85 protein-coding genes, 1 tRNA gene and 1 other RNA gene are annotated in these 87,925 nt (G+C 63.4%); 55 read left to right on the top strand and 32 right to left on the bottom strand.

Annotated elements, in window-relative coordinates; translation table 11 throughout:
* Positions 1-334: 334 nt before the first annotated feature.
* Positions 335-877, bottom strand: coding sequence for a DUF7344 domain-containing protein (locus tag OB916_RS11165; RefSeq protein WP_315909375.1), 543 nt, complete (start codon positions 875-877; stop codon positions 335-337).
* 464 nt (positions 878-1,341) lie between these two features.
* Here OB916_RS11165 and OB916_RS11160 point away from each other — a divergent pair, with 464 nt between their 5' ends.
* The 12 genes from OB916_RS11160 to OB916_RS11105 all read left to right on the top strand — a co-directional run bounded on the left by OB916_RS11160 (position 1,342) and on the right by OB916_RS11105 (position 12,540).
* Complete coding sequence (locus OB916_RS11160; RefSeq protein ID WP_315909374.1) at positions 1,342-1,926, top strand: acyltransferase; 585 nt, start codon at positions 1,342-1,344, stop codon at positions 1,924-1,926.
* Entirely contained in the window at positions 1,923-3,020 is a 1,098-nt protein-coding gene (locus OB916_RS11155) for a DegT/DnrJ/EryC1/StrS family aminotransferase (RefSeq protein ID WP_315909373.1), read from the top strand. The genes OB916_RS11160 and OB916_RS11155 overlap by 4 nt, the downstream gene beginning before the upstream one ends.
* Entirely contained in the window at positions 3,017-3,997 is a 981-nt protein-coding gene (locus OB916_RS11150; RefSeq protein WP_315909372.1) for a Gfo/Idh/MocA family oxidoreductase, read from the top strand. The genes OB916_RS11155 and OB916_RS11150 overlap by 4 nt, the downstream gene beginning before the upstream one ends.
* Entirely contained in the window at positions 3,984-5,354 is a 1,371-nt protein-coding gene (locus OB916_RS11145) for a nucleotide sugar dehydrogenase (protein ID WP_315909371.1), read from the top strand. Before OB916_RS11150 ends, OB916_RS11145 begins: the two co-directional genes overlap by 14 nt.
* Entirely contained in the window at positions 5,354-6,343 is a 990-nt protein-coding gene (locus OB916_RS11140; protein ID WP_315909370.1) for a glycosyltransferase family 2 protein, read from the top strand. Before OB916_RS11145 ends, OB916_RS11140 begins: the two co-directional genes overlap by 1 nt.
* Positions 6,340-7,425 carry a non-hydrolyzing UDP-N-acetylglucosamine 2-epimerase gene (wecB, locus tag OB916_RS11135; protein ID WP_315909369.1) on the top strand — a complete coding sequence of 362 codons (1,086 nt, stop codon included), beginning with the start codon at positions 6,340-6,342 and terminating at the stop codon, positions 7,423-7,425. Before OB916_RS11140 ends, wecB begins: the two co-directional genes overlap by 4 nt.
* The gene (locus OB916_RS11130) at positions 7,418-8,332 is read left to right on the top strand and encodes a polysaccharide deacetylase family protein (RefSeq protein ID WP_315909368.1); all 915 of its coding nucleotides are present in this window, start codon (positions 7,418-7,420) and stop codon (positions 8,330-8,332) included. Before wecB ends, OB916_RS11130 begins: the two co-directional genes overlap by 8 nt.
* 131 nt (positions 8,333-8,463) lie before the next feature.
* On the top strand, positions 8,464-8,838 hold the full coding sequence (locus OB916_RS11125; RefSeq protein WP_315909367.1) for a DUF7344 domain-containing protein: 375 nt from the start codon (positions 8,464-8,466) through the stop codon (positions 8,836-8,838).
* 2 nt (positions 8,839-8,840) lie between these two features.
* Positions 8,841-9,554, top strand: a complete 714-nt coding sequence (locus OB916_RS11120; protein WP_315909366.1) for a DICT sensory domain-containing protein — start codon at positions 8,841-8,843, stop codon at positions 9,552-9,554.
* Between the two features lie 120 nt (positions 9,555-9,674).
* Entirely contained in the window at positions 9,675-10,973 is a 1,299-nt protein-coding gene (locus OB916_RS11115; protein ID WP_315909365.1) for a carboxylate--amine ligase, read from the top strand.
* Between the two features lie 12 nt (positions 10,974-10,985).
* Positions 10,986-12,200 (top strand): antibiotic ABC transporter permease, encoded by a 1,215-nt coding sequence (locus OB916_RS11110; protein ID WP_315909364.1) that lies wholly within the window; start codon positions 10,986-10,988, stop codon positions 12,198-12,200.
* Positions 12,201-12,273: 73 nt separating this feature from the next.
* The gene (locus tag OB916_RS11105) at positions 12,274-12,540 is read left to right on the top strand and encodes a HalOD1 output domain-containing protein (protein ID WP_315909363.1); all 267 of its coding nucleotides are present in this window, start codon (positions 12,274-12,276) and stop codon (positions 12,538-12,540) included.
* A 44-nt stretch (positions 12,541-12,584) separates the two neighbouring features.
* Here OB916_RS11105 and OB916_RS11100 read toward each other — a convergent pair whose 3' ends face one another.
* From OB916_RS11100 to OB916_RS11090, 3 genes are all read right to left on the bottom strand, one after another.
* A complete protein-coding gene (locus OB916_RS11100) occupies positions 12,585-13,790 on the bottom strand; it encodes a carboxylate--amine ligase (RefSeq protein WP_315909362.1) in 1,206 nt (401 codons plus the stop codon).
* A gap of 163 nt (positions 13,791-13,953) precedes the next feature.
* Positions 13,954-14,964 (bottom strand): lipid II:glycine glycyltransferase FemX, encoded by a 1,011-nt coding sequence (locus OB916_RS11095; RefSeq protein WP_315909361.1) that lies wholly within the window; start codon positions 14,962-14,964, stop codon positions 13,954-13,956.
* Positions 14,961-16,607 (bottom strand): alkaline phosphatase family protein, encoded by a 1,647-nt coding sequence (locus OB916_RS11090; RefSeq protein WP_315909360.1) that lies wholly within the window; start codon positions 16,605-16,607, stop codon positions 14,961-14,963. The genes OB916_RS11095 and OB916_RS11090 overlap by 4 nt, the downstream gene beginning before the upstream one ends.
* A gap of 124 nt (positions 16,608-16,731) precedes the next feature.
* Between OB916_RS11090 and OB916_RS11085 the strand changes: the two genes are divergently transcribed.
* Together OB916_RS11085 and OB916_RS11080 are read left to right on the top strand one after the other, a co-directional pair.
* Entirely contained in the window at positions 16,732-17,949 is a 1,218-nt protein-coding gene (locus tag OB916_RS11085; protein WP_315909359.1) for a hypothetical protein, read from the top strand.
* A 237-nt stretch (positions 17,950-18,186) separates the two neighbouring features.
* Complete coding sequence (locus OB916_RS11080) at positions 18,187-19,221, top strand: GNAT family N-acetyltransferase (protein WP_315909358.1); 1,035 nt, start codon at positions 18,187-18,189, stop codon at positions 19,219-19,221.
* Positions 19,222-19,297: 76 nt separating this feature from the next.
* Here OB916_RS11080 and OB916_RS11075 read toward each other — a convergent pair whose 3' ends face one another.
* The gene (locus OB916_RS11075) at positions 19,298-20,431 is read right to left on the bottom strand and encodes an antibiotic ABC transporter permease (protein ID WP_315909357.1); all 1,134 of its coding nucleotides are present in this window, start codon (positions 20,429-20,431) and stop codon (positions 19,298-19,300) included.
* 553 nt (positions 20,432-20,984) lie between these two features.
* On the opposite strand from OB916_RS11075, the gene OB916_RS11070 reads away from it, so the two are divergent.
* Positions 20,985-21,620, top strand: a complete 636-nt coding sequence (locus tag OB916_RS11070; RefSeq protein WP_315909356.1) for a DUF7344 domain-containing protein — start codon at positions 20,985-20,987, stop codon at positions 21,618-21,620.
* 112 nt (positions 21,621-21,732) lie between these two features.
* On the opposite strand, the gene OB916_RS11065 is transcribed toward OB916_RS11070, so the two are convergent.
* Positions 21,733-23,520: an asparagine synthase-related protein gene (locus OB916_RS11065; protein ID WP_315909355.1), complete on the bottom strand. Its 1,788-nt coding sequence runs from the start codon at positions 23,518-23,520 to the stop codon at positions 21,733-21,735.
* 120 nt (positions 23,521-23,640) lie between these two features.
* Between OB916_RS11065 and OB916_RS11060 the strand changes: the two genes are divergently transcribed.
* Positions 23,641-24,858, top strand: a complete 1,218-nt coding sequence (locus tag OB916_RS11060) for a prenyltransferase/squalene oxidase repeat-containing protein (protein ID WP_315909354.1) — start codon at positions 23,641-23,643, stop codon at positions 24,856-24,858.
* Between the two features lie 263 nt (positions 24,859-25,121).
* Here OB916_RS11060 and OB916_RS11055 read toward each other — a convergent pair whose 3' ends face one another.
* From OB916_RS11055 to OB916_RS11045, 3 genes are all read right to left on the bottom strand, one after another.
* Positions 25,122-25,991 (bottom strand): GAF domain-containing protein, encoded by an 870-nt coding sequence (locus OB916_RS11055; RefSeq protein ID WP_315909353.1) that lies wholly within the window; start codon positions 25,989-25,991, stop codon positions 25,122-25,124.
* 130 nt (positions 25,992-26,121) lie between these two features.
* Positions 26,122-27,351 (bottom strand): carboxylate--amine ligase, encoded by a 1,230-nt coding sequence (locus OB916_RS11050; RefSeq protein WP_315909352.1) that lies wholly within the window; start codon positions 27,349-27,351, stop codon positions 26,122-26,124.
* Positions 27,348-28,433, bottom strand: coding sequence for a sugar-transfer associated ATP-grasp domain-containing protein (locus tag OB916_RS11045; protein ID WP_315909351.1), 1,086 nt, complete (start codon positions 28,431-28,433; stop codon positions 27,348-27,350). Before OB916_RS11045 ends, OB916_RS11050 begins: the two co-directional genes overlap by 4 nt.
* 156 nt (positions 28,434-28,589) lie before the next feature.
* Here OB916_RS11045 and OB916_RS11040 point away from each other — a divergent pair, with 156 nt between their 5' ends.
* From OB916_RS11040 to OB916_RS11030, 3 genes are all read left to right on the top strand, one after another.
* Positions 28,590-29,531, top strand: a complete 942-nt coding sequence (locus tag OB916_RS11040; protein ID WP_315909350.1) for a hypothetical protein — start codon at positions 28,590-28,592, stop codon at positions 29,529-29,531.
* A 420-nt stretch (positions 29,532-29,951) separates the two neighbouring features.
* Positions 29,952-31,763, top strand: coding sequence for a glutamine--fructose-6-phosphate transaminase (isomerizing) (gene glmS / locus OB916_RS11035; RefSeq protein ID WP_315909349.1), 1,812 nt, complete (start codon positions 29,952-29,954; stop codon positions 31,761-31,763).
* 33 nt (positions 31,764-31,796) lie between these two features.
* On the top strand, positions 31,797-32,396 hold the full coding sequence (locus OB916_RS11030) for a DUF5789 family protein (RefSeq protein WP_315909348.1): 600 nt from the start codon (positions 31,797-31,799) through the stop codon (positions 32,394-32,396).
* A gap of 27 nt (positions 32,397-32,423) precedes the next feature.
* Here the strand turns inward: OB916_RS11030 and OB916_RS11025 are convergent, their stop codons facing one another.
* A complete protein-coding gene (locus OB916_RS11025; RefSeq protein ID WP_315909347.1) occupies positions 32,424-34,781 on the bottom strand; it encodes a PKD domain-containing protein in 2,358 nt (785 codons plus the stop codon).
* 400 nt (positions 34,782-35,181) lie between these two features.
* On the opposite strand from OB916_RS11025, the gene OB916_RS11020 reads away from it, so the two are divergent.
* Positions 35,182-35,394 carry a hypothetical protein gene (locus OB916_RS11020; protein WP_315909346.1) on the top strand — a complete coding sequence of 71 codons (213 nt, stop codon included), beginning with the start codon at positions 35,182-35,184 and terminating at the stop codon, positions 35,392-35,394.
* A gap of 186 nt (positions 35,395-35,580) precedes the next feature.
* On the opposite strand, the gene OB916_RS11015 is transcribed toward OB916_RS11020, so the two are convergent.
* Positions 35,581-36,543 carry a transcription initiation factor IIB gene (locus OB916_RS11015; protein ID WP_229115271.1) on the bottom strand — a complete coding sequence of 321 codons (963 nt, stop codon included), beginning with the start codon at positions 36,541-36,543 and terminating at the stop codon, positions 35,581-35,583.
* A 134-nt stretch (positions 36,544-36,677) separates the two neighbouring features.
* On the opposite strand from OB916_RS11015, the gene rnhA reads away from it, so the two are divergent.
* The gene (gene rnhA / locus OB916_RS11010; protein WP_315909345.1) at positions 36,678-37,271 is read left to right on the top strand and encodes a ribonuclease HI; all 594 of its coding nucleotides are present in this window, start codon (positions 36,678-36,680) and stop codon (positions 37,269-37,271) included.
* The gene (locus OB916_RS11005; RefSeq protein WP_315909377.1) at positions 37,264-37,824 is read left to right on the top strand and encodes a DUF7108 domain-containing protein; all 561 of its coding nucleotides are present in this window, start codon (positions 37,264-37,266) and stop codon (positions 37,822-37,824) included. Before rnhA ends, OB916_RS11005 begins: the two co-directional genes overlap by 8 nt.
* Here the strand turns inward: OB916_RS11005 and OB916_RS11000 are convergent.
* Entirely contained in the window at positions 37,821-38,180 is a 360-nt protein-coding gene (locus OB916_RS11000; protein WP_315909344.1) for a PadR family transcriptional regulator, read from the bottom strand. The genes OB916_RS11005 and OB916_RS11000 overlap by 4 nt on opposite strands.
* Positions 38,181-38,401: 221 nt before the next feature.
* Here OB916_RS11000 and OB916_RS10995 point away from each other — a divergent pair, with 221 nt between their 5' ends.
* The 4 genes from OB916_RS10995 to OB916_RS10980 all read left to right on the top strand — a co-directional run bounded on the left by OB916_RS10995 (position 38,402) and on the right by OB916_RS10980 (position 41,189).
* Positions 38,402-38,935, top strand: coding sequence for an inorganic diphosphatase (locus OB916_RS10995; RefSeq protein WP_315909343.1), 534 nt, complete (start codon positions 38,402-38,404; stop codon positions 38,933-38,935).
* 109 nt (positions 38,936-39,044) lie between these two features.
* A complete protein-coding gene (locus OB916_RS10990; protein ID WP_315909342.1) occupies positions 39,045-39,179 on the top strand; it encodes a hypothetical protein in 135 nt (44 codons plus the stop codon).
* A gap of 65 nt (positions 39,180-39,244) precedes the next feature.
* A complete protein-coding gene (locus OB916_RS10985) occupies positions 39,245-40,588 on the top strand; it encodes an alkaline phosphatase family protein (protein WP_315909341.1) in 1,344 nt (447 codons plus the stop codon).
* A 199-nt stretch (positions 40,589-40,787) separates the two neighbouring features.
* A complete protein-coding gene (locus OB916_RS10980; RefSeq protein WP_315909340.1) occupies positions 40,788-41,189 on the top strand; it encodes a hypothetical protein in 402 nt (133 codons plus the stop codon).
* A gap of 83 nt (positions 41,190-41,272) precedes the next feature.
* On the opposite strand, the gene OB916_RS10975 is transcribed toward OB916_RS10980, so the two are convergent.
* On the bottom strand, positions 41,273-42,352 hold the full coding sequence (locus OB916_RS10975) for a tubulin/FtsZ family protein (RefSeq protein WP_315909339.1): 1,080 nt from the start codon (positions 42,350-42,352) through the stop codon (positions 41,273-41,275).
* Between the two features lie 59 nt (positions 42,353-42,411).
* Positions 42,412-43,701 (bottom strand): histidine--tRNA ligase, encoded by a 1,290-nt coding sequence (gene hisS / locus OB916_RS10970; RefSeq protein ID WP_315909338.1) that lies wholly within the window; start codon positions 43,699-43,701, stop codon positions 42,412-42,414.
* Between the two features lie 98 nt (positions 43,702-43,799).
* On the opposite strand from hisS, the gene OB916_RS17030 reads away from it, so the two are divergent.
* The 6 genes from OB916_RS17030 (at position 43,800) to nadC (ending at position 49,703) form a co-directional block, all read left to right on the top strand.
* Entirely contained in the window at positions 43,800-44,135 is a 336-nt protein-coding gene (locus tag OB916_RS17030) for an antitoxin VapB family protein (RefSeq protein WP_315910561.1), read from the top strand.
* On the top strand, positions 44,132-45,646 hold the full coding sequence (locus OB916_RS10965) for an amidohydrolase (protein WP_315909337.1): 1,515 nt from the start codon (positions 44,132-44,134) through the stop codon (positions 45,644-45,646). Before OB916_RS17030 ends, OB916_RS10965 begins: the two co-directional genes overlap by 4 nt.
* 56 nt (positions 45,647-45,702) lie before the next feature.
* Entirely contained in the window at positions 45,703-45,852 is a 150-nt protein-coding gene (locus tag OB916_RS10960) for a hypothetical protein (protein ID WP_315909336.1), read from the top strand.
* Between the two features lie 318 nt (positions 45,853-46,170).
* Positions 46,171-47,292, top strand: coding sequence for a quinolinate synthase NadA (nadA, locus tag OB916_RS10955; protein WP_315909335.1), 1,122 nt, complete (start codon positions 46,171-46,173; stop codon positions 47,290-47,292).
* Positions 47,293-47,296: 4 nt separating this feature from the next.
* A complete protein-coding gene (locus OB916_RS10950; protein ID WP_315909376.1) occupies positions 47,297-48,883 on the top strand; it encodes an L-aspartate oxidase in 1,587 nt (528 codons plus the stop codon).
* Between the two features lie 4 nt (positions 48,884-48,887).
* Positions 48,888-49,703: a carboxylating nicotinate-nucleotide diphosphorylase gene (gene nadC / locus OB916_RS10945; protein WP_315909334.1), complete on the top strand. Its 816-nt coding sequence runs from the start codon at positions 48,888-48,890 to the stop codon at positions 49,701-49,703.
* 1 nt (position 49,704) lies between these two features.
* Here the strand turns inward: nadC and OB916_RS10940 are convergent, their stop codons facing one another.
* The gene (locus OB916_RS10940) at positions 49,705-49,914 is read right to left on the bottom strand and encodes a hypothetical protein (RefSeq protein WP_229125104.1); all 210 of its coding nucleotides are present in this window, start codon (positions 49,912-49,914) and stop codon (positions 49,705-49,707) included.
* 75 nt (positions 49,915-49,989) lie between these two features.
* A complete protein-coding gene (locus OB916_RS10935) occupies positions 49,990-51,579 on the bottom strand; it encodes an Hsp70 family protein (RefSeq protein ID WP_315909333.1) in 1,590 nt (529 codons plus the stop codon).
* Positions 51,580-51,685: 106 nt separating this feature from the next.
* On the opposite strand from OB916_RS10935, the gene OB916_RS10930 reads away from it, so the two are divergent.
* Positions 51,686-53,263: a J domain-containing protein gene (locus OB916_RS10930; protein WP_315909332.1), complete on the top strand. Its 1,578-nt coding sequence runs from the start codon at positions 51,686-51,688 to the stop codon at positions 53,261-53,263.
* Between the two features lie 755 nt (positions 53,264-54,018).
* Here the strand turns inward: OB916_RS10930 and OB916_RS10925 are convergent.
* Positions 54,019-55,041, bottom strand: a complete 1,023-nt coding sequence (locus tag OB916_RS10925) for an NAD-dependent epimerase/dehydratase family protein (protein ID WP_315909331.1) — start codon at positions 55,039-55,041, stop codon at positions 54,019-54,021.
* A gap of 428 nt (positions 55,042-55,469) precedes the next feature.
* Between OB916_RS10925 and OB916_RS10920 the strand changes: the two genes are divergently transcribed.
* Together OB916_RS10920 and OB916_RS10915 are read left to right on the top strand one after the other, a co-directional pair.
* Complete coding sequence (locus OB916_RS10920; RefSeq protein WP_315909330.1) at positions 55,470-56,690, top strand: hydrogenase small subunit; 1,221 nt, start codon at positions 55,470-55,472, stop codon at positions 56,688-56,690.
* Positions 56,690-58,216: a nickel-dependent hydrogenase large subunit gene (locus OB916_RS10915; protein ID WP_315909329.1), complete on the top strand. Its 1,527-nt coding sequence runs from the start codon at positions 56,690-56,692 to the stop codon at positions 58,214-58,216. Before OB916_RS10920 ends, OB916_RS10915 begins: the two co-directional genes overlap by 1 nt.
* Before the next feature lie 137 nt (positions 58,217-58,353).
* Here OB916_RS10915 and rnpB read toward each other — a convergent pair.
* Positions 58,354-58,842: RNase P RNA component (gene rnpB, locus OB916_RS10910), an RNA gene on the bottom strand.
* A 112-nt stretch (positions 58,843-58,954) separates the two neighbouring features.
* Between rnpB and OB916_RS10905 the strand changes: the two genes are divergently transcribed.
* Both OB916_RS10905 and OB916_RS10900 read left to right on the top strand, forming a co-directional pair.
* Positions 58,955-59,353 (top strand): prefoldin subunit beta, encoded by a 399-nt coding sequence (locus tag OB916_RS10905; RefSeq protein ID WP_315909328.1) that lies wholly within the window; start codon positions 58,955-58,957, stop codon positions 59,351-59,353.
* A 5-nt stretch (positions 59,354-59,358) separates the two neighbouring features.
* Positions 59,359-59,592 carry a DUF3194 domain-containing protein gene (locus OB916_RS10900; RefSeq protein ID WP_315909327.1) on the top strand — a complete coding sequence of 78 codons (234 nt, stop codon included), beginning with the start codon at positions 59,359-59,361 and terminating at the stop codon, positions 59,590-59,592.
* Here OB916_RS10900 and OB916_RS10895 read toward each other — a convergent pair.
* Positions 59,589-59,807 carry a hypothetical protein gene (locus tag OB916_RS10895; protein WP_315909326.1) on the bottom strand — a complete coding sequence of 73 codons (219 nt, stop codon included), beginning with the start codon at positions 59,805-59,807 and terminating at the stop codon, positions 59,589-59,591. The two genes, OB916_RS10900 and OB916_RS10895, sit on opposite strands and share 4 nt — an antisense overlap.
* 107 nt (positions 59,808-59,914) lie before the next feature.
* Positions 59,915-60,412, bottom strand: a complete 498-nt coding sequence (locus OB916_RS10890) for a hypothetical protein (RefSeq protein WP_315909325.1) — start codon at positions 60,410-60,412, stop codon at positions 59,915-59,917.
* A 231-nt stretch (positions 60,413-60,643) separates the two neighbouring features.
* Between OB916_RS10890 and OB916_RS10885 the strand changes: the two genes are divergently transcribed.
* From OB916_RS10885 to OB916_RS10860, 6 genes are all read left to right on the top strand, one after another.
* Positions 60,644-61,180, top strand: a complete 537-nt coding sequence (locus OB916_RS10885) for a bifunctional nuclease family protein (protein WP_315909324.1) — start codon at positions 60,644-60,646, stop codon at positions 61,178-61,180.
* A 20-nt stretch (positions 61,181-61,200) separates the two neighbouring features.
* Positions 61,201-61,572: a universal stress protein gene (locus tag OB916_RS10880; RefSeq protein WP_315909323.1), complete on the top strand. Its 372-nt coding sequence runs from the start codon at positions 61,201-61,203 to the stop codon at positions 61,570-61,572.
* 44 nt (positions 61,573-61,616) lie between these two features.
* Positions 61,617-63,131 carry a hypothetical protein gene (locus tag OB916_RS10875; protein ID WP_315909322.1) on the top strand — a complete coding sequence of 505 codons (1,515 nt, stop codon included), beginning with the start codon at positions 61,617-61,619 and terminating at the stop codon, positions 63,129-63,131.
* Positions 63,131-63,898 carry a phosphorylase family protein gene (locus OB916_RS10870; RefSeq protein ID WP_315909321.1) on the top strand — a complete coding sequence of 256 codons (768 nt, stop codon included), beginning with the start codon at positions 63,131-63,133 and terminating at the stop codon, positions 63,896-63,898. The genes OB916_RS10875 and OB916_RS10870 overlap by 1 nt, the downstream gene beginning before the upstream one ends.
* Before the next feature lie 223 nt (positions 63,899-64,121).
* The gene (locus OB916_RS10865) at positions 64,122-64,598 is read left to right on the top strand and encodes an FKBP-type peptidyl-prolyl cis-trans isomerase (RefSeq protein WP_315909320.1); all 477 of its coding nucleotides are present in this window, start codon (positions 64,122-64,124) and stop codon (positions 64,596-64,598) included.
* A 160-nt stretch (positions 64,599-64,758) separates the two neighbouring features.
* Positions 64,759-65,952, top strand: a complete 1,194-nt coding sequence (locus OB916_RS10860) for a GAF domain-containing sensor histidine kinase (RefSeq protein ID WP_315909319.1) — start codon at positions 64,759-64,761, stop codon at positions 65,950-65,952.
* A 63-nt stretch (positions 65,953-66,015) separates the two neighbouring features.
* Here the strand turns inward: OB916_RS10860 and OB916_RS10855 are convergent, their stop codons facing one another.
* The gene (locus OB916_RS10855; RefSeq protein WP_315909318.1) at positions 66,016-67,074 is read right to left on the bottom strand and encodes an NAD(P)-dependent glycerol-1-phosphate dehydrogenase; all 1,059 of its coding nucleotides are present in this window, start codon (positions 67,072-67,074) and stop codon (positions 66,016-66,018) included.
* Between the two features lie 21 nt (positions 67,075-67,095).
* On the opposite strand from OB916_RS10855, the gene OB916_RS10850 reads away from it, so the two are divergent.
* Positions 67,096-67,380, top strand: coding sequence for a TrmB family transcriptional regulator sugar-binding domain-containing protein (locus OB916_RS10850; protein WP_315909317.1), 285 nt, complete (start codon positions 67,096-67,098; stop codon positions 67,378-67,380).
* 24 nt (positions 67,381-67,404) lie between these two features.
* On the opposite strand, the gene OB916_RS10845 is transcribed toward OB916_RS10850, so the two are convergent.
* From OB916_RS10845 to OB916_RS10835, 3 genes are read right to left on the bottom strand one after another with little or no spacing between them, the layout of a single operon-like run.
* Positions 67,405-68,382 carry an NAD-dependent epimerase/dehydratase family protein gene (locus OB916_RS10845; RefSeq protein WP_315909316.1) on the bottom strand — a complete coding sequence of 326 codons (978 nt, stop codon included), beginning with the start codon at positions 68,380-68,382 and terminating at the stop codon, positions 67,405-67,407.
* A gap of 54 nt (positions 68,383-68,436) precedes the next feature.
* Complete coding sequence (locus OB916_RS10840; RefSeq protein ID WP_315909315.1) at positions 68,437-69,321, bottom strand: SDR family oxidoreductase; 885 nt, start codon at positions 69,319-69,321, stop codon at positions 68,437-68,439.
* Entirely contained in the window at positions 69,318-69,776 is a 459-nt protein-coding gene (locus tag OB916_RS10835; protein WP_315909314.1) for a DUF5791 family protein, read from the bottom strand. Before OB916_RS10835 ends, OB916_RS10840 begins: the two co-directional genes overlap by 4 nt.
* Before the next feature lie 141 nt (positions 69,777-69,917).
* Between OB916_RS10835 and OB916_RS10830 the strand changes: the two genes are divergently transcribed.
* From OB916_RS10830 to OB916_RS10820, 3 genes are read left to right on the top strand one after another with little or no spacing between them, the layout of a single operon-like run.
* On the top strand, positions 69,918-70,166 hold the full coding sequence (locus OB916_RS10830) for a DUF7120 family protein (protein WP_315909313.1): 249 nt from the start codon (positions 69,918-69,920) through the stop codon (positions 70,164-70,166).
* Between the two features lie 5 nt (positions 70,167-70,171).
* On the top strand, positions 70,172-70,447 hold the full coding sequence (locus OB916_RS10825; protein WP_315909312.1) for a hypothetical protein: 276 nt from the start codon (positions 70,172-70,174) through the stop codon (positions 70,445-70,447).
* A gap of 58 nt (positions 70,448-70,505) precedes the next feature.
* A complete protein-coding gene (locus OB916_RS10820) occupies positions 70,506-70,730 on the top strand; it encodes a hypothetical protein (protein ID WP_315909311.1) in 225 nt (74 codons plus the stop codon).
* Positions 70,731-70,748: 18 nt separating this feature from the next.
* Here the strand turns inward: OB916_RS10820 and OB916_RS10815 are convergent, their stop codons facing one another.
* On the bottom strand, positions 70,749-71,822 hold the full coding sequence (locus OB916_RS10815) for a hypothetical protein (protein WP_315909310.1): 1,074 nt from the start codon (positions 71,820-71,822) through the stop codon (positions 70,749-70,751).
* A gap of 75 nt (positions 71,823-71,897) precedes the next feature.
* On the bottom strand, positions 71,898-72,860 hold the full coding sequence (locus OB916_RS10810) for a carbohydrate kinase family protein (RefSeq protein ID WP_315909309.1): 963 nt from the start codon (positions 72,858-72,860) through the stop codon (positions 71,898-71,900).
* 295 nt (positions 72,861-73,155) lie between these two features.
* On the opposite strand from OB916_RS10810, the gene OB916_RS10805 reads away from it, so the two are divergent.
* Positions 73,156-73,752, top strand: a complete 597-nt coding sequence (locus OB916_RS10805) for a class I SAM-dependent methyltransferase (RefSeq protein ID WP_315909308.1) — start codon at positions 73,156-73,158, stop codon at positions 73,750-73,752.
* A gap of 207 nt (positions 73,753-73,959) precedes the next feature.
* Here the strand turns inward: OB916_RS10805 and OB916_RS10800 are convergent, their stop codons facing one another.
* Complete coding sequence (locus OB916_RS10800) at positions 73,960-74,931, bottom strand: DUF2800 domain-containing protein (RefSeq protein ID WP_315909307.1); 972 nt, start codon at positions 74,929-74,931, stop codon at positions 73,960-73,962.
* A gap of 80 nt (positions 74,932-75,011) precedes the next feature.
* On the opposite strand from OB916_RS10800, the gene OB916_RS10795 reads away from it, so the two are divergent.
* From OB916_RS10795 to OB916_RS10775, 5 genes are read left to right on the top strand one after another with little or no spacing between them, the layout of a single operon-like run.
* Entirely contained in the window at positions 75,012-76,604 is a 1,593-nt protein-coding gene (locus OB916_RS10795; protein ID WP_315909306.1) for a hypothetical protein, read from the top strand.
* 49 nt (positions 76,605-76,653) lie between these two features.
* Entirely contained in the window at positions 76,654-79,005 is a 2,352-nt protein-coding gene (locus OB916_RS10790; protein WP_315909305.1) for a DEAD/DEAH box helicase, read from the top strand.
* Positions 79,006-79,037: 32 nt separating this feature from the next.
* The gene (locus OB916_RS10785; protein WP_315909304.1) at positions 79,038-79,835 is read left to right on the top strand and encodes an SWIM zinc finger family protein; all 798 of its coding nucleotides are present in this window, start codon (positions 79,038-79,040) and stop codon (positions 79,833-79,835) included.
* Positions 79,832-80,608 (top strand): hypothetical protein, encoded by a 777-nt coding sequence (locus OB916_RS10780; protein WP_315909303.1) that lies wholly within the window; start codon positions 79,832-79,834, stop codon positions 80,606-80,608. Before OB916_RS10785 ends, OB916_RS10780 begins: the two co-directional genes overlap by 4 nt.
* Positions 80,605-80,973, top strand: coding sequence for a calcium-binding protein (locus tag OB916_RS10775; RefSeq protein WP_315909302.1), 369 nt, complete (start codon positions 80,605-80,607; stop codon positions 80,971-80,973). The genes OB916_RS10780 and OB916_RS10775 overlap by 4 nt, the downstream gene beginning before the upstream one ends.
* An 8-nt stretch (positions 80,974-80,981) precedes the next feature.
* Here OB916_RS10775 and OB916_RS10770 read toward each other — a convergent pair whose 3' ends face one another.
* Positions 80,982-82,334 (bottom strand): DUF790 family protein, encoded by a 1,353-nt coding sequence (locus OB916_RS10770; RefSeq protein ID WP_315909301.1) that lies wholly within the window; start codon positions 82,332-82,334, stop codon positions 80,982-80,984.
* Positions 82,321-83,733, bottom strand: a complete 1,413-nt coding sequence (locus OB916_RS10765; RefSeq protein WP_315909300.1) for a DEAD/DEAH box helicase — start codon at positions 83,731-83,733, stop codon at positions 82,321-82,323. The genes OB916_RS10770 and OB916_RS10765 overlap by 14 nt, the downstream gene beginning before the upstream one ends.
* A gap of 214 nt (positions 83,734-83,947) precedes the next feature.
* On the opposite strand from OB916_RS10765, the gene OB916_RS10760 reads away from it, so the two are divergent.
* Positions 83,948-85,930, top strand: coding sequence for an SWIM zinc finger family protein (locus OB916_RS10760; protein ID WP_315909299.1), 1,983 nt, complete (start codon positions 83,948-83,950; stop codon positions 85,928-85,930).
* A 67-nt stretch (positions 85,931-85,997) separates the two neighbouring features.
* Entirely contained in the window at positions 85,998-86,507 is a 510-nt protein-coding gene (locus OB916_RS10755; protein WP_315909298.1) for an ERCC4 domain-containing protein, read from the top strand.
* Between the two features lie 7 nt (positions 86,508-86,514).
* On the opposite strand, the gene OB916_RS10750 is transcribed toward OB916_RS10755, so the two are convergent.
* The 3 genes from OB916_RS10750 to OB916_RS10740 all read right to left on the bottom strand — a co-directional run bounded on the left by OB916_RS10750 (position 86,515) and on the right by OB916_RS10740 (position 87,771).
* Positions 86,515-86,946 carry a hypothetical protein gene (locus OB916_RS10750; protein WP_315909297.1) on the bottom strand — a complete coding sequence of 144 codons (432 nt, stop codon included), beginning with the start codon at positions 86,944-86,946 and terminating at the stop codon, positions 86,515-86,517.
* On the bottom strand, positions 86,943-87,518 hold the full coding sequence (locus tag OB916_RS10745) for a DUF7342 family protein (protein WP_315909296.1): 576 nt from the start codon (positions 87,516-87,518) through the stop codon (positions 86,943-86,945). The genes OB916_RS10750 and OB916_RS10745 overlap by 4 nt, the downstream gene beginning before the upstream one ends.
* A gap of 177 nt (positions 87,519-87,695) precedes the next feature.
* Positions 87,696-87,771 (bottom strand) — tRNA-Cys (locus OB916_RS10740).
* Between the last annotated feature and the right edge of the window lie 154 nt (positions 87,772-87,925).

The raw sequence follows: 87,925 nt of genomic DNA, 5'->3' as shown, positions 1-87,925 counted from the left end.
GTTCGGGACAATAATGATCGTGGCGTCGATGACCTGATGGAAGAAATCGATCACCTGTTCGTTCATTCAACAGCTGACGCTAACGTGCAAAGCTGAGTTAAAGGGTTGCTATTATCGCATAATCAGTCATAGGTAAACGAATCTATGTGCGAGTATGCTGCTCCTAGTTGTCGATAGGTGAAGGAAGTCGGAACGTACTTATACGTCTTCCAGTCCAAGCGGGGGTGATGACGGAACATCTCTCGAAAGAAGACAAGGAACTGATTCGGAAGTTCGCAAACAGACCGCGGTACAAGCGGAGCCCGGAGGAACTGATCCCCGTCGAGGACGAGGACTAGTGTTCACTACTTCTAGACACCCCCTGTGACTCACGGCGACGCACAAGGAAGTACTGGACGGTAAGGGCACCGAACGCGAAGAGAATCGCGAGACCGACGATCGTCGGTGTGAGTGCAGCGAAGACGGGAAGCTCGAGGGCCGTCGCGGTGAAGACAGCGGTACCGGCCACGACTAGGGCAAGATAATAGCGGTGCCACTGGTCGGACCGGTCTTCGTCGTCCTGTAGATAGGTCGTGACGTCGTCCGCATGGCTAGTCAGCGTGATCAGCCCGCTCTCGCTATCGTAGTCGACGACCCCCTCGGCTTCGAGTTTGGGGATGTGTGTCTGATACAGAGAGACGTACACCCGCTTTTGCTGTTTCTTCGAGACCTTCTCGACGGAGATCTCGTTCTCCCAGGCGGCGAGCCGGCGTGCGAGTTCCTGAAGCTTCTCACCCTCGGGATGTTCCGAGAGGTAATGCAGGGCATACCGACGACGCTGGTTACTCAGAATATCGAACGCCTGGTCGGGCGAGAGTATGTCTGTGTCTTCTGACATTATATCGGTGCTGTCTTGACCGCGTATACTCATCCGAGCGATCAGACTTGCCGAAGAAGAGACGACGTGTCTACTTTGTTACGACGTGACTATGATCACCAGAGGAGCGTAGTATTCACCTACTGTGGGGAGATGCAGCCGCGTACCGAAACGCGGAGACCGTCGCTCAGGGAACCAGTTTATCGTGGTTGGTATACGTCTTTTTCGGGTTTGACCGCACGACTGCGAAGCTGTGAGACGTGAGGGCGAGCGGAGTGAGCGCTCGCAAGTCTTCCGACGTGCAGTCGGCACAGCAGGCAGGTATCGCAACCACAACCATTCGTCACACGAGAGAATATTGGATCGGCATCCTGCGATAGCACGAACCTGTGGTCCCTGCAAAGCACTCAATAACAAAGCGGCAATCGACCCGAGTCATGGCGTAAGCGCTGGCCACCCGCGAGACCGGTCAGCGAGGACCCGCAATGGAATACGTCACACTCGGTATCGACTGTACAGTAGACGAGAACGCGACGCTCGGTCGCTCCAACGGCAGCGACACGGAACAGACGAAGATCGGTAACGACGCGACGATCCGATCGGGAACGGTGATCTACGACGACGTCGAGATCGGTGACTCCTTCTCGACCGGTCACAACGTGCTGGTCCGGGAAGACACGACGATCGGCGACGACGTCCTGCTCGGGACGAATACCGTCGTCGACGGGGCCTGCACGATCGGCTCGTCGGTGAGTTGCCAGACGAACGTCTACGTCCCCCAGCAGACGACGATCGGCGATTCTGTTTTTCTCGGCCCGAGCGCAGTCCTGACCAACGACGAGTACCCGGTCCGCGTCGAGCAGGATCTGGTGGGCCCGACGCTGGAAGACGACGTCTCCGTCGGCGCAAACGCGACGATCCTCCCCGGCGTGACCGTCGGCCGCGGATCGTTCGTCGCCGCCGGGAGCATCGTCACCGAGGACGTCCCGCCGGAGACGCTGGCCGTGGGCACGCCCGCGCGACACGAACCGCTACCGGACCCGCTCCAGGGGGGGAACACGATCGCATGATCTCGCTTGCAGCCCCGGACATCGGCGAGCCGGAGTTCGAGAGCGTCGAAGACGTGATCAAAGAGGGGCGACTCGTCGCCGGAGAAGAGGTCGAACAGTTCGAGGCGGCGTTCGCGGAGTACGTCGGTGCCGAACACGGCGTCGCGACCGTCAACGGGACCGCAGCGCTGCACACCGCCCTGGAAGCGCTCGATATCGGCGAGGGCGACACCGTCGTCACGACGCCGTTTTCGTTCATCGCGACCGCGAACGCGATCCGGTTTGCCAACGCCGAGCCGGTGTTCGCCGATATCGATCCCAAGACTCTCAATCTCGATCCAGACAGCGCCGAGGCGGCCGTCCGCGAGCACGACGCCGACGCAATACTCGTCGTCCACCTCTACGGCCAGCCCGCGCGGATGGAGCGGTTCCGCGAGATCGCCGACGCCCACGACCTGGCGCTGATCGAGGACGCCGCCCAGGCCCACGGCGCGACCATCGATGGCGAACACGTCGGCACAATCGGGGACGCCGGCTGTTTCTCGTTTTACCCGACGAAGAACATGACAACCGGCGAGGGCGGGATCGTCGTCACCGACGACGAGGCTGTCGCTCGTCGAGCCGATCAATTCATCAATCACGGCCGCACGGGCTCGTACACGCACGCGACGCTGGGGCACAACTACCGGATGACTAACATCGCCGGCGCGATCGGCCTCACCCAGCTGCAGAAACTCCCGTACTACGTCGATCAGCGCCGTCGCAACGCCCAGCGCCTGCTCGAGGAACTGGACGACGACAGGCTCGAGTTGCCCGAACCGCGCCCCGGAACCGAGCACGCCTACCACCAGTTCACCGTCCAGTATCCCCAGCGCAACGCGCTGAAACTCGACCTCGAAGAGCGCGACATCGGAACCGGCGTCTACTACCCGACGACGATCCACAGACAGGGGGCTTACGCCGGCGAGGAGGCCGCTACTCCGGTCGCCGAGCGAGCCACGGATCAAGTGCTCTCGCTGCCGGTCCATCCGGGACTCACGGACGAGGACATCACCACCATCGTCGAGGCGGTCGAGAGACACCTCACTCGCGCCTGGGAGGCGATCGGCGAATGACCGACGAAACCCTCGCCGCCGGCGTCTACGGCGTCGGACAGATGGGAAGCCATCACGCCCGCGTCTACGAGGAACTCCCGAACGTCGATCTGGTGGGCGTCTACGACAACGACCCGGAACAGGCGTCGTCGGTCGCCGCCGACCACGGGACGAGTCCCCGCGACCCCGAGGACCTCTTCGAGAGGGTCGACGTCCTCTCGATCGCGGTCCCGACGGCGTATCACTACGATATCGCCAGCCGGGCGATCGACAGCGGCGTCCACGTGCTCGTCGAGAAACCGTTCGTCGAGACCGACGGACAGGCCGAGACGTTGATCGAGCAGGCCGAAGACAACGGCGTGGTGCTGCAGGTCGGTCACATCGAGCGGTTCAACCCCGCCGTCAGGACCCTTCAGGACGTCGTGCCCGACCTGGACGTGATCGCCGTCGACGCCCGCCGGCTCGGACCGCCACTGGATCGGGACATGGGCACCGGCGTGGCGCTCGACCTCATGCTGCACGACCTGGACGTGGTCCTGGACGTGCTGGACGTTCCGGTCCGAAGCGTGACGGCCGACGGGACCGAGGACGGCCAGTACGTCACCGCCTTGGTGACCTTCGAGGACGGTGTCATCGGGACGTTCACAGCCAGTCGACTCACCCAGCAGAAGATCCGAAAACTCTCGATCACCGCCCGCAGTTGCAAGGTCGACGTCGACTACATCGATCGCTCGGTCCACATCTACCGCAAGTCCTACCCCGAGTTCGTCGAAGAGAAGGGATCGGTCCGGTATCGATACGAGAACCTGATCGAGCAGCCGATGGTCGAGAACGGTGAACCGCTAAAAAACCAGCTCGAATCGTTCACGGCCGCCGTCCGGTCCGGCGAGGAACCGATCGTGACGGGCGAAGACGGACGGCGGGCACTGGCGCTGGCCAACCGTATCGAGGCGCTGGCCGCGGGCGAATCGGAGGTGGCACCAAATGTCACGATCTGAACAGTCGCTGGAGCGGTTGTACGGGTCGGGAGCGACGCCGGACGAACAGCGGCGTGCGTTTACCGGCGGACAGGTACCGGTCGCCGTGTACGGACTCGGAAAGATGGGACTGCCGCTCGCGGCCGTCTACGCTTCCGTCACCGGAAACGTCACCGGCGTCGACATCAGCGAGTCGGTCGTCGAGACGATCAACGACGGTCGCTCGCCCGTCGAGAACGAACCGGGACTGGAGGCGGAGATCGATCGGAACGTCTCCAGGGGAGCACTGTCGGCCACCACCGACGTCGAGGAAGCCGCCGCCGGTGCGAGCATCCACGTGTTGATCGTCCCCACCCTGCTCGACGATCAGGACGTGCCGGATCTATCGACGCTGACGACACTCACCCGAGACATCGGCACGCAGCTCGATCCCGGCGACGTCGTCATCGTCGAGTCGACGGTACCGCCCGGGACCTGTGCGGACACGCTATGGCCGATCCTCCGCCGGACCGTCCCCGATCCCGAGAGCGTCGGGCTGGCGTTCTGTCCAGAGCGGACGATGAGCGGGCGCGCATTGCAGGACATCCGCGGGGCCTACCCGAAGATCGTTGGCGGGATCGACGACGAGAGCACGCGCGTCGCGAAACTCGTCTACGAGGAGATCACGACGAACGACGTCCACGCCGCCCCGGACGCCCGGACTGCCGAGTGTGTGAAGGTGTTCGAGGGGATCTACCGCGACGTCAACATCGCCCTGGCGAACGAACTCGCCACGGTCGCCCCCGAACTCGGCGTGGACGTCCCCGAGGCGATCGAACTCGCCAACACCCAGCCGTTCTGTGACATCCACAGACCGGGTATCGGCGTCGGCGGTCACTGCATTCCGGTGTACCCCTACTTCCTGCTGGACAGCATCGAGACCTCGGCCCCGATCGTGCGCATGGCCCGCCAGATCAACGACAGCATGCCGCTGTACGCGATCGAGCAACTCCGGGAGGCCATGGACGGATCGGATCACCCGCTGTTCGGCGCGAACGTGGCCGTCCTCGGGGTGACCTACCGACCGGACGTCGACGAGGTCCGGTACTCGCCGGCGTTCTCCGTCGTCCGGGATCTGAACCAGCTGGGCGCGAACGTCTACCTCGTCGATCCCGTCTGTTCGGACCTCTCTCCGTTCGAGGGGACGCCGACGAGCGTCGAGAGACTGCACAGACTGGATCTCGACGCTACCGTCCTCGTCACCGATCACAGCGCGTTCGACCGCATCCGGTGGGACCGAATGGACCCCATGGTCGTCGTCGACGGTCGGCAGGCGCTGACCCTCTCGGGTACGGGCCACACCGTCCGAACGATCGGTGACGGCCGCGGGGTGGAGTGATGTACAAGGGCCAGACCGTCGGTGTCGTCATTCCCGCCTACAACGAGGCGGGATTCGTCGGAGAGGTCATCGAGACGGTCCCGGCCTTTGTCGACCGAATCTACGCCGTTGACGACGCCTCGACTGACGATACCTGGGCGGAGATCACCGAACAGGCACAGCGGATGAACGACCGACAGCGGGAACAGTTACTCGTCACGGCCGACGGCGGCGTCAGCTACCGGCAACGCGTCGTGACGGCCAGACACGAACAGAACCGAGGTGTCGGGGCCGCGATCAAGACGGGATATCGCCTGGCCGTCGAGGACAGCATCGACGTCGTGGCTGTGATGAACGCCGACGGACAGATGGACCCCGACATCCTCGATCGGATCGTCGACCCGGTCGCGGAGGGGCGGGCCGACTACGCCAAGGGCAACCGACTCGAACGACCGGAGTACCGGGCGGCGATGTCCCGCTGGCGGCTGTTCGGCAATGCGATCCTGACTCTCCTCACCAAGATCGCCAGCGGCTACTGGGGGATGATGGATCCACAGAACGGGTACACCGCAGTCTCCCGGGAGGCACTGGAGACGATCGACCTCGACGCGGTGTACGACCGGTTCGGGTTCTGCAACGACATGCTCGTCCACATGAACGTCCATCGGTTCCGGATCGTCGACATCGACATGCCGGCGGTTTACGGCGAGGAGACCAGCCACATCGAGTACTCCTCGTTCGTGCCACAGCTCTCGCTGTTGCTGGCACGACAGTTCCTGTGGCGACTCCGGGTTCGCCACCTCGACGACGGTGTCCATCCCCTGGCCGCCTTCTACGGGTTCGGCGTGACCGGGTTGCTGGCCGGGTTCGGCCACGGCGTCCGGTCGCTGTGGAGCGCCGGAGAGAGCGGGCGCACAACCACGTACGGGCTGCTGTTCGGCGCCGTCATGTTGGTCGTCGCGGTCCTGTTCGACCGGCGGGACAACGAGGAGCTGGAGGTCGAGGAATGAAAGTCCTCACTGTCGTCGGTGCCCGGCCGCAGTTCGTCAAGGCCTTTCCGGTCTCCGAACAGCTCAGCCGCCACGAGGAGGTGCTCGTCCACACGGGCCAGCACTACGACGAGATGCTGTCGTCGGTGTTCTTCGAGGAACTCCCGATCCCGGACCCGGCGTACAACCTCGGCGTCGGCTCGGGCAGTCACGCCGTCCAGACCGCTCAGGTCATGGAGCGATTCGACGACGTCGTCGACGAGGAAGCCCCCGACGTCGTGCTCGTCTACGGCGACACGAACTCCACGCTCGGGGCCGGTCTGGTCGCCGCAAAGCGACCGGTTCGGCTCGTCCACGTCGAGGCCGGCGTCCGCAGTGGCGACTGGTCGATGCCCGAGGAGGTCAACCGCGTGCTGGTCGACCAGTGTGCGGATCTGCTGTGTGCCCCCACCGATCGAGCCGCCGAAACGTTGCGAGCCGGCGACGTCCGGGGCGATGTCGTCGTGACCGGCGACGTGATGTACGACGCGCTGCTGGCGGTCCGGGAGCACGCACTGGAGCACTCCGCGATCGTCGATAGCTTGGGACTGACCGGGGAGTCGTACGTCCTCGCGACGGTCCACCGCGAGCGAAACACCGACTCCGAGGATCGCCTGCGGTCGATCGTCGAGGGACTCGCGAGCGTGTCGGCCACGGTGGTCCTGCCCGCCCACCCCCGTACGGTCGCAGCACTCGAGGAGTACGGTCTCTACGAGGAGGCGGCCTCGGCACTGGAACTCGTCGATCCAGTGGGCTACCTGGACTTCGTGGCCTTGCTTTCGGGCGCAGAGCGGGTCGCCACCGATTCGGGCGGCGTCCAGAAGGAGGCGTTCTATCTCGACCGTCCCTGTGTGACGCTCCGGGAGACGACCGAGTGGACCGAGACGGTCGAGACCAGCTGGAACGTCCTCGTCGGTGCCGACCCGGCGGCGATCAGGACAGCACTCACACGCCCGCTTCCGAACCCCGCAGCGAAGCCGACGCTGTACGGTGGCGGGAAAGCGGCGGAGCGCGTCGTCCGGGCGCTGAGCCATCCATCCGCTGCCACCGCAGACGATGATTGACGATCACCCCTTTGCGCTGTGTCTCACGCACGACGTCGATCGGCCGTACAAGCGGTTCCACCAGGCGCTGTATTACACACTCGCGGAGCGGTCGATGGATCACCTGCGGTCGTTTTTCGCCCGGGAGAACCCCTACTGGCAGTTCGAGGAGATCATGGCGCTCGAAGACGACCTGGGCGTTCGGTCGGCGTTTTACTTCCTCAGCGAGCCGGGCCCCTTCGCCAGCGGCGACCCCCTTGACTGGGTCCGACCCGACACCTGGATCCAGCAGCTCGGTCGGTACGATCCGACCGACGACGACATCGCAGCAGTGATCCGGGAGCTCGACGACGGCGGGTGGGAGGTCGGTCTCCACGGCTCGTATCACTCCGGAGACGACATCGAGCGTCTGCGTCAGGAGAAAGAGCAACTGGAGGACGTGCTCGGCCACTCGGTCCGCGGCGGTCGCCAGCACTACCTCCGGATGAACACGCCCGAGACCTGGCAGATCCAGGCCGAACTGAGACTGGAGTACGACTCGACGCTCGGATCCAGCACCGACTACGGCTTCGTGTACGACTACGGGCTCGTGAAACCGCTCTCGGAGTCGTTCACCGTGTTCCCGCTGACGCTGATGGAACAGACGCTCCCCGATCCCGCGTCACGACCCCAGGCGGCCTGGCAGGTGTGTGCGGATCTCGTCGCCGAGGCGCGCGAGAACGATGCCGTGATGACGGTGCTGTGGCACCCGCGATATTTCAACGAACGGGAGTTCCCGGGTTATCGACGGCTGTACCGTCGATTGATCGAACACGCTCAGGACGTCGGCGCGTGGATCGGGCCGCCGGCGGCACTGCTCGATCACCTTGACGAGTCCACTCCGGGGACGACACGCTCGTCGCTGGCGGCGGGCACGGAAACCCGGTAGTCCGCAACCGGAGAGACGGACCACCCGAGCGAGACGCACTCGTCTGGACAGGATCGTCACCGGGCGCAGACGTATCGGATAGTAGCACCTATAGGGAAATAATTATATTGATCTATAATAAATAATATCGTATGGCCAATCCCGAAAAGACCGATCGAAGAGCCGCCAGTAGCGACAGCTCACGATTGTCCGAGGATCGGTTCTACGACGCGCTCTCGTCGGTCCAGCGACGCCGGGTGCTGTATCACTTGCTCGAAGAAGGGGAGACCCCGATCGAGGAACTCGCCACTGTTCTCACGGGGTGGGTGGCCACCGAAAGAGGAACGATGGGCACCCCTGCCGATCACACAACGCACCATCTCGCGCTCCACCATATCCATCTACCGCTGCTCGCCGAGGCAGGCCTGGTAGCCTGGGACCGCGAGAGCGGGGCAGTTACACCCGAGTCGCTCGAACCTCTCGTCCGGGATATCGTCCGCCGGAGTGTCGAAGCCAGCCGTTCGTAACGATGTTCGAGTCGTACTTCCAGGAGTTCCAATCCACTGATTGTCGGCTCACTGTCTATCGAAGCGGTGGGCCAACCGACATCGAGGAGTGGTTCGACGCACACGGCGTCACCGTCGAGCACCGCCACCTGCCTCCGGGCGGTCCGGACCCGTTCGTCGTCCTCGAGGCGGACGGCGAGTTCGTGGGATCACTGGGAGTCACGGCACTCGAAGGGTTGCTCGAACCGCCGCTCGTCCGGCCGACCGAGCGCGAGGAAGTCGCAACGGGTTACAGCGCCATGTTCGATCTGATCGACGACACGCTGGTCAGGGGAATGACTCGACGCGAACTGCTCGCGGTCAGTCGGGAGATCGAAGACCGCGCCTATCGCGTCGGAGGCGGGACGCTCCGGGTGAGCTTCCAGACGCTCTCGACGTTCGAGTCCAAGGCCGACGTGTATCGAACGCTCGCGACCGAGACGGACCTCGACATTCATATCTACGGCGTCGCCGACTGGAAACCACCGGAGATCCAGGAAGTTACCTACCACGGCCAGCCAGCCGAGAGGATCGACCGCCACTGGGTCCTCGCGTTCGACGGCGGTACTGACGTGACGCAGGCCTGTGGACTGCTCGCACGGGAACAAGCGAACGGATACGACGGGGTCTGGACCAACGATCCCGAGCAGGTCGCGGAGATCGCGACGACCCTCGCCGAGGGTGGCGCTGGCAAATAAACAGGATCGGTTCTTCCCCCGACGCAGTCGTGACGACGTCACCCGGGCAGAGTCTCCGCGCCCGCAAGTAGCCGATTCATTACTAACTGGAATAGCCGCTGTAAGTCGAACAGGGCTTCAATGCAGACTGATACTGAGTCGGGCTCCGACCGCTCCGACGTGCAGGTGCCGGTCCATCGCGAGCGTGACACTCCAGGGGACAGCCCCCCGAGAGTGCTGCTGCTCGACGGTGACTACGACAACACGCTCGCTGTCGCGAGAGAACTATCCGAGGACCTCAATGCCCGGATAATCGGGACTGGCACGACTCGATACAGTCGACTCTTGCGGTCGAACTACTGTGATATCGGCGAGGTCGTTCCAGCCCCCGGCGAAGCTGAGTATACCGACGCGCTACTCGAACTGATGGACAAACACCGGCCGCAGATCGTCTTGCCGGTCGGATACGACTCGATGGCGGCCGTCGATTCGATCCGATCGGAGATCCCGGACGCGGTCGAGTTCTGTCTCCCGCCGTCGGAATCGTTTCACGTCGCCGTCGACAAAGCCAGAACGTTACAGCGAGCGCGGCGTCTCGGGATCCCCGTCCCGACCGACTATTCGGATACTGCCGAGGAACTCGATGAAAGCGGACGCCCGACTCCCGCCGACACGCTCCCGTTTCCGGTGTTTCTCAAGGCCAGACGCGAGAACGGAACCATGACGACGGCCCGTGTCGACGAGCCGGCGAATTTCTGGACGGCCTACGACGGAATCGCTGCCGAGGCCTCCGGCGGAAACGTGCTGGTCCAGGAGTACATCGACGGACCCAACGTGACCTTCGGCTGTGGCGTGCTCTGTCTCGACAACGAGATCGAGTTGCTGGTCAGTCACCAGGAACTCCGTTCCGTGCCGCGCCACGGCGGTAGCGGGACCCATCTCCGTCTCGTCGGGAACCCGACGATCGAAGCGAAAACGGCAGCGTTGCTCCGCGATATCGGCTGGAACGGGATCGCCCTCGTCGAGTTCAGACAGCGATCCGACGGCACGTACGTGCTGATGGAGATCAACCCGAAGTTCTGGGCCTCCTACGCGCTGGCCAGCCGGTTCGGCTACCGGTTCGTCTCGACAATGGTCGCCAGCGTCCTCGACCTCGACGTATCCCGCCCGGTCGGTACCCCACAGCAAACTGGGGAGATGGTGTTTCCCCTCCGTGAACTCCAGCAGTACGTTCGGAATCGGCGTAACGAGCGCCTGCTCGACTGCGTCGGGACGATCATGGCGGCCGACGCTTGCTGGGACATCGACACGTCAGATCTCGGTGCCTGGTTGACGCCGCCGGCCAGGGTGCTCCGGAAGATACCCACACTCCCCGGAAACCGACGAGCGGAGCGGACGCTCTCCGGGTCCGAGCGAGCAACAGCACTCACCGAAAAATAGGGACAACAACATATGGATGGAACGCAGGTCTCACCGTCAGAAGAAACACACGCCGTCTCGAACGACGTCGTTCACCTCTGCCGAGACGTGCTCGCGTATTCGCGCGAGCGAGACTACACCGGCTGGGATTACGTCGACGGATTGAGTAGCGAGTTCCTGCAGCGACTCCCCGTCGAGAACAAGTACCTCAATCTCGCCGTCCAGGAAGGCATCAAGCGTGCGCCCGTCAATCTGCGCCCGTACTTTCGCGTCGAACAACGGCGCAGCTACCTTGGGGCAGCGCTGTTCGCGATGGCGAACATCGACATGTACAGGCTCACCAGGGATGACCGATACGCCCGGGAAGCGACGGATCTCGTCTCCTGGCTGGACAGCGAGCAAGTCGAGGGGTTCAGTGGCTACGCGGGCGGCGGTCACCGACACCCGATCCAGAGTCTGGGACGTGACACGGCCTCGACGCCCGGGGAGAGCTCAGGCGTCGTCTCGGCGACGCTCGGCGCGGAGGCGTTCCTCCAGTACGACGAGATATTCGATGCACCCGAATACGCCGAACTCGCGCACTCGGCCGCCGAGTTCGTCATCGAAGACCTCGATTACACGGCGGTCGATGAGGGTTCACATATCAATTATATTCCAAGAGATACGGATGCGTACACGCTCAACGCCAACGCACTGGGTGCTCGCCTGCTCGTGAACCTGTACGCACGGTTCGACGAGGATCGATTGCTCGACGCCGCGAGAGAGATCATGGATTACGTCGCCTCGAAACAGGCCATAAACGGCGGCTGGATGTACATGGACCCGCCCTCGGCGTCTCACCTCTCAATGGACAACTTCCACAACGGGTTCATTATCGAATCGCTCCTGCGCTATCGGGAAGTGACTGGCTCGGACCGGTACGATCCGACGATCCAGCGTGCCCGGGAGTTCTACCGGGAGCAGCTGTTCGAGCCCGACGGCGCCCCGAACTGGGACGAATCGAGCACGTACCCGCGAGACATCCACGCGGCCGCGCAGGGGATCATCGTGTTCACCGAACTGGGCGAGTTCGCGTTCGCCCGCCGGATCATCGACTGGGCGCGGGACACGCTCTACGCCGGTAACGGACAGTTCTACTACCAGAAGCGGCGATTCTACACGAAACGGTTCACCCTCATGCGGTGGTGTCAGGCCTGGATGGCCTACGCGCTCTCGACGTACGCCACAGCGAACGAACCCACCCGGTAGCCGATTGGGAGTTCCCACTCGGCAGGAATCGTGGACGGGGGTTTTATCATTTTGCGGGTTACAAGCGTTTATTATGGGAGCCACCGATCTGGCGGAGCCTGCCACAATTGGGGTTGTAAACGCCGTTGCCGAGACGAAGGGCGTTTCGCCGGAAGAACTCGCGCCGCTTGCGGACGTCATCGATCCGGATGCACTCGAAGCGCTGTTCGGGTCTCCGTCGGATCATCGACAAGAGTTCCGGTTCGAGTACGAAGGTTGCACTGTGATCGTAACGAACGACACAGAAGTCACAGTGCGTGCACACGCCGACCTACACGCTGAAAACCCGCCGACCAATTGATTCGCTCGGGAGAGATCGCCCAGCAGCGGCCGTGAAAGCTGGAGCTACAGCAACTGGCTCTCGACGAGACGCTTGACGCCGACGACAGCCGGGAGCGGGTCGTCGGCGTGGAAGTCGTCGAAATTCGGCGTCTCGGCGAACGAAACGAGTATCTTCAACAGTTCAATAGGCGGTGACGGGCGCTCGACGAACGGCGACTGTTCCTGGAACAGGCTGCGGAAGTATTTCATCTCCCCGTATAGCGTGTGGGTTCCGACGCCGGTCTCGTAGTCGCTATCGATCTCGTCCGAGCGTCCCTGCGACTGGAGCCAGTAATATACCGGAAAGTCCGCCCCCGCCTGGATCGCACAGTTGGTCGACTGCCACAGCCGTGGGTTGATCTCGATGAATTTGAACTCCCCCGTTCGGGCGTCCTCCATATATTCGATACAGGCGAGCCCGTGCCACTCGAGGCTGTCGAGCAACGCCCGCCCAGTCGATTCGAGTTCCGGGATGTCCACCGATTTCCGGTAGACACCGCCGCCGTGGGTGTACGAATCGCCGCGGATCTGTCGGTGCTGGAACGTCGCCAGCGCGTCGCCGTGATCGTACAGTGCGCCGAAGACGTACTTCCCGGCGCTGTGGATGTACTCCTGAACGACCGGTTCGTGGTACATCGCCTCCCTGATCGCGTCGGTGTCCGGGACCGTCCCGTCCCGAACGAACTCGACCGTTTTCACTGTGCCGGGGATCACACTCGTATCTTGACCGAGATATTCGTCCGCCAGGAGGTTGTACCGGGCTTTGATTATCAGGTCGGAGTTCCAATCGTCCACGTCGTCGAGCAACCGCGTCTCCGCCGTCGGGACGCCGGCTTCCCGGGCTGCTTCTGCCAGACGGAGTCTGTCGTGACAGAGCCGCAAGGTATCGAACGACGGGACGACGAGATCGACGTACTGTTCGAACTCCGATCTGTATTTGGCAAAGACGTACGGGTCCTGGGGCCGTATCGGGAGGATCGTATCGACGTCCGGTCTGGCGGCGATCCCGACGAGCGCGTCCTTGTACGCCTCCAGGTCCTCCGAGATTGGAGGAATCGATATCGATTCGTCACAGCTCCGTGACGCAGCAGCGGGAAGATCATCGTACTCTGATGCGACGACCGTGTCGAGGCCAGCACGTGACAGCGACCGCACACAGGAGTAACTCTTCCCGGGATCGATGCCAGCAGGCACGACGACTGTGTTCTGATTCTGCTCCGGCTTTTCCATAGGCGATCGTACACGACTTCGCCCCATTAGTATGGACTTGATACCACACAGACGGCTGTTCCAGAGCATCGTACGATTACTGTCGTCGGGCGATCGATCCAAAGCAGTCGCCGATCCGAAACATCGTCTGTGTGAGACTCCGTCCGTCGTTTCGGCGGACGCGTCACTTCCGATGTTTGTACATCCTGGCTGCAAGTGAGCCGAGCAAGGAGGCGCGTTCGATCCCGTAGAAGGGTGTCAGTTTCGGTCCGAATTTCGACTTGTAGCGGTTGATACGGGGGGTGTTCGCGCCGACGAGATCGTACGTCGTGCAGCCGATCTCCCGCCCGGCACACAGCACTTCCCAGTCCAGCACGTCGTTGACCGGGAAGTCTCGATCTGCGTCGGGTTTGACACCACCCTGCCAGCGAGCAATGGTGTCGCCGAACTCCACGGCCAGGATGCCGCCGACGAACGATCCGTCGAGACGGCAGGTGAAGGGGCGGATCGTGCCATCGGGTGTTTGCTCGTACAGGTCCCGGACGAACGAGGGTGTCACGTCGTAGGGAACGTCCTGGGCCGCATAGCGCGAGCGGACCTGCTCGACGATCCGGTCGATCGCCTCCGGCCCCCGTTCGTCGATGTCGTAGTCGGCCGCCGCGGCGTCCCTGATGTTGGTTCGGGCGTCCCGACTGAACCGATCGAGGAGGACCGACTCCGGGCCGGTGATGTCGACGTGGTAGGTGTAGGACGGGGACGCCGTGCAGTCGTTCCAGGTGAACGGGCGGACGTCCGGGTATCCCGGCGTGGTCCGGGCGTGGATGTAGCTGGGGCCGATACGCTCGTCGATCCACTCCAGGACGCCGTCGATGAACGCCCGCTGGCGCCGCTCGGTCTTTCGCTGCGTGAGTTTGTCCATGTTGAGCAGCCCGGGACCGAGATAGACGATCCGGAGCCCCGGAGGCGGGGAGAAGACTGCCGTTATCGGCCCGTAGCGCCGTTCGAATACCGGGAAGACGCCCACAGGCTCCTGGCCCTTGTATCCGATCAGCCGGTGGACAGTGCTGTCGGCGTGTCTCGCGATGACGGCCAGCGCCTCCCACTGGTGCATCGCGTCGGTGTAGCGTGCACGCTCGGCGAGGGCGTTCCACTCTGCAGGCGTCATGTCGTCCGCGTTCGTGATATCGATTGTCATTCTATGTAGCCCAGATCTGTCAGGCGTTGCTCGACGGTCGCGTCGTCGGTCGTGGTCCGCGTGGTCCGCTGTGGGTCGGGATAGTCCTGCCGGCCGACCCCCTCGACGATCCGCAGCACCGTCCCGTCCATCCGTCGGTCGGCCGGGACATCGAACGTCGCGAGGACGGTCGGCGCGATATCGAGCAGCGTCGCCCCCTCGAGCGACCGGCTCGCGTCGATCGCCTCGCCCCGGGCGGCGACGAGACCGTCCATCTTGTGGTTCCAGGGTTCGGTCGGCCGGCCGAACACCGAGCCCCGGATCGCCGCCGACAGGAAGTGCTCGAATCCCGCCGGGACGAGGACGATGTCCACTGCCCGCTCGGTCTGTGGCCCCTCAAACACCGCTTCTCGCGGCAGAACCGCCTCGAACAGGGAGGCCCCGTCGGGAGATTCGACCTCGCGGAGCGCCGCGATCAACCCGGAACGGACGACCTCGTACTCCGCGGGCGGGACGACGCCGTCCGGTTCGCGCCCGACGAGATTCAGGCGGATCCCGCACTCGGTTCTGGAACGCATGTACGCGACCGAGTTCGGGAAGTCGACCCGCTCGGTGCCGGATCTGATCACGCTCGTCGGTACCGCGCGAGCAACCGTCTCCGCGAGGCCGACGCGCTCGAGTGCGTGACCGATCCGCTGACTCGTGAGCCCGAGGCGAGCGGCCGTACTGACCGTGGCTTCCAGTGCTCTGTCCCGCACCGCGGCCACCCGTCGAGTCGCCTGCTCCCGGCGCGGCAAATCTATCGCGTCCCCGCCGGATTTCAGCTCGCTGTCACGCACTGTCGACCAGGTCGGCATCCCGTCACCGCCTGCAACGGTCCGAACGTCCCCGCGCCCGGCGAGGAAGTCATTGGCGCGGAACTCGACGCCCGCGAGCGGTCCCATCCCGTGGTCGCTGACGACGAAGACGTTGTCCGGATCGCAGGCGGCCAGTGCCAGCTGTATTTCGGTGTCGACCGCGCGGTAGATCGCCTCGATGGTCTCCCAGTCGTCCGGCCGATCGTGAAAGACCGTGTCCGTCACCTGGAACTGCAGGAAGCCGAAGTCCGGGTCGAACCGATCGGCGAGGTAGCGAAACGCCGCGCCCCGGGAGGAGACGGCGGCCGTGTATCCGCTCTCGTCGCCGGACCCGTCGGGATAGACCCGATAGGACCCGATCGCGTCTTCCAGTTCATCGAAGAGACCGACCGGATGGCACGTCGGGGATTCCGGGGCCATATACCCGGGCACCAGCGCGCCGTCGAACGCGGTCGGCGGATGTGTCACCGGGACGTTTACGACGACGCTACGGAAGCCGTGACGGTCGAGCAACTCCCAGATCGGTCGTTCCCGGCAGTGGGTGGCATTGACGACGTCCCACTCGTATCCATCGAACGACAGGAAGTCGAAGATCCCGTGTTTGCCCGGATTCATCCCCGTATAGAGGGAGGGCCACGCGCTGGGTGTCCAGGGAGGCACCTGTGATGTTAGGGGGGCATCGACACCGGTCTCGAATACTGAGCGAAGCGTCGGGACCGCGTCCTCGGGGAGTCTATCGAGAACGCTGTGACACGCGGCGTCGAGACCAAAGACGACCGTCCGCACGCCGCCATCCCGAGTATCCATAGCGGAAGAGGACCGCACGCGGCTATTGTTATGGCTTTGCTTACGAGACACCGCTCAGAAACAGCAGAATAGAGCTGCGGATAACGACTGTATACTAATACGCGGATACGGCTTGCATGTCACCATGGCAGACAGGCAAATCGGTTCGCTAACCAGACGAACCGTTCTGGGCGCGACCGGTGCACTGATGGTTGGCGGGACCGCCTTCGGGACGAGCCAGGTCAATGGCGCAGCAGGGACGTTCGTTCTCGAGCAGGGCGAGGAGTGCCTCCCGATCACGCCCCTGCGCGGAGACGAAACGGCCGAGGACCTGTACGACTGGCGAAAGGCACAGACCCAGTACAGCTCTGCCGGCACGACCGACCTCCAGCGTGACGATACGAGTATCCTCTTCCTGTATCGAGACCCTCAGGGCGAGCACTATCTCGTCGTCGTTCACGACAGATACGACACTGACCGTTCCGGGAGTCAGTACGGCGGTGGTTCGGCCACGTTCCGGTTCAGCGGCCCGGATTCGGGACAGTGGGTCGTCACCGACGACCTGTACTCGGGCTCGGCGAACTACGACAGGTGGGCGCTCGATCAGGACCCTCAGCAGATCGACTGGACCTGGGACGACTTCCGGACCGACGGCGGCGTGTACGGTCCGCTGGGCGATTCCTTCGAGGTGACGATCGATCCGGCGTTCAACGAGGACGCAGCGCTGTTCGACCAGCACTACGGGGGTCAGATCACCGACTGGCAGGTACTCTCGGGGGATCGGTCGGATCCCGATCGGACCTCGATATCGATGGACGAGCCGATCCGGATCCATGCGGGTCGCTGCGAGGACGAGCCACAGTCGGGCCAACTCGACGTCAGGATCCCTCAAGGCCGCGTTAACCCACGCAGTCGCGGGCTACTCGCTGTCGATCTCTACTCGACCGACACGCATCCGGTCGAGGACGTCAACCCCGGAACCATCCGCACGCAGTCTAACGGTGTTCGGCCCGTCAAGATACGCCGCCAGTCAAACCGGGACGGAGTCGTCCGGCTGTTCTTCCGGCTGTCGGACGTAGACCTCACGGGCGAGGAAACCGCGACGATCCGGCTCGAAGCCGAGACCGCTGCCGGCGCCCACGGGACCGGATCGGCGACCGTCCGACTGGTTCCTCAGCCGCAACGGGGACGGGACGAAGCCGACGGGAATCGTTCGGGCCGTAGCGAAGACGATGGCGATGATGCGAAGGATAACGGCGATAACGAACGACGCGGGCCTCCCGACCACGCGAGCGCGAACGGTCGAAACGGTGACGACGGCCGCGGAGGCCCACCCGGGGGACCTGGCCGACGCGATCGCTGATGGTGACCTTGTATGTCCGTGCCAGGTCGGTCGCGGGATCGTTCAGCCCCATCGGCGATGCGGATCGCTGTAACTATCTGCAGGGACGACAGTCACGGCATCGTCGTCGGAGTTCCGAACCCAGCGCATACCGTCTGCTGTACTCGTGTGAGTGACGTCGTCACCCCCGAATGGCGACTGTCCGCACGAAGTGACAGCCAGCAGTATCAAACGCAGCCGATACCACAGTACTAGGCCATGGAAATCAAACGAGTTGCGCTGGACGAGTGGGGACAACTGCTTCCAGCATCCGGGTTCGAGGTGTTTCACACCCCGGAAGCGCTGTCAGTTCTCGACGCCCACACGAGCGGAGACTTGCAGTTGTTCGGCGGTTTCAAAGGTGAATCCCCGGTCGCCCTGTTGCCGGTGTTCGTCCGCGAACTGTCGGTCGGTCGAGCCATCTTCTCCCCGCCGCCGGGGATGGGCGTGCCACGTCTCGGGCCGATCGTCATGCCCAACAGCCCCAAGCAGAGCAAGCAGGAAGCGGTCACGCGCGCGTTCGTCGAAGGCGTGATCGAGGAACTCGACGCGAACGACCCGCTGTCGCTGCTCAGAATGCAGTGTAGTCTGTCGTTCACTGATCCCCGTCCCTTCCACTGGGAAGACTTCCACGTGGAACCGGCGTTCACGTATCTAGTCGACGTCGACAAGCCGGATATCGAGACGGTCCTCGAGTCGTTCAGCCGGAGCCGCCGCCGAGAGTTTCGGCGAGCGGCCGAGACGAAGCTCACGGTGACACGAGAGGGCATGGATGCCGCGGAGCGGATCGTAGATCACGTCGGTAATCGGTACGACGAGCGCGACGACATCGGACAGGTCGCGTGGCCGTACGTTCGGGATCTGCTCGATGCACTCCCGGATCGTTCGAGAGTCTACGTCGTCCGAAATCCCGCGGGAGAGTACCTCAGCGGCATCGTCACGCTCGCCTCGGACGACAGGGTGTACTTCTGGCAGGGGGGCGTCAGTGAAAGCTACGAAACAACCGACGACGGTGACGGTGTCACGGTTAGCGTGAACTCGCTGGTACACCGGACGATCATCGAGGACGTCCTGACGGACTCAGAGTTCTCGAATGTCGACTACTACGACCTGGTCGGTGCGAATACCCGTCGACTGTGCGCGTACAAATCGAAGTTCGGCGGGCAGCTATCCCCGTACTATGTCGTCGAATCGTCGGGCATGAGCACGACACTCGCGAAAGCAGGCTACCGGTTTCTGACCCGCCACCGGTAGCTATCGGAACTAGCGTGGCAATCCATGGCGGGAAGCCGACGCCCGGTCGGAGTGGGAATTCCTCAGACTGGCGACGCTAATCCCAGTACTGGAAGGACGCGGCCGGCAACTGCTGGCGTTTCCGTGGCGGTTCCTGGCCGCTAACACGGAAGTGTTCTGCGAGCGCGTAGGCCATCCAGGCCTGACACCACCGCATCAGGGTGATCCGCTGCGTGTAGAAGCGATGCTTCCGGAAGTAGTACCGCCCATCACCGACGTAGAGGTTGTCGAGGACCCACTGAATGACAGTCCGTGCCCTATCGAACTCTCCGGCGTACGTGAACACGAGGATCCCCTGGGTGGCCGCGTGGATGTCTCGCGGGTACGCTGTGGACTCGTCGAAGCGCGGCGCGCCGTCGGCATCGAACAGTGACCGGTAGAACGACAGCGCCTGATCGAGCGTGTCCGTGTAGCGAGAGTCGTCGGCGACCTCGGCGTGTCGCTGGAAGGACTCGATAACGAATCCGTTGTGATGAGAGTCCATCGAGAGATGAGACGCATCGGCCGGGTCACGATAGTACCACCCGCCGCGGTCGGTCTGCAGTCCAGCGATGTGATCCAGCAGGGCCGTCGCCCGATCGAGATGCGTCTCGTCGCCGACGGCCACGTAGAGGTCCAGAAACAGGCGGGCACCGAGCGCGCCGGCGTTGATCGTGTAGTGATCGCCGTGGTTCAGGTGATAATCGATGACAGCGCCGTCCTCGACCTCGCGGTAGTCGAGGTCCTCGACGACGAACCGGGCGGCACTGCGAGCCGCCTGTAGATAGCGATCCCCGAGGTCCGCATTCGAGAGCAGTGCCCGAACAGCGTAGGACGTCGACACCACGTCCGGATCAGTTGGGTCCCCGATTCGTCCATTGAGATGCTGCAATCGGTGCTGGTGTCCGCCGCAGAACCCGCTGTATCCTGGACACTGGTTATCGAGAAGCCAGTCCAGCAGACGAATCGTTTCCGCTCGCACGTCGAGATCTGTGTACTCGCCTGCCCCGCTGGTGAGCTGGTAGAGCGCTCGGTTGGCCATCGCGAAGAGGGCCGTTCCTTTGAAGTTGCGGCGCTGTTCGACCAAAAGCAGCGGCCTGAGGTTGATCGGCGGTCGCTTGACGATCTCCTGGAACGCGATGTTCAGCCACTTGCTCTCGATAGGTAGTGCCTGCAGGAGTCGACTACTCATCCCATCCCCGTAGTCCCAGCCCGTGTAGTTGCGGCGGCGACTGTACGCCAGTGTCTTCCGAAGTAATGAAGCTACTTCCCGGTCCGTGAGATGGGGCCCTGCAGCTGATGCATCGATTGCGGTGACTCGAGCACGCTGGTTGGTCATCTGTGTGGACGCCCCACGGGACGAACTGCGCACGAGAGAACGACGGTGTGAGTCATATGAGAGACATCTCGGCCTGGCCTGAATTGGTAATATTCGTATTACCAGCGAACGGGTGCTCTGAACAGGCCGGGTATACTAAAAGCGTTGGGGGACCAACCAATTGGTTCTCGGTAGTATGCCAGAAACGTATACCTATGAGGGTTGGGATACGGCCGCTCGGTGGTAGAGGGTTGACTAGAGGAAGTGGAAAGTGGACTAGGAGTCCCATACTGGGGTATCGATGCAGGGGCACAGCTGAAACAGAGGGGACGCAATCGCATGACATCGGAACGAACGCGCACGACGATCGGCGAATCGAGTCTGAACGATTTAGACGCGAGAAGAACGGCTCTGCAGAGGGGATTCGATGAGTAGTATTGGCCAGGCTACCAAAGAGGCGCTGGAAGATGCGACACCGAGTGTCGACTCCGAAACGAGCGAGATTGAAGACGAAACGCTGGTCGAGGAGCCGGCCGAGCCAGCACCTGATCTCTCGGTCGACGTCATCTTCGAGGTGCTCAAGAACGAGCGCAGGCGGCGAGTGATCCAGTACCTGCAAGCGAACGACGGTCCCGCGGAACTCGGGACTGTCGCCGAACACATCGCGGCGCTGGAAAACGACAAGGAAGAGTCGGCGATCTCCTACGACGAGCGCAAGCGCGTCTACGTCGGCCTGTATCAGTGCCATCTCCCGAAGATGGACGACATGGGAGTCATCGACTTCAACCGGGCACGCGGTCGGATGGAACTGACAGATCAGGCACGTCACCTCAATCCGTACCTCCAGGGGCCCGTGTCACGCCGCCCGTGGTATCACTACTACGGTGTGATCGTACTCGGCGGTCTGGGGATGTACGCCGCGGTGCTCGCGCAGATCGCGCCGTCGATACTGACGCCACAGGTGGTGCTCGGCGGCGTACTCGCCGCGACGGCCGTGTGTACGGTCTTTCACTCGCTCGACGAAACGGCACAGGACGCCCCGGACCTATCGCTGCAGTCGTGATGGGGGCCGGTGTACGCCAGTCCGGGGCCGACTGCCGCACGGAAGGCGGCCATCTGGATGAAAACGCCGGTCATGTCGCCGGTCGACCCGGAAGGGCGGTCGGTCGTCGACGTCACTCTCGGTGTCGATCGAAGTGTTGCTGGAGCCAGATCTCGAGCGTCGTGAGTGCGCTGATCGCGTTCATGTCGGCTCCGTCGCCCAGTTGTTCCCGGTAGGAGGCGACCGCCTCGTCGTCGATAAACGGTCGTTCTCCGACGGCGTCGAGGAGGTCGTCGATCTTCGTCCGGAACTCCTCGTGGGTGTTGTACCACGTCTCGGTCCTGCTGCTTGCGCTTCCGTAGGTCGGCCTGGACAGCAACTGTGCGATTGCGGTCGCGGTGTAGAACCCGATCACGTGGAGGGGGTACGGCATGGAGGGCTTCAGCCGCGACCGCTCATAGGGGATCTCCGCGAGATCGGCATTGAGCGTGCGGATCAGCTGGATCTTCGGTTCGACGAGACCGTAAATGAACTCCCCGTCCGAGAACGGGAGCGCCCCCATCCGCCAGGAGACGGGGAGTTTCGCAGCCTTCGACAGGAACTCCCCGTCGGCGTAGGGGACGCGCGTTCCGACCTGATTCCGCGCGACGGGATTGCTCGCGTGCGCGAGACGCGGGAAGTAGTTCTGGTAGTGGGCGTCGACGATTCCCTCGGTGAGCGTCGGTTCGTCGATCCGGCGGGCTTCCTTGCGGAACGAGCCCAGCGGGTCCACCGGCACGGCCAGCAGGTCTTTGACTGCTTCGGCCGTCAGGGTCGCCTCGCTCGCGTACATCGACTCGACGAGCGACGACGGTTCAGTCAGGTGGTGCCGGCAGAGATGGTGGCCGGCGAACGACCCCGCGATACCCTCTAGCATGATGTCCGGGTCGCGGTCGTCGATGTTGAACGTGGCGGTGAGGTTGAGCAGCGTGTTCCACTTCAACATTCCATCGGTGACGGAGACAGCCTTCTCCAGCACCGGGGTAAACTGCTCGACCGTTAGCGGAACCGTCTCGTTATCGAGACCGAGTACCTCGGCCGTCTCCGCGGCTAACCGGAGATTGACCCCACCGCCGGGATTCGCGTCGTAGGTGTACGTCACCAGGGACTCGAAGGCCCCGTCGTCGGCGCGAGCGAGTTCGTTCGCCGTTGCTCGACTGTCGAGGCCGCCCGACAGCCACAGCCCGACGTCGCCTGCCATCGTGTTGACTGTCCGTTCGGCCGAGCGCTGGTAGGCGTTCGTCCACTCGTGGCGGTACTCGTCGGTCGGCTTCGCCGGCCTGTAGTCGGGCTTCCAGTATCGTCGCTCGTCGGTCTCTCCCGCTCGATACTCGATGACCGTTGCGGGATGGACTGCGTTGACCCCCTCCAGAAGCGTCGTGTCACTCCACATGTGACCCATGAGCAAGAGGTCGCTAACGCCCTGGGTATCGATCGCCGCCTCGTCGAGATATCCCAGGAACGGTGCCAGCCTGGACGCGAAGGCGAAGCCTCGCTCGGTCGTGTAGAGGGGGATCCGACTGCCGATCTTGTCGGTCGCGAGAATCACTCTGTCGTCGGCGGCGTCCACACAGGCGATCGTAAACGGTCCGTCAAGCGCTCGAAGCGTCGCCTCCGGGGAGCGAAGGAGTCGCTCGAATATCTCCTGGTCGTCCCAGCCCAGCGCGTCACGGTTCGAGACCGCGCCGTCGATCACGCCCGCGGCCTGCCCGTCGCCCCAGAAGGTGTATCCGTTGGGGTCTTTCTCACCGTGATGCTGGAGCGCGAGGCCGTGCTCGCCGGCCTCGAACCGCTCTGTCTCGTACCACGGCTCCTGTGGCAGTGTCTCGACCATCCCTTCCAGCTGTGCCTGATCGACGGTGCCGCCGACGATTCCGGTCATTGGGAGTACAATACCCGGACCAACCAATCAGTATACGCTCGCTACCTGTCGAGACAGTCAGATTCTCAGTCTATAACGAAGTATCCGCCGCCGTCACTCACGGTCGGTAGATCGATCCTCATGGTTGCCAACCACCGGTCGCCCGTCGGGCGACAGCACGCGAGTCCCCCGACAGACAGCGTCGCGGCCGCCGGGCTCGCGGCGCTCGAGTACGCTGCCCGACGGGAGTACACCGGCTGGGACTACGCCGACGGCATGAGCAGTCGCCTCCGGCAGGCGCTCCCGTTCAACAACCGATGGGTAAACCTCGCCTTCCAGGAGACGATCAAGCGCAGTCCCGTCAACGTTCGCCCGCTGTTTCTGGTCGAACAGCGCCGCAACTTCAAGGGAACGGCCCTGTTCACGCTGGCACATCGGGAGTTCGACCGCACGTCGCTCGATGGCGACTCGTTCGACCACGCGCACGAGGCGACTCGACTAGCCGACTGGCTGCTCGACAACCAGTGTCCAGGCTACAGTGGGTTCTGCGGTGGACACCGCCACGAGAACCAGCACCTCGACCACCGGACGTTGCCGACCGAGCCCGACGTCGTGTCGACCTCCTACGGCGTCAAGGCACTGCTCGCGGCGGCCGAGTACGATCCGGAATACGCGGACGTCGCACGCACGGCTGAGGCGTTCTTGCTCGAGGACATGCACTACCGCGAGGTCGAGGACGGCGCGAAGATAGACTACTACCCGAAAGACACGGCCGACCACTACACGCTCAACGCCGGCGCGCTCGCCGCCCGGACGCTCGTGGACCTCTACGCGCACGTCGGCGACGATCCGCTCCGCGAGCGGGCACGGAAACTCCTCGATTACGTCGTCGCGCGCCAGACCGACAGCGGCGGGTGGTACTACCGCGACCCGCCCGACGCGTCCCATCTCTCGATGGACACCCATCACAACGGGTTCGTCATCGAGTGTCTCCAGCGGTACCGCGAGGTCACGGACTCGCGGCGATACGACGAGACGCTCAATCGCGCGGTCGAGTTCTTTCAGGACGCGCTGTTCGAGGCGGACGGCGCGCCGCGCTTCGACGAGTCCACAGCGTACCCGCGAGACGTCCACGCGGCCGCGCAGGGGATTCTCGTGTTCACGTACGCCGGTGACCTGCAGTTCGCACGCCGAATCATCGACTGGACGCTGGAGCACCTCTATGCCGGGGACGGACGGTTCTACGTCCAGAAACGCCGCTTCTACACGAAGCGGATCACCCTGATGCGGTGGTGTCAGGCCTGGATGGCCTACGCACTCGCGGTATACTGCCGGTCGGCGGAAGCTGGTGGAGAGTGATCTCCCCGAGACCCGGACACGAGCCAACGCTCGGGAGAGCCAGATCTCCCGACGGGCGACCGAGCAGGACGTCGACGGCAGCCACGCTCAGAGGATGAACGTATGAGATCCCCGCTGAACTGGAACGGTAGGCGTGTGGCTTCGGTGAGTGCGGCCTGAGTGAGTCCCATGTCAGCGTCTTCGGTCGCTGATTATATATTTGATATATAGTCCTGAGTCGGTCGGAGAGGATGTCCACATGAAGAACGCGTGTTCACAGTCGATCAGCCGAAACACTCCGTCGAATGCTCCTTCAGCAAGTCCAACAGCGGTTCGATCTCATGGAAGCGCGGACCCCGTGCGACGACGTCCGAGTCGCGATCCCACTCGATATAGCCAGCGTGTGCCAGTTTCGGGAGATGCACGTGGTACAGCAGCTTCTCGTCGTCTTCGGCGCAGGTTAGCTGTCTGAGCGTCTCGATATCGGTCACGGAGATTCCCTCCAGAAAGGCGATCAGGACGCATCGTCGCACTTGGTTGCTGAGAGTGTCCATTATCCCGTCTATGTGTGATGGAGACATACTGTACTCGTCAACGGTATCGCCGGTATCGCCGGTACCGTTGGTCGGCGGTCCGGTCCACTGATGCAGTTCGTAGGTCACCCATTGGCCGTACATCTCGACCAGGATTACCTCCTCTCGAGTGAGCGGTTCGTCACGGGGCTCAGTACTTGCGAAACACAGCGTACCGTACAGGTCACCCTCGACGTTGACAGTCGTGCCGACGTAGCTCCCGAAGCCGAACGTCTCGTACGCCGGGTCACCGGCCCACCCCTCGGCCAGCGCGTCGTTGACGACCATCGTCCCCGCTGGATCCACGATCGTCTTCCGACAGTAGGTCGTTTCGAGCGGGACGTCTGTCTTCTCCTGCAGGTTGTCGGAGGGGCCGTGGACCACCTCGAAGCGTTGCGTCTCGGTATCCAGATCTATACGAGAGAAAAACCCGTACGGCAGCCCGAATTCGTCGGTTTCGTTCGCGAACAGCTGATCGAGTTTACTCCACAGATCGACGTGGGGCGCCAACAAACTGTTCCACACTCGCTGGATGTGGGCTAACTTCTCGTTCTGTGTGGGCGTGCTGATGGAATGGATCATTGCTCTAGCATCCGCATCACAATATTGGACATGGGTGTCGGCCAGCGCATTGGAGATCCTCTCGCTGGTGTTCAACGCGAGATGTGTTATTATGTTACCTAGCAACAAACTATTTACGGCGGATTTCTCGCTATGGAAGAATATGTTGTCGTATCGACTGTGTAGCCAGATAGGCACCCTGCAGGAGCGCACCGACGGTCGGAACCGGATCGTCGAGAGAGACGAACGTGTGGTGCGTCGTTCCAAACGAACGAACGAACGGGACAAGTGCCCCGAGGTGACCACTGGCGAGGTGCTCTCCGAGCCATTTGAGGTCCTCGTAGAGCAATCGGCGCTGGAGAATGTCGGTCCGATAGGCCCCGACGTCGATCAGCGGTGACGGATCGAGGCCCCTGAGCAGGAGATAGTGGAACCACGGGATGTCCACGCCGCTCTCGACGGCGAACGGGAGCGAGCCCCAGTATCTGCCGTTGACCTCGATGACGTAGAACTCCCCGTCCGGCGTCCGCATAAACTCCACCATTACCGGCCCCGTCCAGTCGAGGCGGTCGAGCACGCGCTCGGTGTATTCGAGCATCGTCGGCTCGCGAACCGCTGCCAGCAGCGCCGAGTTCCCGCCCGAGGCGGGGTAGGTCCGGAGTCGCTCCTCCTGGAAGTACGTCAGTACGTCACCGCCGTCCGCGAGCGCGACCGTCGTGGTCGTCGTTCCCGGCACGTACTCCTGGACGATGGGATAGCGCCCCTCCGCGTGGTCCTGTTCGCGGCTGAGCCGCCGATAGGTTCGTCGCAGCTCCGCGGGCGAGTGGACGTAGTTCTCGTCACCGACGAGCGTCACCGTATAGCCGGTGTCGTGAAGGTGGCTCTTGCAACGGGGCTTGACCAGCGCCGGGTATTCGATCTCGTCCGCGATCGCAGCGACGTCGTTCATATCGGTCGGACTGTACGTCTCCGGCGTCGGCACGTCGATCGAGGCGAGCGCGTCCGCGAGTTTTCCCTTGTCGAACGCCCGGTCGAACGTCTCCCAGTCTTCGACGGCGACAGTCGTCCCCGTCCGCTCGATCCGTTCCTTGTACCGTGAGAGGATGAGCGAGGAGTGATCGGCGGCCGGAATAACGGCGACGTAGTCGGACCGATGCAGGTGATCGACGAGGTGATCGACGAACGCCGTATGATCCGAGTCGGGATCAGGGTGGACGTACGTCTCGTCGCTATACCGCGAGAACATCCCCAGCGACCATCGGGAGCGGCCGCCAGCGGTGATGGGCACGTGTTTGCTACCCAGCGATCGGATCACGCTCATCGCACACTGCGTGTCGCTATCCAGGACGAGAACGCCGTCGGTACTGTCCCGAGAGGTCACGCGATCCCCCTCCGTTCGGACGCGAGAACGCCGTGGTGTCGATAGAACCGGCGCACGCGGTCGTCAGCGAGGAGCGGACCGTGTGCCTGTATGTCTGCGTCGACCGACTGTGGATCCCCTTCGAGCACCGTGACGGACCCCGCGTCGTCCCGGACGACGACGTCCCAGCCCACGTGTGGCCACAGCCGGCCGTACGTCCCGGCGAGTTCGCGGACGGACGCGTTGATCTGCTCCCATCCGGGGACGGTGCAGTCGGCGATCTGGGTCCCGGTCTCGGGGTGACTGTCGTTCCAGCCCTCGACGGTCGTCTCACTGTGTGAGTTCGCCACAGCCCTGCTCAGCGTCCCGGTATCGGGATCGATTTCGGCGCTGAGCCCGCCCGCCCCCCAGTTGTCGATATGTCCGCTCGAAGGTGTCCCGAATCGATGGACCGCTCTGGCGACGAACGGCTCACCGGTTTCGGGATCGATCATCGTGAGAAACCGGATCGTGTTCGTCGAGTCCGGGGCGATACGTGCCGCGTACTCGGCCTGGCTGACGTGTTCGGTGAGGAGTCGGTCCCGGCCCTCGATCAGCGTCTCGTACAGGGTCGTCCGTTCGATCGGGCGACCGTCGAGACGGAGTTGTCCGTCCAGTCTGTCGATTCGCTGTATCTCGTCACCCCTGGCGGCCTGTATGGGTTTCGCGATGGCGGGGGCGTCCGCCAGTCTCTCGAGGAACTGTTCGAACGAATCGGTTTCCGGGATCCCCGGGACATCGACGAACGTGCCGTCCATGACGACTCCGTGGATGTCTGCGAGGAGGTGGTCGTGCGTCGGCGAAACGAGCAGGTGAAACAGCAATTTGTTCGCCAGGGCTTCTGTATAGGGATCGTCGATACCCCTGACCCGGCGGTACTCGACGTCCGACAGGTACTGCTCTACAGTCCCGGGTGTGAGATCCCAGATGGCGTCTTTCGAGGAGAGAAACCCGTGCCGGTAGAGCCACAACCGACGCTCCCACGTGAGACCGGGCTGTTCGACCCCTCGAATCTCGGTCGCGAGGGCCGAGCGGACCGACTCGAGAAGTGTGCGCAACCCCATTGTCGACGACGTTGGATCCCGCAGGCGTTGTTATGATCCCCATTCACCCGCGACGGCGGGCTGTCACGACGGAATACGAGTACTACTGGATCGATCCGATGGTAGCAAACAGCTTACAACACGGCTGTGACGCTATCCTCGACCGACAGCAACTGCATGATCTCCACACGGCAACTCAAACAGGCACTCACGTGGGCCATCGAGAGCCCGAACCTCCTCGTGAGAGAGGTGAACCGACTGTACTACACGCGCGGCTACAGACGCTCGTTCAACCACGACGGCATCGACGTCGTCGCCGAGGACTGGGACACGCTGATCGTCCTCGACGCGTGCCGATACGATCTCTTCGCGGAGCGGTCCACGCTCCCAGGAACATTGCGCGCGCGCGAGTCACGGGCGGCCCACACCTCCGAGTTCATCCGGGGGAACTTCCACGAACGGGACCTGACGGACACCGTCTACGTGACCGCGAGTCCGATCCTCCAGCGTGGGTACCCCGAGAGATACAATCCGGAGTTTCACGCCGTGGTCAACGTCTGGCAGGAGGACGGCTGGGACGAGGAGTCGAACTCCGTCCATCCGGAGACGATGGTCGAGTACGCACTCGACGCCGCGGAGCAATACCCCCAGAAACGACTCGTCGTCCACTTCATGCAACCGCACTACCCGTTTATCGCGTCCGATACGGAACTGGACAAACAGACCGTACCTGACCCGACCGAGATCACGACCGATATCTGGAACGAGATGATGTACAAATCGGCCGACATCGACCCCGAGACAATTGTCGACGCCTACCGGGCGAACTTCGATCTGGTCGTTCCGTACGTCCAGCAACTGCTCGACGAACTGTCGGGAAAGACGGTCGTGACGTCTGACCACGGCAATATGCTCGGCGAGCGGTCCTGGCCGCTGCCGATCCGCGAGTGGGGACATCCACCTGGCGTATACACCCCTGAACTCGTCCGTGTCCCCTGGCTGGAGTACGAGTCGGGGCCGCGGCGGACGATCGTCGCCGAACCCCCCGAAAGCGACACGGCAGACATCGAAGACGACGTCGTTCGTGACCGGCTCCGACAGCTCGGCTACGCAGAGTGAGTCGGCAGTGGTAGCAGATGACTGTCTTCGCCACAGGGAACACACACGGCACCGACGACAGCGGCCAGCGACTCCAGTCCGATCCTCGCTGTGACGGAGAACGGTAAACATCGATTATCGGCGGACCAGCCGACCTCAGCCCCACAAGCCCGTTCATAACAAAGAGAATATTGAACCGTCTGTCTGTATGCGCCTCAGAAACGCGAATCGTGATCCAATGCGTGTGACCACGACTCGCAGCGCTACCTTCCGAACCCGTGTGCAACTCGCGCCTGGAAGTAACCCGGTGCAACGTTCGTCACAGACCTATCACTCGAAACGGCCGTCCGGTTCGAACGCTCACTGGCGGTCGTATTGGCTATCACATCACACTGAAGTGGCTGGGGACGTGTCCGCCATCACGTCGGGGGTGTCGATCTGATGTGTGGGATCACTGCCCGGATCGGGAGAGACGACTCGCTCGACGCGCTGCTGACCTCACTCCAGAACCTCGAATACCGCGGGTACGATTCGGCGGGTATCGCCATCCAGAACGGGACAGGCATCGAGATCAACAAGCGTGAAGGCCAGGTTTCGGAGCTGCAGTCCGAACTCGCCGCGGGTAACGTCGACGGGCCGGTCGGTATCGGCCACACGCGCTGGAGTACACACGGCCCGCCGACTGACGACAACGCCCACCCACACACCGGCTGTCACGGGCGGGTCGCGGCCGTCCACAACGGGATCATCGAGAACTACACCGAACTCCGTGAGGGACTGCAGGATCGCGGCCACGAGTTCACCAGCGACACCGACACGGAAGTGATCCCCCACCTCGTCGAGGAGCGACTCGCCGCGGGCCAGGACCCCGAGTCCGCCTTCCGCGACGCGGTCGACCAGCTCGACGGGAGCTACGCCATCGCGCTGCTGGTCGACGGCGATCCAACGGTGTACGCGACCCGGGACGGCTCGCCGCTGGTAATCGGAGACGGTCAGTCGGCGAATTACCTGGCCAGTGACGTCCCCGCGTTCCTGGAGTTCACCGACCGCGTCGTCTATCTGGAGGACAACGACATCGCTGTGATCACGCCCAGGAGCTACCGGATCACCGACGTCGACGGTACCCCCGTCTCCCGTTCGGTCGAGACCGTCGATTGGGATCCCGAAGACGCCGAGAAGGGGAGTTACGACCACTACATGCTCAAGGAGATCCACGAGCAGCCGATGGCTCTCCGACAGACGTTGCACGGACGGATCGACGGCGACGACGTCGTTCTCGACGACTTCCCACCGGGGTCGTTCGAGGACGTCTCGAACGTCCAGTTCGTCGCCTGTGGAACCTCCTATCACGCGGGGATGTACGGCGAGCGACTGCTCTCGGACTGGGGGATCGACGCCGACACGTTCATCGCCAGCGAGTACGCCGCTTATCCTGCCCCCGTCGGCGAGGACACGCTGGTGATCGGTGTCACCCAGTCCGGTGAGACGGCAGACACCCTGGAAGCGCTGCAGAGCGCCCGGGACCGTGGCGCGCGGACGCTCGCGCTGACGAACGTGATCGGATCCACCGCCGCCCGCACGTGTGACGACGCGCTGTTCATCCGTGCCGGGCCCGAGATCGGCGTCGCCGCCACCAAGACGTTCTCCTCGCAGGTCGCGACGCTGGTCCTCCTCGGGGAGCGGCTCGTTCGGGACGTCACCGGTGAGCCGACCGAGGGCCACGAGCAGCGCCTGCGCGCGCTCGAATCACTCCCGGAGAACGTCGAGTCGGTGATCGAAACCACCGACGCGAAAGACGTCAGCCGACGCTGCCTCGGTGACAACGGTCACTTCTTCATCGGCCGCGGGAGCGCCTTCTCGGTCGCCCTGGAGGGTGCCCTGAAATTCAAGGAGATCACTTACGAACACGCCGAAGGATTCGCCGCGGGAGAACTGAAACACGGTCCACTGGCGCTCGTGACTTCGGAGACGCCGGTATTCGCCATCGGTACGGGCCAGCACTTGAACCGGCTCGAGAGCAACGTCCGGGAGATCCAGACCCGCGGCGGACCAGTCGTCGCCGTCGGACCACGCACGGCGTCGCAACTCGCACAGACGGCCGACGAGTTCCTCCCTGTCCCCGCGACGCATCCGGATCTGGTCGCTGCGCTCGCGAACGTCCAGCTCCAGCTGATCGCCTACCACGCCGCCAACGAGATGGGGCGCTCCATCGACAAACCGCGCAACCTCGCGAAGAGCGTGACCGTCGAGTAATCGCCTACAGACTGATCGCGATACTACAACAATATGGCAGACGACAAAAGCGGCAGAGAAAACCAAGCGGATCGAGAGGGACAGAGACAGCGAGAACGGGAGATCGAGGCGGAACTACAGCGCGGGGACGAACCCGAACCCCCGGTCGATACCTCCACGCTCGCCTTCTTCGAGACGGAGCTGGACACGGTAGCGTTCCCGGCAACGGGGGCAGAGATCGTCGAGACGGTCGGTGATCGGCAGATCGAAGCCGAGACCGGCGTCTACACCGTCGCCGAACTGCTCCCGGAGACGGATGTCGAGACCTTCGAGTCGCCAGCCGCCGTCCGGACGCGGGTCCAGCGGCCGACGATCGCTTCGGCTATGAAACGGATCGTCGAGGCGGCTGAAGGGATTGAACAGGCGGACTTTCGTACGTCTCAGGGGGAGGCCTACGAGCGGACCTTTCTGGAACTGCAGGCGATCGACGCCGTCGACGACGACGAGGGCATCTCGGTGGTCCGGGACTGGGTCGTAGAACAGATCGACAAGAAGGGCAAACTCCCGGGATCACGCGACGTGCGCCGGCGGGCGGCGAAGTACTGCCGGGCGAACGGCTATCAGGTCAGCAACGACGAGTGGCTCGGTGTGTGATGGCGGCTGACGCCCTCGGCGACGGAATCAGATCGTCGAGACGTCGACCTGTTCGCCGTCGACGAAGACGTCGGCTTCGCCTTGCAGGAACTCGACGCTCGTCAGTTCGCCGGTAAAGGTGAACTTGTCGACGTGCGAGGAGTTGGTGACCCAGCCGTTCGCGGTGTCACTGGAGACGTCGTCCCAGCCTTCGATAGTGTCCGAGACGCCCTCGATCTCGCCGCCGACCTCGACGGCGTACTCCGTGGGCGTGCCGGTTCCCTGAATCGTCAGTGTGCTCTCCGTCGGGTAGATCCGGTCGCCGTTCCGATAGACCTCTGCGTGGCCCTCGAGGAACTCGAAGGACGTGATCTCGCCCTCGAGCCAGAACTCGTCGCTGTGACTGGTTTCAGTGACGTAGCCCGTGGCGCTCGTGCCCGAGACATCGTCCCACTTCTCGATGGTCCCGGAGACGGGTTGCAGCTGTTCGCTCACCTCGAAGGCGTACTCGGTGGTGGTGCCGGTCCCCCGGATCTCGAGTCGATCCATGGTCGGGTCGATCTGCGCGCCGTCGAGGAAGACGTCGGCCTCGCCCTCGAGGAACTCGAAGGACGTGATCTCGCCGTCGAAGGTGAACTCGTCGCTGTGGCTGGTTTCAGTGACGTAGCCCGTGGCGCTCGTGCCCGAGACATCGTCCCACTTCTCGATGGTCCCGGAGACGGGTTGCAGCTGTTCGCTCACCTCGAAGGCGTACTCGGTGGTGATACCGGTTCCGCGGATCTCCAGGTGCTTCTCCAGAGCGGTCTCGCTGACAGACACCTCCGTCGTCGTCGAATCGGTCGCACCGTCGTCGTCCTCGACGACCAGCGTGACGCTGTAGGTCCCCCCGGAGTCGAAGGTATGTGAAACTGACTCACCCTGGGCGGAACTGCCGTTGACCTCCCAGTCGTAGGCGACGATAGCGCCGTCACTGTCCGTGGAGTCCGAACCCGAGAGCTCGACCGTGAGGTCGGTCTTGTCCGTCACCGTGATCGACGCCGACGGTCCTCCGTTGGTGTCTTCGCCGCACCCGCCGTTCGAGACGTTCTCCGTGTCGAAGGTTTCGATCGACGCGTTCGGCATGTCGATACAGGAGTCGCGGATGACGCTCCCGTCGCGGTCCGCCGCGTCGAAGCCACGCCCGGAACCGGTAAACGAACAGTTCTCGAATACGACCGCGTCGTCGTCGGGCGACACCGAATCCGCGTTGACAGTCAGCGTCTTCCCGCCGTCGTTGTGGACGGTGCAGCCGTAGAACTCCGCGCTCCCGTGACCGCCCCACCCGGGCAGGGCGATGACACCACGGCCCGCTTCTTTGGTCCACTCGATCTCGATGTCACGAAAGACCGCCCCGGTGTATCCGTTGTCACTCGCGTCGACGCGGATGGCGTCGGCGGAGTGGCGGGACCCGTCGACCTTGACGTAACAGCCGGTCGCGCTGGAGACCTTCGAGGGGTGATCGCCGGCACCGAAGCGGATGTTCGCGTTCTGGTTGTTGACGAACTCCACGTTCTCGAGGGTCGTCACGCCGGGCCCAGCCGTCAGCCGAGTCGCAGCGGAGTTGCGCTCGTGGATCACGGAGTCCCGGAGGATAACCTCGCCCTTGTGGCCCACACCGGCGCGGAAGAAGGCCACACCGTCAGGGTAATCGGCCTCTACTGCCGGCTTGTCGAGGCCAGCGTAGACGTTCTCCCAGATCCCGACGGCGTCCTGATCCCAGACGTCGACCGCGAGCGAGTGGCCGTTTTTGTCGTCCAGCGGAGTCACTCCGAGGAATTCGATGTTGTTGACGTACACGCCTTTGTTCGATCGGATGTCGAGAAACATCATCGATACCTCGTCGTCCCGATCGTGGAACGAGACGTTCTCGACCGTGTACGGGCCCGGTCCGCCCCCCTCGAAGAACCCGATCGCCGATCCTTTCTCCGGAAGGAACTGTACGTCCCGACGATGATTGCCGAGTCCGCGGACGCCGAACCGTGAGACGTCCGAGATGTAGTGGTCGTCTTCGAGCAGATACTTGCCAGGCGGGAACTCGATGAGTGTTCCCGTTTCGAGCGCACTCTCGTAGGCAGAATCGATCGGTTCGCTCCCCGTGGGGTCCATGCCCAGATCGTCGACCGCGTCGACCACTCGATCGAAAGTGATCCCGTTGTACGTCGTCTCCGCAGACGCGACACTGGACAGTCCCGGAACTGCTGCCGCAACTGAGGCCGAACCGATCAGCTTCAGAAGCGAGCGGCGCTGTAGGTCACTGTTACTGCCGGTAGGGTCTTCATTCCCCCTCGCGTTGAAGCGGGTAGTATTATCTTTCGTGTCACTCTCTGTCTCGTCGTATGGCGTATGATTACCGTACCTGTCTGCCATGGATTGGTAGGAGAACCATTCTCGTAAAACTCTTCTCGCCCGTTCAGTAGTGGTATGGTCAATTTCCGTTCCAGATAGATACCAGATACATATTATATATTCCCGGATAGCGATATTTGATGATCTCCGTCACTTGATCGATCTGCGATCGGGTATGATACTCTTACTGCGCGCCGGCCCAGGTAAGAACTACATACGATAGGTAGAACTGTCGAAATCGGCCGGTAATATCATCCTACTGGCGATTACACGAGTTCTGCATCGACATGCTGCTTGATCACTGGTCGAAGCGGTGGCCGTTCGGCAGCTGGCGTAGACCACAGTGGACAGCACCAGCAACGAGAGGGCTTACTGCGTGTATCGAAGTAATAACTACCCGTCCAGCGTGACAGGACTGTACATGGCCGAACAGACACACCGAGAGCGCGCCCGGGATACGAGCAAGCAGGTCTATACGATGGCCTTGCAGGCCACGGCCGCACTCGTCGTCCTTCTCGTCTTCGCGGGCCTCGCCTACCTCGTCAGTATCGATCGGATCGACGGGAGCGCGCTCCTGCTGTATGCTGGCGTCCTCCTCGGGTATATTCTCAACGCCACGTGGCGCCGACGATGAGACGGGCGGGAACCCATACGAATTGTTGTACGTCTGTTCCCCATCGACCGCCCGACACCGGGCGGTCAGAGCGGTAAATCGGTACAATAATCCGTATCACTCGTGGGTGTACCTAAGCCGTGAGTTCGTCGAGATATTGACCACACTGGGATGGTGGATTCCCTCGAAATGTCACAGCCGGCAGTCTCAGCTGTGAATCCCCATCGCTTCGATCTGTTCCTGGTAGCGATTGCGGATCGTGACTTCGGTGACCTGTGCGACGTCGGCGACTTCTCGCTGGGTCTTCTTCTCGTTGCAGAGCAGGGAGGCGGCGTAGATCGCGGCGGCGGCGTAGCCGGTCGGCGATTTACCCGAGAGCAGGCCCTGTTCGGCGGTCTCTTCGATTATTTCGTTGGCTTTCGTCTGGACTTCTTCGGAGAGGTCGAGTTCAGAACAGAACCGGGGGACGTACTTCTTGGGATCGACGGGCTCCATCTCCAGGCCGAGTTCCTGGGAGATATAGCGATACGTGCGCCCGATCTCCTTGCGTTCGACCCGAGAGACGTCCGAGATTTCCTCGAGGCTCCGCGGGATCCCCTCTTTCCGACAGGCGGCATACAGCGCCGAAGTAGCGACGCCCTCGATCGAGCGACCCCGGATGAGGTCGTCGTCGAGCGCGCGCCGGTAGATCACCGAGGCGACCTCCCGTACCGAGCGCGGGACGCCCAGCGCCGAGGCCATGCGGTCGATCTCCGAAAGCGCGAACTGAAGGTTGCGCTCGCCGGCGTCTTTCGTCCGGATCCGTTCCTGCCACTTGCGAAGGCGGTGCATCTGGCTGCGCTTTTTCGAAGAGATCGAGCGGCCGTAGGCGTCCTTGTCCTTCCAGTCGATCGTCGTCGTCAGCCCCTTGTCGTGCATCGTCTTCGTGGTCGGCGCACCGACCCTGGATTTCTCCTGGCGCTCCTGGTGGTTGAAGGCGCGCCACTCCGGGCCAGGGTCGATGTTCCCCTCCTCGACGACGAGCCCGCAGTCGTCACACACCAGTTCACCTCGATCCGCGTCCGTGACGAGTTCCTCCGACCCACACTCCGGACACTGCTGTACGGCTTCCTCCTCGGCATCTGTCTCCGTCTCGGACTCGCGCTCCCGCTGGCGGGTGGACCGTGTCATCGCACTTTTATAGTAGCATTTTCCCTTAACTTAAATCCTTGGGATGGTTGCCATTCTGACCACTAAAGAAGGTCAGAGGCTGATTTCCGGTCAATCACAAGGTGTAAGCCCGTAGCCCCGTGATTTCGGTGTGAATGCCAGTCATCGAGTGTGACGAATCCAGCGCGCGAGAGCGGCTGGAAGCGGCCGGGATCGGGATCGAACCCGGAAATACGGACCACGAGCGCTGGCGCGCGCACCACGGTGGCGCGAGCGCGGTCGCCTACGAGGGCAAGGTGGTCGTCCAGGGAGAGGACCCGGAGCGACTCGCAGGGTTGCTCCGAGAGGACGGCGGCCGGGCACACATCTACTTCGACGGGGCCTCGCGGGGCAATCCCGGGCCTGCGGCGGTCGGGTGGGTGATCCTGACCGGCGACGGGATCGTCAGCGAAGGCGGCGAGCGGATCGGGACGGCGACCAACAACCGCGCCGAGTACGAGGGACTGATCAAGGCGCTGGAGGTCGCCGCCGACTACGGGTTCGAGGAGGTCCGGATCCGTAGCGACTCCGAACTGCTGGTCAAACAGATCCGGGGGGAATGGAACACGAACGATCCGGACCTGCGCGAGCGGCGAGTTCGCGCCCGGGAGCTGCTCACTGGATTCGGCTCGTGGTCGATCGAGCACGTCCCGCGGGAGCTGAACGAGCGCGCCGACGAGCTGGCCAACGATGCACTCGACAATGACTGATCTGCCCGACAACGTCGTCGAGGAGGCCGAGCGGTTGACGCGACTGGCCCGCCGGGCCAGCGGCGAGGAGGCACAGGCCTACCGGCGCGACCGCGAGGAGATCCTCGCCGAGTATGGCTACACGGCCCGGATCCGCGAGGAGGACGACACGCTCGTCTGCCATCCCGAAGAGTGGATCGACGAGGAGGGGCTAGTCCGTACCGAGCGGATTGAGGACCTATCGCGCGGCGTCGAACGGCCGCTGTCCGGACCGGGCGAGCCGGAGGAATGGGAGGCGGTCGCGTCGCACAACTTCGAGGTCGCCGACCGAGTCGCCGACGAACACGGCGAGCCACACGGGGAGACGGCCCGTGCGCTGGCCGAGTTTGCGAACAACCACTACGCCAAGCCGATCGAGTCGCTGACCGAGGCCGAACTGACGGAGTTCCGCGAGGAGTACTTCCCCCGCAACGCCTGGCCCAGCGACGACCAGCGCGAGCAGCTTTCACTGTCTATCGAGTACACGGTTGGGGAGGCACGACAGAAGGAAGTGCCGAGAGAAGGGAACGACTAGTTGGCCCGCTCGATCAGTTCGCGCAGGTCCGCCGCGCGAGCGTCGTCGGTGACGATCTTCGAGAACTCCCAGCCGAGCTGGTCGAGCAGCGCCTCGTAGCCGTCGTCGGTCAGCTCGTACTGGTTGGTTCGCTTGTCCAGTTCGCTTTTCTCGACGAGATCCATCTCGACGAGGTCGTCGAGGTTCGGGTAGAGCCGGCCGTGGTTGACTTCCGACCCGTAGTACGCTTCGAGTTCGCGCTTGATCGCGAGTCCGTATCTCGGCTCTTCGGCCAGAATGACCAGAATGTTCCGCTGAAACGCCGTTAGTTCTTTCGTGATTCCGGGATCGTTCGTAACCGCTTGTGCTTCTGACATAGTTATCTGAAGGTCATCAGGACATTTAACCCTTGTTAACTCTATTCAGCAGCGCTGTCGTTTTCGTAACCGTTCGGCGGAGTAACCGTATATTAGTCGTATCGGGGGTGTGTGGTATAGCCGCTGTAGTGGTTGCGATTCCTGCGCCTCGTCGTGGCGTCCACCCGATCTTGGGGCTGCTGTCGAAAGGACTTTTTGGCCGCTGCTCGGAAGGAAGGGTGATGACGAACCTCTGGGAAGACCTCGAAACCGGACCGAACCCGCCCGAAGAGATCTACGCGGTCGTCGAGTGTCTCAAAGGCGAGCGCAACAAGTACGAGTACGACAAGTCGGTCCCCGGCGTCGTGCTGGACCGGGTGTTGCACAGCAACGTCCACTATCCCTCCGATTACGGGTTCATCCCCCAGTCCTATTACGACGACGGGGATCCCTTCGACGTCCTCGTTCTCGTCGAAGACCAGACGTTCCCCGGCTGTGTCATCGAGGCGCGCCCGGTCGCGCTGATGAAGATGGACGACGACGGCGAACAGGACGACAAGGTCATCGCCGTCCCGAGTGAGGACCCTCGCTACGATCACATCCAGGACCTCGAGGACATCCCCCAGCAGACGCTGGACGAGATCGACGAGTTCTTCGCGACCTACAAGAACCTCGAAGAGGGCAAGGAAGTCGAAACGCTTGGCTGGGAGGACAAGCAGGCCGCCTTCGACGCGATCGAACACGCACAGGACCTCTACGACGAGAACTTCGCGTAGCGACAACCCCTTTTCGTCGTGATATGCACCGCAGGCATGCCCGCCTGTCTGCCGATAAATTATGAGCATGGGTAATTATATGTGTCTGTGGACCGTTCTTTCGATTGCAATGTCATCGACCCGTCCGCCAGCCGGCATGGATCACCCCACGGTCGTTCCCGAGCGCCGTCCGGAGTCGGGGCTCGACCACGTGACAGTCGTGCCGGAGAACTACGACCCGTCGGCGGACGAGAGCGAGCGATAGTCGCCGCTTTCTGGAACGAACTCGCGAGAAGAAGCTTCTTGTGCCCGTCCCTGGTAGCGGGGGGTATGGGACTGTTCGACCGGCTTCGAGGCGACGGCGGACCCCGCGTCGCGTTCTTCGGGATTGACGGGGTGCCCTACAGCCTGCTCGCCGACCACGAGGACGAGTTCGAGAACCTCGCCGCGATCGCATCGGAGGGTAGCGCCGGCGCGATCGACAGCATCGTACCGCCCGAATCCAGCGCCTGCTGGCCGTCGCTGACCACCGGCGTCAATCCTGGCCAGACCGGCGTCTACGGCTTCCAGGACCGGGAAGTCGGCTCCTACGATACTTACGTTCCGATGGGCCGTGACGTGCAGGCGACCCGCGTGTGGGACCGCATCGAAGACGCCGACCGGAACGCGACGGTGATGAACGTCCCCGTGACGTTCCCGCCCCAGCGCGATGTCCAGCGGATGGTCTCGGGCTTTCTCTCCCCGGGCGTCGAGAAGGCGGCCTATCCAGACGAGCTACGGGACTACCTCGACGGGATCGACTACCGGATCGACGTCAACGCCAAACTCGGCCACGACGAGGACAAGAGCGACTTCATCGAAGACGCCTACGAGACCCTCGAGAAGCGCTTCGAGGCGTTCAAACACTACGTGCAGGAAGACGACTGGGACCTGTTTTTCGGCGTCTTCATGACGACCGATCGGGTCAACCACTTCCTGTTCAAGCACTACGAGCAGGACGGCGAGTACAAAGAGGAGTTCATCGAGTTCTACCGCACGGTCGACGACTATCTCGGCCAGTTACGAGAGATGCTCGCCGACGACGTGACGATGATGGTCGCCTCCGACCACGGGTTCACGAGCCTCGAATACGAGGTCCACTGCAACGAGTGGCTCGAACGGGAGGGGTGGCTCTCCTATGCGGAGGACGATCACGAAGAGCTGGGCGACATCGCCGAGGAGACGACGGCGTACTCGCTGATTCCCGGCCGGTTCTACATCAACCTCGAGGGGCGCGAACCCCGCGGGAGCGTGCCCGAATCCGAATACGAGGAGGTGCGCGCCGAACTCAAAGCCGAACTCGAACGGCTCGAAGGGCCGGACGGTAACCCGGTCGCGGATCGGGTCGTCACTGGAGAGGACGCCTTCCGGGGCGACCACGACGACATCGCACCGGACCTCGTCGTGATCCCCAACCACGGCTTCGACCTGAAGGCGGGGTTCAAAGGCGACAGCGAGGTATTCGACGTGGGGCCGCGAAACGGGATGCACAGCTTCGACAACGCGACGCTGTACGTCGACGATCCCGACGTCCGAATCGAGGACGCCGACCTGTTCGACATCGCACCGACGATTCTCTCGCTGATGGACATCGAACACGAGCGAACGGAGTTCGACGGCCGCAGCCTCATCTAGGCGAAACCAGTACCTTCGCGTACTTTTTTGCCGCCGCCAGTCGGGCCTCGCGGCCAGTGGAGGTCCGATGGAACTGGACGAAGCGCTCGCGACAGTGACGTCGCGTCGGCGACCATCGATGTCGAGGCCGGGTGATATCGAAGACGGAGTCCGGTTGGGACACAGGTGTATTTATACTTCGACCGACGTATTGGAAACGATGGCGGACGTTTCCCTGGACCTCGATCCGGCGATGATCGACAACCTGCGCCGCGAGGCAGACGAGCACGGGTTCGAGGACGTCGACGGCTACGTCGAGTGGCTGCTCGGCCATCGCGACACGGTGCTCAACGAACACGACGTCTGGAACGCACCCCCGGGTGGCGACCTCGACGCCGACCTGGGACAGTCTTCCGGCCCGTCTCTCGACCCCGGTCGTTCCGACGTGGGATCTGACACCGCCGACGGGCCGTCACTGGAGCCCGACAGTGCCGAGCCGTCACAGGATCCCGACGGCGAGCCGGCCGAGTCCGGAGCGGACATCGACCTGCCCGACGAAGACGGCGCCGACGACGACGACGTCGCCGCGGCACTGGAAGAACTCGAACTCGACGACGAATAGCGGCCTGTACGGCCCGTCGAGGCCGGCAGAGAACTCCCAGACAGGTCGAACCATCCCGTCGAGGCCGGTACGCGAGGGCAGTATCAGAACAGGTCGTCGATCTGTTCGTTCTCGAAGGCGTCGCTGGGGTCAGGCGTCGGCTCGCTGGCTTGCTCGTGTGCCTGGCGAGCGCGTTCGAGGAACTCCTGGATCCGGCTGGAGCGTTCGACGCCGCCCAGCAACACCAGTGCGGCGAGCCGGTCGCTGTCGAGCGGGAAGTCTCCGCCCCGGACTTCCAGACACCCGGTTTCCTCTTCGAGCCAACTGCGAGCGCGCTCGACGCCCTTGCGAGCGATGCGATCCGGATCGCCGGCGATCACCAGCAGTGCCGTATCGGCCTCGACCGCGTCCGGGAGACTCGTTCCCGCAAGCAGGGCGTTTCGCGTCGCAGTGATGATGTTGTTGATGTTGTCCGCGCTGTCCTCGGCGGCCGCCGCGGAGGCGTAGCCGATCGAGGCGATCCCGCCCGGCTGGAGCGTGTTGATCACTTCGCTGGAGTCGACGACGCTCTCTGCGACCCCGTCGATGACCTCGCCGGCAGCCAGCAACAGTCCGACGCGCTGGGCGATGTTCTGGTTGATCGTCTCGAAGCTCGCTTCGAGGCTCTGTTCGTTGTCGTGCCAGGCGTCGTTGTCGATCAGGATCGTCGCGTCGGCCTCGCGGGCGACAGTCTTCAGCGACCGGCCGGCGTTGGCCTGGTAGATCGAACCCTCGTTGCGTCCGGGCAAGACGCCGAGCACGTAGACAGGGACGTCGTAGATGCGCTTGAGTTCGTGGGCGAGCATCGGTGCGCCGCCGGAACCGGTGCCGCCGCCGAGCCCGGCGACGATCACGATGCCCTCCGCACGGGAGGTGATCCGGCCGTCGAGCTCGTCGATCACTTCCGTCGACTCCTCGCGCATGATCTCCGCGCCGAGTTCGTTGTCTCCACCGACCCCGTGACCTTTCACGCGATCGCGGCCGATCAACTGCGTGTCGATGTCGAGAGATTGTAGGTCGGCCGCGGCGGTATTGACTGCCAGGGCCCCCTGCACTGCGTCGAACCCCATCTCGTAGTCGTACTCCGCGAGGGCCTGGGTGATCTTGCCGCCGGCTTGACCGACCCCGATCAGGACGACTTTCATACACGCAGGGTCGGCACACCGGGTAATCAACGTTTGGTCCGTTTCGGCCGATATTTGAGCTACGCCAGTTCGTCGACCACGTCCTCGACCGGCACGCGCCGTTCGTCGCCGCTGTCCATGTCCCGGACGGTGACGACCCCGTCGTCGAGATCGCGCTGGCCGACGATCAGGACCGTCTCGGCGTTGATGCTGTCGGCGTACTCGAACTGGCCGCCGAGCCCGCGGCTCGCCAGATCGGTTTCGACGACGAGTCCTGCCTCGCGGAGGTCGCTGGCGAACCCGAGCGCCTCCTCGCGAACGTCCCCGGAGACGGCGGCGACGTAGACGTCCGTCGACAGTTCCTCGGCGGGCCACTCGCCTTCCTTCTTGAGGAGTTCGCGGGTCGTCGAGTACCCGAAGGCGAACCCGACCGCCGGCACGTCCTGGCTGCCGAACAGGCCGACCAGGTCATCGTAGCGGCCGCCGCCGAAGAGTGCGCGCAACTCGCCCTCGCTGTCGAAGGCCTCGAAGACCAGCCCCGTGTAGTAGGCCAGCCCGCGGACGATCGACAGGTCGAGCTTGCAGACGTCGGCGACACCGTACGACTCCAGGGCGTCGGCCAGATCGGCCATCCGATCGACGGCCTCGACGGCGTCCTCGTCGTCGGGCGCGAGTTCGCGCAGGCGATCGATCTCCTCGGTGATCGGCCCCCGGATCGCGGTGAGTTCGTCGATCCGTTCGGCCGCCTCGTGGGTGACGCCCGTGTTGCGCAGTTCGGTCAGGAACTCCTCGCGGGCGAGTTTCTCCTTGTCGTCGACGACGCCCATCACCTCGTCGGTGTTGTCGATCCCCTCGGCTTCGAGCAGGGCGTCGAGCAACGTGCGGTCGTTGATCAGAAACTCCACGCGGTCGGCGACGCCGAGCCGGTCGTAGATCGTCGCGGCGACGGCGATGACCTCGGCGTCGGCCTCGACGCTCTCGATCCCGAAGACGTCGACGTCGGTCTGGAAGAACTCCCGGTCCCGTCCCTTCTGGACGTTCTCGTAGCGCCACCGTTTCGAGGTGTCGTACCACTTGATCGGGGTCTTGAGGTCCTTTCGCTGCTGGACCAGCCGCGCGCGAGTCGGCGTCTGCTCCGGCGTGAGCGTGACCTGCCTGCCTCCTCGGTCCTCGAAGCTGTACGTCTGGTCCATCAGCTCCTCGCCGGACTTGATCTCGTACAGTTCTCGGCGTTCGACCGCGGGCGTGTCGATCTCCCGGAAGCCGAACTCCGCGGCGGTCGTCTCGACGACGTCGATGACCCCCCGCCAGGCGGCGAACTCCTCGGGATAGCGATCGTAGAAGCCCTTCAGGCTCTCTATGTCGGTCATTACCCCGTTGTGATCACGGCAGCGACATAGGGGTTCGGAAACGCGACTCGGGAGCGATCGGAGTGAGCTATGTGGCCGCGTATACAGTCGTATACGACATGGAAACCAGGAGCGTCCGCCTCGACGAGGACGTCTACGAGACGATCAAGGCGCGCAAGCGGGACGACGAGACGTTTTCGGAGGCCATCGAGCGGCTGATCGACGGGGCCCTCGCTCCTCTCGCTTCGCGGAATCCTCGCAGACGAGGACGCCACAGCGTTTCGCGAAGCGGTCGACGAGGCCGATACGGACGCGCGCAAAGACGTCGACGACTCACCGGTCGGAACGCTTATATTATGAGCTCGTGGGGATTTTCGGCGCCCAGGTGCAGAAATCCTGTCGAAATATCACAGCCGACAGTATTAACGCACTGCCGGTCTCGCCTTTCCCCATGACCGCGCCGGCTGACCGGATCGTCACGAACGTCGACGGCCACACGCTCGCCGAACCCGACGAGACCTTCGAAGCGGTCGCGATCCGCGACGGCCGGATCGTCCGGGTCGGTCAGGCCGCAGAAGTCCGGTTTCTGGAAGGCGTCGAGACCGACGTGCTCGACTTCGAGGGGGCGACGCTGTTGCCGGGCTTCGTCGACGCCCACACGCACATGGATATTCTGGGACGGCGACAGGCCGAGATCGATCTGGCGGACGTGGCCGGGCCCGACGAGGCCGTCGAGCGTCTCCGGGAAAACGGCGACGACGGCTGGATCCTCGGGTTCGGTTACGACGAGTCGACCTGGGCGGAGTCGCGGTATCTCACGCGCGGGGACCTCGATCGGGTCAGCGATGATCGGCCGGTCGCAGCCTTCCGCGAAGACCTGCACGTCGTCTCGGTCAACAGCGTCGCTCTGGATCGACTGAACGAGGATCTGCCCGACGAGGACGTCCGAACCGAAGGCGGTGAACCGACTGGCGTGCTCGTGGAAAGCGCACTGGAGGTCGTCACCGACGCCGTCGCGCCGGACGCCGAGACGACTCGCGAATACCTGCTGGCCGCCCAGTCGGTCGCGCTCGAACGCGGCGTCACGACCGTCCACGACATGGTGCGGAACCCGCACGTCCCCGGGGTGTACCGCGAGCTCGATCTCGCGGGCGAGCTCGACCTCCGGGTGCGGCTCAACTACTGGGCGGACTTCCTGGAGGCACTCGAACGAACCGGAGAGCGGACGAATCACGGCAGCGACCGGGTCGAGACGGGTGCGATCAAGACGTACACCGACGGGTCGATCGGCGGTCGCACGGCGAAGCTCTCCCGTCCGTATGCCGATGAAGACACCACCGGCACCTGGATCCTCGAACCCGACGACCTCGCCGGTCTGGCCGGCCGGGTCACGGACGGCGGCTTTCAGATGGCTGCCCACGCGATCGGCGACGCGGCGATCGAGGCCGTGATCGACGCCTACGAAGCCGCCGGGGGCGACCGCCACCGGATCGAACACGCCGAGTTGCTGACCGACGGGGCGATCGACCGGCTCGCCGACACCGGTATCGTCGTCTCTGCCCAGCCGAACTTCCATCGCTGGGCTCGCGAGGGCGGGCTCTACGAGACGGCGGTCGGGACCGAGCGACGGATGCGAACGAACCGGTTCGCCGCGCTGAGCGAGGCGGGCGTGCGGCTGGCGTTCGGGAGCGACTGCATGCCGCTCGATCCCCTCTTCGGCGTTCGCCAGGCCGTCACCGCGCCCGAGGCGAGCCAGCGGCTGTCGGTCACCGAAGCGCTGCGGGCGTATACGCTGGGCGGTGCCTACGCCGGATTCGACGAGGATCGGCTGGGGACGATCGAATCGGGGAAGCGGGCCGATCTGGTCGTGCTGGCCGATTCGCCGTGGGACGTCCCCGAGGCCGAAATCGACGGCATCGACGTCGTCGCGACGCTGCTGGACGGCGAAATCGTCGCCAGCCGCTAGAACGACGCCCGTCCCGTGTCGAAACGGATATCGGGCTATCACGACAACACACGCGTATGGAGCCCATCCAGATCATGTTCGCCCTGGTGGGGCTGATCGGCTTCGTCATCCCGATCTTCTTCATCATCGGCCAGGACAGCGAGAGTGCTGTCACCGACCCCTCCCTCGAAGAGATGGAACGGCGGCGCCAGCGCGAGAACGAGTAACTGCGTGCTCTCTCCGGCCGATCGCTTTCTCCTCGGCGATTTGCTTCCCGTACAGCCGGTCGACGCTCAGGAATACCGTCTGTGTATCGACGTACAAAGTCAGTTTGAGATGTTATATCCGGCGGTAATTCGGACGTCTATTACTCGATATGGTTCTTTGATTTGTGTTGTCCTTTATTGAGAATGTTATATCAAATATTGCCGGACTTTCCACCCATTACTTAGTTTAGAATCGTCCTAATCAGTTATTGAAGACAAAATGTTTTCAATGGAGGGATCAATAGAGAGAATTACAGTCAGAGATCCACTATGCCAGCGATGAACGAAGCGACGTTCGATACCGATCTCAGCTTGTTCAAATACGACAACCTGGAACAGCTCCCGGCGGAGTACCGGGACCTCGGAGAGGAAGACCGGGCTCGACGAATCGATGCCGCGCTGGAGGAACTCGGCGACGACGTCGTCGTGCTGGGGCACAACTACCAGCGTCGAGAGATCGTCGAGCACGCCGATTTCGTCGGCGACTCCTACCAGTTGAGCAAACAGGCCGCCGAATCGGACGCCGAATACGTGATCTTCGCCGGCGTGACGTTCATGGCCGAGTCGGCGGACATCATTACCGACGACGACCAGACCGTCATCCTCCCGAGCATGGAGGCGTCGTGTCCGATGGCCGGCATGGCAGAGGCGCTGCAGGTCGACGCCGCCTGGGCGGAGATCACCGCCGAGACAGACGCCGACGTCGTTCCGATCACGTACATGAACAGCTACGCCGATCTGAAGGCATTCTGCGCCGAGCAGGGCGGGCTGGTCTGTACGTCCTCGAACGCCGAGCAGGCCTTCGAGTACGCCCTCGATCGAGGGGAGAAAGTCCTGTTCATGCCCGACAAACACCTCGGAGAGAACACCGCCCACGCCATGGGGCTGGAAGACGAAACCGTCGAGTGGGACCCCTGGGACCCCGACTCGAAAGCGGCGAACAAGGTCGTCGAGAACGACATCATCCTCTGGGAAGGGGACTGTCAGGTCCACGAGCGCTTCCGGGTCGAACACATCGAGGCAGTCCGCGAGGAGTATCCCGACGCCAGCGTGATCGTCCACCCCGAGTGTCGCCGCGGGGTCGTCGAGGCCGCCGACGAGGCCGGTTCGACCGCCGACATCACTCGCGCCGTCGAGGAGGCCGATCCCGGTGAGACGTGGGCGATCGGCACCGAGATCCACCTCACCAACCATCTCCAGCGGTGGCATCCCGACGTGAACGTCGTCCCGCTGTGTGGGGATTCCTGTATGGATTGCAACGCCATGCGTCAGATAGACCCCAACTATCTGGCGTGGGTCCTCGAAGAGTTGGTCGAGGGCCGCGAACGCAACGTCATCGAGGTCGACCCCGAGGAGAAGGAACTCGCGGCACTGGCGCTCGACCGGATGCTTTCGATCTGAGGTGATCACGATGGACCAAGACACAACTGACGTGCTCGTGATCGGCTCCGGCATCGCCGGCTGTGCCGCCGCGCTCACAGCGGCCCGCGAGGGAGCAGACGTGACGATCGCGACCAAGGCGACTCGTCCGGAGGGTGCTTCTTCCTGGTGGGCGCAGGGCGGTATCGCCGTCTCGAAAGACGACCCCGAGCAATTCAAGCAGGACATCATCGAGGCCAGTGACGGCACGGCCGATCCCGGGGCCGTCGACGTGCTGGTCGAGCACGCCAACGACGCCGTCCGCGACGTCTTGCTGGAGACGCTTGACGTCGAATTCGACCGCGTCGAGTCACGCTCGACGGACAACGAACGGACGGAGTCCGTGAGTAGCGCCGGCGGTGCGGGCGGCTCGTCGGTTGGCAAAGCGCAACTCGATTTCGGACAGGAGGCCGCCCACAGCGACGAGCGGATCCTCCACGTCGACGCCTCGACCGGCAAGGCGATCCACGTCCCGTTCCTGAACTACCTCGAGAGCCGCGAGGATGTCGAAATACGGGAGGGTGCCGCCGCGCTTGAGTTGCTCAGTCACGAGGGGCGAGTCTACGGCGCGATGGTCGAATCCGACGGCGAGGTCGAACCGCTCTTTGCGGGCGCGACGATCCTCGCGACGGGCGGAATCGGCGAGCTCTATCCGAACTCGACCAATCCCGAAGGAATGACCGGCGACGGGATCGGGATGGCCGCACTCGCCGGTGCAGCGGTCGCGGACATGGAGTACGTCCAGTTCCACCCGACAGTCTGTACGGCGGCCGACGACCAGTTCCTCGTCAGCGAGGCCGTCCGCGGCGAGGGGGCCCTGCTGCGAAACGCCGATGGCGAGCGGTTCATGCCCGACTATCACGCGGACGCCGAACTCGCGCCCCGGGATGTCGTCGCCCGCGCCGTCAAGACCGAGCGCGACCGGACCGGCGAGGTCCGACTCGACGTCAGTCCCCTTGATTTCGCCAGTGAGTTCCCGGATCTGGTCGAGCTGTGTGAGGACAACGGCATCGACTACCGCGAGGGAATACCGGTTGCACCGGCCGAACACTTCCTCTGTGGCGGCGTCGTCGTCGATGACCGAGGGCGCGCCTCACTGGAGAACCTCTATGCGGTCGGTGAAAGTGCCCGAACCGGCGTCCACGGCGCGAACCGCCTGGCGAGCACGAGCCTGCTGGAGGGACTGGTCTGGGGACTACGTGCTGGTTCAGACGCCGCCGAGTCCCTCCGCGACGTTTCCGAGATCCGGACGATCGAACCGCCCGGGTTACTCGATCGCGATCCCAAGTTGTCCGGGCAGTTTGCCCGTGAGAAGTTCCGTCGCCTGCGCCGCGTGATGGACGAGTACGTGGGGCTGGAACGCGACCCGGCACAGCTCCGGCGCGCTCAGGGCGTCCTTCGGCGGCTCAAAGGCGAAGTCGACGCGTACGTCCGCACGCGCACCTCGCGATCGCTGTACGAACTCCGCCACGCCGCGATCACCGCGCTGCTGATCGCCCGTGCCGCCAGCGAAAGCCCCGAGAGCCGCGGCACGCATTACCTCCTCGAATCCCCCGAGGCGAGTGCGGATTGAGAGTATGATTCCGGATAGCAAGATCGAATCCTGGCTGCAGGAGGACATCGGACATCACGACGTGACGAACCAGGTTCCGGGCGAAACCGACGGCCGCCTGGTCGCCAGAGAGCCCGGCGTCGCGGCGGGGCTGGATGGAGCGCGTGCGGTCTTCGAGTACCTCGGCGTCGACGTCGAGACGTCCGTCGAACCCGGCGATCGGATCGGGCCTGGCGACATCGTCCTCCGGACGGGCGGGCCTGCCCGCGAGACGTTGCGAGGCGAGCGCGTCGCGGTCAACGTCGTCGGTCACGCAAGCGGTATCGCGACGAAGACCCGCCGGGCCGTCGAGACCGCTCGGGAGACAGCGGAGTCAGTCCGGATCGCCTGCACCCGCAAGACGACGCCCGGTCTCCGTGGAATCGAGAAACGCGCGGTCGTCGCCGGCGGCGGGGATACCCACCGGCTGAACCTCTCACACATGGTGATGGTCAAGGACAACCACGTCGCCGAGATGGGACTGGAAAGCGCGATCGAGCACTTCCGCACGAAGGCCTCTTTCGCGACGAAAATCGAGGTCGAGGTCGAAGAGCCCGAGGACGCCCCGCGGGCGGCCGAGGCCGGCGCAGACATCGTTTTGCTCGATAACATGGACCCCGCGACGACCGCACACGCCGTCGATCGAATCCGGGCGACTGATCCGGACGTGCTCGCGGAAGCCTCGGGCGGGATTTCCGTCCAGGACGTGCCAGCCTATGCGTCGACGGGCGTAGACATCATCTCGATGGGGTCGCTGACCCACTCGGTGGAGACGCTTGATCTGTCGTTCCGGACCGGGTAGTTCACCCGTCTTCCTCGAGCAATCCCAGGTCGTCGGCGACGAGATCAGCGATCCGGTCGGCGATGTCGGGATCGACCTGTGCGATCTGCTCGCCGTCGTGACGGTTCTCGTTGTGTCGTTCCAGGGTCTCGGCCAGCCCGTCCAGCGGAACCCGGGTTTCCGTCCCACACTCCTCGCAGATGATCGGCACTGTTGGGTCGTCGTCAGCCATGGCTCGTGGTGGATGTTCTCGTGCGCACCGAAAAAGCGTGTTCGATTCGGTGTTCGGGTCTACCGGGCCGACCGGCTACGCTTCTTTCTGGTCGGCACCGGCGACGGCGCGGTCTTTCAGCGTCGGCAGCGCCTCTTTCATCTGCTCGATCTCCTTCTCGGAGAGGCGGACGCCGGATTCGATGGTCGTGTCGACCGATTCGCCGGAGTCGACGTGAGTGGCCGACGCTTCGAGCGTGCCGTCCGACTGGACCTCGAAGTCGATTTCCAGCGTTGGCTCGCCGGCGGGCGCTTTCGGGATACCCGATAGCACCATCTCGCCGAGTTTCGTGTTCTCCTCGGCCGTCTCGGCCTGGCCCTGGTAGATCGGGAACCGGACGCCGGTCTGGTCGTCCATCACCGTCGTAAACCGATCGTCGCTCTGGCTGATCGGGACCTTCTCGTCCTGATCGACGACCGGTGCGAAGTCGCCGTCGTGCAGTTCGATCCCGATCGGCTGGGGCGTGACGTCCACCAGCAGTAGGTCCTCTTCCTCGCCAGGGAGCACGTCGTCGGCAGTCGTGTCCCCGCTCGTGGACATCAGTTCGGCCTGCGTCGCCGCGCCGAGCGCGACGGCCTCGTCGGGGTTGACCGACCGGAGCGGTTCCATCCCGAAGTACGATTCGACGGTCTCCTGGACCTGTGTCATCCGGGTCGCCCCGCCGATCAGCAGCACTTCGTCGACCTCCTCGATGTCTTTCTCCGAGCGCTCGAACAGTTCGTCGACCGAATCGATCGTCTGATCCAGCAGGTCGGCGGTCAGCTCTTGGAACCGTTCGCGGGAGAGCGTCGTCTCCAGGTTGTAGTCGGGGCCGAGATACGGGATCGTGATCTCGGTCTGCTCGCGGCTGGACAGGTCGTGTTTCGCCCGCACGGCGGCGTCGTAGAGACGCTGTTCCTGTTCGGGGTCGCCAGCGACGTCGACGTCGCCGTCCTCGCTTGCGATCTCCGCGAAGTGATCGACGATCCGCTGGGTCCAGTCCTCACCACCGAGACTGCGGTCGCCGTCGGTGTTCTTGACCTCGATGTGGTTGTGTTCGAGGTCGATCTCGACGAGCGTCGCATCGAAGGTCCCGCCACCGAGGTCGTAGACGAACACGTGCCGACGATCGTGTGCCGCCGCGTCGTCGGCGTCGTTGGTCTCCTGGAGTCCGTAGGCCAGACAGGCCGCCGTCGGTTCGGTCATGACGTGCTCGACGTCGATCCCGGCGATCTCGCCGGCGCTACGGGTGGCCTGGCGCTCGGCGTCGCCGAAGTAAGCGGGAACAGTGATGACCGCCGAATCGACGTCACGACCCAGGTAGGCTTCAGCGTCGGCGAGCAGCCGCGAGAGGATCAGCGCCGAGATCTGCTCGGGCCGGTATTCCTCGTCGTCGATCGCGACGACGTAGTCTTCCTCCCCCATGTGGCGTTTGATGTGCTGGACCGTCCGCTCGGCCTTGCTGACGGCCTGGTTGGCCGCCGGCTGTCCGACCACGGTCTCGTCGTTCTCATCGATCATGACGACCGACGGGGTCGTCCGTTCTCCGTCGCTGTTCGGAATGATCTCAGGTTCGTCCCCCGTGACCGCCGCGATGGCGCTGTTAGTCGTTCCGAGGTCGATCCCCACTGCGTACCCGTCTACCATACCCCCATGTGTTCGGGCATCTCCTAAATGGTTTTTTATCCTGTCCAGCCAACACGGGACGCTTTTGGGAGATCCGTCCCACGAACCGGACAGGAACCTCGCAGGCATGCCAGAGCCCGACCCGGATGCGATCGACTACTACGCGCGGATCGGCGTCGACCCGGAGGCCGATCTTGAGACGATCGAACGCCATCGCAAACAGGCTGACCGCCGATTCTCGCCGATGGGGACCAGCCCCGATGCCGACGAGAAGCGCCACATGCGGATCAACGAGGCCAGCAACGTCCTCGAAGACCCCGATCGGAGACAGCGATACGACGACCTCTACGAGTCGCTCGGCCCGATCAACGGGACGCTCGCGTTCGAGACGTTATCGACAGACACGACCGACGCAGTGCGGACCGACGAGACGCTGAATGAGCACCTCCGGGGGTTCATCGAGGTCCTCGGACCGGAGACGGGCGCCAGGGAGTTCAAGCGGTATCACGGGCGCCTGACGACGCCGCTGCCGGACGATATCGAGGGAGCAGACGTTCCGAACGGATACGGGGTCGACGACACCGGGTTCGGCGTCGCGGCCTGGAGCTGGCACCAGGCCGACCAGCTCTGTCCGTTCTCGCTGTGGCTGACCGGCGGACCGCAGCTCTGGCGCACGGCGCTGCTGGACTCCGACGCTGTTGATGGCCTGCTCGCGGAGCTCCGCGAGAGCGGTCCGGCAGCCGTTCCGGACTCCGAGACGGCAGCTACCGGTTCCGACGAGGCCGACGAGACGCCGACGACACAGCTCAGTCTCGGCCATCCGAGTTCGGCCGCCATCGATCGGTTCGAGACCGACGAGTCGGTCCCGTCAGTCACCGAGACGGCCTCGCGGCTGTCGGCCCCGGTCGATCGACTACGCAACGTCGTCTCCTACGTCCTCGCGACGGGTGGCTGGGCCGCCGTGACCACCGCCGGATCCGCCGGCGGTGGACTCGTCGGATCGGCCGTCGCTGCCGTCGCACTCGTCCCGCTGTTGGCCATCGCACTGGTGGTCCAGTCGACGGCACCCGACGTCTCAGTGGCCGGAGTGCCGATGGTCGATATCGATCGACCGTTCGTGACTGTCAGCCTCGTTCACTATCTGGTGGTCGGGCTGGCCGGAACTGCGTCCGCATGGGTCGCTGGCCGAGGATTCGTCCCGCGGATCCGGGAGCGCAAGGACGCGACGTTGCCCCGTGACGCCTGGCTGGTCTTCGGACCGGCGTTGCCGTTGCTCGCAGGTGCGCTGTTCGTCGGGATCGGACAGTCGGCATTCTCGCGGCGGCCGGGGCTAGTCCTCACGGCGGCGCTGGCCGCGTTCGCGTTCCAGGCGGCGATGGACGTCGGTGCGCCACGGCTCCTGTCGCTTTTGTGTCGAGGTGTCTCGACGCTTGCGTTCGCGCTGGCGAGCGCCGTCACATCGCTCGCGGTGATCGGTCTCGGCCTGTCGGCCACGTATCCCGGAGTCTTCGAGGCGTACGCCGCGGTTCTCGCCACGCTTCCAGCGGTCGAATCGACCGTGTTCGGAGCGGCGAACACCGAGTTGCTCGTCGTCTCGCTCGGCGCGCTGGCGTTCGTGCCGCTGACACTAACCTCGCTGTACAGCCTGGCCTACGCCCTCGAATCGGTCGCGCTTCGTGTCCGGTCGCGCGCGTTCGGGTCGTAGGATAGAGAAAGGGCTCTCACTTGCCGATCATCCCGCTGATACGGATTATTGGACGTCTGTTCCGCATCGACCGCGGGACGGTCGGAGCGGTAAATCGGTACAATAATCCGTATGAGTCACTCGCCACCTGTGGAGAACACCGTGCGAGATACAGGGGGAGCCTCCGTCTCGATATTTGAAGTAGGATGTTCCTAAGCGTCCAGTCGAAGCATATCTACAAGTCTTATAGTGTTCTTAATTCTCCTCAACTATCCAGACGCAGGAGCGCGTCTGACGTGCACAAGATTCAGGCAAGGCAGGTATTCTGTTCCTACTCGAACCCCCCCTCTTCAGGTGCACCTTCGCCCGCACTCGTATGAGGTTCGGTGCGATACGCGCCCCCCGAGACGACCGCCCCGGGTGGCGCGGTCGACCTCGGAGCCACAGACATGCCTTCGGCGTCTTCCGGGCGGTCGCAGCCCCCGGATTCGTCATCGCCGAGGGTGACATAGAACTGTTGCACAGCCCCAGGCACTACAGACTGAACCAATTAGCTGAATGTAGTCACTAAGCCCCCTCCCTCAAGGAGTCGTTCGAGAATCTCCGATTCTCGTGATCACGGAAATCCATAGATTTCGCCCGGGAACGATGATCCGGTCACCCGATCGGAGTGATACTGCCGGCTGTACGTTCGTACAGATATTTGCCACCCCGGGGTGGTGAATTATTTCGAAATGTTACAGCCGGCAATATGAGAGTTGCTCCGATCGGCTACGCTACTCCCTATCAGCGCTCGAACCCTGGACGAACCCGTCTCTCGTCTCTTGCCAGGCAGCGACGAGCGCGTCGATAAAGGCGTCGTCCTCGCTCGTGATCGCGTCGTTGTCTTCGAGATACTCGATGACCTCCCGAGCGCCACGTTCCAGTCCGATCGACTGTTCGTAGCCCAGGTCCCGCCGTGCCTTCGAAGTATCGAAGGTCGTGCTGTAGCGGCCGTGATCGACGAGAAAGTCGGTACGATCCGGCGCGATCTCGACCAGAACGTCCGTCGGGACGTGCACCAGTTCGGGCTCGGGCGCGTCCAGCGCGTCCGCGAGCGTCCGGTAGTACTCGTTCCAGGTCGGGACCGCCTCGGCGGTGACGTTGTAGGTTTCGCCGTAGGCGGCCCGGTTGCCGACCGCGCCGACGTAGGCCCCGGCGACGTCCCGGCGGTGTGCCGGTCCCCACAGTCCGGTGCCGTCCCCGTGGACGACGATCGGCTCGCCGTCGCGGATCCGCCGCAGGTAGGTCGTGTCGACCCCGAACGTGTGACAGAGGTTACCGTTGCCGTGCGGGCCGTAGGTCGTCCACGGACGGACGATAGTGGCCGCAAATTCACCCCGGTCGTGGGCCCCGCGGATCACGTCTTCGGCGGCGGCCTTGTTGGCCCCGTAGTTGCTCGTCGGCGGGTGACGCGGCGCACTCTCGACGACGGGGTTCGAGTCGACCGGGCGGCGGTAGACGTCGATCGTCGACGTCAACACGTACTGTTCGACCCGGCCGCCGAACGCCTCGACCGCGAGTTCGGCGTCGCTCTCGGAGAAACACAGCATGTCGATCACGGCCTCGGGATCGGTGCCCGAGACCCGCGATGGAAACTCGTCGCCGAACCGATCCGCGCGGACGCGGTCGACCGACTCGGGGATCGCAGCGTCGCTTTCGCCGCGATTGCAGACAGTCACGTCGTGGCCGGCAGCATCGAGCTTCCGGGTGATCGCTGTCGATATAAGGCCCGTACCGCCCAGGATCAGGACATCCATGCCGAATCCTTCGCCCGGGGGGATAGTAACTCGTGGGGACGCCCATCGACGGCAGAAACGCCCCCGAACACCTATCACACACCCTATCTTTACTGTCGGTATTATTATTTTATTTCATAATCCCGATTTAGCGCTCATATCCCTGACTTTTCCGCTTTCATTCTTTATTATCGCCCTCATATTTCGGGCGTTCCTTCCGATCAGATCACGTAACCGGACTATCTGGAAACCAGTCATATCGGTCTCGAAAAACGCCAGTTAGCCCCTCTCAGACGGAATTTGAGGATCCCCGGGCCCGCTGCTATCCCCCACAATTCTCCACGAACGTGACGCGACATCGATTCGGACGATCAGTGATATTCCCGTATTTTTACTAGTGGTACCTCATCGCCAGTAAATATATGTATTAGTAGCCCAATACGACGAGTATGGCGACGGCTCAACGGGGTAGGCGTCCCGAAAAGCGGATACAACCGGAACCGAGATACGATTTCCTGTCGCTGGCAGTCGACCGAGAGCCGGGCGACGTGGTGTCCGAGTTCTCGACGGAGATCGACGCTGCTCTGGAACGGGCCGTCGAAGACGACCTCGACGTCGCGTGGCTCCAGGGACAGAGCTGCACTGGCTGTACGATCTCGCTGCTTCAGGGAGAGTATCCGGAACAGTTCCAGCTCGAACAGTTTCGGGAGTCGATCGCGTTTCACCCGACGCTGATGACCGACGCCGGAGACAGGGCGCTCGATGCGATCGAGACCGCGCCGGACGTACTGATCGTCGAAGGATCGATTCCGGTGGACGTCCCGCGATCGGCGACGCTCGGTGTCGATCAATTCGGGAACCGTCGGCCGATCCTCGACTGGGTGATGGAGCTCGCGGAACGTGCCGAAGTAGTCGTCGCCGTCGGGAGCTGTGCCGCCTACGGCGGGCTGCCGGCCGCCGGAAAGCGTGACCCGGAAGCGGTTCGATCCAGTCCGACCGGCGCGTCCGGCATCCAGTTCGAGGGCATCGACCGGGGCGGCGTACTGGGTCCGGAGTTTACCGCCGGGTCCGACCTTCCGGTGATCAACGTTCCGGGCTGTCCCACGCACCCGGACCACATCCTGTTGACGCTCGCGACGGTCCTGAACGGCCACATTCCGACTCTCGATGAGTTCAACAGGCCGCTGCCGCTGTTCGCCCCGCTTGTTCACGACGATTGCTCCCGTCGACCGGACTACGAGGCCAAAGACTTCGCGGCGGAACCCGGTGAGGAAGGGTGTCTCTACGAGGCCGGCTGTGCCGGCGTCCACGCCCACTGTGACGACTCCAAGCGGCTGCGAAACGACGGGACCACCATCTGTCGAGACATCGGCGCACCCTGCATCGGCTGTGTCGAGCCGGCGTTCTGGGACCGGTTCACCCCGTTCTACGAAGCACGCGAGACGAGAGAAGAGATCGGCGAGCCCGAACCGATCGAAGAGCCGGGCCACACGATTCCGAGACCGGAAGGCAGTCTTCCCGGGTTGCTGATCGCGATCCCGGTGTGTCTCATGCTGTTGCCCCTGCTCCCCGTCATCGGGGCGCTGTGGCTCGTCAATCGCTGGCTCAGTCCGGACGGACCGATCGTCTGGAGAGAGGATCCCCGAAACCAGTCGGTCGGTGATCACTGATGCCGGAGATCGAAATCAACCCGACGACGCGGATCGAAGGGCACCACAGCACGACGATCGACGTGCAGGACGGGCAGATTCAGTCGGCCAAGAGCCACATGGAGATGTTCCGGGGCATCGAGAACATCACCGTCGGGCGACCGCCCTCGGACGTCCCCCAGATTACCCAGATGGTCTGTGGGGTCTGTTTCACCTCCCACCGGAAGGCCGCGACGCTCGCGCTCGAGGACGCGGCCGCCAGCGCGGGCGTCTTCGGCGGCGTGCCGTACAACGCCCGCCTCCTCCAGAACGTCATGGAAGGGATGTTCCTGCTCTGGAACCACGCGATCCACGTGTTCACGCTCGCCGGACCGGACTACAGCGACGCCGTCGCGGAGACCGGATATGCAGGATTGAACCCGAACGAGGGGGCGGGATACGAGAGCGCGCTATCCAACCAGCGGACGCTGCTGCAGGCGTTCACCGAGTTCGGCGGCCGCGCGCCCCATCCGCTGACGTACGCGCCAGGGGGCGTCGTCGCCCAGCCCGACGAAGAGACGGTCGAACGGGTCCGCGAGCGCATCGCGTCGGTCGACGAGTGGGTGGGGCCGACCGACGCGGTCCCGGAGGTGCTGGAGGCGGTCCGCGACCAGCGCGGGCCGCCGAGTGACGCTCACGGGTTGTACGACATGTTGAGCGTCCTCGTCGCGGCCGCGGAGGAAGGCGCCGACGAGTTCGGTGTCGGCCCCGGGCGCTTCTACGCCAACGGGATGTTTTACGACGACGACGGTGGCCTCGTGTTCCCCGGCGGTATCTTCATCGATGGCACGATACACGAGCCGAGCCAGGCGGAGTTGCTCGCGGGTATCACCGAAGACACGAGTCACGCCTGGTACACAGAGGAATCCGGCGGCCACCCACAGCGCGCGCCGCCACCGGAGCCGGCGCCGGACAAGGAGGGCGCGTACTCCTGGGGAAAGGCCCCGCGGTTAGACGGTCAATCGGTCGAGACGGGACCGCTCGCCAGGCTGATCGCCGCCGGCGACGACCCGTTCGATCTCCGGGCGCAACTCGGCGGCGATCCCCAGCGGGGCAGTACGCTGAACCGCCTTATCGCCCGCGTGCAGGAGTTCTTACTCGTCAGGGACCTGCTCGGAGAGTGGATCGATTCGGTGGACATCCACGGACCGCTGCGGGCTGAGTGGACCGACGACTTCACCGGCGAGGGCGTCGGGCTCTGGGGCGCGTCGCGTGGCGCGCTCTCCCACTGGGTGCGGGTCGAAGACGGTGAGATCGCCAACTACCAGATCATCTCGCCGACGCTGTGGAACCTCGGCCCCCGGGACAAAGAGGGGAATCCGAGCATCCTGGAGTACGCACTCGAAGGGATGGAAGTCGAGGACCCCCGCAACCCGGTGAACGTGATGCGGACGATCCGGTCGTACGACCCCTGTCTCGGCTGTGCCGTCCACGTCCAGGACGGCGACGAAAAGCGGTTCGTGGGGGACCTGGAGCCACCGCGTCCCACGGGTTCGATCGGCGACTAGCGGAGAGCGGCGGACTCGCGGGTCGTCAGACTGTCGGCTATGCGTTCGTGAAGGTTTTCGGCATCTCGGGGTGGCGAAATACGTGCGAAAGGTTATAGCCGGCAGTATCAAAACAGCGCGATCGCGACGGCGATCGTGGCTGCGGGGAGTAAGCCCCCTTCTGTTCGGCCCGGCATTCGGCTGAGCGTCCGCGCCGCGTCCGGGCTACCTTGTGGCGCGGACTTGCACCAGTGAGGATTCGCCGTTCCATCCGTTCTCCACCGTCTACTCGCGAACCGTGTGGCGGTCGCACCGCCTCGAAATCGCGGCGCGGAGCGCCGCGCAACGTTCGCTCGTTCGTGACGTGCCGACGTGGTCGGCACGCCGCCCTCGGCGGGTCAGCTCCCCGTTCCTTTCTCGGTCGACCGACGTACCGGGGTTTCTCCCGGCAGCCGAGTCGGCCTTCGTCAGTCGGGGTTCGCACGCCTCATCGGTCAGGCGGAGTGGTCTCGTTTCTGTTCCAGTGCCAGCGGTCTCCCGCTCCGGGTTTGCACCCGGTCACCTGCCCGGACGGTGGGGGGACTTTCCTCATGCCTCTTTGGCCGCCTGCGGCGGGTCCAAGACACGGGGTCCGGGCTCCCGCTGCCATCCGTACTACTCGGGCGCCCGGATTAACGCTGTCGGCTGCCGTCCGGAGCGGCCGCGTGCCGTCCGGAACAAAAACGTGGGTTTAACAGTCCGGGTCACGACGGTCCGGGTATGCAGGGTAATCTGCCGCCGGAAGCACAGGAGAAGCTCGAGGAACTGCAGGATTTGCAGGAGACCGCACAGCAGGTCGCCACCCAGAAACAGCAGGCCGAGACCCAGCTCGCCGAGGCCGAGAGCGCGCTTGACGCGCTCGATGACATCGACGAGGACACGGGCATGTACCGCCAGGTCGGCGAACTGCTCGTCGAGAGCGACTACGACGAGGCCTACGACGACCTCGAAGAGAAGGTCGACAACCTCGAAGTCCGCGTCGAGAGCCTCGACAAGCAGGAAGAGCGTGTGCAGGAGCAGTTCGAGGAACTCCAGCAGGAGCTCCAGCAGATGCTCGGCGGCGGTGGCGGCGGTGGCGCCGGCGGCCCGAGCCCGAACGTCGGTCCCGGCGGCGACTGAGGACGATGGTCGAGGACAGCGAAGTTGTCCAGACGGCCGCTGACGCGGCCGAGAACGTCATCTTTTCGCGCTGTGACCGGTCGGCAGTCGCTGACTTCGACGTCACCGTCACCTTCGAGGACGGTGTGCTCGAAGTCGACGTCTATCTCAACGTCGAGGACGACCGGATCGACGAGCAACAACTCGCCGACGACGCCGCGCTGGCTGCGCAGGGTGCCGTCGACGAACTGCTCTCCTAGGTCTGGCCCTGATCCCGGACGAACCCCGTCCGGAAGGCGATCCAGGCCAGCACGCTGATGAACAGGATCGGCGGTAAGATGAGAAACGCCCACAGCGGCTTCAGTCCCCACCCGAGCAACAGCGCCAGGTTTCCGAGCCCCAGCAATAGAAAGGGCAACACCGCCAGCGTCGCCTGCTTGCGGTCGAGTTCCAGCTCTGCGCCGGGGACGCTCATGCGAACCTGTACGCGAGTGTGGTAGAAAAGAACGGCGTTACCGGCGATTGCTCGGTGGAGGGCCGAGCGCAGGGGGACAGTCGAGTCTGCCTGTCGAGTCCAAGTGCTTAGCTTTCGACCGTTTCGTCGTCAGTCTGTTCGTCGGTCTGCTCGTCAGTCTGCTCGTCGTCGGTCTGCTCGTCAGTCTCGTCGACTTCGTCGCTATCGCCGTCGTCCGGCGTGATCTCGGCTATCGCCGAACCGAGGTCGCCCTCCAGCTCACCGGAGAGGAACTGGTTGATCGTTTCGTGGATCTCCGTCACGAAGTCGGGGACCTGCTCGGGCATGTCGGTCGGGGGACCGCGTTCGTGCTCAGCGTTCGGGCCACGTTTATCTTCGCTCGCATGCGGGCCGCGGTCGGCGGGCGGTCCACGCTCGGGCTCGTCTTCAGCCGTCTCGTTCGCGTCGTCCTCGTCGGCAACCGTCTCGTTCGGCTGGTCAGTTGTCGGTGCGTCCGTGGGTGCGTTGCCTGCTTCCGCGGGTGCATTGCCCGGCAGTGCCGCCGCCGTACCGCCGGCGACGAGCACCAGTGCAAGAGCAATGCCTGCGATCTTTGTGAGATTCATGTTCGCTGCCTCCGGTCGAGCCTATGTCGAGACACCCACTTCAACCGGGAACTCGCCGAAGTCGGTTCAGGATCGATCGGCCCGGATTGCGGCGATTTGGCCCGTCAAACCGGCTTAATCGACGACAGATTTATATGCCAGAGGTCAATCCGGGTCGCTGCCACCGGTAGCGCTGGCGGTGCTCGCTGGCGCGCCCGAGTACTTTTGGCGGTTGGTATCCAACTTCGGGGTATGGAACACGAGGCGACAGTCGAGGGAATCGGCGTCGGGGTCGGGGAAGAGGGGGCCGGCGCGCCCGTCGTCCTCTTGCGGGCGAACGGCCAGTACGTGCCGATCTTCGTCAGCGCCGACCAGGCACAATCGATGCAGCTGGCGATCGACGAGGAGCCCTTCGAGCGGCCGCTGACACACGACCTGCTGATCGAGATGCTCTCGGAGTTCGGGGGGGCTATCGACCGTGTCCGGATCGACGATCTAGCCGACGGGACCTTCTACGCGAAAATCGACGCCGAACAGTACAACGACGGCTCGCGAAAGGACGCCGTCTTCGACGCCCGGCCGAGCGACGGGATCGCGATCGCGCTCCGGGTCGACTGTCCGATCGTCGTCGACGACAGCGTCGTCGAAGCCGCCGGCCGGCCGCCAGAGGCCTTCGAGGCCGATGCTGAGGAGGCCGAGGAGTTCGGCGGCGAGGAAGCCGACGAACTCGGTGACTTCGGGGAAGAAGACGACGACTTCGGCGACGATCCCGACGATTTCGATTTCTGAGGGGAGGAGTCCGGGCAGCTATGACTACGTACCTCCTCGCGAGCGCGTCCGTCCACACGACTGCAGTGGCCTGTGACTACCTCGCCGAGCGACTCACCGACGACGACACGGTGATGGTACTGGGGGTCGTCGAACCGGGCACCCCGTCGCGGGACGTCAGCGACGCGATCAACGTCGCCCGCGCCCGCCTCGCCGCGGCGACGGTCTGGACCGAACAGCGAGAGGGCGACCCGGTCGAGGCGATCCTCGATCTGGCGGCCGACGTCGACGCCGACGAGATCATCGTCGGTCGGCGAAGCGGCGACCCGGAACAGATGGAGATGGGGCTGGGGGGCACTGCGGCGGCCGTCGCGGGCGAAGCCGAGCGTGCGGTCGTGATCGTGCCGGTGTGACCGCAGCCGACAGTATCAACATACCTGACGCGTAATCGGGGGGTATGTCGGCATCCGAGCTCGCGGCCGCCGTCAGGGAGTCGCTCGCGGTCGACGCCGAGGAGTTCCAGGCAGAGGCGGCCGAGGAGGCCGAACGCCTCAAAGCGGAGGTACGAGACGGGACCTTCGACAACAGCGAGACCATCGTCGGCCTCGAGCTGGAGTTGTACGCCGTCGACGACCGGACCGACGCCCTCCAGCGCGTCTCCCGCCCGCTGCTCGAGCGGATCGGCTTCGAGAAAGAACTCGGCTTGCACAACGCCGAGATGCAGACCAGCCCCCAGCCGCTGAACACCTACGGGCTGGCCGCCCAGGAGCAGGAACTGCAGGCCAACCTCGTCCCCGCCCAGGAGCGCACCCGCGCAGACAACATCCGGCTGGTCAGCGATGGACTGTGGACCGTCCCGCCGAACGGCGAGACCGCCCGCTCGTATCTCTGTGACTCGGTCGAAGCCGACGGTATCCGAATCGGGACGAACATGTCCGATTCCGTCCGCTATCACGCGATGGCAAACACCGACTATCCGTCCGGATTGCGTCTGGACGCCCCGAACGTCACGCTCGAAGCCGACACGGTCATGCCGGAGAGCCTGATCACCTCGATACAGCCACACGTCCAGGTGCCCCACGCGCCGGACCTGCCGGAGTATTTCCGATACGCACTCCGGATCGCCGGGCCGCTGCTCGCGCTCGGCGTCAACTCGCCGTTCTTCCCGCCGGACCTGTACGACGACGTGCCCGACGCGGCGATCCTGGACGACGCCTGGATGGAACACCGCATCTCCGTGTTCGAATCCGTGCTCAACGCGGCCGACGAGTCGATCCCGAAGAAGGTCTGCTTCCCGCCCGATTTCGAGACCGTCGATGACGCCATCGACGCCATCGTCGCCGACGAAACGATCGTCCCGATGAAGCTTACCCGGGGAGAACGCTTCGACGACCAGTTCGCCCACGTGCGACACAAACACGGCTCCTACTGGCGGTGGGTGCGTCCCGTCTTCGACGGCGCGACTCGCTCACAGGCCAACGCCCGCATCGAGTTCCGTCCGTTGCCAGCCCAGCCGACGATCCGGGACGCCATCGCGTTCCAGGCCGTCTTCGCCGGCCTGCTGGAAAGTCTGACCCGGCGGGAACATCCCGTGCGCACGCTCGAATGGGAGCGTGCAGAGAAGAACTTCTACAACGCGATGCGGAACGGGCTGGACGCCGAGCTGGTCTGGATCACGGGTGCGGGCGAGACGGCCGACATCGAGGAGATCTACGGCGAGCTGTTCGAACACGCCCGCGACGGCCTCCGGTTGCAGGGTCTCTCGTCGGAGGCTGCCCGGCAGTACATCCGTCCGCTGCGCGAGCGCGTCGACCGGCGGATCACGCCCGCTCGCTGGAAGTTCGGCTACGTCCGCCGGCGCGTCCAGGAGGGTGTCCCGCTCCCGGAGGCGATCTGGGGCATGCAGGCCCAGTACATCCGAAAACAGGAAGAGACGCTCATCGAGGGCGAGTTCACCGAGTGGCTCTCGTGATGGCACTCGACGTGCTCGTTCTCACGGCGTTCGCGGCCGACGAGTTCCCGACCGACGAGCTCTCGCCGTGGCTCGATCGCGAGTGGCCCGCGACCCGACCGCTCCCGGGCGCCATCGAGGACTACGGATCGCCGGTGTATCACGACGGGACGGTCGGCGTCGTCGCGACCGGCGTCGGCCCGACAGCCGCGGCGACAACCGTCACGACGCTGTTCGGAAGCGAACTCGTCGACGATTCGACGCTGTTTCTGACCGCCGGGATCGCCGGTGGCCCGCCCGAGTTACCGGTCGGTTCGGTCGTCCTCGGCGAGGTCATCGTCGACTGGGACCGCAAACACCGCACCGACGACGGCGTGCAGCTACTCGAGTACCGGCCGCGCGACTACGTCTACGAACTGGACGACCGACTTCGCTCGCGCGTCCGGATGGCCGCCGACAGCGTCACACTCGAAGCGGGGACGGTTACGTCGGGCACCGTCGTCACCGGCGGTGAGTTCTGGCACGGCGCGGAGCGGGCGGCGGAGGTTACATGGCTCTGCGAACAGTACGGCGCGCCCCCCTATCGGGCGACAGTCACCGAAGACGCCGGGACGGCCCACGCGCTGGCCCGTCACGACGCGCTCGATCGGTACGCGACGATCCGGGCGATCTCGAACCACGACAGGGAGAGTGGTGGCGTCCGTTCCTGGGAAGACGGACTGGAAGTGGCCGTCGAAAACGCCCATTGCGTCGCCAGCGCCGCGGTCGAGCGTCTCCGGGACGACTGATACTGGTGGTTGTACCTTCGGACAGAGAGTCGGCATGCCGTCGTGTCGAATCAGTTCGAAATGGTGTAGCCACCAGTATGAGACGGCCGGCCGAGCATTCGGATGAGGTTCCGAATGCGATGGCCAGCAGTCTGAAAAAGGCGACACCAGGCAGACGGATCGGTCGACTCGCGGGCGAGAACGACCGGCAGGATTTATATTCGGGACTCTCCCACGCATAGCCATGTCAATTGAACCCGGCGATGGGGTGACCATCGAGTACGTCGGTCGCCTCGATGACGGAACGATCTTCGACACGTCCCGGCGGGAGGTCGCGATCGAGGCGGGACTGGCCCAGCCCGGAGACATCGAACCCGAAGAGTACGCCTCGCTGTCGTTTACCGCCGGCGAAGGCGAGATAATCGAGGGGCTAGACGAGGCGCTGATCGGAATGGCCGAAGGGGAGACGGCGACAGTGACCGCTCCGCCCGAGAAAGCCTACGGGGATCACGAGCCCGACCGCGTCAGGGAGTACGACCCCGAGACCTTCGAGGGGATGGTCGGCCAGCCACCGACGGTCGGATTGCACGTCCACGCACAGAACGGGCTGCACGGCGACGTGACGGCCGTCAACGAGGACAGCGTCGAAGTGGACTTCAACCACCAACTCGCGGGCGAAACGCTCACCTTCGAGATCGAAGTCGTCGAGGTTCGCGGCTAGATCGAGACGGCACATCTCAGAACGGCTTTGGCCTCTCCCGACCCATCACATGTGAGCCACGAGTTCTTCGGTATGTATTTATTATTTTCTTAAGTGTAAAATTAAAATATCCTACCCAGCCAAGCGTTTTGTGTCCCCCAAAGCTATGTCGCGGCACAGGATGTATGACGCGAGGCTGGCCGAGACCTTCTCCGGGATCGCCGAGATGATCGATTCGGAGGCGTCATTCACCGAAAAGGCCGACGAGGCACTCGCACTCGGGGCCGACGCGCTCGGTGTCGAGCACGCACACCTCACCCGGGTCGTACCCGAACTCGGCCACTGGGAGGTCATCGCCAGCACCGATCCGGCCGACGGCGCGTTTCCCGTCGGGGAGACGGCCGATCTGCGGACGACGTTTTGCCGCCACACCATCGACCGTAACGAGACCGTCGCCCTCCACGACGCCCCGAATCAGGGCTGGGTTGACGATGTCGCGTACGAAACGCACGCGCTGAAGTGCTACGTCGGCACCCCGTTGCAGCTCGACGACCGTCCGGTCGGGACGCTTTGCTTCGTCGGCCGGGGCGCGCGTGCCGAGCCGTTTGACGCGGCGTCGGTCGCGTTCGTCGACTGGATCTCGTCGGCGCTGGCGTCGGAACTCCAGTTGCGGGAGCGCGACCTCGCGCTGGAGAATTACGCGCGTCTCGTCTCGATTTTCGGTCGCATCTTGCGGCACAACCTCCGGAACGATCTGACCGCCATTCGCGGGCACATCGATTACCTCCTCGAAGAACTGCAACGACCCCACGACCCGCTGGAGCTCGAGGCGACACTCGACAGGATCATCGCGCTGGCCGAGAAATCGAAAGAATTGCGCCGGATCGCGGAAGAGGAATCCGTGTTCGTAGAGCAGTCGGTGACGACGCTCGTCGAGGATAGTCGCACAGACGTCGAATCGGCCTATCCCTCGGCCACGGTTTCGACGAACGTCCCGCCGGAGGCTCACATCCTCGCGTTTCCGACGTTGAAGACTGCGATACACGAACTGATCGAGAACGCAGCAAAGCACGGAGGGGAGAGTCCGACCTGCACCGTCACGGTCGAATCTGCGGCCGAAGCCGTGACGGTCGCGGTCGCCGACGACGGACCGGGACTGCCGGAACACGAACGACTGGCCCTGAGAGGTGAGTCGGGCACACAACTCGCCCACAGTACCGGTGTCGGTCTCTGGATCGTCTGGTGGATCGTCGACTCACACGACGGGACGATCCAGACGTCGGTCTCGGAATCGGGGACACGTGTGACGCTGAGAATCCCCCGTCCCTCGAAGAACCGACAGCTGATCGCGACGTCACAGGACGAGTCGCTGTAGCAGTTTCGAGCGGAGTCTACTACATCGAGCGGTCGATCCGGGACAGACGTACAACAATCCCTATCAGATCACGCCCGTTACGCGTGCGGCTTCGCGCGCGGCCTCTTCGCTCATGCCGTTGCCGAGGATCGTGTACCGGTCGCGGATCTCGTGTGCGGTGGTCAGCGCCTCGATCACTGTCGACTCGTCGATGCCAAGTTCCTCGGCCGTCGTCGGCGCGCCGATGCGTTCGAGCGCGGTGCGGATGTCACGCCACATGCCTTTCTCGCCGTCCTGGAGATATGCGGCAATGATCGAGCCGACGCCGACCTGATGGCCGTGCAGTGCCGCGTCCGGGACGAGCCGGTCGAGTCGGTGCGAGAAGAGGTGCTCGGCCCCCGAGGCGGGCCGCGAAGAGCCGGCGATCGACATGGCGACGCCCGAGGAGACCAGTGCCTTGACCACGATCCAGGCGGACTCCTCGAGGCCTGGTTTGATCGAGTCGGCGTTCTCGACGAGCATCTCGGCGGTCATCTGAGAGAGCGCGCCGGCGTACTCGGAGTATTCGACGTTCTGGAGGCGGCGCGCGAGGTTCCAGTCCCGGACGGCCGTGTAATTCGAGATGATGTCGGCACAGCCGGCGGTCGTGAGTCGCCAGGGGGCGTCAGCGATGATCTCGGTGTCGGCCACGACCGCCAGCGGCGGTTCGGCGGCGACGCTGTGGCGCGTGTCTTTCTCCGGGACCGATCCACGGCCCGAGACGATGCCGTCGTGGCTCGCGGCGGTCGGGACCGAGACGAAGCCCTGGCCGCGGTGATCGGCGGCCATCTTCGCGATGTCGATCGGTTTGCCGCCGCCGACGCCGACCAGAAACCCCGCCTCCATGTCGTCGGCGGCCTCGATGACGCGCTCGACCGCCTCGAAGCTGGCCGTCTCGACGACGACCGTTTCGGGCTCGCGCCCGGCCGCCGCGAACAGCTCGGCGACGCGCTCGCCGGCGACCTCTCTGGGTGTCGGGCTGGTGACGATCAACGGCCGTCCGGCGAGGTGGAGTTCCTCGACCGCCGTGACGGTGTCCTCGAGGACGCCGTGACCCACGAGGACGTTCCTGGGCAGTCGGATCCAGGTCGTCTTCTGGAACATATCGAAGAATCGACGCCCCGCGTGAAAACCTTGCCGCCCGTTCAGCGACTGTGCCTCTCGTCGTGCCCCTTACCGCGACCTCCCCCGGTCCTCGATGAGCCTGTAGATCTCTATCACGTCAGAGGCAGTCAGTTCACCGTCGTCGACGTCCGACAGAGCCTGATCGAGCCGCGAGACAGTTCCTTTGGCTTCGAGAACACGTTGTTCGTCGAGTTCGAAGAGGGGGTCCGGACTGTCGGCGGCGAGGACGCCTTCCTGGAAGACTACGAGGCGGCCCGAGTGACACTCATGCGTGACGACGGCTGACGTCCGGAAAGACGACCGACACAGCTAGAGCCGGTCCAGGACATCGATCTCGACGTCCCGGCGCGGACCCCGATCGCTCCCGTCCCGGTCACTCTCGCGGTGTTCGGCCACGGTCGCGTCGAGGGCTTCCGAATGCGGTGTCCACTCCCAGCCCAGATCGTGGAGCTTCTCGGCCGAGAGGAGATGCGGGCGGTCGTTGTACAGCGGGAAATCGCCGGGTCGGAGGTCGGGCGCGAGCTCGCGAGCGCCGGCGTAGACCGTCTCGACGTCAGCGTCGCAGGCCGCCGCGAGAAGCTCCAGCAGTTCCGCCATCGCGGGGGCGTGGCGGTCACCCACGTTGTAGGCCTCACCGGCTTCCCCCTTCTCCGCGACGATTCGAAGCGCGCTGGCCACGTCGTCGACGTACGCCAGCTGGTGCAACGACGTGCCGTCGCCGGGAACGACGACCCGGTCGTGATTGTCGATCCGGGCGAGCCAGTAGTCCAGCCGCTCGGTGTAGTCGTGGGGACCGTAGACGATCGTCGGGCGGACGCTCATCGCGCGGACGCCCGCCTCGGCGGCCGCGAAGACTGCCCGGTCGCCCTCAGCCTTGCGATTGCCGTAGGTTTCCGGGGAGTCGTCTCCGGCTTCGCGCTCGCTGCAGGGTTCGAGTTGCGTCTCGTCCTCGCGTTTCGGGATCCGGTGTTCGCCGTAGGCGGCCCCGCTGGAGACGAAGACGTACGCATCGACGTCCGCGAAGGCGTCGGTCGCGACCCGGACGTCTCGCGGGTGATAGGCCACCAGGTCGATCACGACGTCGGGGTCGAGACGGTCGGCGACGGCTCGCAGTCGCTCGTCGTCGCGTCGGTCACACCTGACGTGCTCGACCGCGGGATCGTCGGCGAACGGGTTCGGGTGACGGCCGCGGTTGCAGAGCGTCACGTCGTAGCCGTGCTCGCGAAACTCCGTCACTGTCGCCCGGCCGATGAAGCGCGTCCCGCCGATACACAGCACTGTGGGCATGCCCCTACGTGTGGACGACGGAACCAAAACTGTTGGGCGCGCAGGTCCCCGACGCTACGCGAGAGACGCCTCGATCGCGTCGCGATACCCCTCGCGATAGGTCGGATAGACGAACTCGTAGCCGAGTCCCCGGAGTTTCTCGTTGCTGACGCGCTTGTCGGCCCCGACCCAGTTGCGGGCCGCTTCCGAGAGCTCGGGGTCGTCGAGCCGGTCGGCGACGGTCTGTTTGGGCGGTTCGGGTTCGCCGCATTGCTCGGCCAGCCAGTCGGCGAACGCCCACTTCTCGACGGGTTCGTCGTCGACGACGTTGACGACCTCACGGCGGGCGTGATCGCCTTCGAGCAGGAACCGAACGGCGCCGGCGGCGTCGTCCCGGTGGACCATGTTCAGGTGACCCTCGGTAACCGGCCCGTCGAGATACCGCTGCAGGCGGTAGCGATCCGGACCGTACAGGCCGGCGAATCGAGCGACTGTGCCGTCCGTGTCGTCGATCGGGCGCTGGCGGGCGATGGCTTCGGCCTCAGCCAGGGCCTGTCCGCGCTCGGTCCCGGGGTCGATGGACATCGCCTCGTCGACCCAGTCGCCGTCGTGATCGCCATAAACGCCCGTGCTGGAGGTGTAGACGATCCGATCGGGGACAGCCTCTCGACCGCAGAAGTGGTCGATCGTCGTCCGCAGCCCGCCGACGTATGTCTCGCGGGCAGCGTCGGCACCGCGCCCGCCACTCGAGGCCGCGAAGATCACCCAGTCTGCGTCCGGAACGGCCGCGAGCGCGTCCGGTTCGGTGACGTCGGCTTTCACGGCTGTCGCCCCGGTGTCCTCGACGGCACGGAGCCCCGACTCCGAGCGGCGAACGCCGATGACGTCGTGATCGGGCTGGAGCTGTCGTGCCAGTTCACAGCCGACGTAGCCACACCCGAGGATTGCGACGCGGGTCACGAGTCGGCCTCCAGCAGACGGTGGATGCGAGCGTATTCGTCGAGCGTGATCGGGTGGCGCCCCTCGATTTTCTGTTGGACCGTCTTCGGATCCAGGTCACCACCGAGCCGTGCCGCGACGGCGTCGACGTCCATGACGGCCGTCGTCATGCCCATCAGCAGGATGTCACGGGCCTGCGCGGTGACCGCGTCGGCGTCCGGAAACTCGCCGGAGAGTGCGAGCACCGCGGCGGCGTCCGCGAGCGTGATCTCGCCGGCACGTCGAATCGCGACTGCGTCGTCGCCGGACGCTGTCCCGCCGGCGAGTGCGTCGACAGTCGTCCGCGAGAGCTCCGTCTCCGCGGCAACGGCCTCGGTTCCGTGCTCGTCGATCACGTCACTCAATACGTCCAGGTACGCGGCGAGCAACTCCTCCGGGTCGCGCTCGCCGGCGTCGGGAAACCGTCCTGTCAGCATACCCCCCGATACGGGACGTGGATACAAGTGGATAGTCGTTCACCAAGTGACACGATAGCACGCAACAGTACCGAGTAATGGGTTAGCACGACGTCGATGTGCCCCCGTGGATTTATACACGTCGGACCTAGAGCGACACACATGCCAAAAATCGAAGTTTCGTTGCCGGATCGGATCGAAAACGACATCCAGCGACTGATCGAGCAGGGCGAGTTCGTCAACCATGATCAGGCCGTCGAGGAGTTGCTGACGATGGGCGTCTCCGCCTACGACGTCGAAGAAGAGGATACGACGCCGGCTGCCGGAGAAGACATGTTCTCCCAGACCGTCGAAGACCAGCAGGATCCAGCGATGCAGGACGAACCGCGCGACGACGGCTACACGTTCTAGAAACCGTGGACCCGACGACGCTCGAATCGACACTCCGGACGGAGTTCGGCGCCACCGACCGAGCAGCACACGTGGTCGCCAGACAGGCGCGTGATCTGGCCGATTCCGGGCAGATAACGTCCGATTTCGATTACGAACTGACCGCGGCGGTCGTCGTCTCGAACCTTCGTGACGCACCAGCCGAGTACTCCCTTGTCGAGCGCTGGAACTGGTGGCTCGGATCCCTGGAACTCTCTCACGGCGGCTACGAGCAGTTCCGGATCCGTCCCGGGGCCGTCTGATCGCGATCCACGCTCTCGAACCGGATTCTTTACCACGCTGAAACGTGAGAGGAGACGTATGAGCACGGACGGACGATTCGACGACGCACTCAGGCAGCCGTCGGACAGGCTCGAACTGTTCGGCACACTCACCGGTGTGTTGCTCGTGTTGATCGGGCTGGGAACGATTGCCGGGATGCCCTGGCAGACGAACGGCGACGCGGCGGTCTCAGTGCTGCAACTGCTGGGTGTGCTCGCGACGATGGGCGTCGGTGCCGGACTCGTCTGGCTGACCCGACAGTAGTACAACTCGCTCGAAAGATCAGTCTTTGCTCGGAATATACGCCATTCCGAGCAGCAGGACCGCGGCGAAGCCACTCAGAATGACGACCCCCCACAGCCCGGCCTTGCGCTCCTCGTGGGAGTCGATCCGTTCCTGGGCCTCCTGGTAGGCGTCACGGGTTTCAGTCGTGTTCGGCGCGAGCTGGACGGTCGTCGAGTCGGGGAAGTGGACGAAATACGACTCGGCGTCGAGGTCGACCGACTGACCTTCAGACAGCCCCACACTGATCGTTCTGGGGGCGGTCCAGTTCAGCGGGACCGCCGAGCGCGTGATGTTCCCGACCGTCGTCTCGTTGCTCTCGTACTGGAGCGTCTCACCCTCGGCGAGTGATTTGACTTCCGGATCAGGCAGGTACGCCGCGAGCGGCTGCTGGGTCCCGTTGCGGTACTGGACGTACTGCGTCCCGTCGGGTGCGGTCCCCAGCGAATCCTCGACGGCGTCGTCAGTCAGCAGCAGGCGAGTGACGTTCTGCTGCTGGACCAGCGAGGCTGTCGCTGGATCGGTCTCGTTCGGGATCGTGACCAGGTACGACGATCCCCACGAGACGGTCGCCTCGCTCGTCGCGATCTCGGTTATCGTCCCGTCAGGCACGAACTGCCCCTCCCGTTCGAACGTGAGCGTCTCGCCGCGCTCGAAGGTCGTATTGATCGATCGGTTGTCGACCGCCTCGAGTCGAAGCGTCGGTGGATCAGCCGAGGCGTTCAACAGCACCCGGTGCTCGCGCCCGGAAAACTCGACTGTCGACCCGTTGGCAAGCGTCACCCGCTCGACTCGCTGGCCATCCCAGGAGACGATCTGCCAGGATACCGTCGAGTTGTGCTCGAGCGCCACCGTGTAGGTCGCCGCCGGGTCCGTCCAGGTCAGTTCGCCGGACTCGTCGCCGATCGACGCGACCGTGTAAGTTCGATCCCCGACCGTGAGCGTGTCACCCTCCGAGTAACGCTCGCCGGTGAGGTCGACCTGGGGTTGCTCTGCCATCCCGACGTACGCATACGCACCCGCACTGACGACTGCGAAGAGGACGAAATAGACCGCCGCGGCGCGTCGTTGCATACCATGTCGATGGGATGGGCCGACGTATAATCGTTACCGTTCTTCCGATCACCGATTCTGTCGAAAACGACCGTCTCAGGCGTTATCGGCAATTATTTCCGCTACGTCATCCGCCGAGGGCAACCCGTCCATCGCACCGGTCGCGGTGGTCGCGAGCCCGCCCACCGCGCTCGCGTAGCGGACGGTCTCAGCCAGCGACGAACACTCCGAAAGGAATCCTGCGATCGAGCCCGCGAGGAACGCGTCGCCGGCGCCGGTCGTCTCGACGACGTCGACCTCGTACCCCCCGAATTCAGTCGTCGCCGGTCCCCACGGAGCCTCCTCGGAAGCGCGGGCCATCGCACCCTCGCTGCCGCGCGTGAGCATGACAGTGTGTGGCCCGCGCTCGAGGAGAGCCTCTGCGAGTTCCTCCTCGTCGGTCGCCTCGACCAGGACGGACAGGTCGTCCTGGTCCGTCTTGACGACGTCCGCGAGTCCGAGCGCGCGTTCGAGCGTCTCGACGAGCACGGATTCCTCGGGCCAGAGGTCCGCGCGCGTGTTCGGATCGAACGAGACGGTACAGCCGTGTTCGTCCGCGCGCTCCATCAGCTCCAGAGTCGCCGACCGCGAGGGCTCGGTGTGCAGCGTGACGCCGCCGACGTGTACCCACTCGACGCGCTCCAGGGTCTCCGAGGAAACCGTCTCCGGCTGCATCGCGAACGTCGCCGTCTCGTCGGCGAAGAAAGTGAACGACTGATCGCCGTCTTCGTCCTCGCCGACGAGCGTGTGGGCCGTCTTCCGCTCCGGATCGCGCTCGAGCAGTGTCTCGTGGACGCCGTTGTCGGCGAGCACGTCTGCGAGGTGATCGCCGAAGGGGTCGTCGCCGAGTCGTGCCCACAAAAGGGGCGGATGGCCGAGTCGAGCCAGCGCGACGGCGACGTTCGCCGGCGCACCGCCTGCCCGGCGCGTGAGCGTCTCCGCGTCGGCGATCGGACCGGAGGTCGCCGGAAACAGATCGATCAACGCCTCGCCCGCGACGAGTATCTGAGTATCGTCCATAGCGACTGTTTGTATTGATTACCCAATAGGCATTGCCATTTTTCTCAACAGATACAACTGGTGTTGTTTCTCGTCAGTGTGACACGGCGACGGATCAACGAGAGATCGGATCGTCCTTTCGAAGATGAGCCACTGTCGGACGGACGTCCCGCCCTCGCTGCACTCGACCGGACAGGCTCCGGGGTCCGCGAGCGCCACTTCGTCGCACACGGCAGGAGCCGCGTCACGGAGGCGAGAGTACAAGCAGTGTCCGCCTTGCCCTGGCACTCATGTCCGTCGCAAGCCTACGTCGCGCATGGATCGAAACGACGTCCGCCGCGCCTGGGACGACGTCTCCCGAACGTACGCACGCAAGCGTGATCCCGACGGCACCGACGCCGAACTGATCGACGAGCTACTCGAAGCGTGCCCACCGAACCCGACCGTGCTCGACGTCGGGTGCGGCGACGGGGCCCGCACGCTCGCGAACCTCCCGGACGGGGCCGTCGGACTGGACTTCTCCCGCAAGGGGCTCGACCTTGCAAGTGAGACTGCCCCCGCAGCGCACTTGCTACAGGCCGACATGACACACCTCCCGCTTGCGGCGGACACGGTCGACGGGATCACTGCCTACCACGCCGTCTTCCACGTCCCGCGCGTGGAACAGCCAGGCGTCTACCGCGAGTTCGCACGGGTATTGAAGCCGGGCGGAACGCTCCTGATGACGCTGCCCGGCGGGCGTTTCGAAACCGTCCGGCGCGACTGGATGGGCGGCGAGATGTTTTTCTCCTCGCCCGGCCGCGATCGCACGCTCGATGCCCTCTCCGAGGCAGGATTCGAGAACGTCCGGACCCGGGCGGTCGACGACCCGCTCGGCAGCGACAGCGAGTTCGTCTTCGCAGATTGGGCGTGATACGGAGTATCGTACGTCTGTTCCCTGGTTCAAATCCCCAGTCGGTGATTGCTCGCGACGATTATCGCTCGGAAAATAAGCCAAGGGCCAGCTATTAGGCAGGTTTTTATATATTAGTATCAATTACTCAACGTTAATATTGCGTATTTCTCTATTCTAAAGGGCTAAAACGCCATATTTCGTCTGAATACAAAAAGCGTGTCCGAGTTACCCTTGCATCTGTGTTCCCGTACTGAAACTGGTGAGGTCGTCGATTCGCTCTTCGAGAGTCTCGATCTCCTGCCGTAATTCGTCGGACTCCGGATCGTCACTGGCCGCAAGACGGTCTTTGAGACCCTGAAGCCGCGACTCCTTGACATCCTCGTCGACTTCGGCCTTCCTGACGTACTCGCTTTCGGAGATCTCGTAGAGGTCCGACTCCGCCAGCTCTGTCACCTCCAGTGCTTCGGCCACTTTACTCGAGTCGACACTGGTGACACGTTCACGGTCGATTCCGGCGTCTTCGAGCTTTGCCACCACTTCCTCCTCGTCTCGGAGCGATCGGTTACGGCGCGACGTTCGCTGCACGGAACCGTACTGACCGTGGACTGGTTGGTCGTGATGCAACCGATCGAGTAGTACGTCGGCGATGTCCTTCCGGAGTTCGTTTGCGTTCCGCTGGACATCTGAACAGAGCGTGTATATATTCACCAGCGCATCTGTTTCCAGCGCCGTGAGATCAGAGAGTTCGTGACGTTCGAGTGCGTCGATAAGCAGCAAGGCGTCAGAGTACACGTCAACGCCATCGGGTTCGATACGTTCAGTCTCGCTGATATCTGCTTTCTCAGTCGCCAGTTGCGAATCAGTCACACCGTCTGTTTCAATAATAACGCCGCGCTCTTCGTCGATCTCGAAGCGTGGATGCAAACTCAGTACCGCCGGGTACGGGTCGGCATCGGGCGGGAGTCGATCGAGATCGAACTCGCCGTCCGAGTCCTGGATGCGTCGGTAGAGCGTCTCGAACTGGTCGCGCTGAAGTGGTCGTCGATCTCCCGTATCGTCGAGCGTGACGACGACGCGGTGTTCTTGGACATCTGTGATTCGGAACCGATCGTGAGAGAGCGGAGTGACGAGTTCGGCACCGTCAGACAGTTCGTCGAGTTCGTCGAGGAGCGTGTGCCAACTGACGCTGAACGGCATACTGAATGGTAGCACGTACTCGGATAAAACATTCCGGCCGATAGCCGACAATTTTTGTTCTGGCCGACTGGATGACCGATATGGTCGACATCGAGTATCTCCCACATCGGCCGTTGACCGAGGGGGAGTTCGAGGATTTCGTCGAGACACAGAGTGTCGAGTGTCCACTGGCCTTTCACGCGTACTGCGGACACTGTGATACAGAGGGCGTCGTTGATGCGCTCATCCGAGACGGACGACAGGTCTACGCACTGCACCATGGTCACGAGGAGTGGGAACTCAAAACGCTCGAACAGGACATGGACCCCGAGATGTTCCAGATGATGGTGTCACAACTTGACCCGGCGATGCTCCGGCAGATCGGAGGGGATCAACTTCCGGATGTCGAAGCCGATGTCGAAAGCGAACTTGACTTCGACCAGATCGGCGACGATGTCGACTTTGATTTGCCTCCCGTCGAAGGTGTCGAAGTTCCTGACTCCGAAGCGATCGAACTCCCCGACGGACCACCGTTGCGCGAACTCGTCGACGAGGACACACGACAGGAGCTAGACGCACAGCTCCAGCAGATCATGGACGACCACGTCGACTCGCTGGACGAGCAAGAGATCGAACGCATCTTCGAGCAGACCGACGGTCCGACACCGGGAGAACTGGCCGAACTCCTCGATCCGGCGGTCATGCAGGAACTCAACCAAGCGATAGCGGAAGCCATCGACGACGAGATGCTCCAGGATATCGCTGCCGAACAGGGTGGTATGACCGACGACGACTTCCCGATGATGCTCGATATGGAGAGTGAAGATCGGTTCCTCGACCTGTACGCTCACCTGCTCGTCTACGTCAACGATCGATTCGACGTGATCGAGGGCATCGAGACAGTCGGCGACATCTCGAATCGAAACACCAGCGACCTCCTGCCGCTTCGCCAGCGCCTCTACGAGGAAGACACCGAGGCGATCATCGAATCGTTCGTCGAGGAGAACCCTGCGAATCTCCCTGCGGACGACCTCGATACGGTCGCAGACTGGACCGACTCCGAGTACGGTGAGTGCGTCGTCGTCCGGCACCTCTCTGACTATGCCGTATTGCTGGACTGGAGCGATCCACCACGCGCGTTCGGTGTGAAGGCCGTCCGGATGCCTTTTACCGACCTCTGGCCCGAAGAGCGGCTTCCGGTGTTCCTCTCGGAGGTCGCCCTGCTCCCGTTCGAGGACCAGATCGTGACCGACGGCTGGTTGGCTATCCAGCGGGTGGTCGCCGGCGGCAATCTGAGCACCGATATCGACGACAGCTACGAGGAGGCCAAACACCGACTCGGGATCATCGAAACGCTGCCGGCACCCGACGAGTCCGAGAAATCCGACGCCGAACAGCTCCGGTTTTATCTGAAGAACAAGCGCAACCGAGAGCGATACGCCGAGGAAATCACCGAACTCAAGAACGAATCGACCGAGCTAGAACAGATCTACCACCAAGAGATGGGCAAAGCTCGGGCCCGGAGCTTGGGGCGGGAGCTACGCGAGACAGACCTCAAGGAAGCGTACTTTGCGATCTACGACGACCGAATCGTTGCGAGCGGTACGACCGAACAACAGGTTCGGGAGATACTGGCCGATATCTTGCCGGACGGCAAGGAGACACATCCCTATATCTACCACTACGATCCGTGACTGCCGAGGGCCGTATCCATATATGCGGTCACACAGTATCAACAGAGTAGTGAACGGCTTCGTCGAGTGGATACAGAGCCGCGAGTACTACCGCGATCAGATCCGGTTCCAGCGGGAGGTACCCGCGCGCAGTCCCAGCACTCGATCCTGTGAGATGGACCCACTGATCGCGGACCACCTTGCAGACAGTGGCATCGACGAACTCTACGCACACCAGACCGACGCGATCGAAGTGGTTCGCAACGGTCAAAACGTCGTACTTGCGACGCCGACAGCGAGCGGAAAGAGCCTCACGTACACCGTTCCCGCGATTGAACGCGCACGCGACCACGACGGACGGACGCTGTACATCGGTCCGCAGGTCGCGTTGATCAACGATCAAGAGTCGACGCTGTCCGAGTTCGCTGCACCGTTCGACGATATCACTGTAACTCAGTACACAGGAGCGCTCTCTTCGGGCGAGCGCAAGCAGGCCCGTGACGAGGACCCGTCCATCGTCTTGACGACGCCCGATATGCTCCACTGTGGACTGCTCAGTCACGCGAGCGATCTCTGGCGAGCGTTCTTCGAGTCCCTGGATCTCGTCGTCGTCGACGAGGTTCACGAGTACCGCGGTGTCTTCGGCAGTCACGTCGGTCTCGTCTGCCGTCGGTTGGCGCGAATCTGTGACCGTCTCGGTGCCGATCCGCAGTTCTTGTGCTGTTCCGCGACGATTGGCAACCCCCGGGAACACGCGGCGACGATCACTGGCCAACCGACCGACTCGTTCACACTCGTCGACGAGGACACCAGCGAAACCGGGCCGACACACTGGCTGTTCTGGCAACCGCCCGAATACGACGAGGGGGATGCACCAGTCGGTGGTGGACAGCGCCGCTCCAACCACGGGGAAACCATGCGACTGTTCGTCGACCTCGTGATGCAGGGGTATCAGACAGTGGCGTTCACGCGCGCGAGGCAGACGGCAGAGCGGTACGCCACCATCAGCAGCGATACACTCGCAGAGCGCGGGAAGGCCGACGTCGCCCAGAGCGTAACTGCGTACCACGCAGGACTGCGCGACGACCGGCGGGCGACAATCGAGACTGCACTGCACTCCGGGGACTGTGCCGGCGTCTGGAGCACGAGCGCGCTGGAACTCGGCGTCGACATCGGCAGCCTCGACGCCGTCCTGTTAGACGGGTACCCTGGAACACAGATGGCAACGTTCCAGCGCGCGGGCCGCGCTGGCCGTGGGACCGACCCGAGCCTCGTCGCGCTCGTCGCCAGCGAGGATCAACTCGACCAGTACGTTATCAAGCATCCTAACGAACTGTTCGAGCAGACGCCCGAACGTGCCGTCGCCAATCCCTCGAATTCGCATCTCCTGAAACTGCATACACACGCCGCGGCCATGGAAGGACCGCTCCGAACCGCCGACGAGGCGTATTTCGGTTCTACTTTCCCCGACATCGTCAGTACCCTCACAAACGACGGCAAATTGACCCGGCGACAGACAGATCAAGGACTCGAATGGCGACGCACCGCCAGCGGACGAACGGTGAATCCGTACGAACAGGGGCTCCGAACCATCACAGAACGCATGGTCACCCTCCGGGTTCGAGGGGGAGCGACTGACGAACTCGGGAAGTTGCCGCTCGACGCGGCACTGCGGGACGTACATCCAGGTGCGATCTACCACCATCAGGGGCAGAACTACGAAGTCCAGTCACTCGACCTAGACCGCGACGTGGCGTGGCTCGCCGAAACGGACAGCGACCACCAGACGCGCGTGCAGTACGAGGAGTCGATGACTATCGAGGAGGACATCGCTACCAAGCCACTGGCGACCCGCGACGACGTGACCGTTCACTTCGCGGACGTGACGCGACGGAAGCAGGTCACCGGCTTCCAGCGACGCGACCACCGAACTGGTGAGATCATGACCGAGGAGTTACTCGAGCTGCCCGAAACGACGCTCTCGACCCGTGCACTGTACGTGACGCTCCCACCGGGACTGGAAAGCCTGATGCAGACGATGTCCGGGTCGTTCGAGGGTGGCCTCCACGCCGTCCAGCACGCCCTCGTCGCCACGTTCCCGCTTGTCATCCTCTGTGACCGGCGTGACGTCGGAAGCGTCTCGACGGCCGAACACCCACAGACCGAGACGAGCGCGCTGTTCATCTACGACAGTTACCGCGGTGGCGTCGGACTGGCCCGCAACGGATACGACCACATCGAGGAACTCTTCCAGCACACGTGGGAACTGCTCGCCGATTGTGGGTGTTCGGATGGTTGTCCGGCGTGTATTCAGTCACCGCACTGTGGCCGAGCGAACGAACCGCTCGACAAACGCCTCGCGGCGACGCTCACGATGGCGCTGGCCGACCCGAGCCGGCAGGCCGCCGATTCGGCACCGTAATCGAATTCTACAACCGCGTCGAAAGACGGCACATGAACGTCGACAGAGACACCGTCCGGAGTCGAAGCACCGATGCAGTGTTCGAGCGCGGAGTGAACTACCGTGACGAGGGACGCATTCAGCAACTCGACCGGTTCGACGACCTCGTGACCGCGAGCGTCAGCGGGTCGAGTCTATACGATGTGACCGTCGAGTTCGGCGGGCGGAGTATCGACACGCGGTGTACCTGTCCATACGACGGGGGCGGCGACTGCAAGCACGTCGTCGCCGTACTACTGGACATCGCCGCCAACCCGCCACAGGACGAGAGCGAGCGTGTCGAGGCAGTCATCGACGACGTGTCGGCCGACGACCTGCGCGGGTTCGTCCGTGACGCCCTCGCTGAACACGCGGAGTTGCGCGAGCAGTTTCTCGCACAGTTCGGCGACGACCACAGATCGGTCGAAGAGTACCGCGAAGAGATTGCACAACTGTTCGAGCAACACGCCGACCCAGGCGTGTACGACGCGATCGACTTCTCCCGGTTTTTCGAGATCGCCGAGCAGTACCGTGACCGCGAGCGGTATCTGGCCGCTGCGACCGTCTACCGAGCGGTGTTCGAGGAAATCGACGAGAAGTACAACTGGATCGACGGTGCTTACGACCACTACGCGAAGACTATCCAGACCGCACTCGACGGATATGCTGACTGCGTGCTTGCGACCGATCCGACTCCCGAAGAGTTCGACACGTACGCTGGCGTGCTTGAGGCGCGGGCAACGGCAGAGCCTCGAATCAACGACGAACAGTTCTGGCGGGCACTCGACGACCTCGAGGAGCGATACGAATGAGCGAGCCAACAGACCGATTCGTGATCGAGATCGGAAGCGGAACAGCAGCACACATCATCGATATGGACGCCGACCAAAGTGAGACGGACTCGCGCTTCTCGTTCGGCCTCACTGGTCCCGGGGAGATGATGTGTAGTCGGGGCAACCGCTCTCCGAGAGGTCAGCGAGTCCCGTTTGCGGAGTTTGTCTCCCACCACGACATCGATAAAACGGGCTTCGAGGGCGATGCACCGGACGAGATCTGCTCGTACTGTTGGTCGAACACGCGTGAAGCAGTCGAAAAAGACCAGCAAGCGGATGATGGTGACATCTCCGAACAGATCGGAACTGTCGGGTATCGGCTCCGATGGAAGCAGAAAGGACGCGCACGAGACGAATGGTACGATATCGTCGTGAGACCGGAGACGACGATGGCGGAACTGGACAGACTCGTGTGCCGGTTCTCGACGCTCGACGATTTCCACCTCCGGATGTACGGCCTCGAAGACGAGTATCTGGATTCCAGTCTCAACGTGCTTCCTGACCGCCAGTACGAGGAAGCAGGCGACCGGACGTACACGAAAGCGGGCGAGATGACGATTGCGGATGTCGCCGAGCGGGCCAGACTTCGAGAGGGTGACAGACTCAGTCTCGTCTACGACTTCGGGACGCCCTCGCATTACTACTGCATCGTCAAGGATGTCTACGAACCAGACGAAATCGACGAGGTGCTCGACGGCGACGTGATCACGTCGACCGACACGGCCGCAATCGTCAAGGAGAAACGACCATGACACGGGAGACAGACGAAGAGCGGGACAAACGCATTCGGAGGGAGATACTCACCGACGCGTACACCACAAGCGAGCGGGCAATCAGTTGGTGCTATCACCTCGAACGCGAGATGACGTTCCCGTTTCAGGCGCGATGTGTCGAGGAGCGAACGATCTCGCCGCTGCGTGAGGGCGAAGAAGTGCCTGTCGTCGGAATGACGGACGAAGTCGTCAGCAGTCGTGAGATGTTCGTCCTCGTGGAGTGGAAGGACAGGGAATTCGGTGTCCCGTTGTCACAGCTCGAAGTGCTCGACGTAGATCAGGATACCCGGGAGGCAGTCGATGACCGGCACTACTGGAACGGCGATGGCGGCCGCTTGGGCTGAGCGTGTGGTCAGTTTTGCTCTGGCCCGGCGGGTGAGGCGTACTCCTCGGCCAGTTCGACCACGTCGTAGACGTGCAGCCCGGTTTTGAACCACAGCACTCGATCCGCGGCGTCGCCGAAGTCCTCGTCGGAACAGTCCAGTCGCTCCGAGACCGCCAACACGAAGTTGTCGGCCTCGACCTGCCGAATCTTCGCCAGTTTCGACGTCAGGTACTCCGGCGTCCAGAACCCCACGATCTCCATGATCGCCCGCCGTCCGTCGGGATGTTCGATGGCGAAATCGGGAATCATAACCTCCGAGCCGAGGTCGAAGACGTCGTCTTCCCGCTGGATATTCCACTCGGTGGTCGCCCGCTCCCACTTCCGGGCGAGCGTTCGCTCGACGTCACTGTCGTACTGCTGGCCGGTGCTGTAGTGTGAGACCAACCCGTCGGTGTGGTCGAGCGTGAACTGATTGGTGTCACTGGCCGATTTCTCGTCGAGGATTTCGGCGCGCATGTCCCACCGGTCGCACAAGGGGAGCGCCGGCAGGAAGTTCGCCATCCGGATGCCGTACTTCTGTGATTGCCGAAACAGCGAGACGGGTCCGTCGAGTTCCGCCTCGTAGCCCGCTGCCACGTCCGTGCTTGCGACGCGGTTGCCGTCCTCGTCGATGGGGTAGATCCGGTGCATCAACCCGAACAGCTTCATGTAACTGAACACCGTTCCGAAGTGGTCCCACACCCGGACATGCATCTTCGAGGCGTCGTAGAGCACCGCTTGTGCAAGCGCCAGGTTGTAGCGGGCCAGCAGCCAGTCGACCGTCTGGTCGCGCTGGTCGTACGCCTGCTTGCTATTTCCCGTCAGTTTCGTCGTTGTCGTCGTGGACTCCTGTCCGTCGCTGTCATCGCGCACCGACTGGTCGCCGAACCGGACGAGCCGTTTGTTGTCCTCCAGATCAGCGTACATACCCCGGTAACACTCCTCGAGTGAGATGCCCAACTCGTCGGCGACCGCACTGTAGACTTCCAGTTTCCGGGTGTCTTCCCCGAGCGTGGGCTGGCGAACGATCGGATAGCGATCGTTGGCTCGCTCGAACAGTCGCTTCCGGATCTCACGCGGATCGGCGGCCGCCCGTTGCTCGAACTCACACTCGTCTCTGAGGAGTTTCGCTAACCCCTGGACGATCTTGTAGTCGGTATCGGCCACGGTCAGTTCGTCGATGGCGTCGTCCAGTTCTCCCTTCGGTTCGCCGAGGTGGTCCTCGAACAGTGCTATCAGCGTGGCCGCTGTCTCCCGGTACCGTTCGTCGGAGATGTCGATGAACAGGGGACGGACTTCACCGTCGCGTATGCGCGACCGTGCGAGGTCAGCCGTCAGCACTGGTACTCACCCCCTCGCGCCGCCGCTGTGAGACGTACGTTTCCATCGTGTCGGTGGCGATAATCTCGTAGAGGCGCGCTGGCTGGCGGTCGTCGGTCGGGCGGAGGATCCGGCCGAGTCGTTGGGCGTACTGTCGTTTCGATGCGCTCCCGGAGAGGATGATGCCGACGTTGGCCGCTGGCACGTCGATGCCCTCGTCGAGGACCTGCGAGGTGGCGAGCATGGAGTACTCACCGCTGCGGAACCGGTCGAGAATCTCGGTGCGTTCGTCGGTGTCGGTCTGGTGCGTGATACACGGGAGAATGAACTCCCGGGAGATGTCGTAGGCGAAGTCGTTGTTGGCGGTGAAGACGATGACGCGATCGTCGTGGTGACGTTTGAGCAGATTGTCGAGCGTATCGAGTTTCTTCGACGCCGTCCGGGCGATGCGCTCGGCCCGTTGCTTTGCGACGAGCGCACGTCGCCCCTGTGGATCGTAGGACGTCCGCTTGAGAAACTCCGCGTAGCCCTGTTCTTTCCAGAGGTCGAAGTCGTGACTATCGACGTAGTCCCGGTAGATCTGGTACTCCTCGTCGTATTCAGTCCGTTCCGCTGGTGTGAGATCGACGGACATCTGGATGGTCTCGTACTCACTGAGGAACTCTCCGGCGAGGGCGTCGACATCTTCCTCGTAGACGACCGGCCCCATACGGTCTTCGAGTAGCGTCTCTCGCCCGTCAGCGCGTTCGTAGGTCGCTGTCAATCCGAGGCGGTAAGGCGCGAGCGTCATCTCGGGAATTTGGAGGTACGTCTCGGCCGCCAAATGGTGGGTTTCGTCGGTCATGAGCAGGCCGAACCGGTCGCCGTACTCGTCGATATAGCGGTAGGCGCTGTCGTAGGTAGTGACTGTGAGCGCGCCGATGTCGTGACTCCCGCCACCGAGGACGCCGACCTCGTCGGTGAGTTGCTCACCGAACGCGTTAGTGAGCGTGGCGTGCCACTGGTTCATCAGATCGATCGTCGGGGTGACGACGAGTGCGCTGACACCGGCGTCGGCGATAGCCTGCAATCCGAGGAACGTCTTCCCGCTGCCGGTCGGAAGGACGACTGTGCCCTGTCGGTCGTGCGCACCCCACGAGTCGAGTGCAGCCTGCTGATAGTCACGCGGTTCGATCTGGAGTGCGGGTGTCAGAGCGAGGTCCGGGTACGCTCTGGCAGCGTCTTCGACAGCGTGACTGAATCCGCTGTCGAGGGTGGCCTGGCCACCGCCATCGCTCCACTGCCCGGCCCACTCGAGGAGTGCCCGGTATCGATAGGCCTGTGCCCGGTGAGTATCGACGCGGTCGTCCCACTCTGCGTGTGGAACTGTCTCGGGCGCATCGTGGAGCAAGAGCGTCCCCTCGTCGAACTCGATCCGCATTCGGTACGTGAACGCACGACCGTCGGACGATTCAATCTGTCGGGCGCTGGCCGAGAGACATAACGACCAAGCACCCAGTGACGGCACAGCGTCACGTTTTCATAGTGATTACTGTAGCGATTTACCGCTCCGACCGCCCGGTGTCGGGCGGCCGATGTGGAACAGACCTACAGTAATCACTATCAGTCGGTACCACAGTAGGCACACACAAAACATGGACTACCCGGCTCGCGACGAAATACGGTCACTCTGTACGGAACAGTCGTTCGAGCGTGGTGTCAACTATTATCACCAAGATCGGGTACAAGAACTGGATATCGACGGCAGCGAAATCAGAGCCACCGTTCGGGGATCCAACTACTACGACGTGGCTATCGATATCGTAGACGATGGGGTCCGGTCTCGTTGCAGTTGTCCGTACGACTACGCGGGCGACTGCAAACACGTCGTCGCGGTCCTGCTCGCTGTCGATGATCGAGACACCGAGACGATGAGTGACACTGACCCCGAACGAAATGAAACGGTCGACATCGAATCGCTGGTCGATCAGACGACAGCCGAGGACCTCCGAGCGTTTCTGCTCGACATCGTTGCGGCGGATCAGGATATCCGTGACCGGTTCGTCGCGTTCGTCGGCGAAGACACGGGCAAGACAGTCTACGACTACAAGCAGGAGATCGATCGACTGTTCGACGACGCTGTCAGCCGTCGAGGGATAGTCGAACACGACACGCACATCGACTTCTCGCAGTACACCGACCTCGCGGAGACACATCGAGAACGGGGCCACGTCGATACGGCGACGGATATCTATCGAGCGGTTTCCGAGGGGATACGCGAGAATCTGGACCGAGTCGACGACAGCAGCGGGCACTACGGCCGCGAACTGGAACGCGCTATCGAGGCATATGCAGAGACGGTCGCAGAACAGGAGTTCGAGCACGAGCGAAAGGAGCCGTACATCCAGTATCTCTGTGCGGAGTTCGTCGGGGCAGACCACGGCTTCGCCAGCGACGACTACGACGACGCACTCCGAACGGTCTGCACGGAGGACGCAGACCTCGAATACTGGCTGGAGCAACTCGACGCACACGTGTCCGGAGTCACACTCGACGCAGTACTGTCGGGTGAGTTGTCCTCGAAAACGGACGACCGACGAGATGAAACTGAAGACAGCGCCGATACATCCGACGGATCAGCGAGAGACGACGGTTCCACAGACCATCCCGAACGGACGGACGACGTTCTCTACGCATCCGATTTCACCGATGGTCCGCTCAGCACCGACGATTTCACCGGTGGAGCGCTCGACGTCGAACACTTGGCCGTTGGGACACTGCAATTCGAGTACTTCGTCGGTGACGCGTTCGAGGAGTTACGCGTCGATGAACCGACGACCGTCGAGAAACACACTGCACGTGTCGAACTGACCAAATCAGGAACGACCGACACGGACATATCGTCGTCACTCCAGAAGCGGCGGATATTCTCGACCTACGTCTACATTCTCGAGGAACTCGGCGACGAAGACGCCCTCTCGCAACTCTACGAGGAAATCTATCTCGAGAGCAAGCGCTTCTGCAAGGAGTACGCCCGACGACTGATCGACGAAGGCAACGAAAACCGTGCGATCGAAGTCGTCGAAGACGGGATCCATACGTTCCGATCGGCTCGTGAGCTCCGTTGGCTCGCTGCCGACCTCTACGAGGACCGAGATATGGACGAGTACCGTGCCACCCTGAAGCAGTTATTTCTTGACCACACGGAGTGGGCAGCGTACGACGACCTGAAGGCGATCTGTGACGATCAGGAGTGGCAATCGATCTACGGGGAACTCGAACGGCACTTCGAACGGGACGATAGAAAGGACCTCGTCGCGCTGTACGTCCACGACGACGACCTCGAAAGAGCGTTTGCCGAACTGAAAGAGAACGCAGACCTCTCGTCGGTTCGCCAGTACCGTGACCCGGTCGCAACCACGGCGCCGGTCGAATACTTCGAACTCTACCGGGAACTGCTCGTCCCGTTTGCCGCCGGCGACACCGGTCGACGACACTACCGAGATATCGCCGACCACTTAGAAGAGATGCAGGGGTTGGTCCCCGAAGCGCGGTTCGAAGAGTTCGTCGATTTCCTGAAAGACAAACACTCGAACCGACCGGCGTTTCTCGACGAACTGGAGAAGGCCGGATTCTGATCTCCGCTATCCCCCTTGTTCTCTCGCTGCGAGGGTTTATCTCCGATACCGGCACCAAACGCGATAGATGGGCGAGACACGACACGGTAGTTCTATTCCCTCAACGATACTGCGAGATACCCGCGAACAGCGACCCTGGACGTTCGAGGGGTGTGCAGTAGAAACGCGCGACGTGACGCTCTCGACCGGGGACTACGCTGTCCCGACTGCTTGTACGCACGATCCGGAATCGGACACCTATCACCCACGGTTCGCAGTCGAACGCAAGTCCGGAGACGACTTCCTCACCGCACTCACGTGGGAGCGAGATCGATTCTGTTCCGAGTTACGTCGGGCCACCGAGTGGCCACAACCCCTTGCGGTCGTCGTGGAGACATCCTGGGAAACCCTCCTTCAGAACCGGGGCTGTATGGCGTGGCGGGACATCCATCCGAACCAGATGGTCGGCACCCTCTCAGCGTGGACTCGACATTACAACGTTGTGTTTCGTTTCGTCGAATCTCGGCGACGGGCCGAACTGTGCGCCTTTCTCCTGCTGATCCGTCACAGTCTGCGACGACGACGTGAGAAAATCTGAGACGAACTCACTCGGTCCAGAAGGCTCGTTGTCGAGCTTCGACCTCGCCGAGAACCATCGACAGTACGTCACGCCATTCCTCGGGATGTGACGCGTCGTCGCCAGGTGTTCGCGCGTCAGGACCCGGGTGGACGTGATCACGCGTGTTGTGATCCGATGGATGCCGATCCCATCGATGGTCAAACTCGCCCTCTTGGTGCTCTTCGTGGTAGTGTAGCGAGAAGTCCCCGTTCTCGAACCACACGACTTCGAGACGAGCACTCTGCACGCGCTGGGGATAGAACCCGGGATCGTAGTGACAGACGATGCGATCGGGTGCGAATTCTGGTTGGATGTCGATCTCAGTGAAGCGATCGTCGGTAGCAAATCGCTCCGCGACGACGTTCAGGCGGGCGAAGTCGATCGTTGCACCGCTGACATCGTCCCTTCCGCCGCTCATGCGACAGTGCGCTGCCCGGCAGTGCCGTCCGTGTCAGTCTGCAATGCCCGTTCGAGGAGGGAGATTCGGCGGCGCGTCGTCTTCCACGCTGACACCTCCCGCCACACTGTCTCGACAGAACGATCGGTGTCAGTTGCGTGCGCAGCGATCGCTACCGCATCCGGAGATTCGACACCGAACTTCTCCGCAAACGACTCATCACGCTCCACTGCGTCTTCAAGGAAGGCGAGGAGTTCCTCGTCGTCGTACTGGTTCCGGAGTTGCTGGACACGCCGCCAATTCAGGTACTCCTGATTCCGTTCGTACGTCGCAGGAGAATCGGTAACCTGCGTGACGATACCCATGCGTTCGAACCACTCTAAATATTCACGGGCAGCGTCTACCCCATGTCCCGCGAGATCTGCGATCTCACCCACAGTCGCGGGACTGCCCAGTCCGAGCACGGCATCGAAGAAGTCGTCCCGAGTGCGATCCCCAGCGACTAGTTCTTCGGGAGGGACGAGATCGTCGAACTCCGGCGCGTCCCGACGCTCGTCGGTATCTGCCTGTAGTTCGGTGCGTGGGTCGTCCATACCTGAAATACGGTCGTCTGGCGGAATAAATCTTTGTGTATGCGGAATATTCCAAGAACTCAGTTTCAAAACGAGTTGGTCGCCAGCGTGATCCCACTGTCTGAACACCGAGAAGTTGCGATCAGCGAGGAAACGTGCCAAGACGTAGTCGTCTTGGGATTTAGGGGAAAGTGTGAGAGCCAAGGGCCGGATTTGAACCGGCGATGATCCGCTCTGCAGGCGGACGCGTTCGGCCGGACTCTGCCACCTTGGCGCAGATAGCACTAGCCGGCTATACTGCTTAAGGCTAGCGCTTTCGATTGTATAATGACGAAAACCCCCGCACAGCGTTGTCACTGTGCGAGGGTGATGTAGTATGAATGGGAGGCGGCGAACCGGATTTCCCAGAGGCTCGCGCACTCCAGTAC

Source organism: Halapricum hydrolyticum (assembly GCF_025517535.1).
GTDB classification, from domain to species: domain Archaea; phylum Halobacteriota; class Halobacteria; order Halobacteriales; family Haloarculaceae; genus Halapricum; species Halapricum hydrolyticum.
Note: the sequence above shows the minus strand (reverse complement) of the source record. Positions and strands in the feature narration are given on the sequence as shown.

Excerpts from the sequence above, each read along its gene's own strand:
- OB916_RS10800 (WP_315909307.1), bottom strand. The coding sequence starts at position 74,931 with ATGCCGTTCAGCGTCAGTTGGCACACGCTCCTCGACGAACTCGACGAA.
- OB916_RS10815 (WP_315909310.1), bottom strand. The coding sequence starts at position 71,822 with ATGCAACGACGCGCCGCGGCGGTCTATTTCGTCCTCTTCGCAGTCGTC.
- OB916_RS11040 (WP_315909350.1), top strand. The coding sequence starts at position 28,590 with ATGATCTCCACACGGCAACTCAAACAGGCACTCACGTGGGCCATCGAG.
- OB916_RS10855 (WP_315909318.1), bottom strand. The coding sequence starts at position 67,074 with ATGTTCCAGAAGACGACCTGGATCCGACTGCCCAGGAACGTCCTCGTG.
- glmS (WP_315909349.1), top strand. The coding sequence starts at position 29,952 with ATGTGTGGGATCACTGCCCGGATCGGGAGAGACGACTCGCTCGACGCG.
- OB916_RS10845 (WP_315909316.1), bottom strand. The coding sequence starts at position 68,382 with ATGCCCACAGTGCTGTGTATCGGCGGGACGCGCTTCATCGGCCGGGCG.
- OB916_RS10780 (WP_315909303.1), top strand. The coding sequence starts at position 79,832 with ATGAGCGAGCCAACAGACCGATTCGTGATCGAGATCGGAAGCGGAACA.
- OB916_RS10835 (WP_315909314.1), bottom strand. The coding sequence starts at position 69,776 with ATGCTGACAGGACGGTTTCCCGACGCCGGCGAGCGCGACCCGGAGGAG.
- OB916_RS10930 (WP_315909332.1), top strand. The coding sequence starts at position 51,686 with ATGCCAGAGCCCGACCCGGATGCGATCGACTACTACGCGCGGATCGGC.
- OB916_RS11045 (WP_315909351.1), bottom strand. The coding sequence starts at position 28,433 with ATGGGGTTGCGCACACTTCTCGAGTCGGTCCGCTCGGCCCTCGCGACC.
- OB916_RS11155 (WP_315909373.1), top strand. The coding sequence starts at position 1,923 with ATGATCTCGCTTGCAGCCCCGGACATCGGCGAGCCGGAGTTCGAGAGC.
- OB916_RS11115 (WP_315909365.1), top strand. The coding sequence starts at position 9,675 with ATGCAGACTGATACTGAGTCGGGCTCCGACCGCTCCGACGTGCAGGTG.
- OB916_RS11095 (WP_315909361.1), bottom strand. The coding sequence starts at position 14,964 with ATGACAATCGATATCACGAACGCGGACGACATGACGCCTGCAGAGTGG.
- OB916_RS11060 (WP_315909354.1), top strand. The coding sequence starts at position 23,641 with ATGGTTGCCAACCACCGGTCGCCCGTCGGGCGACAGCACGCGAGTCCC.
- OB916_RS11110 (WP_315909364.1), top strand. The coding sequence starts at position 10,986 with ATGGATGGAACGCAGGTCTCACCGTCAGAAGAAACACACGCCGTCTCG.
- OB916_RS11160 (WP_315909374.1), top strand. The coding sequence starts at position 1,342 with ATGGAATACGTCACACTCGGTATCGACTGTACAGTAGACGAGAACGCG.
- OB916_RS11000 (WP_315909344.1), bottom strand. The coding sequence starts at position 38,180 with ATGTCAGAAGCACAAGCGGTTACGAACGATCCCGGAATCACGAAAGAA.
- OB916_RS10940 (WP_229125104.1), bottom strand. The coding sequence starts at position 49,914 with ATGGCTGACGACGACCCAACAGTGCCGATCATCTGCGAGGAGTGTGGG.
- rnhA (WP_315909345.1), top strand. The coding sequence starts at position 36,678 with ATGCCAGTCATCGAGTGTGACGAATCCAGCGCGCGAGAGCGGCTGGAA.
- OB916_RS10775 (WP_315909302.1), top strand. The coding sequence starts at position 80,605 with ATGACACGGGAGACAGACGAAGAGCGGGACAAACGCATTCGGAGGGAG.
- OB916_RS10765 (WP_315909300.1), bottom strand. The coding sequence starts at position 83,733 with ATGCGGATCGAGTTCGACGAGGGGACGCTCTTGCTCCACGATGCGCCC.
- OB916_RS10965 (WP_315909337.1), top strand. The coding sequence starts at position 44,132 with ATGACCGCGCCGGCTGACCGGATCGTCACGAACGTCGACGGCCACACG.
- OB916_RS10795 (WP_315909306.1), top strand. The coding sequence starts at position 75,012 with ATGGTCGACATCGAGTATCTCCCACATCGGCCGTTGACCGAGGGGGAG.
- OB916_RS10875 (WP_315909322.1), top strand. The coding sequence starts at position 61,617 with ATGTCGGCATCCGAGCTCGCGGCCGCCGTCAGGGAGTCGCTCGCGGTC.
- OB916_RS11015 (WP_229115271.1), bottom strand. The coding sequence starts at position 36,543 with ATGACACGGTCCACCCGCCAGCGGGAGCGCGAGTCCGAGACGGAGACA.
- OB916_RS10750 (WP_315909297.1), bottom strand. The coding sequence starts at position 86,946 with ATGAGCGGCGGAAGGGACGATGTCAGCGGTGCAACGATCGACTTCGCC.
- wecB (WP_315909369.1), top strand. The coding sequence starts at position 6,340 with ATGAAAGTCCTCACTGTCGTCGGTGCCCGGCCGCAGTTCGTCAAGGCC.
- OB916_RS11070 (WP_315909356.1), top strand. The coding sequence starts at position 20,985 with ATGAGTAGTATTGGCCAGGCTACCAAAGAGGCGCTGGAAGATGCGACA.
- OB916_RS11130 (WP_315909368.1), top strand. The coding sequence starts at position 7,418 with ATGATTGACGATCACCCCTTTGCGCTGTGTCTCACGCACGACGTCGAT.
- OB916_RS10865 (WP_315909320.1), top strand. The coding sequence starts at position 64,122 with ATGTCAATTGAACCCGGCGATGGGGTGACCATCGAGTACGTCGGTCGC.
- OB916_RS10880 (WP_315909323.1), top strand. The coding sequence starts at position 61,201 with ATGACTACGTACCTCCTCGCGAGCGCGTCCGTCCACACGACTGCAGTG.
- OB916_RS10905 (WP_315909328.1), top strand. The coding sequence starts at position 58,955 with ATGCAGGGTAATCTGCCGCCGGAAGCACAGGAGAAGCTCGAGGAACTG.
- OB916_RS11025 (WP_315909347.1), bottom strand. The coding sequence starts at position 34,781 with ATGGCAGACAGGTACGGTAATCATACGCCATACGACGAGACAGAGAGT.
- OB916_RS11150 (WP_315909372.1), top strand. The coding sequence starts at position 3,017 with ATGACCGACGAAACCCTCGCCGCCGGCGTCTACGGCGTCGGACAGATG.
- OB916_RS11165 (WP_315909375.1), bottom strand. The coding sequence starts at position 877 with ATGTCAGAAGACACAGACATACTCTCGCCCGACCAGGCGTTCGATATT.
- nadA (WP_315909335.1), top strand. The coding sequence starts at position 46,171 with ATGAACGAAGCGACGTTCGATACCGATCTCAGCTTGTTCAAATACGAC.
- OB916_RS11100 (WP_315909362.1), bottom strand. The coding sequence starts at position 13,790 with ATGGAAAAGCCGGAGCAGAATCAGAACACAGTCGTCGTGCCTGCTGGC.
- OB916_RS10755 (WP_315909298.1), top strand. The coding sequence starts at position 85,998 with ATGGGCGAGACACGACACGGTAGTTCTATTCCCTCAACGATACTGCGA.
- OB916_RS10980 (WP_315909340.1), top strand. The coding sequence starts at position 40,788 with ATGGCGGACGTTTCCCTGGACCTCGATCCGGCGATGATCGACAACCTG.
- OB916_RS10925 (WP_315909331.1), bottom strand. The coding sequence starts at position 55,041 with ATGGATGTCCTGATCCTGGGCGGTACGGGCCTTATATCGACAGCGATC.
- OB916_RS10810 (WP_315909309.1), bottom strand. The coding sequence starts at position 72,860 with ATGGACGATACTCAGATACTCGTCGCGGGCGAGGCGTTGATCGATCTG.
- OB916_RS10785 (WP_315909304.1), top strand. The coding sequence starts at position 79,038 with ATGAACGTCGACAGAGACACCGTCCGGAGTCGAAGCACCGATGCAGTG.
- OB916_RS10960 (WP_315909336.1), top strand. The coding sequence starts at position 45,703 with ATGGAGCCCATCCAGATCATGTTCGCCCTGGTGGGGCTGATCGGCTTC.
- OB916_RS11065 (WP_315909355.1), bottom strand. The coding sequence starts at position 23,520 with ATGACCGGAATCGTCGGCGGCACCGTCGATCAGGCACAGCTGGAAGGG.
- OB916_RS10830 (WP_315909313.1), top strand. The coding sequence starts at position 69,918 with ATGCCAAAAATCGAAGTTTCGTTGCCGGATCGGATCGAAAACGACATC.
- nadC (WP_315909334.1), top strand. The coding sequence starts at position 48,888 with ATGATTCCGGATAGCAAGATCGAATCCTGGCTGCAGGAGGACATCGGA.
- OB916_RS10915 (WP_315909329.1), top strand. The coding sequence starts at position 56,690 with ATGCCGGAGATCGAAATCAACCCGACGACGCGGATCGAAGGGCACCAC.
- OB916_RS11125 (WP_315909367.1), top strand. The coding sequence starts at position 8,464 with ATGGCCAATCCCGAAAAGACCGATCGAAGAGCCGCCAGTAGCGACAGC.
- OB916_RS11020 (WP_315909346.1), top strand. The coding sequence starts at position 35,182 with ATGGCCGAACAGACACACCGAGAGCGCGCCCGGGATACGAGCAAGCAG.
- OB916_RS11120 (WP_315909366.1), top strand. The coding sequence starts at position 8,841 with ATGTTCGAGTCGTACTTCCAGGAGTTCCAATCCACTGATTGTCGGCTC.
- OB916_RS11075 (WP_315909357.1), bottom strand. The coding sequence starts at position 20,431 with ATGAGTAGTCGACTCCTGCAGGCACTACCTATCGAGAGCAAGTGGCTG.
- OB916_RS10890 (WP_315909325.1), bottom strand. The coding sequence starts at position 60,412 with ATGAATCTCACAAAGATCGCAGGCATTGCTCTTGCACTGGTGCTCGTC.
- OB916_RS17030 (WP_315910561.1), top strand. The coding sequence starts at position 43,800 with ATGGAAACCAGGAGCGTCCGCCTCGACGAGGACGTCTACGAGACGATC.
- OB916_RS10985 (WP_315909341.1), top strand. The coding sequence starts at position 39,245 with ATGGGACTGTTCGACCGGCTTCGAGGCGACGGCGGACCCCGCGTCGCG.
- OB916_RS10920 (WP_315909330.1), top strand. The coding sequence starts at position 55,470 with ATGGCGACGGCTCAACGGGGTAGGCGTCCCGAAAAGCGGATACAACCG.
- hisS (WP_315909338.1), bottom strand. The coding sequence starts at position 43,701 with ATGACCGACATAGAGAGCCTGAAGGGCTTCTACGATCGCTATCCCGAG.
- OB916_RS10990 (WP_315909342.1), top strand. The coding sequence starts at position 39,045 with ATGTCATCGACCCGTCCGCCAGCCGGCATGGATCACCCCACGGTCGTT.
- OB916_RS10975 (WP_315909339.1), bottom strand. The coding sequence starts at position 42,352 with ATGAAAGTCGTCCTGATCGGGGTCGGTCAAGCCGGCGGCAAGATCACC.
- OB916_RS11005 (WP_315909377.1), top strand. The coding sequence starts at position 37,264 with ATGACTGATCTGCCCGACAACGTCGTCGAGGAGGCCGAGCGGTTGACG.
- OB916_RS10805 (WP_315909308.1), top strand. The coding sequence starts at position 73,156 with ATGGATCGAAACGACGTCCGCCGCGCCTGGGACGACGTCTCCCGAACG.
- OB916_RS10745 (WP_315909296.1), bottom strand. The coding sequence starts at position 87,518 with ATGGACGACCCACGCACCGAACTACAGGCAGATACCGACGAGCGTCGG.
- OB916_RS10820 (WP_315909311.1), top strand. The coding sequence starts at position 70,506 with ATGAGCACGGACGGACGATTCGACGACGCACTCAGGCAGCCGTCGGAC.
- OB916_RS10900 (WP_315909327.1), top strand. The coding sequence starts at position 59,359 with ATGGTCGAGGACAGCGAAGTTGTCCAGACGGCCGCTGACGCGGCCGAG.
- OB916_RS10995 (WP_315909343.1), top strand. The coding sequence starts at position 38,402 with ATGACGAACCTCTGGGAAGACCTCGAAACCGGACCGAACCCGCCCGAA.
- OB916_RS10895 (WP_315909326.1), bottom strand. The coding sequence starts at position 59,807 with ATGAGCGTCCCCGGCGCAGAGCTGGAACTCGACCGCAAGCAGGCGACG.
- OB916_RS10760 (WP_315909299.1), top strand. The coding sequence starts at position 83,948 with ATGGACTACCCGGCTCGCGACGAAATACGGTCACTCTGTACGGAACAG.
- OB916_RS11090 (WP_315909360.1), bottom strand. The coding sequence starts at position 16,607 with ATGGATACTCGGGATGGCGGCGTGCGGACGGTCGTCTTTGGTCTCGAC.
- OB916_RS11140 (WP_315909370.1), top strand. The coding sequence starts at position 5,354 with ATGTACAAGGGCCAGACCGTCGGTGTCGTCATTCCCGCCTACAACGAG.
- OB916_RS10870 (WP_315909321.1), top strand. The coding sequence starts at position 63,131 with ATGGCACTCGACGTGCTCGTTCTCACGGCGTTCGCGGCCGACGAGTTC.
- OB916_RS11085 (WP_315909359.1), top strand. The coding sequence starts at position 16,732 with ATGGCAGACAGGCAAATCGGTTCGCTAACCAGACGAACCGTTCTGGGC.
- OB916_RS10935 (WP_315909333.1), bottom strand. The coding sequence starts at position 51,579 with ATGGTAGACGGGTACGCAGTGGGGATCGACCTCGGAACGACTAACAGC.
- OB916_RS10885 (WP_315909324.1), top strand. The coding sequence starts at position 60,644 with ATGGAACACGAGGCGACAGTCGAGGGAATCGGCGTCGGGGTCGGGGAA.
- OB916_RS10860 (WP_315909319.1), top strand. The coding sequence starts at position 64,759 with ATGTATGACGCGAGGCTGGCCGAGACCTTCTCCGGGATCGCCGAGATG.
- OB916_RS11145 (WP_315909371.1), top strand. The coding sequence starts at position 3,984 with ATGTCACGATCTGAACAGTCGCTGGAGCGGTTGTACGGGTCGGGAGCG.
- OB916_RS11030 (WP_315909348.1), top strand. The coding sequence starts at position 31,797 with ATGGCAGACGACAAAAGCGGCAGAGAAAACCAAGCGGATCGAGAGGGA.
- OB916_RS11055 (WP_315909353.1), bottom strand. The coding sequence starts at position 25,991 with ATGATCCATTCCATCAGCACGCCCACACAGAACGAGAAGTTAGCCCAC.
- OB916_RS11080 (WP_315909358.1), top strand. The coding sequence starts at position 18,187 with ATGGAAATCAAACGAGTTGCGCTGGACGAGTGGGGACAACTGCTTCCA.
- OB916_RS11105 (WP_315909363.1), top strand. The coding sequence starts at position 12,274 with ATGGGAGCCACCGATCTGGCGGAGCCTGCCACAATTGGGGTTGTAAAC.